This is a genomic window from Ornithinimicrobium panacihumi, assembly GCF_052073805.1.
In the GTDB taxonomy this organism is placed as follows: domain Bacteria; phylum Actinomycetota; class Actinomycetes; order Actinomycetales; family Dermatophilaceae; genus Ornithinicoccus; species Ornithinicoccus panacihumi.
Window position 1 is genome coordinate 336,527 of the sequence record NZ_JBQGWG010000001.1, and the last position, 97,586, is coordinate 434,112.

The window sequence follows — 97,586 nt, forward strand, 5'->3', positions numbered from 1 at the left end:
GTGACGGCAGAGCCCGATGACGAGACGGCGGCGGCCGGTTCCGATGAGGATGTGTCGACCGCAGAGCCCGATGACGAGGCGTCGACGGCGCGCCCCGACGAGGAGGCGACGACCGCTGGCCCGGAGGACGACGGCCGCGGCGAACCCGTGGTCCGTCCGGCCGGCGAGCTGGCCTGGGTGGCGGCGGTCCCGCTCAGCACCTCGCCCCTCGGGATCGGCATCCCGTCGAGCGCGGACGTGCCCGGGGAGCTCGTCGCCACCCTGGCGGTGAGCGCCGTGGACGCCACCACGGCCACGGTCCACTGGGTCCGGGCGGACGGCGGCACGACGAGCGAGGAGCTCGACCTGGCCAACGACACCACGGTGTCTCTGCCCGTGCCCGTGGGCGCGCTCGCGGTGTGGGTGGCGCCCGGGGGCATGGTGCCCGGGGACGGGGCGCCCGGAGACGGGGAGGTGGCCGTGGGCAGGTCGGGGATCATGGCCTCCCTGCAGGTGGTGGGCCAGGACGGGCGAGGCCCCTACCTGTCGGCCACGACCCTGCCCGGCGTCCCGTGGCAGCGGGTCGTGACCGAGGTCGGCGTCGTCATCCCCTAGGCGAGGTCCTCGGGGTCGCGGCCCAGCATCCGGGCGACCTGCTCGGCGACCACCTCGTAGATCACCGCGGCCAGGTCCGCGTCGTCCAGCGCCCGCTGGGTGATGGGCCGGCGGTAGACCACCAGCCGTGCCGGCAGGCTGCGCTCGGCGGGGAACAGGCGACCCAGGGGGACGCCGTGCTCCCAGGGGGCCGGGTCCGAGGGTGGGACGTCCTCCACCGCCAGCTCGATGCCCAGCGGCTGACCCAGCCTGCGCTCCACCGTCTCGGCGGCGTCCAGCACCATCTCGTCGAAGCGGGCGCCGCGGGAGATCATCGCGGGCAGGGGAGGCCAGGCCAGCGGCCCACGCATGCCGCGGCCGTGCCGGTCCCGTCTGCTTCCCACAGCGTGACCTTAACGCCGCGAACCGCGCCGACCGACCCGCGACCTCGCGTGTGGTGCTCGGCTTTGGGGTCGGCGACGCCTACAGTGGGTTCCCGTGGCCATCCTTCGTCAGTGCTCCAAGACCGCGTGCTCGCAACCTGCGACCTCGACGCTGACCTACGTCTACGCCGAGCAGACCGCCGTCCTGGGGCCGCTGGCCGTGCACGCCGAGCCGCACTCCTACGACCTGTGCGAGGACCACGCCACCAAGCTCACCGCTCCCCGCGGGTGGGACATCATCCGGCTGGAGCTGCCCGAGGGCCAGCCCCGTCCGCCGGTCGACGACCTCGCGGCCCTGGCCGATGCCGTCCGCGAGCACCGTGCGCCCGGCTCCGTGGTGCACATCGACGCCACCGCCCCGCAGGAGGGCCGCGGTGCCACGGTGACCGAGATCGGCCGTCGCGGCCACCTCCGCGTCCTGCGCGACCGCTGACCGCAGGTGCCGGCCGCAGGCCTCGCTAGGCTCTGACGTCGTGACCGTTCGCCTCGCCGACTTCATCAAGGCCTACGACGTGCGTGGGCTGGTGCCGGACCAGCTCAACCCGACCGTCGCCACCGCACTGGGCTCCGCCTTCGCCCAGGTGGTCGCCCTGCCCGAGGGCGAGCGCGGGGTCGTCATCGGCCACGACATGCGCCCCTCCTCGCCCGACCTGGCCCGCGCCTTCGCCGCCGGGGTCGCCTCGCACGGCATCGACGTGACGATGATCGGCCTGTGCAGCACCGACGGCCTCTACTACGCCAGCGGTGCCCTGCAGCAGGCTGGCGCGATGTTCACCGCCAGCCACAACCCCGCCGGCTGGAACGGCATCAAGCTCTGCCGGCGCGGTGCCCGCCCCGTCGGGCAGGACAGCGGCCTGGGCGAGATCCGCGACCTGGCCCAGTGGATCCTCGACCGCGGCGACCTGCACGCGCCCTTGGCCGCGGACCGGACCGGAAGCATCACCGAGACCGACCTGCTCGCCGACTACGCCGCATACCTGCACTCCCTCGTGGACCTCACCGGGATCCGGTCCCTGAAGGTCGTGGTGGACGCCGGCAACGGCATGGCCGGCCACACCGTCCCGGAGGTCCTGGGGCTCGACGGGTTGCCGATCGACGTCGTGCCGCTCTATTTCGAGCTGGACGGCACCTTCCCCAACCACGAGGCCAACCCGCTGGAGCCCGAGAACCTGCGCGACCTCCAGGCCGCGGTCGTCGAGCACGGCGCCGACCTAGGGCTGGCCTTCGACGGTGACGCGGACCGGTGCTTCGTCGTCGACGAGCGGGGCGTGCCCGTCAGCCCCAGCGCGATCACCGCGCTGGTGGCCGCCCGCGAGATCACCCGTGCGGTCGAGGACGGCGCCGAGCGGGCCGAGGTCGCGGTCGTGCACAACGCGATCTGCTCCCGGGCGGTCCCGGAGACCATCGCCGAGCACGGGGCCCGGGCGGTTCGCACCCGCGTGGGCCACTCCTTCATCAAGGCGCAGATGGCCGAGCACGAGGCGGTCTTCGGCGGGGAGCACTCGGCGCACTACTACTTCCGGGACTTCTGGTTCGCCGACACCGGGATGCTGGCCGCCCTGCACGTGCTGGCGGCGCTCGGTGAGCAGGAGGGCCCGCTCTCGGAGCTGGTCGCCGGCTACGAGCGCTACGCCTCCTCCGGCGAGATCAACTCCCGCGTCGAGGACGTCGGCGCCGCCACGGCCCGGGTCCGGGAGTGGGCCCAGGGGCGGGGCGCCACCGCCGACACCCTCGACGGACTGACGATGACCCGCGAGGAGGACCCCATGTGGTGGTTCTCCCTGCGCCCGAGCAACACCGAACCGCTGCTGAGGCTCAACGTCGAGGCGGCCGACCAGCCCACGATGGAGCAGGTCCGGGACGACGTCCTGGCCCTCGTCCGACAGGAGAAGCACTGATGGCACGTCCGGCCTACGAGTCCTGGGTCCGCGAGATCCTGCGCTGCCCCGTCGGCGGCCACGAGCTGGTCGACGTCGTCGACGACGCGGGGGAGCCGGCCCTGCAGTGCGCGGTCGACTGCGGCGGCCCCGGTCAGCGTCGTCGCTACCCGATCAAGGACGGCATCCCCGTCCTGCTCGCCGACGACGCCGTGCTCGTCCAGGCCTGAGCAGGCGCTCGTGCCCTACATCGACGACGCCCTCCTCGACGACCCCGAGGAGCTCACGCGCAAGGACTCCCGCAACACCCTCCGCGCCCTGGCCACCGCCGGCGCCCAGGTGCGGGAGGCCCTGACCCTGAGCCACGACGCCGGAGTCGAGCGCCTCGCGGAGCACGACCGGCCCCGCTCGGTGCTGGTCGCGGCGATCGGGGGCACCTCGATCGTCGCCGACATCCTCGAGCTGCTGGCCGAGCCCGGCTCTCCGGTCCCGGTCCAGGCCAGGCGCAACCTGCCGCTGCCGGGCTGGGTCGGCCCCCTCGACCTCGTCGTCGCCGTGTCCCTGTCCGGTCGCGCGCCCGGACCACTCGCGGTCGCCGCGGAGGCGGCCCGCAGGGGTGCCTCGCTCCTCACCGTCGGCGCGGACGACTCACCGTTGGCCGAGGTATGCCGTCGCGCCCGGGGGATCCACGTCGGCACCGGCCAGACGGCGCGGGCGAGCTCACGCACGTCCCTGTGGACCATGCTCACCCCGGTCCTGGTCGGCGCCGACCGCCTCGGTCTGCTCGACGCCCCGGCCCCGGTGCTCGAGGCGATGGCCGACCGGCTGGACGAGCGGGCCGAGGATCTGCGTCCCTCGTCGGAGGCCTTCGTCAACCCGGCCAAGATCCTCGCGGTGCAGCTGGCCGAGACGGTGCCGGTCGTCCTGGGTGACGGCCCGCTCAGCGGGGTGGCCGCCTCGCGGGCCAGCGCCATGCTGGCCCGCACCGCCCGCATCCCGGCGCCCTTCGGGGAGCTGCCCGACGCGGCCTCGGGGATCGTGGCCTGCTTCGACGGGCCCTACACCTCGATCGGTGGCCGCCGGCCCGGCACCTACGACGACGCGCGGATCCGTCTGGGCGACATCGACACCAGCGGCTGGGAGCCGCACCACTTCGCCGAGCCGGACGGGGAGCTCATGGAGCGCCCCCGCGGGCCGGGCGGCAAGGACATCTTCGCCGATCCCTACATGGACGGGCCGGCGCCGCCGCAGCTCGGGCTGCTCATGCTGCGCGACGCGCTGCCCGAGACACCCACGCCGGAGACGGACCAGACGGAGTCCCTGGCCGACGCCGTGCTGACGACGGCGCGCGAGGCCGGGGTCAAGGTCATGGAGGTCCGCACGGGTCCCGGCGCGCCGGTCGTGCGGCTGGCCGACCACATCGCCATGGTCGACTTCGCCGCGACCTACCTGGCGATCGGTCTGGGCCTGGACCCCTCGGTCAGCCCCCACGTGGCCGACCTGCGCGACCGCACCCGCTGAGGGCTAGACGACCGGCTCCGCCGACGCCAGCACCTGGCCCACGAGCGGGCGGGTCAGGGTGACGGCACCCCGGACGCTCAGCACGCCCACCATCAGGGAGCCGACGACCATCAGGACGGTGGCGGGGTCCATGATCAGCGCCATGCCCGCGACCGGCAGCGTCAGCAGGGCACCGGCGGCGGCGCCCAGCACGGTGACCGCGACGACGGGGTCGACCGCGGTCCTGGCGCGGGAGCGCTCGATGGTGGCGCGCCGCATACCGAGCCGGTCGAGGGCGATGTAGAGCTGGCGGCGGTCGAAGACCTCGGCGGCCGCGTGCACCGCGACGGCCGCGGCCAGGGTGAGATAGGACAGCCCGATGGTGAGGATGACGCCGGTGCGCATGTCGGTGGCGAGCATGGCGTCCTGGGGGCGCTCAGGGCTGACGTCGCCGGCGACCGCGGAGGCGACCCCGACGAGGACGCTGACGAAGGCGACCATCGCGACGCCGGAGACCATCCGCCAGGCGGCGCGGGGGTCGTCCAGCAGGGTGCGGGCGGCCAGGAGCCGCTCGGCGGCGCGCGGACCCGTGGCCCGGCGGATCGCCCGGCGGGCACGGAAGGCCAGCACGGGAGGCCCGATGAGGCCGAGGACGGCCAGGCCCCCGGCGAACATCGTGACGGTCACCAGGACGATGGCGAGCTCGTCCTGCAGCTCGTCCAGGTTCTGCCCCACGGCGTAGAGCCCGCCGAGCACGACGACGCCGATGACGGCCGGGAGCCAGCGTGCGGGCGGTGCGTCGTGGCGGGTGCGCACGCCCAGCGGGGTGATCGACACCTTGCGCAGGCCGAGCACGGCAGCCAGGGTCGCGGTCCCGACGATGACGACGATCACGACCAGGCCCATCCAGGCCGGGGGCACGATCTGGGCCGCGCCCAGGGTGGTGCCGGCGAAGCGCAGCATCCCGAAGATCGGGGCGAGCACCAGGTGCAGGAGGATGCCCAGCAGGGCACCGGCGAGGGCCAGCCCCGCGGCCTCCAGGACCGCGAGCCGCCGGAGCAGGGCGCCGGGCGCACCGACCAGGCGCAGCGAGGACAGGCGGGTGTCGCGGCGTCGGGTCGAGAGCTTGACCGCCGAGGCGGACAGCGCCAGCAGCGGCACCGCGAGCAGGGCGACGGCGACGCCGGCCATGGCGGAGTACATCCCCGCCGCGCCCTCCATGCCCGCACCTTCCTCGAAGGTGAAGAAGAACTCCGCGCCGCCGGCGACGGTGAGGGTCAGCGCGGTGACGACCGCGAAGGCGATGACCGGCAGCGCCTGGCTGCGACGGTCCTGCGGGGTCCCGCGCAGCAGGAGCACCAAGGTCGACGGCTGGGTCCTCATCGGGTGGCCTCCTCGGCGACGACGCGGCCGTCGGCCAGGTGGATCACCCGGTCGCAGAAGCCGGCCACGGTGCGGTCGTGGGTGACGACGACCAGGGTGCGGCCCCGGCCGGTGGTGCTGTCCAGCAGGGCACGCATCACCTCGGCGGAGGTGGTCGAGTCGAGGGCGCCGGTCGGCTCGTCGGCGACGACCAGGGCGGGATCCCCGACCTGGGCACGGGCGATCGCGACGCGCTGCTGCTGGCCGCCGGAGAGCTGGCCGAGGCGGCGCTCCTCCAGGCCGTCCAGGCCCAGCGCGCGCATCCAGGTCGAGGCGTGCGCCACCGCGGCCGACCGGTCGACCCCGGAGAGGATGAGGGGCAGGGCGACGTTCTCCACGGCGGTCAGCTCCGGCAGCAGCAGGCCCTGCTGGAAGACGAAGCCGAGGTGCTCCAGACGCCAGGCGGCCCGCTGCTCGGCGTCGCCGGCGACCACGTCGACCACACCGTGCCCGGTCTCCAGCAGGACCGAGCCGGTGTCGGGGGTGATGACGCCGGCCATGCAGTGCAGCAGCGTGCTCTTGCCCGATCCGGACGCGCCCATGACCGCGACCGCCTCGCCGGGCCACAGGTCCAGGTCCACCCCGGACAGCGCCGTGGTCGGGCCGTAGGTCTTGGTCAGGCCGCGTGCCGACACCGTCGGTCGGACCTCCAGAGCGGAGGAGCGGTGGGTGGAGGTCGGCCGGGGCGTGGTGTAGCCGCGGTAGGGAGTGGCGGCAGGGTGCTGTGCGTTCATGCTTCCTACCGTCGCGGCAGCGACCCGCACGGGACGTCCACCCGTGGGACAGAGGTGACCACGGTCGTCTACGACCAGGGGCGGACCCCGTCCGCGGCGCGTGGTTAACTCACTGGCGTGAGCAACGACGCGCGCGATCCCGGCCAGACCGACCCCGATCAGACCGACCCCGGCCCCATCGACCGGCACTCCCGGTCCCGCCGGGACCTGGAGGAGGGGATCGAGCGGGACTTCGAGCGCAACCTGTCCTACGGGGAGTATCTCGCCCTGGACCGGGTCCTGTCGGCCCAGCACCCCCGCGCCGTGCCGCCTCGCCACGACGAGCTGCTCTTCATCATCCAGCACCAGACCTCCGAGCTGTGGCTCAAGCTGATGCTGCACGAGCTGTCCTCGGCCCGCGAGCTGATCGCCGCCGACCAGGTCCAGCCGGCGCTGAAGCGGATCGCCCGGGTCAAGCACATCCAGCACACCCTGACCGAGCAGTGGTCGGTCCTGGCCACCCTGACGCCGAGCGAGTACGCCGAGTTCCGTCACTTCCTGGCCACCGGCTCGGGCTTCCAGTCCTGGCAGTACCGCGCCGTCGAGTTCTCCCTCGGCAACAAGAACGCCGACATGCTGCGCGTCTTCGCCCACGACCCCGCGGTCCGCGCCGAGCTGGAGCGCCTGCTGCACGCGCCCAGCCTCTACGACGAGGTCCTCGCCCTCCTGGCCCGCAAGGGCCACGCCGTCCCCGCCGAGGTGCTCGGGCGCGACGTCACCACGCCCTACCAGGGGCACGACGGGGTGGTCGACGTCTTCGCCACGATCTACGCCGACCCCCAGCGCTACTGGGTCGAGTACGAGCTCGCCGAGGAGCTGGTCGACGTGGAGGACAACTTCCAGGTATGGCGTTTCCGTCACCTCAAGACCGTCGAACGGATCATCGGCTCCAAGCGCGGCACCGGCGGCTCCTCCGGCGTGCCCTTCCTGCGGCGCGCCCTGGACCTGACCTTCTTCCCCGAGCTCTACGACGTCCGGACCCGCATCCAGGACCTCACGCCCGAGGGCTACCACGGCGAGACTGATGGGGGTGAGGGCCGATGAGCCCGGACGTGGCGCTGGAGCCCACCCGCGAGCAGGCGCTCGCGCTGGACGCGGCCGACCCGCTCGCCGCCTATCCGGCCCGGTTCGAGCGGGCCGAGGGCGTGGTCGCCTACTTCGACGGCAACTCCCTGGGCCGCCCGGTCGCCGGGGTCGCCGAGGAGATGGCCGGCTTCGTCCGGCAGGAGTGGGGCACCCGTCTCATCCGCTCCTGGGACGAGTCGTGGATGACCTGGCCCGAGGATCTGGGCGACCTGGTCGGCCGTGCCGCCCTCGGCGCCGCCCCCGGCCAGACCGTGGTGGCCGACTCCACCACCGTGCTGCTCTACAAGGTGCTTCGGGCGCTGGTCGACCACCAGGCCGCCGTCGACCCGGCCCGCACCCAGATCGTGGTCGACACCGACAACTTCCCGACCGACCGCTACGTCGCCGAGGGCGTGGCCGCCGAGCGCGGCATGGAGCTGGTCTGGATCGACACCGCGGCCGACCCGACCACGGGGGTCACCCCGCAGCAGGTGCGGGACGTCGTGGGGCCGGCGACGGCGGTCGTCCTGCTCTCCCACGTCTCCTACCGCTCGGCGTGGATCGCCGACACCGAGGAGATCACCCGGATCGTCCACGACGCCGGCGCCCTGGTCCTGTGGGACACCTGCCACTCCGCCGGCTCCGTCCCCGTCGAGGCCGACCGCTGGGACTGGGACGCGGCTGTGGGCTGCGACTACAAGTACCTCAACGGAGGCCCGGGAGCGCCCGCCCACGCCTACCTCGCAGCCCGGCTCCACGGCATACCGACCCTCCGTCAGCCGATCCAGGGCTGGATGGGACGGCAGGACCCCTTCCTCATGGAGCCCGGCTACGTGCCCGAGGCAGGGGTGCGCTCACTGGTCAGCGGCACCCCGCCGATCGTCGGGATGGTGCCCGTGCGCCGCGGCGTGGAGATGCTCGAGGAGGCCGGGATCGAGGCCGTCCGGGCCAAGTCCCTGCTGCTGACCGACTACGCCTGGGCGGTCGTGGAGTCCTGGCCGGCCGACCTCGGGGTGCAGAGCGCCACCCCGCGCGAGCACGACCGCCGGGGCGGCCACCTGACCCTGACCCACCCCGACTTCCGGGCGGTCAACGCCCGCCTGTGGGAGCGCGGCGTCATCCCCGACTTCCGCAGCCCCGACGGCCTGCGCATCGGCCTGTCCCCGCTGTCCACCACCTTCGCCGAGGTCTGGGACGGGCTGGCCCTGGTCCGCGAGGAGCTCGCGGGTGACGCCGGGTAGCGTTCGCCGGGTGAGTCCCACCCACTACGACCTGATCATCCTCGGCAGCGGCTCGGGCAACAGCCTGGTCACCCCGGACTTCGAGCAACGGCGCACCGCCGTCGTCGAGCGAGGGATCTTCGGCGGCACCTGCCTCAACGTGGGCTGCATCCCGACCAAGATGTTCGTCTACGCCGCGGAGGTCGCCGACACCGTCCGCACCGCCGCCCGCTACGGGATCGACGCCACCCTCGACGGGGTCCGCTGGCGCGACGTCCGGGACCGCATCTTCGGACGGATCGACCCGATCAGCGAGGGCGGGCGGGACTACCGCGTCGAGGCCGACCACACCGAGGCCTACCTCGGGCACGGCCGCTTCGTGGGGGACAAGGAGATCGAGGTCGAGATCACCAACCCCGGCGGTCGCCACGAGGTCGGCAGCCGGCACCGCATCACCGCCGACCAGATCGTCATCGCCACCGGCTCGCGACCCGTGGTCCCCCCCGTCGTCGCGGACTCCGGCGTCCCGTTCCACACCTCCGACACCGTCATGCGGATCGACGAGCTGCCGGCCAGCATGGTCATCCTCGGGGGTGGCGTCATCGCGGCCGAGTTCGCGCACGTCTTTTCCGCCCTGGGGGTCCGGGTGAGCGTCGTCAACCGCTCCGCGCGCCTGCTGCGCGGCTTCGACACCGAGATCTCGCAGGCCTTCACCGACCTGGCGCGCGAGCAGTGGGACGTGCGCACCGGCGCCGAGGTGGCGGCCGTGCGGTCCGGAGGAGAGGGCGTGGAGCTGGAGCTCACCGACGGGACCGCGGTGACCGGAGAGCTGCTCCTGGTCGCGACCGGTCGCCGGCCCAACAGCGACGACCTGGGTCTGGAGCACACCTCCGTGGGCACCCACGAGGACGGGCGGGTCGTGGTGGACGAGCACGGTCGGACCGGCGTGCCCGGGGTCTTCGCGCTCGGCGACGTCTCCTCGCCCTACCAGCTCAAGCACGTGGCCAACCAGGAGGCGCGCGTCGTCGCTCACAACCTGGTGCACCCCGAGGACCTGCAGAGTTTCGACCACCGCTTCGTCCCCGCCGGCGTCTTCAGCCACCCCCAGCTGGCCACCGTCGGCCTGACCGAGGAGGAGGCGCGCGAGCAGGGCTACGACGTGACCACCAAGGTGCAGAAGTACGGCGACACGGCCTACGGCTGGGCGATGGAGGACACCACGAGCCTGTTCAAGGTCGTCGCCTGCCGGCGCACCGGCTGCCTGCTGGGGGCCCACGTCATGGGCCCGCACGCCTCCAGCCTGATCCAGCCCGTCATCCAGGCGCTCAGCCTGGCGCCCGAGGGCGGGCCCGTCGTCGAGGGGCTGGCCCGTGGGCAGTACTGGATCCACCCGGCGCTGGCCGAGGTGCTCGAGAACGCGCTGCTGGGCCTGGAGGTGGCGCCCTACGAGGACGTCACCGCCGACTACGACCCGGAGGGCGAGGACGGCGACGACCCGACCGGGTGAGGCCCCGGGGGCACAGCGCGTGCGGGGCGGGTCCGGCCTGCCCGGCCACGTAGCATGAGCAGCATGTCTGACCTCACCACGGCCACCCCCGCCGCCACCTCCGGGCACGGTCCCGACCACAAGGTCGCCGACCTGTCCCTCGCCGAGCGCGGCCGGCACCAGATCCGCCTGGCCGAGCACGAGATGCCCGGTCTGATGGCGCTGCGGGAGCGTTTCGCCTCCCAGCAGCCGCTGGCCGGAGCGAGGATCGCCGGGTCGTTGCACATGACCGTGCAGACCGCGGTGCTGATCGAGACGCTCGTGGCCCTCGGGGCGCAGGTCCGGTGGGCCTCGTGCAACATCTTCTCCACCCAGGACGAGGCCGCCGCCGCGGTCGTCGTCGGCCCGGGGGGCACGCCGGAGGACCCGCAGGGCGTGCCGGTCTTCGCCTGGAAGGGCGAGACCCTGGAGGAGTACTGGTGGTGCACCACCCAGATCATGCTCTGGCCGGACGGGCAGGGCGGGCCCAACATGATCCTCGACGACGGCGGCGACGCCACCCTGCTGGTCCTCAAGGGACGTGAGTGGGAGCGCCGGGGCGCCGTCCCCTCGCCGGAGGAGGAGGACCCCGAGGAGTGGAAGGTCATCCTCGAGACGGTGCGCGCCGGCCTGGCCGAGCATCCCGACCGGTGGACGACCGTGGCCGAGGGGATCCGCGGCGTCACCGAGGAGACCACCACCGGGGTGCACCGGCTCTACCAGTTGCACGAGGCCGGCGAGCTGCTCTTCCCGGCGATCAACGTCAACGACTCCGTCACCAAGTCCAAGTTCGACAACACCTACGGGTGTCGGCACAGCCTCATCGACGGCATCAACCGTGCCACCGACGTCCTGATCGGCGGCAAGGTCGCCGTGGTCTGCGGCTTCGGCGACGTCGGCAAGGGCTGCGCCGAGGCCCTGCGCGGCCAGGGCGCCCGCGTCATCGTCACCGAGATCGACCCGATCTGCGCGCTGCAGGCCTCGATGGAGGGCTACCAGGTCGCGCGCCTGGACGACGTGGTCGGCCAGGCCGACTTCGTCGTCACCGCGACCGGGTGCAAGGACGTCGTCACCGCCGACCACCTCGTCCGGATGAAGGACAAGGCGATCGTGGGCAACATCGGCCACTTCGACAACGAGATCGACATGGCCGGCCTCGCCCGCGTCCCCGGGGTGGTCCGCACCGAGATCAAGCCCCAGGTCCACGAGTGGACGATCCCGGCAGACACCCGCGACGGCGTCGACCGGCCCGACCGTTCGGTGATCGTCCTGTCGGAGGGGCGACTGCTCAACCTGGGCAACGCCACCGGCCACCCGAGCTTCGTGATGTCCACCAGCTTCGCCAACCAGGTGCTGGCCCAGATCGAGCTCTTCACCCGTCCCGGCTCCTACCCGCTGGGCGTGCACGTGCTGCCCAAGGCTCTGGACGAGGAGGTGGCCCGTCTGCACCTGGGCTCGGTCGCCGCAGAGCTGACGGAGCTGACCAAGGAGCAGGCCGACTACCTCGGCGTGGACGTCGCCGGGCCCTACAAGCCGGACCACTACCGCTACTGAGCGTCATCGAGCGGCGACGACGTCCCGGCACGGGCGGGGTCACCGACGTACAGTCAAGGACAGAAGGACACACCAGGACGTGCAGGAGGATCCCGTGACCGCCAGCATCCTCGTCGTCGACGACGACCAGGCCCTCGCCGAGATGCTCGGCATCGTGCTCCGCAAGGAGGGCTACGACGTCGCGACCTGCGGCGACGGCGGTCGTGCTGTGCCGATGTTCCGCGAGCTGCGGCCCGACCTGGTCCTGCTCGACGTCATGCTGCCCACCCAGGACGGGATCGAGGTGGCCCGCCAGCTGCGCCTCGAGTCGGGCGTGCCCATCGTCATGCTGACGGCCCGCACCGACACCAAGGACGTGGTCGCCGGTCTCGAGGCCGGCGCCGACGACTACGTGGTCAAGCCCTTCAAGCCGCAGGAGCTGCTCGCCCGCATCCGCGCCCGCCTGCGTCGGGTCGACACCGGTGACGACGGGCGCCTCCAGGTGGGTGACGTGATCATCGACGTCGCCGGGCACGAGGTCACCCGCGACGGGCAGCCGATCCCGCTGACGCCCCTGGAGTTCGACCTGCTCGTCGCCCTGGCCAGCAAGCCCAGCCAGGTCTTCGACCGTGAGTCCCTCCTGGAGCAGGTCTGGGGCTACCGGCACGCGGGCGACACCCGCCTGGTCAACGTGCACGTCCAGCGCCTGCGGTCCAAGATCGAGAAGGACCCGGAGAACCCCCAGGTCGTGGTGACCGTCCGTGGTGTCGGGTACAAGGCCGGCCATCCCTGACGCCGAGCCCGGCAGCGTCCCGGTGACCGGCTCGCCCCTGGCGCGCTGGTGGCGCGGGAACCTGCGCCTGCGGGTGATCAGCACCACCGTGCTGCTCGGCCTGCTCCTGGCCGGCCTGCTGGGCACCGTGCTCTACCAGCAGATCGCCCAGGGTCTGGTCGCCCAGTCCGTCGACAGCGCCGAGCGCGACGCCGTCCAGCAGGTGGCCCTGGCCCAGGAGGCCTTCGACTCCACCGACCGCCGCGACGACGCCGGCCTCAACGACGTGGCCGACGACCAGGTGCGCTCGATGGCCGGCACCAGCCCCGAGAGCGGGCGGCAGGTGGTCTTCCTGCCGGCGCTGGGCAACGAGCGCGGCAACCTGGTCAACCAGATCACGGTCGGGATCGGGGCCGACCAACTCCCGAGCTCGCTCCAGGTCGCGATCCGGGACGACCCCGAGAACCAGCAGGTCGTCGTCGTCCCGGTCACCCTGACCGGCGAGGAGGCCCCGGTGACGGCGGTCGCCGTAGGCTCGCGCCTGGTGCTGCCCCGTGCCGGGCAGTACGACCTGGTGCTCGTCTACCCGATGGTGCGCGAGCAGGAGACCCTCGACCTCGTGCGCCAGCTCTTCCTGGTCGCCGGCCTGGGGCTCATCGCCCTGGTGGCCGGCCTGGGTTGGCTGGCGACGCGCATGGTCACCCGGCCCGTGTCCAGGGCCGCGGCCGTGTCCCAGGAGCTAGCCCGGGGCCGCCTCGACGAACGGCTCCCGGTGGAAGGCACCGACGAGCTCGCCCAGCTGGCCACCTCCTTCAACACGATGGCGGACTCGATCCAGCTCCAGATCCGTGAGCTGCGCTCGCTGTCCCAGCTGCAGCAGCGGTTCGTCTCCGACGTCTCCCACGAGCTGCGCACGCCGCTGACGACGATCCGGATGGCGGGAGAGGTGCTGCACTCCTCGCGGGACGACTTCCCCGAGCATCTGGCGCGGTCGGCCGAGCTGCTCCAGCAGGAGCTGGACCGCTTCGAGGACCTGCTGGGAGAGCTGCTCGAGATCAGCCGCTTCGACTCCGGTGCGGTCACCCTGGAGCGCCACCGGGAGGACCTCGTCGCCGTGGTCGAGGCCGCGGTCGACGCCGTCCGGACGCTCGCCGATCGGCTCGGCTCGACGCTGGAGGTGAAGGTCTACGGCAGCGATCGGGAGGGCGTCATCTCCGTGCTCATGGACGGTCGGCGGATCTCCCGGGTGCTGCGCAACCTGCTCATCAACGGTCTCGAGCACGGGGAGGGCCGGCCGATCACCGTTACGGTGGCCGCCACCGAGCAGGTCGTGGCCGTCTCGGTGCGCGACCGCGGCATCGGGCTCGACGAGGAGCAGCTGGCCCGGGTCTTCGACCGGTTCTGGCGCGCCGATCCCTCACGTCAGCGCACCACCGGCGGCACCGGCCTCGGCCTGGCGATCGCCCAGGAGGACGCCCGGGTGCACGGCGGCTGGCTCCAGGTGAGCAGCGAGCCGGGTCAGGGAGCCTGCTTCCGCCTGGTCCTGCCCCGGGGGGACGCCTACGTCATCGCCGAGCCTCCGCCCCCCGTCCCGCTCGCGACGCCAGAACGTCCCGATCCCGACGGCCAGGTCCCACCGGTCGTCCTCGCCCTCGCCTCGAGGGAGGAGCAGAACGATGAGCAGTGATCGCCGCCCACACCTCGCCCCGGCCCACCGTTCCGGGCCGGCCCACCATTCCCGCCCGGACCACCGTTCCGGGCCGCCGCACCGGTCCCGTCGGGCGCTCGCATCCGTCCTCACAAGTGTCCTGATCCTGTCCGGCTGCGCCTCGTCGTTGCCCACCGACCCGGTGCCCAAGCAGGGGCTCCCGGTCGACGTCCAGCCGCGGCAGGACGTGCAGCGCCTCCTGCCACGGCCCCAGCCCGACGCGAGCCCGGACGAGATCGTCCGCGGCTTCCTGCGGGCCAACGTCGGGTTCGCCGAGGACGACGACGTGGCGCGTGACTACCTGACCCAGCCGCTGGCCAGCGCCTGGGTCCCGACGAGCAACGTCCTGGTGGTGGACGGCAGCCCGGAGATCAGTTCCACCGCTCCCGGGACCGTCACCGTCACCGCCCAGGTCCGCGGCCGGATCGACGAGGACGGCCGGTTGGTGGAGGAGCAGGAGGGGACCAGCACGACCCAGACCTTCCAGCTGGCGCCCGTCCAGGGGGAGTGGCGCATCAGCACCTTCCCCGAAGGCTTCGGGCTGTGGCTGTCGCCGCAGGAGCTGGACACCGCCTTCCGTCCCTACAAGGTCTACTACCTCAACCCGCTGCTGGACCACTACGTCCCGGAGGTCCGGTGGCTGGCCCGGGGCGAGGGGCTGCACACGTCCCTGACCAGGGCCCAGCTGGGGCCGGTGCCGGCCCATCTCCAGGGGGCGGTCGTCACCGGTGCGAGCTCGGACGTGCGGCTCGCGGTCGGTGCGGTGCCCGTCGACCCGCAGACCCAGGTGGCCACCGTGAACCTCCTCGGCACCGGCCTGGGGGAGGACGCCGAGCAGGTCGAGCGGCTCCGCGCGCAGCTCGGCCACTCGCTGCTGGCCCTCATCGGTGTCTCCGGGCTCGACCTGCGCGTGGCCGGACGCAGCCTGTCGACCGGGGACGACGGGCCGATCACGAGGGCCAGCGACCTGGGCTACAGCGACGCCACGCGCACGGTGGACCGGGCGGTCCTGCGGCGTCGGGAGAGCGTCGTCGTCGTGGACACCACCCAGGCCGACCTGCGCAACGCCACCCCGGTCCCGCCCGCGTCCACCCTGCCGAACGTCCCCGCGACGATGGTCGGGCTGGCCGCGAGCGAGAACCTCGACACCTTCGCCGCGGTCTCCCAGGACCGCACCGAGCTGTGGCGCTGGAGCGAGGGTCAGGATCGCATCCACGCCGGGATCGGGGACCGGCTCACCGACCCGACCTACGACCCGCACGGCCTGCTCTGGGTGGCGGGGGTGACGCGCGGCTCCTCGACGCCTCGCCTCTGGTTCGCCGACTCGACCGACATCACCGCCCTGGCCCGTCCCCTGGAGGTGACCGGGCTGGAGGAGGGCGAGCAGATCAGGGCCTTCCGCGTCTCCCCGGACGGCGCCCGCGCGCTGATGGTCGTCGCGGACGCCGAGCAGCTCGTGTCGGCGTCCGGTGGCACCGAGACCGGGGCGGGGCCCGACGACGGAGCAGGGGCGAACGGTGCCGGTGACGAGACGCAGGACCAGGACGGGTCCGACGGCCTCGACGGCTTCGGCTCTTCTGAGGGTGCCGGTCAGGGCGGTGGCTCGCTCGGCGCCGAGGGAGGTCGTCTCCTGGTGGCGGGCATCGTGCGCGACTCGGCCGGCCGCCCCACCGGGCTGAGCCAGCCGGTCGCCGTCGCACCTCCGCTGACCACGGTCGCCTCGGCCCGCTGGGCCTCGCCCACCGAGCTGCTCGTGGTGGGCGGCCGCGCGGGTGACCAGCATCTGGTCCCGTTCCGCGTCCCCCTGGGGGACTGGGTGGTGCCGCTGAGCGCCGAGGGTGGGCTGGTCGACGCCATCCCGGTCCCGGCCGGAGACGGCTATAGCCCGGTCGTGATGACCGACGACGGTCGTTTCCACACCCAGGAAGGCCTGTCCAGCTGGGCGCCGGCGCGCAACGGTGACGAGCTCGTCATACCCGGCAGCTGAGGTCCTCCACGGCGGAGGTGACGGCCCCGCGGCGCCCGACGTAGGGGCCGGTTGGCCGCCTGTGGACGAGCTCGTCACCGACGCGCTCGGGTGAGCCAGGCTGGAGGGTATGCGGTGGCAGCCTCTCGCAGACCTCCTCGCCCTGGTGGAGCTCGGGGCACCCTCCTCGTGCGCAGGGTGCGGCGAGCCTGCCCTGCGCTGGTGCCCCCGGTGCGCATCCGTGCTGGCGGCGACGGCAGCTCGGCCCTGGTCCCCGACCCCCCGACCTGCGGGCATGCCGCCGGTGTGGGTGGGGCCGCCCTACGCGGACCAGACGCGTAGCGCGGTGGTGGCCTGGAAGGACGGCGGGCGCGCTGACCTCACCCCGGTGCTGGCGGGATACCTCCGCCCGGTGCTCGCGACCGCGCTGACGGACTCACCGGAGCACCTGGCCGCGGCCCGCGCGCCCGGGGGCTGTCCCCTGGTGCCGGCGCCGTCGAGCCGCGCCGGCACCAGGGCCAGGGGAGAGCACCGTGTCGCCGCGCTCGCCCGGGCCGCGGCGAGCGGGTCGCGCCCCAGTCTGCCCGTGGTCGACGCGCTGCGGCTCGGCCGCCCGGTCGCCGACCAGGCCGGGCTGGACGCCACCGGCCGCGCCGCCAACCTGGCCGGCGCGATCCGTGTGCGAGCCACGAAAGTCGCTGCGCTGCAAGGGCGTCCGTGCATCGTCGTGGACGACGTCGTGACCACCGGTGCCACGCTGGCCGAGTGCGCCCGGGCCCTGCGCGATGCCGGCTCCGGGCCGGTCATCGCCGTCACGCTCGCCGCCACGCAGCGCCGGCAGAGGGCCGGGAGGCCTGCCGCCGCAGGGGCTGAGGGAGCCTCGACGGAGGGCCGACGCACCGATCCGGACCAGCCCTATCCACGACGCGGAGGGGACGACTAGGGTGTCTCCATGGAGACCTCTTTCGACCGTGGAAGGGGGTGATGCGCGATTCACGAAGGGCGACGAGACCGTCGCCACCCGCCACACCCTGCTTCTCTTCATGGAGGACTCAATGGAACTGATCGTGACCGGTCGCAAGAAGGACGTCCCTGAGCGATTTCGCCGGCACCTCGAGGACAAGCTCAGCAAGATCCCGCAGTTGGCGCCACGTGTGCGCCGCACCGAGGTCGTGCTGACCTCCGAGGCCAACCCGCGTCAGGCCAAGGAGGCAGAGCGGTGCGAGATCACCTGCTACGTCTCCCGCACCGTGGTGCGGGCCGAGGCCGCCGCCGACGACGACTACGCCGCGCTCGACCTGGCCATGACCAAGCTCACCGAACGCCTCCGCCGCATCGGCGACAAGCGTCGGATCAGCCACACCGGCAAGCACCGCAAGCCCTCCGTCGCCGAGGCCACCTTCGGCCTGCCCACCGACCCGATCGGTGCACCGGCGCAGGAGCCCGAGCTCTCGGCACGCAGTCCCCAGGACGCGGTCGACGAGGACCTCGACACCCAGGGCAACAGCCCCATCGAGGTGCGGGTCAAGGTCCACCCCTCCAGCCCGATGACCGTGGGCCAGGCGCTGTCGCGCATGGAGCTCGTCGGTCACGACTTCTTCCTCTTCCACGACGTCGACACCGACCAGCCCAGCGTGGTCTACCGCCGTCGCGGATGGTCCTACGGCGTGCTGCGCCTCGACATGGACGGGCAGGCCCCCGAGGACGAGGCCGACAACGGCGCCGCCGAGGCCGTCGCCTCCTAGCGCCGGTCCGAGCGACCCGCGGGCCGGGGTTCTTTGCCACACTGGGCGGATGAACCCCGGCCCCGCGGCGTCCAGGCCCACACTCTCCCTGGCCCAGGCGCGGCGGATCGCGCTGGCCGCCCAAGGCTTCGGCCGGCCTCGACCGCCGCACACCGACGGCCCGGCCCGCCCGGTCGGCACCCGCCAGCTCGGTCGCGTCGTCGAGAAGGTCAGGGTGATCCAGATCGACAGCGTCAACGTGCTGACGCGCAGCCACTACCTGCCGTTCTTCTCCCGCCTGGGCCCCTACGACACCACGCTGCTCGACCGGATGCGCGACGGCTCCGGCCCACGCTCCGGCCGAGGCCGCAGCCTGGTCGAGTACTGGGCGCACGAGGCCTCGCTCATCCCCCAGCAGACCTGGCCCTACCTGGGCTTCCGGATGGACAACGCACGGATCCAGTCCTGGAGCCGGGACCTGGCGGCGGAGCACCCGCACCTGGTCGAGGCCGTCCGTGAGGTGGTGGCCGCCCAAGGACCGCTCACGACCCGCCAGGTCGAGGCGCACCTGCCGCCTGCGCCCGCCCAGGACCGCAAGCACTGGGGGTGGAACTGGTCGGCGGTCAAGCAGTGCCTGGAGCATCTCTTCTGGGCGGGGCAGGTTACCTCGGCCGGTCGCAACGCCCAGTTCGAGCGTCGGTATGCAGTGCCCGCCCAGGTCCTGCCCCCGGAGGTCGTCGCCCGCGCTCCTGGGCAGGCCGGAGCGCCCGGCGAGCTGGAGTCGATCACCGAGCTGCTCCGCCAGAGCCTGCGGGCCCACGGGATCGGCACCCGCAGGTGCCTGGTCGACTACTTCCGGATCGGCTCCCCGCTGGTCGACGAGGCCCTGGCTGCGCTCGTGGCCGCCGGCGAGGCGGAAGTGGTGAGGGTCCCGAGGTGGAGCGAGACCGCATACCTCGATCCGCAGGCCCGCCATCCCCGAGCGGTGCGCGGAGCCGCCCTGCTCAGTCCCTTCGACTCCTTGATCTGGCAGCGGGACCGCACCGAGGCGTTGTTCGGGATGCGCTACCGGCTGGAGATCTACGTGCCCGCCCCCAAGCGGGTGCACGGCTACTACGTGCTGCCCTTCCTGCTCGACGAGGAGCTGGTCGGCCGGGTCGACCTCAAGGCGGACCGGGCCCGTGGCGCGCTGCTGGTGCAGTCGCTGCACTGGGAGGACGGGGTCGACCTGGGCAGGGCCCGACCCGCGCTGGAGGACGAGCTGGCCGCGATGGCCGACTGGCTGGGGCAGTCCAGGGTCGACTTTGCCAAACCGTGACCTACGGTTCACCGAAAATCGGTCGAATCGTCTGACGCGGGGCCGGAGCCGGTCGTAGGGTCGCAGAGTCCCTGAATGTCCCTGCGTGAAGAGAAAGACCTCTCCCATGACCCGACCCTCGCCCGAGCGAGCAGGGGTGGCGGCAGCCGGAGCGATGGCGCTCCTGGGCAGCCTGCTGACCCCCACGGTGGCACTGGCCGCCGACGACGACCCCACCACCCTCGACGACCTGATCATCAGCGAGTACGTCGAGGGTTCTTCCAACAACAAGGCCGTCGAGCTCTACAACGGCACCGACACCGCCATCGACCTGAGCTCCTACCGTCTCCAGCAGTACACCAATGGCGCGGCCACGGCGGGTGCCACCTTCACGCTCTCCGGCACTCTGGAGCCGGGCGGCACCTTCGTCTTCGCGCACTCGGGCGCCGACCCGGCGATCCTCGCCGTGGCCGACCAGACCTCGGGTGCTGGTCTCTTCAACGGGGACGACGCCCTTGTGCTGCGCAACGGCGATGCCGTGGTCGACTCCATCGGCCAGGTCGGTTTCGATCCCGGCACGGAGTGGGGGACCGGCCTGGTGTCCACGGCCGACAACACCCTGCGCCGCAAGGCCGACGTCTGCAACGGCGACACGGTGCCGGACGACGCCTACGACCCGGCCCCCGAGTGGGACGGCTTCGAGGTCAACACCTTCGACGGTCTGGGCGCGCACACCACCACCTGCGGCGGCGACGGCGGGGGCGGCACCGAGCCGGCGGGCGTCGTCATCAACGAGTTCTCCGCGAGCACGACCGGCACCGACGTCGAGTTCCTGGAGATCTTCGGCGCGGCGAACACCGACTACTCGCACCTGACGATCCTCGAGGTCGAGGGCGACTCCACCTCTGCCGCCTTGGGCTCGGTCGCCTCGAGCACCCCCACGGGGACCACCGACGCCGACGGGCGCTGGCACGTCGACCTGGCCTCCAACACCCTGCAGAACGGCACCCTGACCCTTCTGCTCGTGGAGGGCTATACCGACCAGACCGTGCTGGACGCGGACAAGGACGGCGTGCTCGACGAGGGCGCCGGCCTGACCGTCCTCGACTCGGTCGCGGTCAACGACGGTGGGACGAGCGATCTGACCTACTCCGAGACCGTCCTCGGCGTCTCCTACGACGGGCTGCCCTACGCGCCCGGCGGCGGCTCCCGCATCCCGGACGGCACCGACACCGACACCGCCGCCGACTGGGTGCGCAACGACTTCGACCTGGCCGGCATCCCCGGTTTCGAGGGCACCCTGGTCGAGGGCGAGGCGCTCAACACCCCCGGCGCCGCCAACGCCACCAGCTCGGGTGGCGGCGACCCCGTCGACCCCGACCCGGTCTGCGAGCCCGTCCTCATCGGGACCGTCCAGGGCAGCGGCGACGTCAGCCCGATCAACGGGCAGACGGTGTGCATCGAGGGCATCGTCGTCGGTGACTTCCAGCACGCCGGCTCCTACCAGGGCTACTACGTCCAGGACGCCGGTGACGGCGATCCCGCGACCTCCGACGGCATCTTCGTCTACGCCCCGAACGGTCTCGACGTGTCCGAGGGCGACACGGTGCGCGTCACCGGCACGGTCGCCGAGTACTACGGCCTGACGCAGATCTCGCTGACCGGCCTGGAGGTCGTCTCCACCGGCGGCGAGCTCCCGGCCCCGGTGGAGCTGACCCTGCCGGTCGACCACGAGGCCTACGAGGGCATGCTCGTCAGCTTCGTCGAGGACCTGGCGATCCTTGAGTACTACAACTACGCCCGCTACGGCCAGGTCGTCCTGGGCTACGGCGACGGCACCTTCCGGCAGTACCAGCCGACCGCCGTCTACGAGCCCGGCTCGCCCGATGCCGAGGCGCTCGCCGTCTGGAACGCGGAGCACCGGATCACCCTGGACGACGGCCTCGGCGGGCAGAACCCGTCCTTCCTGCGCCACCCCGACGGTGAGGCCTTCAGCCTGACCAACCTCTTCCGGGGCGGCGACACGGTGAGCAACGTGACCGGCGTCCTGGACTACCGCTTCTCCACCTGGGCGGTTCAGCCCACCGAGGCCGCGGACTACGAGCAGACCAACCCGCGCCCGGCCGTGCCCGAGGTCGGCGGCACCACCACGGTCGGGTCGTTCAACGTGCTCAACTACTTCACGACCCTGACCTCCGAGGACGGCAACGCGCGCGGCGCGGACACCCCGGAGGAGTTCGAGCGCCAGCAGGCCAAGATCGTCGCCGCGATCAACGAGATGGACACCGACATCGTCGGGCTCATCGAGATCGAGAACAACGACGACGTCGCCGTGGCCAACCTGGTGGAGGCGCTCAACGCCGCAGCCGGCGAGGACCGCTGGGCCTTCGTGCCCACCGGTGCCATCGGCAGCGACGCCATCACCACCGCGCTGATCTACCAGCCGGCAGAGGTCTCGCCGGTCGGTGATTTCGCGCTCCTGGACTCCAGCGTCGACCCGCGCTACCTGGACGACTTCAACCGGCCGGCGCTGGCCCAGACCTTCCAGGACGTGGAGAACGAGGGTCTGGTGACCGTCGTGGTCAACCACCTCAAGTCCAAGGGCTCGAGCTGTGACGCCGTCGGCGACCCGACCGACCCGGACGGGCAAGGCAACTGCAACGGCGTGCGCACCGACGCCGCGGACGCCCTGGGCGACTGGGCCAACAGCGACCCCACCGGCACCGGCACCGACAACGTGCTGATCATCGGCGACCTGAACTCCTACGACAAGGAGGACCCGATCGCCGCGCTCGTGGCCGACGGCTACGCGGACCTGCTCGCGCAGCTCCAGGGTGAGTACGCCTACTCCTACGTCTTCGACGGGATGCTGGGCTACCTGGACTACGCGATGGCCAGCTCCGCGCTCCAGCCGTTGGTGACCGGCGCGGACGCCTGGCTGATCAACGCCGACGAGCCGACCGTCCTGGACTACGACATGACCCACAAGCCGGACGCCCAGGACGCGATCTACGCCCCGGACCCCTACCGGTCCAGCGACCACGACCCGGTGCTGGTCGGGCTCACCCTGGCCCCGGAGCCGCCGGAGGACACCACGGCTCCCGAGCTGGAGGTCATCGTCGACCCGACCCACGTCTGGCCGCCCAACAACAAGTGGGTCACGGTCGACACGGTCGTCCACGCCACCGACGACTCGGGCGAGACCCCGACCGTCACGGTGACGTCCGTGGAGACCAACGGCAAGGGCGACATCATCCAGGAGTCCGCCTCCTCCTTCCGCGTGCTCGCGGTCAAGGGCGCGGTCTACACGATCACCTACGAGGCGACCGACGCCGCGGGCAACACCACCACCGAGTCCGTGACCGTCACGGTCGGCAAGCCGGCCAAGGGTGACAAGCCCGGCAAGCCCGGCAAGGGCGGCCGCTGAGGTGAGCTGAACCGCATACCGTCATGAGCCGGTGTGAGCACCGGTGAGACAGCCTGGACGGGCGCGTCCTCCGCACGGAGGGCGCGCCCGTCCGCGTCGGTCACGCCTGGCGTGCCGGATCCGGCGGCGGGCCGGTTAGCCTAGGCGGGTGGCAAACCTCTTCGAGAAGATCCTCCGCACCGGCGAGAAGTCTGCGCTGCGTCGACTGGAGACCATCGCCAAGCAGGTCAACGCCCTCGAGGACGACTTCGAGGGCCTGACCGACGCCGAGCTGCGCGAGGAGACCGACAAGTTCCGCGCTCGCCTGGCCGACGGGCAGACCCTGGACCAGCTCCTGCCCGAGGCTTTCGCGGCCGTGCGGGAGGCGTCCAAGCGCACCATCGGCAAGCGCCACTTCGACGTGCAGCTCATGGGTGGGGCCGCGCTGCACCAGGGCAACGTCGCCGAGATGCGCACCGGTGAGGGCAAGACGCTGGTCGCCACGCTGCCGTCCTATCTCAACGCGCTGGAGGGCAAGGGCGTCCACGTCATCACGACCAACGACTACCTGGCGCAGTACCAGTCCGAGCTGATGGGCCGCGTCCACCGCGCCCTGGGCATCGAGACCGGCTGCATCATGTCCTCGATGACGCCCGCCCAGCGCCGCGAGCAGTACGCCATGGACATCACCTACGGCACCAACAACGAGTTCGGCTTCGACTACCTGCGCGACAACATGGCCTGGGCGATGAAGGACCTGGTGCAGCGCGGGCACAACTTCGCGATCGTCGACGAGGTCGACTCGATCCTCATCGACGAGGCCCGCACGCCGCTGATCATCTCCGGCCCGGCCGACCAGGCGACCAAGTGGTACACCGAGTTCAGCAAGCTGGTGCGCCACCTCCAGCGTGGCGAGGCCGGCGACCGGCTGCGCGGCATCGAGGCCAAGGGCGACTACGAGGTCGACGAGAAGAAGAAGACCGTCGGTGTGCTGGAGAGCGGCATCGAGAAGATTGAGGACTTCCTGGGCATCGACAACCTCTACGAGTCGGCCAACACCCCGTTGATCGGCTATCTGAACAACGCCATCAAGGCCAAGGAGCTGTTCACCCGCGACAAGGACTATGTCGTCATGGACGGCCAGGTCATGATCGTCGACGAGCACACCGGCCGCATCCTGCCGGGCCGCCGCTACAACGAGGGCATGCACCAGGCGATCGAGGCCAAGGAGGGTGTGGAGATCAAGAACGAGAACCAGACCCTGGCGACCGTCACCCTCCAGAACTACTTCCGCATGTACGACAAGCTCGCCGGCATGACGGGCACCGCCCAGACCGAGGCGGCCGAGCTGCACCAGATCTACAAGGTGGGCGTGCTCACCATCCCCACCAACCGGCCGATGGTCCGCGCCGACCAGCCCGACCTCGTCTACCGGACCGAGGAGGCGAAGTTCAACGCGGTCGTCGACGACATCGCCGGGCGCCACCGCAGCGGCCAGCCCGTCCTCGTCGGCACCACGAGCGTGGCCAAGTCGGAGTACCTCTCCGAGGCGCTGCGCCGCAAGGGCGTCAAGCACGAGGTACTCAACGCCAAGCACCACGAGCGCGAGGCCGCGATCGTGGCCGAGGCCGGGCGCAAGGGCGCCGTGACCGTGGCCACCAACATGGCCGGTCGAGGCACCGACATCATGCTCGGCGGCAACCCGGAGTTCCGCGCCGTGGCGGCGCTGAAGGCCCAGGGCCTGGACCCGGTGGAGACGCCGGAGGAATACGAAGCCGCCTGGGAGCGCACCCTGTCCCAGGCCGAGGCCTCGGTGCAGGCCGAGCACGAGGAGGTCACCGAGCTCGGTGGGCTCTACGTGCTGGGCACCGAGCGGCACGAGTCGCGCCGCATCGACAACCAGCTGCGCGGTCGTGCCGGGCGTCAGGGCGACCCGGGGGAGAGCCGCTTCTACCTGTCCCTGCAGGACGACCTGATGCGGATGTTCAACGCCGCGATGGTGGATCGCGTCATGGCCACCACGGGCATGGCCGACGACGTGCCGATCGAGTCCAAGATGGTCTCCCGGTCGATCGCCAGCGCCCAGTCGCAGGTCGAGGCGCAGCACTTCGAGACCCGTAAGAACGTCCTCAAGTACGACGACGTCCTCAACCGTCAGCGCGAGGTGATCTACGCCGAGCGTCGGCGGGTCCTGGAGGGCGCGGACCTCGAGGGGCAGATCCGAGACTTCATCAACGACGTCGTCGGCGACTACGTCACCGCCACCGGCGGGTCGGGGCTGACCGACGGGCTCGACCTGGAGCAGCTCTGGGAGGAGCTGGGCCAGATCTACCCGATGGGCGTCACCGTCGACGAGGTCGTCGCGCGCGCCGGCGGCCGGGCGGCCGTCACCACCGACCTGCTGGTCGAGGAGCTGACCTCCGACGCCCACCACGCCTACGACCAGCGCGAGGACGCGGTCGGGCACGAGCTCATGCGGGACGTCGAGCGTCGCATCGTGCTGCAGGTCCTGGACCGCAAGTGGCGCGAGCACCTCTACGAGATGGACTACCTCAAGGAGGGCATCGGCCTGCGCGCGATGGCCCAGCGTGAGCCGCTCGTGGAGTACCAGCGTGAGGGCTACCAGCTCTTCCAGGCCGTCATGGAGGCGATCAAGGAGGAGGCGGTCCGCTTCCTCTTCCACGCCGAGGTGAAGCCTGCCGAGCCCGCGCCTGAGGCTCCCAAGGAGCAACTCACCTTCGTGGCTCCCAGCGAGAGCGGGGAGGTCGAGGCCCGTCGGGTGCGCGACGATGGCAGCGCCCCGGAGGAGCAGGCTGCCCCGGCGAGCTCCGGCGGTGGCAACCGGGCCCAGCGTCGCAAGGCCCGCCGCAACGGCTGATCCGCCAGGGAGCACCGGCTCGGCCGGGTTCGGCGGCGCTCGGCCGAGGCCCCGTCCTGGATCGGCTGATGATCAGCCGAGCTCCCAGGCGGTGATGAGCCACCGTCCGTCGACGCCGGACATGCGCAGCGCCAGGGCCCGCACACGCCCGTGGATGCTCACCGCGGCCGAGACCTCGCAGACCCCGTCGGCAGGCTGGCACGTGAGCAGTGCCCGGATGTGCGGCGGCCGGACGGGTCGCCTGCCACGGCGCCGGGCTAGCCGACCGCGGCGCTGGGCGCGCTCGCGGATCTCCGGCGTCAGCCATCGCACGAGCTGGTCGGCGGACCGGGTGCCGTCGTAGGCCTCCAGGACGGCCATGATCATCCGCCGGGCCCACATCTCGGCGTCGGGCAGGTCCTTGGTCGAGGTGGCCTGGGGACCGAAGAGGGTGTCGTCCGTGTCGCTGCGGAAGTCGACCGCGAGGCTGCCCTGCACGTAGTGAGGGGATCCCGCCGTGGCCTTCCCGGTGGGAACCGCGCGCACCCGGGAGCCTCGTGGGACGGATCCCCAGTCGGCCCCGACCGGACCGGGCTCCGCGCTCGGTGCCGGCAGCACCCGCAGGACCGAAGGGGCACTCACCGGACCGCTCCCGTCGGGATGGTGAGGAGCTGGCCGGGGAGGATGTGGTCCGGGTCGGGTCCGATGAGATCACGGTTCGCCGAGTACCAGCGGGGCCAGGCCTCCGCGATGTCCTCGTCGGTGGCCTCGGGGCCGAGGTGGCTCGCGGCGATGTCCCACAGGGTGTCCCCGGCCCGGACGGTCACGCCGTCCGTCCCGAGGGTGCCGGGGCGGTCGGCCGGGCGGGAGCTGACCAGCCCGACGTCGCCACCGGGGAGCCTGTGGGGGGATGGCTCCGGAGGAGGGGTCGGTGTCCAGCCCGGCTCGGGAACGTCACCGGCCCGGGCCCCGGCGACGTCGCCGTCCCCACCCGGGAGCTCGACCGCCAGCATCGCACCGAAGCCGTCGCGCGGTGATGTGTCGCCGGTGGGGGAGGCGGGCATGGCGGCCACGACGGTCGTCGCGGGAGCTGCATGGGCCGGCGCGGCTGCCCCCACTGCTGCGGCGGCGAGCAGCCAGGCCGCGACCCGCGAGCGCAGCGGGCTGTCCGAGCGCGGTGCGCCGCCGACCTCGGCCGCCGCCCCGACGAGCACCGTCACGAGCCACCAAGCCACTCCTGTGGACGCAGCGAGCGCCAGGAAGCCCATGCCCTCCGACACCTCCTGGACGCCCCACCCCGGCCACGACCGCCACGTCGTCACGCTCAGTGCTGCCGCCACAAGGCCGACCGCGGCGGCCGCTCCCCAACCCAACGCCCGGGCCCGTGGCTCCAGGTGTCGCGTGACCCCGGCCAGGTCCCGTGCGCTCCCGCCCCGGTGACGATTCGTCCCGCTCAGGTGCCTCATCGTTCTGCCCCTCCTCCATCCCGTATAGGTCTGAATCGGAAAACACGAAATAGGTTCATTTGCGTTCGTTTGCATCACTCTATGGCTGTTCTCGGTCATGTGGCAAGGGGCTGTGGATGGGCGGGGCCGTCGGGGCTGAGGTGCTGGCACCATGGGGCGAGGGAGGTGACCTATGAGGTGGGAGCGGCTCTTCGCCGACCTGGAGGCACAGCTGGCCGTGCTCGACCGGGCCGAGCTGGCGGCAGAGGTGGCCGAGCAGACCCGGGCCGAGCGTGGGCAGGTCCGGCTCGACGACCGGCTGCTGGCCGCGCTGGGGCGACCGCTCCGGCTGCGGACGCGGGGACTCGGGTGGCTCGAGGTGGTGCTCGTGGACATCGGTGCCGACTGGCTCCTGGTCGAGCCGGCCGCATCCATCCCGGCGCGTGGGGGTCAGCTCCTGATCTCCAGGGCCGCCGTGAGCGGCGTCCAGGGGCTGCCGGTGCGGGCGGACGCCGACGAGAGCGGCGCCAGCCGGAGGTTCGGTCTCAGACATGCCTTGCGTGGCATCAGCCGGGACCGCGCGGTGGTCCGCGTCCACGACATCGACGGCGACCACGCCACCGGGACGATCGACCGCGTGCTGGCCGACCACCTGGACCTCATGCGGCACGCGGACGAGGCGGCGCGGCGCTCCGGCGAGGTTCGCGGCGTGCAGACGGTGCCGTTCGAGGCGCTGGCCGCGGTGCGGCGACTGTAGCCGGTGCGGTACCTGTAGGTCGGTGCGGCACCTGAGCCCGGGGTGGCGTCGGGCACGGGCGGCGCCCCTGCCGCGCCTCGGGAAGACCTAGAGCTGGTCGACGCCGCTGCGGAGAGACTCCTCGGTCTGGGTGTACATCCGCTGGATGAAGGCCTCCAGCTCGGTGTTCTCGACCCGCCAGACGCCACGCCCGCCGATCTTGACGCCCTTCAGGTCGCCTGAGCGCACGAGCGCCTTGACCTGGGAGAGGGAGACATTGAGGACCTCGGCGACGTCGGTGAGGGTCAGGAAGCGGGGCCCTGGCACGAAGGTCTCCTTTCGCGGAGCGCCCGATGGGTGCTCCTGTCGTGGAACACCGTGGTGGGTGGTCCGCCGTCCGAACTTGACCATGATTTTACGAAATCTAGGCCCACTCTTGACCGGCCTGTGGACAAGATGGGAGCGCCTGCCCGCCGGCTCGCTAGCGTGGCGGGCAGGACGAGCGACCCGCAGCGGCCCGCAGGGGAACGTCGAGGGCACTCAGGAGTCCGGGCACGGGGCCCGAAAGACCTGCGATCGAGGACGAGGGGAAGTGTTGGCATGCCGACGAGCAGCGACGGGGCGGTGGACGGCGAGCGCACCAGGCAGGCGAGACGGCTGCGGCGTCCGGGCTGGAAGGACCTGCGGCTCCTGGTCGGTCTCCTTCTCGTCCTCGGCTCCGTCGCGGGTGGCATCCGCCTCGTCGCGGCTCTCGACGACACCACCCCGGTGTATGCGGCTGCCCGCAACCTGGTCCCGGGGCAGCCGGTCTCCGCCACGGACCTGGTCCCGGTCAAGGTGCGGATGGAGGACAACCTGGCCCGCTACGTGGACGGCTCGCAGCCGCTCGCCGAGGGCACGCACCTGCTCAGCGCGGTGCGTGCGGGGGAGCTGGTCCCGGCCGCCTCGTTGGGCACCGCCCGGGAGGCGCTGGACAAGACGGTGAGCGTGCCCGTGGATCCGGTGGCGGCCTCTGCCCTGGTCGCCGGGGCTGTCGTCGACGTCTGGGTGAGCAGGAAGGATCCCGAGGCGGTGGGTGAGGCCTTCACCGACCCCGAGCTGCTGCTGGCCGGGGCGCTCGTGGACCAGGTGCCCGACCAGTCCAAGGGCCTCGGCATGGGGCTCGGCCGCACCGCGGTGCACGTGGTGGTGCCGGCCGAGCAGGTCGGTCAGCTCATCGGCGCCGTCGACCAGGGCGCCCGCATCACCCTGGTCCCGGCTCCCCGCCCCGTGGCAGGTCCCGGCCGGTGAGCCAGCCCCTGGTCACGGCGGTCGCGCCGCGGTGGGAGGTCGACCTCGCCTCCACGCTGGCCAGGTCGCGAGAGTCCCACCTGGCCCGGCGCTGCGCGGACGTCCCCGAGCTGCTCGGTGTGGCCGCGGCAGGGCTGGCCCGGATCGCGGTCGTGTCCAGCGACCTCCGGGCGCTCGACCGCTCGGTCGTGGACCAGCTCGCCGCCCACGACGTCGAGGTGCTGGGAGTGCACCCGCCCCAGGACGAGGCTGCGGCCCGGACGTTGCGACGGTGGGGCGTCCGCGTCGTGCTGCCGACCGACAGCACGGCCGACGTGCTCGACGCGGGGATCCACCAGCTCCTCGCGCGGGAGGCCGGGACGGGTCGGCCCGCGGGGGAACTGGCGGATGAGATCGTGGACGAGAGCTCGGCCGGGAACGCCGACGGGAGCGAGGTCACCAGCGAGCGCGGCGGCCCGGGCCCGGGCTCCGGGGAGGGCTTCCAGGGAGGCTCGCGCTCCCGAGCCCCGCAGGTCGACGTGGCGGAACCAGGCGCCGACCCGTCCGAGCGTTCCCCTGGCGCGCGGTCCGACCAGCCGCCCGGTGAACCCTTCGACGGGGCGGAGACGGACGTCTTCAGCACGGGTGAGGAGCATGGTCGTGGCGAGGTGATCGCGGTGTGGGGCCCCGTGGGCAGCCCGGGGCGCACGACCGTGGCGGTCAACCTGGCGGCCGAGCTGGCCGCAGACCCGACCCGGCCGGTGCTGCTCGTCGACGCCGACACCTACGGCGCCAGCGTCGCCCAGGTGCTCGGTGTGCTCGACGAGGTCCCGGGAGTGGCGGCGGCCGCCCGTGCCGCCGACCAGGGCGGGCTGGACCGCGCGGCGTTGGCCGAGCTGGCGCCCGAGATCAGGCCCGGGCTGCGGGTGCTGACCGGCCTGCCCCGCTCCGAACGCTGGCCCGAGCTGCGCGACGTCGCCCTGGCCGACGTGCTCGAGTGCTGCCGACAGCTGGCCGCCTGGACCGTCGTGGACATGGCCTCGCCGCTGGAGCAGGACGAGGAGCTCTCCTTCGACACCGTGGCCCCGAGGCGCAACGGCGCGGCGCTCACCGCGCTGGAGGCCGCCGACAAGGTCGTGGTGGTCGGCACCGGCGACCCCGTCGGCCTGCAACGGCTCGTGCGTGGGCTGGACCAGGTCGGCCCGCACAGCGTCGCGGAGCGCACGGTCGTCGTCACGCGCGTGCGGCCCGGCCCGGTCGGCCGCGAGCCCGACCGTCGGATCCGGGAGGCCCTCGAGCGCTATGCCGGCGTCCGCAGCGCCCATCTCGTCCCCGAGGACCAGGACGCGCTGGACGCCGCGCTGCTGCAGGGCTCGACGCTCCAGGAGGTCCGGCCCCGCAGCGCCGCCCGGTTGGCGCTGGTCGACCTGGCCGCCCAGGTGTCCGGACGGCCCCGGGAGGGGCATGCCCGGGACCGGCGGGTGAGGGCGCGCGGGGTCGGTCGGCGCGGGTAGCGTGCGTCTGCGACGATGGGGGACGGCGGTCCCGCCCCGATGACGAGGAGGAGCACAGCGATGTCGACAGTTCGGTGCTACGTGCCGTTGAGCCCGGCCCAGGTCGAGGTCCTGCGCAGCCAGCGCCACCTCGACGGGCCCCTGACGGCGCACGCGGTCACCCCGGCGCTCCAGAAGGCCAACCCCGGAGGAGATGTCGACCAGTGGGAGTTCGCCGCGCTCCAGGAGGCTGCGGCCGGTCTCGTCTCCGCCGGGCGGCCGGTCATCGTGGCCGCCGTCGACCTGGTCACCGACAAGGTCGACCAGGAGCCTGGCGCCGGCCCGACCGAGGGAGACCCCGCGAAGGGGCTCGTGCGGCTCAGCGACCTCGACCTGCCCCGGGTCGCGGCCTTCCACCTCGGTGACGACGTCGTCACCGGCGAGGGCGGAGCCACGACCGGCACCGACGGCGAGCTGGAGCTGTCGTGGTACGACACCACCGAGATCGCTCACGTCGCCGAGCTGGGCGCCGCCCTGGACGGCGGCGACTAGCCCGCCGGTCCGGCCCTCACCGGTGCCCGCACGTCGGGCCCTCCGGCAGGACCGACCGGACCAGCGACCCATACCCGAGAATCATCAGACCCCCAGCAACCCGAACGCGAGAGATATCTGTCATGGACGCCATCGTCGACGTGCCCACCCCGCAGAACGAGACCGTGCTCACCTACGCCCCCGGCAGCGCCGAGCGCGCAGAGCTGGAGGTGGCGCTGGCGCAGATGTCCGCCACGCCGGTGGACCTGCCGCACATTATCGGGGGCCAGGCCGTCACCGGCGGGGGAGAGGCCATCGACGTCGTGCAGCCGCACGCCCACGGCGAGGTGCTGGGCACCCTGCGTGACGGCACCGGCAAGGAGGCCACCGCCGCGATCGAGGCCTCCCTGGAGGCCGGGTCCGCGTGGCGCGGGCTGGACTTCGAGGACCGGGCGGCCGTGCTGCTCAAGGCCGCCGACCTGCTCGCCGGCCCGTGGCGCGCCCGGATGAACGCCGCCACCATGCTGGGCCAGAGCAAGACCGCCTACCAGGCCGAGATCGACTCCGCCTGCGAGCTGGCCGACTTCTGGCGCTTCAACGTGCACTACGCCCGGCAGCTGCTGGCCGAGCAGCCGATCCGCAATGCCCCCGGCACGTGGAACCGCATCGACCAGCGGCCGCTCGAGGGCTTCGTGTATGCGGTCACGCCCTTCAACTTCACCGCCATCGGCGGCAACCTGCCCACCGCCCCCGCCCTGATGGGCAACACCGTGCTGTGGAAGCCGGCCACCACCCAGCAGCGGGCGGCGACGGTGACGATGGAGCTGCTCATGGCCGCCGGGATGCCCGACGGCGTGATCAACATGGTCACCGGTGGCGGCCCGGCCGTCTCCGACGTGGTGCTGGAGCACCCCGAGCTGGCCGGCATCCACTTCACCGGCTCGACCGCGGTCTTCAACATGTTCTGGAAGGAGATCGGGTCCAACCTGTCCCGCTACCGCTCCTACCCGCGGATCGTGGGCGAGACGGGCGGCAAGGACTTCGTCGTGGCCCACCCCAGCGCCGACGTGGACGTGCTGCGCACGGCGCTGGTCCGGGGCGCCTTCGAGTATCAGGGCCAGAAGTGCTCGGCCGCCTCCCGCGCCTACGTCCCCGCCTCGCTGTGGAAGCTGCTCAAGGACGACCTCGTCGCCGAGACCGAGGGCCTGTCGGTCGGCGACGTGCGGGACCTGTCCAACTTCATGGGTGCGGTCATCGACGCCAAGGCCTTCGCCAAGCACAAGAAGGTCATCGACGCTGCGCACAAGGACCCCAAGGTCGAGATCGTCGCCGGCGGCACCTACGACGACTCGGTCGGCTGGTTCGTCCGCCCCACGATCGCGGTCGTGGAGGACCCGGCCCACGAGATGGTGACGACCGAGTACTTCGGCCCGATCCTGACCGTCCACGTCTACCCGGACGCCCAGTGGTCCTCGATGCTGGACCAGATGGAGTCGGTCGCGCCCTACGCGCTGACCGGTGCCGTCATCGCCCAGGACCGGGCGGCGATCGTCGAAGCCACCGGCCGCCTGCGCTTCGCCGCCGGCAACTTCTACATCAACGACAAGCCCACCGGCGCGGTCGTGGGGCAGCAGCCCTTCGGCGGTGCCCGGTCCTCGGGCACCAACGACAAGGCCGGCTCGGCCGCCAACCTCCAGCGCTGGATCAACACGCGCGTCATCAAGGAGACCTACGTGCCGGCGACCGACTATCGCTACCCGCACATGGGCTGAGGCCTACCCGGCGCCACGCTCAGCGCCGCGAGAGCCACTCCCGGGCGACCTGCTCCTCGATCTGCACGATGCTGCTGATCTGCGGGGCGACCGCGGCCTCGATGCGTCGGCCCAGCAGGGGCACGTTGGCCTCGAGGTCGCCGTCCACGACGTGCAGCGTGCTGGCGCCGTCGGGCGTGCGGCGCAGGTGGACGCCACCGGTGAAGCTGACCGGGGTGCCCGGCAGATCGACCGACATCGCACCCTCGCGCTCGCCGTCGGCGTCCGCGCCGCCCCAGCGCACGGTCTCGACCACCAGGATCGAGGACCCCACGAGAGCCCTGGCGAAGTCGGGGAACTCGTCGGTGGGCAGGTGGCGCTGGGTCGTGACCACGGTGTCCGCGCCGTCGTGCTCCACGTGGACCGAGTGGTCGGTGGAGCCCGCGCGCTCGCACCGCAGCTGCTGGTAGCTCTCGTCGGTGACCATCGCGAAGGTGTCGACGACGTCGATGGGGTGCGTGACGGTCTCGGTGATCCTCATGGGAGAACGCTAGATCAGAGCGCGTCGAGACGCCGCCGCAGCCCGTGCAGCCGGCGCAGCACCGGGCCCTTGTGCATCGGGGCCAGCCGGCCCGCGCGACCCTGCGCGGCGGTGGTCTCCAGCAGGTCCGCCAGGTCGAGGGCGACCTCGCCAGCCGCTCCGGCCCAGGAGGATCCACCCGGTCGGCCCGCCTCCGTCAGGAGACGGCCGGCCCGCCTCAGCGACGCTGCGGTCGCCCGGCAGGAGGCCGCGTCCAGGGCACCTGCCCCGGCCCCGAGCGCACCGATCACCTGCGGCCGCGGCGAGGGGGTGGCGGCACCGGCGGCGAGGTCCACGAGCAGGTGCGAGACGGTGTCGATCAGGGCGTCGGCGAGACTGCTCGCCTCGGGCCAGCCCAGGTCGGGGCCGTGCTCCTGCAGGTCCTCGACGGCGGCCACGAGCATGCCGGACGTGGGCGCCGCGGGCGTGGACCTCCCCTCCGGCCCGGCGGCCGCGGAAGGAGCGGCAGGATCGCCCGGACCGAGACGCACGCCGGTGCCGCCACCCGTGCCCGGAAGATGCCCCATACCCCCACTGTAGGCGGGAGGGGAGACTCGGCCTCGAACTCATCCCCAGGGCGAGTAGTGTGGACCGCGGCGCACGAGGTGGTGCGTCGACACCAACTCGAGGAGAACTTGTTAGCGATGGGGTCTTCGACGACGCTGACCGACCGCTTTTTCCACCACGCACCGCCGGAGGCGATCCCCGAGGACGAGGGGGTCAGGGGGGCGATCGTCGACTCGATGGCACAGTTGTCGGCCGGTCGCGAGCCCGGCACGGCGGCCGTGCGGGTCTTCAACCCCGGCGAGGGTGACGGCTGGACCTCCCGTCACACCGTCGTCCAGGCGGTCACCGACGACATGCCCTTCCTCGTCGACTCGATCCTGGGGGAGATCGGCCTGCGCGGGCTGCAGGTGCACGATCTGCTGCACCCCCAGCTCGTCCTCGACCCTGACGGCCAGGTGGTCGACGCGGACGGCGGCGCGGCCGACCCGAGCCAGCGCGTCGAGTCCTGGATCATGGTCACCACCGACCGGATCGGCCAGCAGCAGGCCCGTGAGGACCTGCAGGCCCGCCTCGTCCACGTCCTGGGCGACGTGCGCCGTGCCGTCGAGGACTGGAGGGGTATGCGCCAGCGCACCCGGTCGGTCATCGCCGAGCTCCAGCTCACGCCCCCGGCGACGGTCGACCCCGCGACCGTGCAGCCGACCGTCGACTTCCTCAGCTGGCTCGACGACGACCACTTCACCTACCTGGGCTACCGCGCCTACGACCTGGTCGAGAACGAGGACGGCGCCTTCCTCCGCGCGGTCCCCGGCAGTGGCCTGGGCATCCTGCGCGACGAGGACGGGCAGGCCCCGTCGCTGAGCCCGCTGCGCCCCGAGGCCGCCGCGACCGCCCGCGAGCCGAGGCTGCTCACGGTGACCAAGGCCAACACCCGCGCCTCGGTCCACCGCAACGTCCCCCTGGACTACATCGGCATCCGTCGCTTCGACCAGCAGGGCAAGGTCGTGGGGGAGCGCCGCTTCCTGGGGCTGTTCACCCAGAGCGCCTACGCCGAGTCGGCCACGCGCCTGCCGATCGCCGGGCCGAAGGTCCGCAAGATCCTGGCCGACAGCGGCTACGCCAGCAACAGCCACTCCGGCAAGGACCTCATCAGCGTCCTGGAGGGCTTCCCGCGCGACGAGCTCTTCCAGGCCCCGGTGGAGACGCTGGGCGCGACCGCCAACGACGTCCTGCGTCTCTTGGAGCGTCCGGACGCCAAGGCCTACCTGCGGCGGGACGAGTTCGGCCGCTTCGTCAGCGCCGTGGTCTTCCTGCCGCGCGACCGTTACAACACCGGCAGCAGGCTGCGGGTCCAGGCCCTCCTGGAGGATGCCTACAAGGGTGAGCTGGCCGACTACGCCACCCGGGTCGGCGACGGTCCGCTGGCGCAGCTGCACTTCACCATCCGCCTGCCGCAGGACGGCGCCCCCACCGCCGTGGACGAGGACGCGCTGCAGGAGCAGATCCGGCAGGCCACCCGCAGCTGGCACGAGGGTCTGACCGACGCCGTCTTCGACCAGGAGCAGGACGAGGCCAGCGCCGGCGACGTGCTGGAGCGCTACGCCACGGCCTTCCCCGAGGCCTACAAGGAAGACTTCGACGGCGGGACGGCATACCGCGACATCGCCCGCCTCGTCCAGCTCGCGGAGGGGGAGGCGCCACGGCCCCGCCTCTACGCCGAGGACGACGACCCGGGTGAGCTGCGCCGGATCAAGGTCTACCGCGACAGCGAGATGTCGCTGTCCGACGTGCTGCCCGTCTTCTCCCACATGGGGCTGGAGGTCACCGTCCAGCGGCCCTACGAGCTCGACCTGGAGGACGGCGGGACCAACTACATCTACGACTTCGCCCTGCGCGCGGAGTCGGCCGACCTGTGGGCCGGCGACGGGTCCGCCTCGGAGGAGGAGGTCGCCCGGTCCTTCGAGGACGCCTTCACCGCGGTATGGGGTGGCCAGGCCGAGTCCGACACGCTCAACTCCCTCGTCCTGTCGGCCGGGCTCGAGTGGCGGCAGGTCGTCATCCTGCGCACCCTGGCCAGGTACGTCCGTCAGGTCGGGGCTTTCAGCCTCGACTACATCGAGGAGGCCCTGGTCGCCAACCCGGGCATCGCCCACCAGCTCATCGACCTCTTCCGCCAGCGCTTCGACCCCGACCTCGAGGTCGACGAGGGCGGGCGCAAGGCTGGCGTGGAGGAGATCGTCTCCGGGATCAAGGCTGCGCTGGACGAGGTCTCCAGCCTGGACCAGGACCGCATCCTGCGGGCCCTGCTGGCGCTGGTGATGGCCGGGCTGCGCACCAACTTCTACCAGCGCGACGAGGACGGCCAGCCCAAGGCGCACGTCTCGCTCAAGCTGCTGCCGCGCGAGCTGAAGATCCTGCCCGAGCCGCGGCCCGCCTTCGAGATCTGGGTCTACGCGCCCCGGGTCGAGGGATCGCACCTGCGCTTCGGCCCGGTCGCGCGTGGCGGCCTGCGCTGGAGCGACCGGCGGGAGGACTTCCGCACCGAGGTGCTCGGCCTGGTCAAGGCGCAGATGGTCAAGAACGCCGTCATCGTGCCGACCGGCTCCAAGGGCGCCTTCTTCGCCAAGCGGCTGCCGCCGGCCTCCGACCGGGAGGCCTGGCTGGTCGAGGGGCAGGAGGCCTACACCACCTTCATCCGCGGCATGCTCGACATCACCGACAACCGGGTCGGCGACGACGTCGTGGCCCCCGATCGCGTGGTGCGCTACGACGGCGACGACCCCTACCTGGTCGTCGCGGCCGACAAGGGCACGGCCAAGTTCTCCGACCTGGCCAACCGCACCGCGCGGGAGTACGGCTTCTGGCTCGACGACGCCTTCGCCTCCGGCGGCTCGGCGGGCTACGACCACAAGGAGATGGGCATCACCGCCCGCGGCGCGTGGGAGTCGGTCAAGCGCCACTTCCGCGAGCTGGGGCACGACACCCAGTCCGAGGACTTCACCGTCGTGGGCATCGGCGACATGAGCGGCGACGTCTTCGGCAACGGCATGCTGCTGTCCGAGCACATCCGGCTGGTGGCGGCCTTCGACCACCGGCACGTCTTCCTCGACCCCGACCCCGACGCGGCGACCTCCTTCGCGGAGCGGAAGCGGATGTTCGAGCTGCCCGGCTCCAGCTGGGCCGACTACGACGAGTCCGTGATCAGCGAGGGTGGCGGCGTCTACCCGCGCACCGCGAAGTCGATCCCGGTCAGCGAGCAGGTCAGGGCCAGTCTCGGGCTGGAGGAGGGCGTCACGTCCCTGGCTCCGAGCGAGCTCCTCCAGGCCGTGCTGAAGGCTCCGGTGGACCTGCTGTGGAACGGCGGCATCGGCACCTACGTCAAGGCGTCCTCCGAGAGCCACGCCGACATCGGCGACCGCTCCAACGACGCGATCCGGGTCGACGGGCGCGACCTGCGCGCCCGTGTCGTCGGCGAGGGCGGCAACCTCGGCTTCAGCCAGCTCGGCCGCATCGAGGCCGCGCTGCACGGCGTCCACGTCAACACCGACGCCATCGACAACTCTGCCGGCGTCGACAGCTCCGACCACGAGGTCAACATCAAGATCGCCCTCACCCCGCTCGTCCACGCGGGCGAGATGACGATGGAGGAGCGCGACGAGCTGCTGGAGTCGATGACCGACGAGGTGGCCCACAAGGTCCTGGTCCACAACTACGACCAGAACGTCCTCATCGGCAACGGCCGCGTCCAGCGCGAGCGGATGGCCTCGGTCCACAAGCGCCTGATCCCCTATCTGGAGGAGACGGCCGGCCTGGACCCCAAGCTGGAGTTCCTCCCCACCCGCAAGGAGTTCGAGCGCCGGGAGAAGGAGGGGACCGGCCTGACCAGTCCCGAGTTCTCCGTCCTGGTCGCCTACGCCAAGATGGGGATCAAGGACGCCCTGGAGACCAGCGACCTGGCCGACGACCCGGCCCTGGACGAGACGCTGCTGGACTACTTCCCGGCGCCCCTGCGCGAGCGGGCCAGCGAGGCGCTGCTGGCGCACCCGCTGCGCAAGCAGATCATCGTCAACCAGATCGCCAACGCGATGATCAACCGCGGCGGGGTCAGCTTCGCCTACCGGGCCCAGGACGAGACCAGCGCGACGCTCACCCAGATCGCCCGGGCCTTCTACGTCGTCCAGGACATCTTCGGGATGGCCGACTACATGGAGCAGGTGGAGGCGCTGGACAACACCGTCGACACCGACGTGCAGGCCCAGCTCTACATCGAGTTCCGTCGCCTCATCGACCGCGGGGTCCGCTGGTTCATCACCAACCGGTCGCTGACCTCCGGCATCGGTCAGGAGATCGAGCGCTTCTCCGGTCCCGTCCAGGCGATGATCCCGCATGCCGGGGACTACCTCCAGGGTGAGGAGCACCAGCGCTGGGAGGAGAAGACCCGGTGGGCCGTCGAGCAGGGTGTGCCCCAGGAGTTGGCCGGCCGGTGGGCCGCGCTGCTGGACAGCTACTCGCTGCTGGACGTGGTCGAGCTGGCGATGGAGACCGACCGCGACGCCGAGGAGATGGCCCAGATCTACTTCGGGGTGTCCGAGGCCTTCAAGCTGGACGAGATGCTCACCCACGTCTCGGGTCTCCCGCGTCACGACCGGTGGTCGGCGCTGGCCCGCGGTGCGATCCGCGACGACATGTATGGCGTGATGCGGGGTCTGACGCGGACCGTCGCCTCCTACACCACCTCCGGCTCCATGTCGGCGGACCGGGTCAAGGACTGGATGGCGGAGAACCGCGCCGCACTGGCCCGCGCCAACCAGGTGCTCGGCTCGGTCAACGACCTGCCCTCACCCGGGCTGGCCCCGCTGTCCGTCGCCCTGCGCACCCTGCGCGCCCTGGTCCGGCAGGGAGCCGTCGGCGAGTGACCGGAGTGACTCGCCTGACCCGACGGGCTGACCCGGCCCTCTCCCACGACCGGCGACACGCCTCGCCGGTCGGGAGCGGGCGATGGGTGGGCGGTCGCTAGAGTGCGGACGTGCCTTCGCTGCGCGAGACCCTCTCCCGGACCCGGCTGTCCGCCGCCGACGTCGACTGGCTGCACAGGCTGGTCGGTGACTGGCAGATGGTGGCCGACCTGTCCTTCGCCGACCTGACCCTGTGGCTTCCGGTGGAGCTGGACGACGCGCTCGATCCCGACCTGTCGCCGTGGTTCCTGGCCTCGCACGCCCGGCCCACGACCGGTCCGAACTTCTACCACGACGACGTCATCGGCCAACCGGCGTCCAGGGAGCGGGAGGAGCGCCTCACCCACGTTCTGACCTCGGCACGGTCGGTGACCCACGACGAGACCGGGTTCGTCCGGGAGCAGTACGTGCCCGTCGTGCGCGAGGGCCGCGCCATCGCCGTCCTCATCCGGCACACCGATCTGCAGAACATGCGCCAGCAGGGCGGCCTGGAGGTCAACTACCTCCAGATCAGCCAGCAGCTCTTCGCGATGATCGCCGAGGGCGCCTTCCCGATCGAGGGATCGGCGGTGGGGGTCGGTCGCGGGACCCCGCGCGTGGGCGACGGCGTGGTCCGGATCACGGCGGCGGGGGTGATCGACTACGCCAGCCCCAACGCGGTCTCGGCGCTGCGCCGCCTCGGGCACACCGATCAGGTCAACGGGGCCGACCTGTCCGAGATCGTCACCAGCCGTCTGGTCGAGGGCACGACCGTGGACGAGACGGTGCCGCTGGTCCTCACCGGGCGCGCGCCCTGGGGGACCGAGATCGAGAGCGGCAGCATCAACATGACGCTGCGCGCGGTGCCGTTGACGCGGGCGGGGGAGCGGATCGGAGCGCTCCTGCTCCTGCGCGACGTCAGCGAGATCCGTCGGCGCGAACGGGAGCTGCTGAGCAAGGACGCCACGATCCGGGAGATCCACCACCGGGTCAAGAACAACCTCCAGACCGTGGCCGCGCTGCTGCGGCTGCAGTCCCGGCGCCTCCACGACCCGGCCGCGCAGGAGGCCCTGGCCGAGGCGGGCCGACGGCTCACCACGGTGGCGCTGGTGCACGACACCCTGTCCCAGGGCTTCTCCGAGCAGGTCGACTTCGACGAGGTCGCGCTCCGCGTGCTGCGTGCCACGGTGGAGGTGGCAGCCACCCGGACCGTCGTGGCCACCGAGCTGCGGGGGTCGTTCGGCTCGCTGCTGGCCGAGGATGCCACCCACCTGGCGATGATCCTGGCTGAGCTGGTCCACAACGCCGTCGAGCACGGCTTCGAGGAGCAGGGCCCATCGACCGGGGGCGGGACACCGCCCCGGGTCGTCGTCAGCGCCCGGCGGGAGATGGTCGGCGATCAGGACCGCGTGGAGATCATGGTCATCGACAACGGGGTGGGGCTGCCGGAAGGCTCCTCCCCGGACCGCACCGGGCTGGGGATGCAGATCGTGGAGGCCCTGGTCTCCGACCTGCGGGGAACCATCACCTGGGAAGCGACGAAGCCGCACGGGACCGTCGTGCGGTTGTCCGTGCGGCTTCGCTCGAAGTCTTCGGCCTGACTGCTCCCGACCCGGGCGGCCAGGTGGGCGGTGTGGTCAGCCGGCGCGGCGGGCGCGGGCCTTGCGACGCTTCAGGGCGCGTCGCTCGTCCTCGGAGAGGCCTCCCCAGACGCCGGCGTCCTGACCGCTCTCCAGGGCCCACTTCAGGCAGGTGTCGATCACCGGGCAGGTCCGACACACGGCCTTGGCATCCTCGATCTGCTGCAGGGCGGGGCCGGTGTTGCCGATCGGGAAGAACAGCTCGGGGTCCTCGTCCAGGCAGGCTGCGCGATCGCGCCAGTCCATCAGTCGTTGCTCCTTGCATCTCCTGCTGTCAGAGCAGGGTCTTTGGCCCGTCTCCGTCGCAGGATGTCAGGGGACCTCGCTGGGACGGGGACGGACAACATCAATGTCACCGTCGTTGCGCGAGCAGCCCACCGGGCTTCCTCGTCGTCTAGGTGCCAACGTCGGGCGCTGGCGGGGTGTTCCCGAGCATCCTCGCAGAGGACCGTCGTGATGCACAAGGGTTTGGTGGTGCGGGAATGCCTGGCGCGGATGAGGCGTCAGTCACAGTCGGCGTCAGCGCCGGGCCTGGGTCGGGTCGCCCGTCGACGCAGGTCGGGCTACCGGGGACGCACCGATCCGGTGCCCTGCCCGGGGTCGTAGGTGTAGACCTCGACCCCGTCCTGCCAGGTGCGCAGCACCCGCGACTGGAGGTCGAGCGGATCCCCGGACCACAGCACCACGTCGGCGTCCTTGCCCACCGCCAGCGACCCGACCCGGTCCTCGACACCCAGCACGCGGGCGGGGTTGATGGTGACCGCGCGCAGGGCCGACTCGCGCTCCATGCCCTCGCGGACCGCCAGGGCGGCCTGGGTGATGAGGTACTCGATCGGCACGACGGGGTGGTCGGTGATGATCGAGACCTCCACCCCGGCCCGGTCGAGGATGCCCGGGGCCGCGAGCGAACGGTCCCGGACCTCCACCTTGGACCGGCTCACGATCAGCGGCCCGTAGAGGACGGGGACCTGCTTCTCGGCCAGCAGGTCCGCCAGCAGGTAGCTCTCGGTGCCGTGGTCGAGCACGAGGCGGTAGCCGAACTCGTCGGCCAGGCGCAGCGCCGTGGCGATGTCGTCGGCGCGGTGGCAGTGCTGGCGCCAGGGGATCTCCCGCTCCAGCACCTTGAGCAGGGTCTCGCTCACCAGGTCGCTGTCGACCGGCTTGCCCTCGGCCGCGTCCACCTTGGCCTGGTAGGACCGGGCGGCGGCGAAGGCCCGGCGGAGCACCAGGGCGACGCCCAGCCTGGTCGACGGGGTCTTCTTCTGCTCCCCGTAGACCCGCTTGGGGTTCTCGCCCAGCGCCGCCTTCACGCCCGAGGGACTGCGCAGGATCATCTCGTCGACATAGCGGCCGTAGGTCTTCAGGGCCACCGCCTGGCCGCCGATCGGGTTGCCCGAGCCGGGGTTGACGTTGACCGTGGTGATGCCGCCCATGAGCGCGTCGTCGAAGCCCTGCTCCCGCGGGTTGATGCCGTCGAGAGCCCGGGCCGCGGCCATCACCGGGTCGGTCATCTCGTTGGTGTCCTGACCGGCCCAGCCCTCGCCCTCCTCCCAGACGCCGAGGTGGACGTGCGCGTCGATGAGGCCCGGGAGCACCCAGCCGCCCGCGGCGTCGACGACCTCGGCGCCGTCGGGGACCGGCACCTCCTCGGTGCTGCCCAGGGCCTCGATCCGTCCGTCGCGCAGGACGATGGCGCCGTCCTCCACGACGGGACCGTCGATCGGGACGAGGCGGGCGTTGACGATGGCGATCGGGTGCGGCTGCTCCATGGTCACGACTCTAGGAGGCCGTCGTCGACGACCTCGGCAGGGGGCGGCCTCGGGCCGCCCGGAGCGGCTCCCAGACTCCACCGAGGTTCATCAGTAGCATTTGCGCATCATGACTGCTTCCCCAGCCGACCCCTCCCTGACGACGGCCGGCGTGGTGGTCGAGGCGCCCGAAGGCCCCGCCCCGACCCGCCGGGACGACATCGTCGTCTGCTCCTTCTACACCGACGACGACTACTACCGCGGCCACGCCGACGCACTCCGACGCACCCTCGACGGGCTCGGCCTGCGTCACGAGATGGAGGAGATCCACAAGCCCGAGGGCGCGGACTGGGCCGACATGACCCGACGCAAGATCGGCTTCCTCGCCGAGGTCTGCGAGCGCAACCCGCAGGCCAAGGTCTTCTGGATCGACGTCGACTGCTCCCTGCTCTCCCTGCCCGACTACGTGGCCGACTTCACCGCCGACCTCATCGGCTTCCAGCGGGGCTTCTCCACGCCGTTGTCGATCGGCTACGGCAACCGGACCCGCTTCTGGGAGCCCTGCTTCTTCGGCATCAACGCCACTCCCGCCGGCCGCCGCTTCATCGCCGACGCCTATGCGGCCGAGCAGGAGATGACCATCAAGGCCACCGACGACTACTTCTTCGAGGAGTCCTGGCGGGCCAACGCCCGACGCCTGACCTTTCAGGTCATCCCCAGCACGGCCCGGCTCGACAAGGCGGACGCCGAGACCGGCGTGGTGCCCTTCTTCTCCTTCGGCGCCAGCGGCAACGTGGACGACTTCAAGGACAAGGTCGAGCAGCACTCCACCGCCGGCCTGCCCGGGGGCGGACGTGGACAGGGCCTGCCGGTCCGCCTTCCGTTGAAGCGGGCGCTGCGCGTGGCCAAGAAGGTCGAGCGCCGCCTCCCGCCCCGGGTCAGCCGCCCCGCGCGCCGGCTCGCCGACCAGGTCGGCATCACCCACCTGCTGACCAGCGGCGGAGCGGTCGGGTCGGCCGGCAGCCTGACCGCCCAGCGGGGTCGCCTGACCCGGCACATGATCGCGGCGGCGCAGCGTGGTGACGTGGATGCCGCATACCAGGCCTTCGAGCGGCTCCAGAGCGGCGGGATCCTGACGCCGGGGGAGAAGGCGGCCAAGAGTGCGGCGGACGCGTTCGCGCACTACGCCACCCTCGGTCAGGGGCAGGATCCCGTCCCCGTCGCATGGTGGGCCCGGCCCTTCCCCGGCAACTTCGGCGACTGGCTCAGCCCGATGGTGGTCAGCGAGCTCACCGACCGCGGCGTCAGCTACGTGCCCCCGACCGCCCCCTCGCACAGCCCGCACCTGGTCGCCGTCGGCTCCATCGGTCGCTTCATCAAGCCGCGCTCGGTCGTCGTGGGCACCGGGGTCAGCAGCACCGACCTGGAGCTGGAGCCCCAGGCCACCTACGTCTCGGTGCGTGGTCCGGTCACCGCCCAGCTGCTGCGCGACAGCGGCGGTCCCGACGTCGAGTCCTTCGGCGACCCGGGCGCGCTCGTGCGCCGCCTGGTCCCGGTGGAGCGCGGCCAGACCAACGGGCGCACCGCTCTGGTGCGCCACTTCAAGCACGCCAACGTCCCGCTGCTCCTGCCCGAGGGCATGGACGAGCTCGGGGTGCGGATGTCCCATCCAGGGGAGATCCACGAGTTCCTGCGAGCGATCAACGGCTACGACGCCGTCGTGACCAGCGCGATGCACGTGATGATCGCCTGCCACAGCTATGGCATCCCCTGCACCCTCGTCGGCTTCCAGGGTCTGGAGTCGGCGGTCCACGGGACGGGCATCAAGTACGGCGACTACTGCCGCGGGGTCGGGCTGGAGACCGTCTACGAGCCGCGGGTCATCGGCTTCGACCTGCGGCGCATCCCCTTCCAGGACCTCCTGACCCAGGAGCGGATCTCGGAGGAGAAGCTCGACGAGATCGAGCAGGCCGTCCGCGCCGGCGTCGAGCTGACCCTGCAGGGCGACTAGGCCGACCGTGCTGGTCCACCTGGTGCACGCGCTGCGCCGGCTCTTCCCCTCCAGGGCGGGCAAGGCCGAGGTCGCGGTCCTCGTCGTGGTGATGGCGATGGTCCCGGTCGTGGAGATGCTGGTGATCCGGCTCTTCTCCGACCTGGTCATCCATGGGCGCCAGCGTCTCCTCGAGCACGACGCCTCCCTCACGCTGACCATCGTGCTGCTCTTCGCCGCGATGGCGGGCGCCAGGGCGCTGCACCACCTCGTCCGGGTCGTGAGGGTCAACCGCTTCCGTCGTCGCTTCGAGGAGCTGGAGCAGCGCTCGCCGAGCCGGCAGAGCTGGGACTGGGCCCTGGCGCTGGAGCTGTCAGGGGTCCTGGTCGCCATCGTCCAGGCGGTGGCGCTGACGGTCTTCTTCCTCTTCCTCGACGTGTGGGTCGCCGTGGCCAACGCCCTCGTGGTCGTCGTGGTGCTGGCCCTCATCGGGCGGCTCTACGGCAAGGAGCTGGCGCGGCAGCAGTCCTACGTGGCCAGCGGGACCAAGCCAGGATCGGCGACGATCGACGACCGCGTGGGCGGCCGGATCCGGATCGCCGAGCTGGGCGCCACGATGGGCAGCGTCGGGATGGCCCTGGTCCTGCTGCTCGTGGTGATCCGGGCCCTGCGAGGAGAGGTCTCCAGCAGCGACGCCGTCGTCTTCTTCCTCGGCCTGCGGCTGCTCTACGGCCAGGTGGGCACCTACTCCGCGGGGATCATGCGCTTCGCCCGTGCCGCCGCCCGCACCGACCTGGTGCGCCCGTGAGCGACGCCGACCAGCTCACCATCGGCTACTCCACCCTGCTGGAGACCGCTGGCGACATCCGGCCGCCCGACGGCGCCGGGGCGCGGGCCTCACCCCAGGTCCTGGTCCTGGTGCAGGGGGACGGCGCGCTCGAGCCGGACCCGTCCTGGGACCGGGTCGTGCGCGTGCCGGGGCACGGGGTGGCACGCAGCCGCAACGCCGCCATTGAGCACGCGACCCGTCGCTACCTGCTCTTCTGCGACGACGACGTCGAGGTCAACCTGCCGGGCGTGCTCGACGGCATCGCCCATCTGAAGAGGACCGGCGCCGCGCTGGCGCTCGGGCGTGGGACCGACGCCGAGGGGCAGGTGCGCAAGCGTTACCTGACCAGCCGGCCGGGTCCGCTCAACCGCTTCAGCGCGGCCAAGGCGGCGACCTACGAGATGCTCGTCGACCTGGACCAGGTCCGTGCTGCCGGCGTGCGCTTCGACACCCGGTTCGGGGCCGGGGCGCCGCTCTACCTCGGCGACGAATATCTCTTCATCGTCGAGCTCCTGCGCCGTGGGCTCAAGGCCGTCTCGGTGCCCTACATCTTCGGGACCCACCCCGACAGCAGCTCGGGGAGCCGCTGGGGCGGGAAGGACCTGCACGTCCGGGCCGTGGTGCTCAACGAGGTCCACGGGAGGGCCGCGCCGCTGGTGCGGGCGGCGTTCGCGCTGCGGCACGCCCGCGGGATGGGCGACCTGGCCACGGCGTGGGCGTTCGTCACGGACGGGACCAGGGCGGCCGAGGCGGTGGGCGCGGCCGGGGATGTGGGCTCCGCCGGGGAGGTCAGTGGGCCTCGGTGACCTGCTCGGGATGGGCCGGCGCCAGCACGCAGTCGGGGCACAGGCCGTGCTCCGGTATGCGGTAGAAGAGGCAGCACCCGCTGCGCAGGAACGACCCGTCCGGTGAGAACCCGCCTCCGGCCGCGACCTCGGGAACCGCGAGCAGGAGACGGACGATCTCCCCGATCTGATCGGTGTGCTCCGGAGCCTGACCGGCCAGGACCCGACCGGCGCCGGTGAGCGCCGAGGCCGAGTTGCTGACCAGCACCCTCACCGCCGTGCGACCCACGGCCGAGCAGGCGGTGTGGAGCTGGGCCAGGCTGTCGCGCACCACGAGGCGTGCGATGGCCTCAGCGGCCTCGGCGGCCGACCCGACGGCCACGCCGGCCGAGGCATCACGAACACCCAGCGGCACCGCCCCGCGGTGGACCGGGCTGGCCACCAGGTTGGCCGACGACAGGTCGGGGACCCAGCCGTGCAGCACGGCACCACCGAGCGCGGGCGACCACAGGCGCGAGGCCAGCCCGACCTGCGTGGCGGAGACGGCGACGCGTGCGTCGACGGCGGGTGGCTGCATACCCGTGCTGGCGGCGAGGGCCGCGCGGACCGCGGCGAACCGCGCCGTCAGGGCGTCCTCGGCGAGCACCTCGGCCCACGGAAGCGCGTCGCTCCCGGCGGGGACGGGGGAGACCAGGGCGTAGAAGCCCCCGAGGGAGCGCAGGTCGGTCAGGACCCGCGCCCCCTCGGGAGCGTCAGAAGGCGGCTGCGTCACGCGTCGGGCGTCGCCTCACCGCGCGCGTCCAGGACGGCGCGGGCCGCGGCGAAGCGGGCGATCGGCACCCGGAAGGGCGAGCAGGACACGTAGGACAGGCCGAGCTCGTGGAAGAGCTGGATCGAGGCCGGGTCGCCGCCGTGCTCACCGCAGACGCCGACCTTGAGCTCGGGCTTGGTGGAGCGCCCGCGCTCGGTGCCGATCTGGACCAGGCGGCCGACGCCCTCGCGGTCGATCGACTCGAACGGGTTGGCCGGGATGACCTCGTCGCTGACGTAGGCCGACAGGAAGCCGCCCTCGGCGTCGTCACGGCTGATGCCGATGCCCGTCTGCGTCAGGTCGTTGGTGCCGAAGGAGAAGAAGTCGGCGTGCTCGGCGATCTGGTCGGCGACCACGCAGGCGCGGGGCAGCTCGATCATCGTGCCGACGGTGACGTCGATCTCCTGCCCGGCCGCCTGGAGCTCCTCGGCGACCGCGCGCTCGACGATCGCGCGCTGGGCCTCGAGCTCGGCGGAGTAGGCCACCAGCGGGATCATGATCTCCACGCCCACCGTCTCGCCCTCGCGCTCGCGGACCGCCAGGGCGGCACGGATGATCGCGCGGGTCTGCATCTCCGGGATCTCGGGGTAGAGCATCGCCAGGCGGCAGCCGCGGGTGCCGAGCATGGGGTTCTGCTCGTGCAGGCGCTTGACCGAGCCCAGCAGCGCGCGTGCCTCGTCCAGCTCCTCGGCGTCGCCGCCGGTCAGCTCCAGGCGCTGCACCAGCAGCGACTGGTCGACCAGGCTGGGGAGGAACTCGTGCAGCGGCGGGTCGAGCAGACGCACCGTGACGGGCAGGCCCTTCATCGCGGTGAAGATGCCCTCGAAGTCGGCCTGCTGCATCGGCAGGATCTTCTCCAGCGCGGCGGCACGGTCCTCGACGGACTCGGCCAGGATCATCTCGCGGACGGCCGGGAGACGGTCGGTGGCCATGAACATGTGCTCGGTGCGGCACAGGCCGATGCCCTCGGCGCCCAGCTCGCGGGCCTTGGCGGCGTCCTCGCCGGTGTCGGCGTTGGCGCGCACCCCGAGCTCACGCAGCTCGTCGGCCCAGCCGACGATCGCGCTGAAGTCCTCGTTGACCTGCGGCGGGACCAGGTCGATGGCCTCGCCGTAGACGTCACCGGTGGAGCCGTCAAGGGTGATCACGTCGCCCTCGTTGAAGACCTTGTCACCGACGGTGAGGGTCTTCTCCGCGGTGTTGAGGCGGATGGCCTGGGCTCCGGCGACGCAGGGCTTGCCCATGCCGCGGGCCACCACGGCCGCGTGCGAGGTCATGCCGCCGTGGGCGGTCAGGACACCCTGGGCCACGATCACGCCGTGGATGTCGTCGGGGGTGGTCTCGTAGCGGACCAGGACGACGGCCTCACCGTTGTTGCCGCGCTCGGCGGCGGTGTCGGCGTCGAAGACCAGCTCGCCCACGGCCGCGCCGGGGGAGGCCGGCAGGCCCTTGGTGAGCGGGGTCTTGCCGTGCTCGGGGTCGATCGCCGGGTGCAGCAGCTGGTCGAGCTGGCTGGCCTCGATGCGCTGAAGGGCCTCCTCCTGGGTGAGCACGCCCTCCTCGACGAGGTCGCGGGCGATCTTCAGGGCCGCGGCGGCGGTGCGCTTGCCGGTGCGGGTCTGCAGCATGTAGAGCGTGCCGTCCTCGACGGTGAACTCGATGTCCTGCATGTCCTTGTAGTGCGCCTCGAGGTCGTGCAGGGTCTGCACGAGCTGGGCGTAGGCCTCGGGGAGGACCTCCTCCAGCTCCGCCAGCGGGCGCGGGGTCCGGATGCCGGCCACGACGTCCTCGCCCTGGGCGTTGATGAGGAACTCGCCGTAGATCGTGTTCTCGCCGGTGGAGGGGTTGCGGGTGAAGCAGACGCCGGTGGCGGAGGTGTCGCCGCGGTTGCCGAAGACCATCTGCATGACGTTGACGGCGGTGCCGAGGTCGTCGGGGATGTCGTTGGCCTTGCGGTAGACCCGGGCGCGGGGGGTGTCCCAGGACTTGAAGACCGCGTCGACGGCGCCGCGGAGCTGCTCGCGCGGGTCGGTGGGCAGGTCACGGCCGAGCTCGCGGCGCGAGACCTCCTTGAAGGTCGCGACGAGCTCCTTGAGGTCCTCGGTGGTCAGGTCGGTGTCGTTCTCGACGCCGCGCTTGGCCTTCAGCGCCGTCAGCTCGTCCTCGTAGACGTGGGGCTGGACGCCCTCGACGACGTCGCCGTACATCTGGATGAAGCGGCGGTAGGAGTCCCAGGCGAAGCGGGGGTCGTGGGACTCGGCGCCGAGGATCTCGACGGTCTCGTCGCTCATGCCCAGGTTGAGGATCGTGTCCATCATGCCGGGCATCGAGAAGACCGCGCCGGAGCGGACGGCCAGCAGCAGCGGGCGCTCCCCGCCGAGCGTGCGGCCGGTGCGCTCCTCGAGGCGCTCGACGGCGGCCTCCACGTCCTCCCACAGCCCGTCGGGCCACTCGCCGTGGCTCTCCATGGTGGCCACGCAGGCCGCCGTGGAGACCGTGAAGCCGTCGGGGACAGGGAATCCCAGTCGCTTCATCTCCGCGAGGTTCGCCCCCTTACCGCCCAGGACGGTGCGCATCGTCGCATCGCCCTCGGACATGTCGTAGAGGTACTTGACCGCTGTGTCTCCGCTCATCTTCATGTGCTCCTCGGGAGGGGGTGCGCCCGGCTCCAGCGCCAGGCACCTGATCCTGACTTTATCCCGTCCGGCTCAACGCCCGGACGCCGCCTCCCGGCGCCGCTGGACCACCTCGATGACGCGGCCGGCGGCCTCCTCGAGGGCCAGCTCGGTGGTGTCGATGACGGGGCAGCCCAGGTTGCGCTGGATGGTGGCGACCTGGTCCAGCTCGTTGAAGATCTTGACGATGTCGGTGTAGCCGTCGCGCTGGGTCCCGGCGGCGCCCATGGCGCGCACGCGACGGCTGCGGATCTGCACGAGCCGCTCGGGGTCGATGGTCAGCCCGACGATCTTCCAGCGTGGCACCTCGCCGAGCTGGGGCGTCACCGGCAGCCCCGGGACCAGCGGGATGTTGGCGGTCTTGAAGCCCAGGTAGCCCAGGTACATCGACAGCGGCGTCTTGCCCGAGCGGCTCACGCCGATGAGGATGATGTCGGCCTCGCGCAGGTGGTTGGACAGGTTGCCGTCGTCGTTGGCGATCGAGAACTCCATCGCCTGGATGCGCTTGAAGTAGTCCTCGCCGACCCCGACCGGGCGCACGACCCCGTCCGGGTTCTGCCCCGTGGTGGCCCGCAGCGCGGCGATCGCCGGCTCCAGCAGGTCGGCGTGCGGCAGGTCCCGCTCCTTGCACAGCTGGGCGACGAGGTGCCGCAGCCCCTCGTCGACGACCGTGGAGAAGACGACCGTGCGCGCCCGCTCCGGGTGCATCCGCGCGAAGGCGTCGTGGAGGCTCTCGGGCGTGCTCTGCCGCGGGTGGCGGATGATCCGGACCTCGTAGCCGACGTACTGGGCCGCCGCCGCGCGTGCCACGCGCGCCGCGGTGTCGCCGGTCGAGTCGGCGATGATGTGGACCTCGATGGGGGTGTCGGCCATGAGGTCAGGCTAGGGGTATGCGGTGTGCCGGCTCAGACCGGCTCGTTGCGCTCCCCGGGTGCCGGCTCGGTCGTGGTTCCCTCGACGTCCGCGGCGGCGAAGGTCGACCCGCCCTCGTCCTCGATCGTCTCCTCCACCTCGGCGGGTGCCGGGGCGGAGGCCAGGGTGGGGTCCTCGGCCTCCTGCTCGACCTCCTGCGCCGTGGTCTGCTCGTGGCTCTCCTTGGCCAGGCTGGGCTTGCCGAAGCTGCCGCCGACGAAGTTGCCCTCGCCGTCCCGCTCCGTGCCGGCGTCCTGGTCGGAGTCCTTGTCGAACCATGCGGTGTTCTCAGTCATGACGGACACCCTGCCGTGGGCGGCTCGGCGCGGCAACCGGAGAAGGGGCTGCTGGTGGGAGACTTTCGGCCATGTCCTCCCCGTCCACGACCTGTCCGATCGTCGCCGTCGTCGGCGCGACCGCCACCGGCAAGTCCGACCTGGGCGTGGCGCTGGCGCTCGCGCTCGGGGGAGAGGTCGTCAACGCCGACGCCTCCCAGCTCTACCGGGGGATGGACGTCGGGACGGCCAAGCTGCCCGTGGCGGAGCGTCAGGGCGTGCCCCACCACCAGCTCGACGTCCTGGACGTGGTCGAGGAGGCGAGTGTCGCCACATACCAGGAAGAAGGCCGTGCGGACCTGCAGGCGGTCCGGGCGCGCGGAGGGGTGCCCGTGGTGGTAGGGGGATCGGGGCTCTACGTGCGGGCGCTGCTGGACCGGCTGGAGATCCCGCCGACCGATCCGGCGGTCCGGGCCAGGTGGGAGCAGGTGCTGGGGGAGGTCGGTCCGGAGGCGCTGCACGATCGCCTCAAGGCGCTGGATCCCGTTGCGGCGGAAGCGATCGAGAGGCGGAACGGGCGCAGGGTCGTGCGCGCGCTGGAGGTCATCGAGCTGACCGGACGACCGTTCAGCGCCTCGATGCCGGTCCGGGAGTTCGTGCGGCCCACCGTCATGATCGGGCTGCGCGCCGACCGGGACGTCCTGGACGGGCGGATCGCCCGCCGCGCCGAGGCGATGTGGCGGGCCGGCCTCGTCGAGGAGGTCGAGGGCCTGGTTGAGGAGGGCCTGCGCGAGGGGCGGACCGCGTCCCGGGCGGTCGGCTACGCCCAGGCCCTGCGCCAGCTCGACGGCGAACTGACGCAGGACGAGGCGATCGAGGACACGGTCGTCGCGACCCGACGTCTCGCCCGTCGGCAGGAGCGGTGGTTCGGCCCCGACCCCAGGATCACCTGGCTGGAGCACGACGCGCCCGACCTGGTGGAGCGTGCGCTCGAGGTGGTCGTGCCGCGGGCAGAGCCGGGCCACCGGTCGGCTGACCGGGGCACCTGATCATGGATCGGCCTGCGAAGGAGGTCGTCCGTCACCAGTCGGTCGCTGTCGTCCAGTCCTGGGGCTCCTTGCCCTCGGCGAGGTCGTTGAGGTCGTAGGAGATCGCGCCGTCGATGCTCTCCCGGACGATGTCCGCGTGCCCGGCGTGCCGCGCGAGCTCGGCGATGAGGTGGGCCAGCACCCAGCGGGTCTCCCAGTGCGTGAGCTCCGGGGGGAACCAGGGCGCCTCCGGCACCGGGATCGCCGCCGTCATGTCCAGCGGCTGCTCGAGGATCTCCCGCACCCTGGCCACCTGGGCGTCGAAGCGCTCCAGCGCGCTCTCGAGCGTCACGTCCTCGGGGGCGACCGATCGCCAGGCCTCGGAGTAGGACCCGTCGGAGCCGGGCTCGGCCACCATCTCGGCGTAGGAGCGCGCGCAGTCGCCGGTGTGGTTGAGCAGCTCGGCCAGGGAGAGCTCGCTGGCGCTCGGGGTGGAGCGGACCTGCTCGTCGGTGAGGCCGTGGACGGTGGTGCGCAGCTGGGCCAGCTGCTGCAGGACGAAGGTGGCCAGCACGTCCTGCTCGCCGGTGGCGTCGTCGGTGAGGAATCCCATGTCGATCTCCTGGGTCTGTGGGTGCAGGTCCTTCCTGCTGAGACCACTCTCGGGGGTTAACAGGACAGTTCCTGTCCGGTGAAAGTGGCAGACTCCTCGCATGCTGCTGACCGACGACGAGGCGGTGGCCGTCGCCCTGGCGCTGCGCACTGCGGGCAGCTCGGGCCTGGCCGGTGACCAGGAGGACTCGCTGCGCGCCCTGGTCAAGCTCGAGCACGTCCTCCCGGCCCGCGCCCGGGCACGGGTCGAGCGCCTCGGCGAGGCGATCAGCGCGGCGGAGCCCTTCTCCGGTCGGTCGGTCCCCGTGGACCTGCTCACCACGCTCGCCGACTGCGTGACCGGCAGGGTGCAGGCGCGCCTGGGCTATCTCGACCGCCGGGGCGCCGCGACCGAGCGCCGGGTCGAGCCCTACCGGCTCGTGGCGTGGGGCCGTCGCTGGTACCTGTCCGCCTTCGACCTCGAGCGCGACGACTGGCGCACCTTCCGCCTCGACCGGATCCAGGACGCGCGCGCCACGACCTTCCGTTACCGCCCGCGCCCGGGGGAGCCCGACATCACCACGACCCTGGGCAGCCACCACGACCCGTCCTCCTACCGCCACCGGATCGAGCTGCTCGTCGACGCACCGCTGGCCGAGCTGGAGGGCTATGCGGCCTACGTGACGCTGGAGGAGGTCGACGCCACCACGACGCGGATGGTCAGCGGCACCGAGGACCCGGCCAGGGCGGCCGAGTGGCTCCTGCGGCTGGAGCATCCCTTCCGGATCGTCGGGGACAAGGCCGTGCGTGAGGCGCTGGAGGCGCTGCGGGGGCGTCTGGATGTGGCCCTCGGGGCCCGCGACTGACCCGCGGTTGATGTCCTGCGTTCGTGGTCCTGCGTTTGTGGTCCTGCACTATTCGCGTCATAGCGCGAGAAGTGCAGGACACGAATCGCCGGACATCGCCGGACACGAATCGCAGGGCACCAAACCGCAGGACGGGTCAGCTCCTCGTGACCCGCAGGATGCGGAAGCCCTTGCTGCTCGCCGCGCGCGTGACCTCGACCGTGTCAGGGGCCATGAGGTCGGGGAGGGTCGCCTGCAGCCAGGCCTGCAGGGAGTCCGAGCCGAGGTTCTTCTGCACCACGAGGTATGCGGTGCCGCCCGGGCGACCGTCCGTCGCCGGCGTCAGGCGGGGCAGCCAGGTGGTCATCAGCTCGTGCAGGACCGCCTTGCCGACACGGATCGGAGGGTTGGACCAGATGAGGTCGTAGGTGGTCGTGGGGTCGACGTCCTCGGGGCGGCTCGCCGACACCCCGGGACGGTCCACCGACACCTCGGGGCGGCCCACCGACACCCCGGGCCCGTCGCCGGTGGCGGCGCAACCCAGGGCCTCGGCGTTTCGGCGGCACAGGTCGAGAGCGCGCTCGTTGACGTCGACGGCGTGGACCGTGGCGGCGGGGGACTCCAGCGCCATGGTCAGCGCGAGCGGACCCCAGCCGCAGCCGAGGTCGAGGAAGGTCCCGCTCCCCGGGGGAGCGGGCGCCTCGTCGAGCAGCACCCGGGTGCCCTTGTCGATCCCGTCGGGGGAGAAGATGCCGCCCGCCGTGACCACCTCGACGTCCTGCCCGGCCAGGCGGACGGAGGTGCGGCGCAGCTCACCGTCGGAGGCGGGCTGCGCGGTGAAGTAGTGGTCGGGCTGTTCGTCGCTGGGGTGCTCGCTCATGGCCCGGCCAGTCTAGATCCGCCCGTGCGTCGGTGGCCCGCGCTAGCGCACGATCCCGTGCCTCGCCCGGCTGCCGACCTCGCCGCTGGTGCTCGACGCGGACTGCGGAGCCGGGCGGATGCTGCCCCACCTGGCGGCGCGCGGGGTGCGGGTGGAGGGGGTCGACCTCTCGCCGGAGATGGTCCGTCGGGCACGGCCGGACCACCCGGGCTTCCCGGTCGAGGTGGCCTCGGTTACCGACCTGCCGCAGGAGAACGGGAGATTCGACGGGGTCTTCGCGTGGTACTCACTCATCCACATCGGTGACGATGACCTGCCCGTCGCGCTGGCCGAGCTGGTGCGCGTCCTTCGACCCGGCGGGCACCTGCTCCTCGCCTTCCAGACCGGCGCCGGCAGCCGGGAGGTGGGCGAGGGCTTCCGGAAGAGGGGTATGCGGTCGAGCTCGTCCGCCATCACCGCACCATGGACGCCGTGTCGGCGATGCTCACGGACCTGGGGCTGACCGAGGTCGACCGGGTGGACCGGGCCCCGAGCGGGCAGGGGCAGGAGGGTCAGGGGGTGGTCGTGGCGCGGGTTCCTTTCGCTCGAGGGTAGATGGACGCACACGCCTGCAGGGCAGAAATCGGTGGCGACCGACGTTGCACGGTGAGAGGCTGGAGCACCGGCCGCACCGCATACCCGAAGGATTCAATGACTGCCACCCCGCACCCCGAGCACCGTTCGTCCGGCGTGCTCGACCGACGCGCAGAGGCGCTCGACGAGCACGAGATCCACCTCGACCAGGGCACGGACCCGCTCGGCTGGGGCGAGGACGACAGCTCCCGGGATGGTGACCAGCTCGACCGTGAGGAGCGTGCCGCGCTGCGCCGCGTCGCGGGGCTGTCCACCGAGCTCGAGGACGTCACCGAGGTCGAGTACCGCCAGCTGCGGCTGGAGCGGGTCGTCCTGGCCTCCGTCTGGGAGGACAACGGTCAGACCACCCTCGAGGACGCCGAGGACTCCCTCCGTGAGCTCGCCGCGCTCGCCGAGACGGCGGGCTCCCAGGTGCTCGACGGCGTGATCCAGCGTCGTCTCAAGCCGGACCCGGCCACCTACCTCGGGTCGGGCAAGGCCGCCGAGCTGCGCGACATCGTCGCCGCCGAGGGCGCCGACACCGTCGTGGTCGACGGCGAGCTGGGCCCTTCCCAGCGACGTGCGCTGGAAGACGTCGTCAAGGTCAAGGTCATCGACCGGACCGCGCTCATCCTCGACATCTTCGCCCAGCACGCCAAGAGCAAGGAGGGCCGCGCCCAGGTCGAGCTGGCCCAGCTGCAGTACCTGCTGCCCAGGCTCCGGGGCTGGGGCGAGTCGATGTCCCGGCAGGCCGGTGGTCGGGTCGCCGGCGGTGAGGGCATCGGGTCGCGTGGTCCTGGTGAGACCAAGATCGAGCTGGACCGCCGCCGGATCAACAGCCGGATCGCCAAGCTCCGCCGCGAGATCAAGGCGATGAAGACCGTCCGGGAGACCAAGCGCAGCAGCCGCCGCGCCGGCAAGGTGCCCAGCGTGGCCATCGTCGGCTACACCAACGCGGGCAAGTCCTCGATCCTCAACCGCCTCACCGGCGCCGGCGTCCTGGTGCAGAACCAGCTCTTCGCCACCCTGGACCCGACCGTGCGTCGGCACGAGTCGAGCGAGGGGCGGGCCTACACGCTGTCCGACACCGTCGGGTTCGTGCGCAACCTGCCGCACCAACTCGTCGAGGCCTTCCGCTCGACGCTGGAGGAGGCCGCCGAGGCCGACGTGCTGCTGCACGTCGTCGACGGCTCCCACCCACAGCCCGAGGGCCAGATCGCAGCGGTGCACGCGGTGCTGGCCGAGGTCGAAGACGGGGAGCCCCTGAAGCTGCCGGAGATCATCGCGGTCAACAAGGCAGACCTGGCCGACCCCGAGGTGCTCGACCGCCTGCAGCGGATGTATCCCCGCGTCGTGATCGTCTCGGCCAAGACCGGCCGAGGCGTGGACGACCTCGTGGAGATGGTCGAGGCGACCCTGCCGCGGCCGCAGATCCTCGTGGACGTGCTCGTGCCCTACACCCGCGGCGACCTGGTGGCGCGGCTGCACGAGGAGGCCGAGATCCTCTCCGAGGAGCACACCTCCGAGGGCACGCGGATCAGCGCCAAGGTGGACGAGGACCTGCACGGTCACCTCACCGCCTACGCGGTCTGAGACGACGTCGGAGTATGCGGCCCGCCCGCCTCGGGCGGGCCGCCCACCTCACCCTGTGGGTGCCCTGGTGACCAGCTCCGGCTCGCCGTCCGTGCCGTCCAGCGCCGTCCGCGGGACCGCCCACACGTCGATGGTGAGCGGGGACCATGCGCAGACCGTCTCCGGGGACGCCCTGCGGACGACGAACCGGAGCCCGGGCGGCTCGCGGCCGGTGTCCAGGAGCACCTGGCTCGTCTCCGCGCAGCGCGGGTAGCTGCCCGCCACGAGCAGGTTCCGGGACAGGTCGACCCCCTCCACGGGCGGCAGCCCCAGCGCCTCGGCCAGGGCGTCCCGGTCCGCCTCGGTGGTGATGAGCACCGCGCCGTCCACGGTCCGCTCCAGCACCTCCCGCGGCAGTGTCGACTCGTCCACCGAGCCCACCAGGCTGCCGACGGCGCCCACCGGCGTGGTCGGGTCCGGTGGCCCGCCCTGCGGCCCACCGTCCCGAGCGCCTCCCTCCGACTGGCAGCCGGCCGCGAGCAAGGCCGTCAGGACCACCAGGCCCAGCCTGCCCCGCACCATCCCCGCCATCGGTGTCCCCCTTCGCACCTTCCCGCCCTGACGTCCCTCGTCCCAGCCGATGTGGCATCCGCGACCAGTGTGGCACCTCCGACGTAGGACCCCGACCGGCGGTTCCGCTGTGGCAGGGTTGGGGCGTGAGCTCCGACCTTCCCCACGCTGCAGCCCGCGCCCTGGAGGGCACCCGTGACGACGCGACGGCGGAGCACCGCCGGCTGGCCGAGTCCGACGACCCCAAGTCCGCCTGGCGGCGCTGGGGGCCCTACGTCTCCGCCCGCCAGTGGGGCACGGTCCGGGAGGACTACTCCGCCGACGGCAACGCCTGGGCCCACTTCCCCTTCGACCACGCCCACCTGCGCGCCTACCGCTGGGGCGAGGACGGCCTGGCCGGGCTGTGCGACGTCGAGGGTTTCCTCAACGTGGGCCTGGCGCTGTGGAACGGCCACGACGACCGGCTCAAGGAGCGCCTCTTCGGGCTGACCAACCCGCAGGGCAACCACGGCGAGGACCCCAAGGAGTACTGGTGGGCCCTGGAGGGCACCCCGACCCACTCCTACGCCACCTGGCTCTACCGCTACCCCCAGGCCGCCTATCCCTACGAGGAGCTGGTCCGGGTCAACGCCGGGCGCAGCGTGGACGAGGAGGAGTACGAGCTCGCCGACACCGGCATCCTGGAGCAGGACCGCTTCTTCGACATCCACCTCACCCACGCCAAGGCCAGCCCGAGCGACATCTGCATCGAGGTGACCGCCACCAACCACGGCCCCGAGGCCGCGCCGCTGCACCTGATCCCGCAGGTCTGGTTCCGCAACACCTGGAGCTGGGGCCTGGACGACCGGCGCCCGCTGATCCGCCGGGCCCAGGACGAGCCCGGCGTCGTCGCGGTCACCGCCGACCACCACGAGCTCGGCCGGATCCGCGTCGAGGCCGAGGGCGACCCGCGGATCCTGTTCTGCGAGAACGAGACCAACATCGCCACCCTCTACGGTGCCGACCAGGTCCCCGCCGACCACACCCCATACCCGAAGGACGCCGTCGACCGGGCGGTCGTGCACGGTCAGGCCGACGCCTGCAATCCGCGCGAGCAGGGCACCAAGGCCGCCTTCTGGTGGGTCTTCGACAAGGTCGCCCCGGGGGAGAGCGTCACGGTGCGGCTGCGGATGACCGAGGTCGACGGCCGACCCGACCCGACCCCGACCTTCGACGACGTGCTCCGCCGGCGCCGGGAGGAGTGCGAGGAGTTCTACGCCCGGGTGCTGCCCGAGGAGACCTCGGCGGAGGACGCCCTCATCGCCCGCCGGGCCTTCGCCGGCCTCCAGTGGGGCAAGCAGCTCTACCTCTACGACGTGCCCCGCTGGCTGGAGGGCGACCCGGCGATGCCGCCGCCCCCGCCGGGTCGCGAGACCGGCCGCAACAGCCACTGGAAGCACGTCAACCTCGCCGAGGTCATCTCCATGCCCGACGAGTGGGAGTACCCCTGGTTCGCCACCTGGGACCTTGCCTTCCACTGCGTGCCGCTGGCCCACGTCGACCCGTGGTTCGCCAAGTGGCAGCTGCTGCTCATGTGCCGCGAGTGGGCGATGCACCCCAACGGCCAGCTGGCCGCCTACGAGTGGAACTTCTCCGACGTCAACCCGCCGGTGCACCCCTGGGCGGCCTGGCAGGTCTACGCCATCGACGGCTGCCAGGACCGCAGCTTCCTGCAGCGGATCGTGCTGAAGATGCTGCTCAACTTCCCCTGGTGGGTGAACCGCAAGGACTCCGAGGGGTCCAACATCTTCGAGGGCGGCTTCCTCGGGATGGACAACGTGGGCCTCTTCGACCGCTCCGAGCAGCTGCCCGACGGCCAGCGGCTGGAGCAGGCCGACGCCACCGCGTGGATGGGGATGTTCTGCCTCAAGATGCTGCGGATGGCCATGGAGCTGGCCCGTGAGGACGAGGCCTGGGACGAGGTGGCGACCAAGTTCCTCGTGCACTTCCTGGCGATCTCGGAGGCGATGGACGACATCGGGACCGGGCACACCTCGCTGTGGGACCCCGAGGACGAGTTCTTCCACGACGTGCTCGTCGACGACTCCGGGCAGGCCTACCGGATGCCGGTCCGCTCGATGGTCGGCCTCCTGCCGCTGACCGGGGTCTCGCTGGTGCCCAACTGGACCGTCTACGAGCTGCCGGACCTGACCGAGTTCTTCGACGGCTGGACCCGCCGCCGGCCCGAGCTGGCCGACGCGCTGCTCCACACCAACCACCGCGGCTACTCGCTGCGGACGCTGTCGATGGTCACCAAGGAGCAGTGGTCGGCCATCGTGCGCCGGATGCTGGACGAGGGCGAGTTCCTCTCGCCCCACGGCATCCGGTCGCTCTCGGCCGCCCACCGCGAGGGCCTGGCCGTGCGCCTGGGGGACCAGGAGCTGTCGCTGGCCTATGTCCCCGGCGAGTCGGACTCGGGCATGTTCGGCGGCAACTCCAACTGGCGCGGTCCCATCTGGTTCCCCGTCAACGCCCTGCTCGTCGACGCCCTGCGCACCTACGGCCGCAGCGCGGGCGTGGGCACGACGGTGGAGATGCCGACCGGCTCGGGGCGGAAGATCTCCGTCGAGGAGGTCGCCGACGAGGTCCAGGACCGGCTCGTCTCCCTCTTCCGCCCCGGTCCCGACGGCCGGCGCCCCTCCACCCCGCGGCACCACCCTTCCGGCGAGCTGTGGGACGCCCACCCCACCTTCAGCGAGTACTTCGACGGCGACGACGGCTCCGGCCTGGGAGCCTCCCACCAGACCGGGTGGACGGCGCTGGTGGCGCACTACATCTGCGCACCCCGGGGGATCGCCAACCGCTGAGGGAGGGTATGCGGTCGCGCAGACGGCTCAGAGCGCGCGCGCCCGGTCCACGACGACCCGGGCGTCGTCGACGTCCTCGATCTTCCAGGCCAGGTCGGCGATGTCGGCCGTCTCCAGCTCGATGCCGACGGCGAAGGCCTCCTCTTTGGAGGTCAGACCCCGCTCGAGCCAGGGTGGTGCGCATGAGGCGTCCTTTCTCGGGTGTGGTGTCCTCGTGCATCCGAGACAACGGCACGCGCGTGAAGCCCCCAGCACGATTCGTGTGAAGGCTGTGTGTCGGTCAGCGCCGGCCCGGCGGCCTGCCTACCCACGCCGTACCCTGGCCCCATGTCCCGGGTCACCCAGCGCCGCCGCGTCGCACGCCTGTCGGCGGACGGGGCCGTCAGCGAGCGCGGGGACACGCTGGCGGGGGAGGAGCCGCTGGAGGTCCGGGTCAACGGGTCATCCTTCTCGGTCACGATGCGCACACCGGGGCACGACTTCGACCTGGCGGTCGGCTTCCTGCACGGCGAGGGCGTGGTCACGTCGTGGTCGGATGTCGCGCAGATCGACTACCGCTCCGGCATCGGGGCCGACGGGCAGCGCGACTACAACGTCGTGGACGTCACTCTTGCGGACGGGGTCGCCCCGCCGGACCCCGGCCTGGAGCGGCACGTCTACACCTCATCCTCCTGCGGCATCTGCGGCACCGCGTCGATCGAGTCCGTGCGCCGCTCCGGCGCGCACGACCTGGGGGCCGACGAGACCGCATACCCCCTCGCCTCCCTGCTCGACCTGCCCGAACGGTTGCGCGTCGAGCAGGCGGTCTTCGACCGCACCGGCGGGGTGCACGCCGCCGGCCTGTTCCTGCCGGGCGAGGACGGCCTCGAGCTGGCCTGCCTGCGCGAGGACGTGGGACGCCACAACGCGGTCGACAAGGTAGTGGGGTGGGCCCTGAGGGAGCGGGGTATGCCGTTGCGCGGGGGCGTCCTGCAGGTGTCCGGACGGGCGTCCTTCGAGCTGGTGCAGAAGGCGGTGCTGGCCGGGATCCCCGTGCTGTCCGCCGTCTCGGCCCCGTCGTCGCTGGCCGTGGACCTGGCTCAGGAGTCGGGGCTGACCTTGATCGGCTTCAACCGGGGCAGCAGCCTCAACGTCTACTGCGGGCACGAGCGGGTCGAGCCGGCGACGTCGACGCCGGCGACGACGCCGGAGCCGGCGGGGGACGGCCCCGAGCAGCCTCGGGACTGAGCCCGAACCACCCGCCTGTGGACGGGTCCGACCGCAGGTGGGTGGAGCCGCATACCCTGGGTCGGTGCCTGCCGTCCCGGACCTGACCACCCTGCTCGCCGCCGCCGTCTCGGCAGTCGGCGGGACCGAACGGCCCGGCCAGGTCCAGATGGCCCAGGCCGTCGAGCGGGCGGTCGAGCGCGAGGAGCACCTGCTGGTGCAGGCGGGGACGGGCACCGGCAAGTCGCTGGCCTATCTGGTGCCGGCGATCGCCCACGCCTTCCGGACCGGCAAGCCGGCGATCGTGGCCACCGCGACGCTGGCGCTGCAGGCCCAGATCGTCGACCGTGACCTGCCGCGCATCGCCGAGGCGCTGGCGCCCATCCTGGGGCGACGGCCGACGTTCGCGCTGGTCAAGGGGCGGTCCAACTACCTGTGCCAGCACAAGCTGGTCGGTGGGTTCCCGGACGAGGACGAGGGCGCGCTGCTGTCGATGGGCTCGGTCGACCGTGAGCGGTCCAGGCTCGGCGACGAGGTGACCCGGCTGCGCGAGTGGGCCGACATCACCGAGTCGGGCGACCGCGACGAGCTCGTGCCGGGCGTCAGCAACCGGGCCTGGCGCCAGGTTTCGGTCAGCTCCCACGAGTGTCTCGGGAGCCGCTGCCCGGTGGTCGGGGAGTGCTTCGTCGAGCTCTCGCGCGAGGCCGCCAAGGATGTCGACGTCATCGTCACCAACCACAGCTTCATGGCCATCGACGCCTTCGAGGGTCGCTTCATGCTGCCCGAGCACGACCTGCTGATCGTCGACGAGGCGCACGAGCTGACCGACCGGATCACCTCGACCATCACCGACGAGCTCACCAGCAGCTCGGTGTCGGTCGCGGCGCGGCGCGCGGGGAAGGGCGAGGCCGCGGCGCGGCTGGCCGAGACCACCGACCTGCTCGCCGACGCCCTGGCCGACCTGCCCGAGGGCAAGCTGACCCACCTGCCGGACCGGCTCGTGACGACCCTGCAGGTGGTGCGGGACGCGGCCCACGCCACCCTGTCCGAGATCAAGCCGGACAAGGGTGCCGAGGTCGACGGGGCCCGGCAGATGGCCCTGGCCGCGGTCGACGAGGTGCACGACACCGCGGCGCGCGTCCTGGAGGAGCGGGAGCTCGACGTCGTCTGGGCCAGCCACGACCAGCGCCGGGGTTCGGTGCTGCGGGTCGCGCCGATGAGCGTGGCGATGCTGGTGCGGGAGAAGATCTTCGACGAGCGCACGGTCGTGCTCACCTCGGCGACCCTCGAGCTGGGCGGCACCTTCGACGCGGTCGCCGGCACCATCGGGCTGCGCGGCGCCGGGTCGCCGCCCTGGCAGGGGCTGGACGTCGGCTCGCCCTTCGACTATCCCCAGCAGGCGATCGCCTACGTGGCCAAGCACCTGCCGCCCCCGGGGCGCGACGGTGCGGCGCCGGCCGTCTTCGACGAGATCGAGGCGCTGGTGCGGGCCGCGGGGGGCCGGACGCTGGGGCTGTTCAGCTCCCGGCGCGCGGCCGAGGCGGCCGCGGAGGAGATGCGCTCGCGGCTGGCCGACCTGGGCATCACGGTGCTGTGCCAGGGGGACGACCAGATGCCGACCCTGGTGCGTCAGTTCGCCTCGGACGCCTCCACCTGCCTGTTCGGGACGATGTCCCTGTGGCAGGGCGTGGACGTCCCGGGCCCGGCCTGCCAGCTGGTCATCATCGACCGGATCCCGTTCCCGCGGCCCGACGACCCGCTGTCCTCGGCCCGCACGGAGGCCATCTCGAGGATGGGCGGCAACGGCTTCATGGCGGTCTCGGCCACGCACGCCGCGCTGCGGCTGGCGCAGGGAGCGGGTCGGCTGATCCGGCGCTCCGACGACCGGGGCGTCATCGCCTTCCTCGACTCGCGGATGATCACCGCGCGCTACGCCGGCTTCCTGCAGCGGTCGCTGCCGCCGTTCTGGCCCACGACCGACCAGGCGCTGGTGCTGCGGGCCCTGGGCAAGCTGCACGACATCGCGCCCGAGGTGGTCCCGGTCGCCGAGCCCGGGGCGCGCGGGATCGGCGGAGCCCCGTTGGAGGGTGCGGGGGACAAGCCCGTGCTCGAGGGGCCGGCGGCGAGCGTGCCGGTGGCCCGCTCACCCCGCACGGCGGTCACCGGCGGTCATGCCTGGACCGAGGAGCAGGACGAGGAGCTCAGGGACGGGCTCGAGGCGGGCGTCAGCGCCGAGGAGCTGGCCGAGCACCTCGACATCGCGCCCGACCAGGTGACGGCCCGGATCAACCAACTCGGCCTGGTCTGAGCAGGCGCCGCCAGCACGGGCGGCGGGGATGGGGTCCGTCGGGGGTCGGCGCTGGCGTCGGCTGCGGCGGAGCGGCGGCGACCGCGGCCTCGAGGAAGCCGCGCGGAGGCAGGTAGCCGTGGGAGGTGACGTAGTGGACCACGAGGGTGGGAGCCGCATACCGGGTCCCGTCCGCACCGGTCACGCGGATCTCGGCCGAGCCCCGCGGCACCTGCCCCGACCCGCCCCCGGCGTCGCCGCAGAAGCCGCAGGTGTGGAAGCCGCGCGTCCGCCCCTGCGGGTCGAGGGCAAGGGTGGCGAGGGCTGCGGTGGCCTCCTCCGGGACCGTGCCGATGCTGTAGGCGTGCGCGGGCTCGAGCCAGCCCACGTTGAGCATGCCCTCACCCCGGTCCTGCTCCAGGTAGGTGTAGGGGCTGAGGTCCTCGAACCAGGTCACGCCCGGCATCCTAGGCCGCGTCATCGGGCCGGGGATCGTCTGTCGGTGCGACGTGGCAGGGTGGGGGTGTGAGCCAGCCGTTGGAGTACGCCCTCATCACCGGGCCGGAGGAGATCGTCGCGGAGCGCGGCGCCGAGTCGGTGGTCGAGCAGGTGCGCGCCGTCGAGCCCGAGGCCGAGGTCGTCAAGCTCTACGCCGCCAGCTATCAGTCCGGCGAGCTGCTGGTGCACGCGAGCCCCAGCCTCTTCGGGGGCTGGACGATCATCGTGGTCCACGACATGGACGAGGCCGACGACGCGCTGGTGGAGGACCTGCTGGCCTATCTCGACCAGCCGGCCGACGGGGTCACCCTGGTGGTGCGCCACAAGAGCGGCAACCGGGGCAAGAAGGTCCTGGACACCCTGAAGAAGAACGGCGCCAGGGTCATCGAGGCCAAGGCGGTCAAGACCGAGCGGGACAAGGTCGACTTCGTCAAGCACGAGTTCCGCGAGGCCCGGCGCAAGATCCTGGACGAGGCCGTCGGCGCCCTCGTCCAGTCCGTGGGCAAGGACGTGCGCGAGCTGGCCGGCGCCTGCGCCCAGCTCATCCGGGACGTCGAGGGCACGATCGAGGCTGAGGACGTCCACACCTACTACGGCGAGCGGGTCGAGACGACCGGCTTCAAGGTCGCCGAGGCCGCGCTGGCGGGGGACGAGCGCACCGCCATGGGGCTGCTGCGCCACGCCATGCTCGGCGGTCTGGATCCCGTGCCGATCGTCGCCGTGCTGGCCATGCAGCTGCGGCAGGTCGGCAAGGTGGCCTCCGCCGGACGCGGCAGCTCGGCCCAGGTGGCCCGCGACCTCAGCCTCGCCCCGTGGCAGGTCGACCAGGCCCGGCGGGTGGCCCAGGGCTGGGACGGGGAGCGCCTGGGCCGCGCCATCCAGGCCGTCGCCCGCGCCGACGTCGACGTCAAGGGTGGGCTGCGCACCGAGGCGACCGTGCGCAGCCCCGAGTTCGCCGTGGAGCGGGCGGTGCTCGAGGTCTGCCGCGCACGTAACGGATAGGAGAAGGTCATGACTGACGCGGGGCAGGTGGACCGTTGGTCGGAGGAGGACGCCCGAGCCTTCTGGCACCTGGCTGAGGAGAAGCACTGGGCCGAGGCACTGCATACCGGGAGCTATGAGCAGTCCACCCGGGGTGCGTCGCTGGCCGAGGTGGGGTTCATCCACTGCTCCTATCCCGAGCAGCTGCCGGGCGTGGTCAAGGAGCACTATCAGCGGGTGGACGAGCCCATGGTCGTGCTGGAGATCGACCCGGCCGTCCTGGCGCGCGTGCTCGTCGAGGTGCGGCTGGAGCACGGCGACCCCGGCGATCCGGGCTCACCGCTCTTCCCGCATGTCTACGGCGCGCTGCCGGTGGAGGCCGTGACCCGGACCCGCCCCGCCGCGGTGGAGAAGGGCTGGCTCGACCTCGGTCCCTGGCAGGACCGCTGAGGCGACCCGCGGCAGGACCGGTCGGGTCGGGTGGGCTCGCTCAGGCGAAGAGCGCTCCGACGTTGGTGAGCACGAAGAGCACGGTCGCGCCGATCAGCAGCCCGGCCGGGACCCAGCCGCGGCGGTCGCCGTCGTGGGAGACCCGCCGGGCGAACCACGTGGAGACCAGCGCCGGCACCGAGAAGACGGCCAGGGCGGGCAGCGTCGCGGCCAGGATCGCCCACAGCGGCGGCCGTGCGCCGTCGCCGGGCCAGCTGAGGGCCGCGATGAGACCTTCGCCGACGAGGAAGGCGCCGGCGATGGCGAGGGGGACCAGCAGGAGCGCCATCCAGGCGTTGCGCACGTCGTGGTGGGCCGCAGGTGTCTGCGTGGTGATGGGGGCGGCGGTCATGATGCACCTCCCGTGCGTCAGGGCCCTGGCGCGGGCTCGCGCGGGAGCGGGTCCATCTCCATTGTGCTCCTGAATTTTCTCCCGCGCACCGGCGCTGGTAACGTTGATCTCTGCGTGCGCGCTCGGTCGTGCGCGCATGCATGCACCAAACCGCACGGTTCCAGCCGCCAGGGCATCCCCACGCCTCAATCCTGGACCGCGCGTCGTCGCCCTCACGACACCAGACCAACGACTGAAGCAGGAAGACACTTCGTGGCAAACATCAAGTCCCAGATCAAGCGCGTCAAGACCAACGCCAAGCGCACCGAGCGCAACCGTGCGTACAAGTCCGAGCTGCGCACCTGGATCCGCAAGTTCCGCGAGGCCGCCGAGAGCGGTGACACCGCCAAGGCCGAGGAGGCCCTGAAGCTGGCCTCCAAGAAGCTGGACAAGGCTGTCTCCAAGGGTGTTCTTCACGCCAACCAGGCCGCCAACAAGAAGTCGGCCATGGCGAAGAAGTTCAACTCCATCGGCGCCTGACGCACCTCCCTGCTCCGCCCCGTCGAGCTGATCGGCGCACGGACGACGCAGGTATGACGTGGCCCCGCCCCTTCTCAGGGGTGGGGCTTCGTCATGTCCGCCTGGCGTCGGCAGCAACCATTGGCCGCTCTCGGTGGGGGTGGGGTGGGGCCTGCGCTACGATGAACGGCATCATGACGACCCGTTGCGAGCTCCTCCTTACGCAGCCGCGCTGACCAGGCACGACCAGCGCGGCGACCCCTCCTGACCAGAGGGGCTTTTTTGTGCCACAGGAACAGACCGCATCCGGGACGAGACGACAAGGACGAGAGCACCGATGAGCGAGCGCACCCCGCAGCACCGCTACACCGCCGAGCTGGCCAACCAGATCGAGGCGAAGTGGCAGGACCGGTGGGACGCCGAGAGCACCTTCAACTCGGCCAACCCCGCGGGTCCGTGGGCGCAGCCGGACGACCCGCGGCTGACCAACGGCCACCTGATGATCATGGACATGTTTCCCTATCCCTCCGGGGCGGGGATGCACGTGGGCCACCCGCTCGGCTACCTGGCCACCGACGTCCGTGCCCGCTACGCCCGCACGACCGGTGCCAACGTCCTCTACACGATGGGCTTCGACGCCTTTGGCCTGCCGGCCGAGCACTACGCCGTGCAGACCGGCCAGCACCCGCGGGTCACGACCGAGCAGGCGATCGAGACCTACCTGCGCCAGATGCGGATGATCGGTCTGTCGCACGAGCGGCGCCGCAGCTTCGCCACCCTCGACCCCGACTACTACCGCTGGACCCAGTGGATCTTCACCCAGATCTACAACTCCTGGTATGACGTGTCCGCCACCTCCCGGGACGGGAAGGGGACCGGACGGGCCCGGCCGATCAGCGAGCTGGTCGCCCAGTTCGAGGCGGGCGAGCGCGAGACCGGGCGCCGCGACGAGAGCGGCGCCGCCCTGGCCTGGGCCGACCTGTCCGCCAAGGACCGCGCCGACGTCCTGGACGGCTACCGTCTGGCCTACGTCTCGGCCGCCCCGGTCAACTGGTGCCCGGGTCTGGGCACGGTGCTGTCCAACGAGGAGGTCACCGCCGACGGCAAGTCCGAGCGCGGCGACTTCCCGGTGTTCAAGCGCAACCTGAGCCAGTGGATGATGCGGATCACCGCCTACGCCGACCGGCTGGTCGACGACCTGGAGCGCCTGGACTGGCCCGAGAAGGTCAAGCTGATGCAGCGCAACTGGATCGGCCGCTCCACCGGCGCGGACGTGCGCTTCGAGGTGCCGACCGCCGACGGCTCGGGCAGCGCCCCGCTGCACGTCTTCACCACCCGCCCGGACACGCTGTTCGGGGCGACCTTCATGGTCGTGGCCCCCGAGCACCCGGCCCTGCAGGCGATCGTCCCCGACGACTGGCCGGCCGGCACCAACCCGACCTGGACCTCCGGCGAGCCGGACCCCAGGGCGGCCGTGGCCGCATACCAGAAGATGGCCTCGACCAAGAGCGACGTCGAGCGGCAGGCCGACGCCAAGACCAAGTCCGGCGTCTTCACCGGCGCGTTCGCGACCAACCCGGTCAACGGCGCGCAGATCCCGGTGTTCGTCGCCGACTACGTGCTGATGGGCTACGGCACCGGCGCGATCATGGCCGTCCCCGGTCAGGACCAGCGCGACTGGGACTTCGCCAAGGCCTTCGACCTGCCGATCATCCGCACGGTGCAGCCCACCGAGGGGCACCCCGAGGACGAGGCCTTCACCGGCGAGGGGCCGGCGATCAACTCCGCCAACGACGAGGTCAGCCTGGACGGGCTGGGCGTCGCGGAGGCCAAGGAGCGGATCATCGCGTGGCTGGCCGACAAGGGCCTGGGCACGCCCACGATCACCTACCGGCTGCGCGACTGGCTGTTCAGCCGGCAGCGCTACTGGGGCGAGCCCTTCCCGATCGTCTGGGATGAGGACGGCGTCGCGCACGTCGTGCCCGACGACCAGCTGCCGGTCACGCTGCCCGAGGTGCCCGACTACAGCCCCCGCACCTTCGACCCCCAGGACGCGCAGTCCAGCCCGGAGGCCCCGCTGGCGCGCGCGACCGACTGGGTCGAGGTCGAGCTGGACCTGGGCGACGGTCGCGGCACCCGCCGCTTCCGCCGCGAGACCAACACGATGCCCAACTGGGCCGGGTCGTGCTGGTACCACCTGCGCTACCTGGACCCCGCCAACGAGGACGCCCCGGTCGACCCGGCGGTCGAGCGCTACTGGATCGGCCCTCGCCCCGCGCCGGTGGCCGGCGCGCCTACGGGTGCGACCGACCCCGGTGGCGTCGACCTCTACGTCGGCGGCGTCGAGCACGCGGTGCTGCACCTGCTCTACGCGAGGTTCTGGCACAAGGTGCTCTACGACCTGGGCTACGTCTCCTCCGAGGAGCCCTTCCGGCGGCTGATCAACCAGGGGATGATCGAGGCCTACGTCTACCGCGACTCCCGCGGCTTCCCGGTGCCCGCGGCCGAGGTGGAGGAGCACACGGACGGCAACCGCACCACATACACCTGGAACGGCGAGGCCGTCACCCAGGAGTACGGCAAGATGGGCAAGTCCCTGAAGAATGTCGTCACCCCCGACGAGATGGTCGAGGCCTACGGCGCAGACACCTTCCGGGTCTACGAGATGTCGATGGGGCCGCTGGAGCAGTACCGCCCCTGGGAGACCCGCGCCGTCGTCGGCAGCCAGCGCTTCCTGCAGCGGTTGTGGCGCAACGTGGTCGACGAGGAGACCGGCGAGGTCACCGTCGTCGACGCCGCGCTGGACGAGGCGACCGACAAGGCGCTGCACCGCACCATCGACGGCGTCCGGGCCGACTACGAGGCGCTGCGGACCAACACCGCGGTCGCCAAGATGATCGAGCTGAACAACCACCTGACCAAGCTGGACGTCGTGCCCCGCGCCGCCGTCGAGCCCCTGGTCCAGATGGTCGCACCGGTCGCGCCGCACCTGGCCGAGGAGCTGTGGGAGCGGCTGGGCCACGAGGGCGGTCTGGCCTACGCGCCCTTCCCGGAGGCCGACCCGGCCAAGCTGGTCGAGGACACCGTCACCGCGGTCGTGCAGGTCAAGGGCAAGGTCCGCGACCGGCTGGAGGTCGCGGCCGACATCTCCGAGGCCGACCTGGAGGCCGCGGCCCTGGCCAGCGAGAAGGTGCAGGCGATCATCGACGGCGCGCCCGTCCGCAAGGTCATCGTCCGCGCCCCGAGCCTGGTCAACATCGTCGTCTGAGGTTTCCCGTGCCCCGACTCCGCCTGGTGACCGACACCACCGCCGCCCTCACCGCCGAGCAGGCGCTGGCGGCGGGGGTGACGATCGTCCCCCTGCACGTCACCGTGACGGGCAGGCGGTCGGTGGAGTCGAGGCAGATCACCCCCGGCGAGGTCGCCGAGATCCTCGCCGAGGGCAAGGAGCGCGTCTCCACCTCGATGCCCTCCCCGGGCGAGCTCGCGCGCACCTACCGCCAGGAAGCCGCCGACGGGGCGCAGACCCTGGTCTCGGTGCACCTGTCCTCGAAGGTCAGCGGCACCGTGGAGGCGGCCGAGATCGCGCGTGACTCCGTCGCCGAGGAGATCCGGGTCGAGGTCGTCGACTCCGCGGTGCTCGGCCTGGCGATGGGGTATGCGGTGCTCGCAGGCTCCCGCGTCGCCGCCTCCGGCGGCACGGCCGAGGAGGTCGTCGAGACGGTCCGCGCGCACGCGGCCGCCAGCCGGACCTGGTTCTACGTCGACACCCTCGAGCACCTGCGCCGCGGCGGCCGGATCGGCCTGGCCTCGGCCCTGCTCGGGTCGGCGCTGGCGATCAAGCCGCTGCTGACCGTCAAGGACGGCGCGGTCGCCCCGGCGGAGAAGGTCCGGACCAAGGCCAAGGCGCTCGCCCGGCTGGTCGAGCGTGGGGTCGAGGCGGTCGAGGAGGCGCGCGCCGAGGGTCTGGAGGTCAAGGTCGCCGTCCTGCAGCTGGCCGCCGAGGAGTCCGCCGCCCAGGTGGCCGGGGAGCTCGCCGAGCGGACCGGCATCGAGCCGGACGTGGCCGAGGTCGACCCGATCGTGGGGGTCCACGTCGGCCCCGGCACGGTCGGCGTCGTCGTCGCGCCCCAGCCTCGGTAGACCTCTGAGACGCCCGCGGTGCACGCGCGCACCGCGGCGATGCGGCTCGGCCCGGACCCCGCGCGGTCGTCCACACCCTGGACTGCGGGCACGGGCCTTTCCACAGCGCGGCCGACGACCGTGAACCAAGCGCGCCATCTCCCTACGGTCGGAGGTCATGAGGGGTGGGGCGTCGGATGAGGAGACGGGTCTCGCCGGCGACGTCCACCGTCTCGCCGGTGATGGCGGCAGCCTCTCCGGTGATGCTGACCGTCTCGAGGACCTGCTCGACGACCCCGGAGCCGGACGTCCCTCCGGACCCTCCATTGGCCGTCACCGCCGTGGTGGTGGAGGCGTCCCGGTGCTGTCGGTGCCCGAGTCCCTGCGGTCGGTGGACCTGTCCGTGGGGCGGGGTGCAGTCCGGGGCATGCTGCTCGTCGCCGCTGTCGTCATCGTCGTGCTGGGTGGCCTCTGGGTCTGGACGACGACGATGGCGGCCCCCGGCGAGCCCGTCCATCTCGCGGCGGTCGACGAGGCGTCGAGCCAGCAGGAGGGCGGGGCATCACAGTCCTCAGCCCCGCCGGACGCGTCCCCGTCCCAGTCGTCGGGCCAGCCGGAGGACGGCTCACCGACCGGGCAGCCGGCCGGGCCGCCGTTGCTCGTCCACGTCACCGGACAGGTCGAGAGGCCGGGCGTCGTCGAGGTCCCGGCCGGGGCCAGGGTCCTCGACGCGGTTCAGCAGGCCGGAGGATTCACCGACGAGGCGGACCAGGCCGTCCTCAACCTCGCCCGTCCGGTCAGCGACGGAGAGCAGATCTGGGTCGGACGCCCGGGCGAGGAGCCACCTGACTCCGTGGGGCCACCACCGCAGACGGCTGGTGGCGGCGGTGCGGGTGGTGGGCCGGGCGGGGGAGACGGCGGCGGTGCGGGTGGTGGCGGAGGAGGTGGTCCGGGACGGGGGCCGCTGGACCTGAACACCGCAACCCAGGCCGACCTCGAGGGCCTCTCGGGAGTCGGGCCGGTGACGGCGCAGGCGATCCTGGCCTGGCGCGAGGAGCACGGCAGGTTCACCTCCGTGGACGAGCTGCTGGAGGTGAGCGGCATCGGGGAGAAGACCCTTGAGCGGCTCGCCCCTGACGTCACGGTCGGCCCGTGAGCCCGCTGGTCGAGGTGGATCGTCCCCGGCTGGACGGTCGCCTGCTGGTCCCGGCCCTCGTCGCCTGGGCCGCGGTGGTGGTGCTGCTGCCGCACCGTGTGCCCGTGGTCCTCGGGGTGGGTCTCACGTGCCTGGTCCTGGCGGGGCCGGTCGCCGCGCGGCGGCGCGTGACGCTGCTCGGGGCGCGGAGGCGCGCCACGGGGCTGCTCGCGCTCAGCCTGGCCGTCACCGGCCTGGTCTGCTCGGTGACCGCCGCCCATCTAGCCCGGGACCGGGCCGGCCCGCTGCCAGGCTGGGGCGAGGACCGCGCGGTCGCGGAGATCGTCGGGACCGTCACCACCGAGCCACGGGTGATCAGCAGCGGCGACGAACGACCTGGGCTGGTCGTGGTCGAGCTGCGGGTCGGCGAGGCCAGGGCAAGGGGAGAGTTGACACTCGGGGCGACGCCGGTGCTGGTGTTCGCCAAGGCCGGGGACGGCTGGGAGGAGCTCGCCTGGCGCAGCACCGTGCACGCCCGGGGCAGGCTCCAGGCGCCGGACGACGTGGGCCGGCCCGTCGCGGTCTTCCAGCCCCGGGGTTTGCCGGAGGTGCGGCAGTCACCGGGCCGCGTCCTGACCGCGACCGACCACGTCCGGGAGGCCTTCCGGCAGGCCGTCGACCCGTTGCCGGCCGACGCGAGAGGCCTCGTCCCGGGGCTGGTGATCGGCGACACCTCGCTGACTCCTGCCGACCTCACCGAGGCGATGCGCGCCACCGGGATGACACATTTGAGCGCCGTCTCGGGCTCGAACGTCGCGCTCGTGACCGGCGCCGTCGCGATCGTCGTGGCACGCCTCGGGGTGGGACGACGCTGGCGGACCCCGCTGATCCTGCTCGGGCTCGTCGGTTTCGTCCTGCTCTGCCGGCCCGAGCCCTCGGTGCTGCGGGCCGGCGTGATGGGCACCGTGGGGCTGCTCGCCCTCAGCTCGGCGCGCCGCCGGGTCAGCCTGCCCACCCTCGCGGCGGCCGTCATCGCGCTGCTGTGCGTCGATCCGTGGCTGGCGCGCTCGTACGGCTTCGCGCTGTCCACCATGGCCACCCTCGGCCTGGTCCTGTGGTCACGACCCTGGGCAGATGCCATCGCCGCCCGGCTGCCGCGACGGCTGTCCCTGGTCGGCGATGCCATCGCGGTCCCGCTGGCCGCCCAGGTCGCGTGCGCACCGGTGATCGTCCTCCTCCAGGGCAACATCACCACCGTCGCGGTCCTGGCGAACCTCCTGGCCGCACCCCTCGTCGCCCCCACCACCGTCCTCGGTGTCGTCGCCGCCGTCCTCTCCCCGGTGTCGCTCCTGCTGGGGACCGGTGTCGCCTGGCTCGCAGCGCTGCCCGCCTGGACGATCGGCTGGGTCGCCCGCCGCTGCGCGGACCTGCCCTGGGGCACCCTGGAGTGGGTCGACGGGGTCCCCGGCGCCTGGCTCCTGGCCGTCGTCACGGCGGCAGCACTGGCGAGCGGCCCGTGGTGGCGGGACCTGCTGCGACGCCGACCCTGGGTGGGCATCGTCGGCCTCGGCGCCGTCCTCGCCGCGATCTGGCCGACCCGGGCGCTGGACTCCTGGCCACCTCCCGGCTGGGTGGTGGTCGGCTGCGACGTCGGCCAGGGCGATGCCTTCGTGGTCCGCACCGGGCCGGCCTCCGGGATGCTCGTCGACACCGGGCCCGACCCCGACCCCCTCCACCGCTGCCTGCGCGACCTCCGGCTGGACCGCCTCGACGCGGTCGTGCTCAGCCACTTCCACGCCGACCACGTCGCCGGTCTGGGAGGTGCGCTGCGCGCGACCGGCGCGGAGACCGCATACCTGAGTCCGGTCCTCGAACCGCCCGAGATGAGCGACCAGGTGGCCCGAGAGCTCAGCTCCCACCGGGTCGCGCCGGTGACGCTGCGCGCGGGTGACGTCGTCCAGGTCGGGGCCGCGCGGGTCGAGGTGCTCGCGCCGGGGCCGGTGCCGGTCGTGGGGCAGTCGCCGGCCAACAACGGCAGCCTCATCCTGGACGTGCGGGTGGGGGAGCGGGCGCTGCTGTTCACCGGCGACATCGAGCCCGAGGGCGCCAGGCCGGTGCGGTCGTCGGTGGAGGGGAGGGACTACGACATCCTCAAGGTCGCCCACCACGGGTCGGCCGCCCAGGACGCGCAGCTGGTGGCGGACAGCCGTGCCGAGGTGGCGATGATCGGCGTCGGCCCGGACAACACCTTCGGGCATCCCGCCCCCAGCGCGCTGGAGCTGCTGCACGGGGAGGGGATGGTGGTGCTGCGCACCGACCTGGACGGCGACATCGCGGTCAGCGACGGGGAGGACGGGCTGCGCGTGCACCGGCGCGGGGCCGGCAGTGGGCCGTGACCGCTGGGGCAGGGGGGCCGGGCCCGCGGTGGCCCGGCTCGGAGCCAGCCCGGCGCGGACCGTGCGCGCCGACGTTCGCGCCGCTCACTCGGCCGCGGTGGCCACCTTGAGCTCCGCCGCGCTCGCGCACAGGGCGTCCAGCAGGGCCGCCACCGAGGGCACGCGCTTGAGGTCCGGCGTGGTCACGATCTGCACGACGCGACGCGAGGGCGGCGCGACCGGGCGCACGACCACGTCGGGGTGGGAGACCGAGTGCAGGATCAGCTGGGGGGCCAGGGCCACCCCGAGCCCGGCCGCGACCAGGCCCAGCACGGCGACGTAGTCCTCGGTCTCGAAGACCACGTCCGGCGCGAAGCCGGCATCGCGGGAGAGGGTCAGCAGGTGGCCGCGGCAGCGGGGGCACCCGGCGATCCAGCTCTCGTCCGAGAGGGCGGCGAGGTCGACCTCGTCCTGGGCCGCGAGCGGGTGGTCCTTGGGCAGGACGAGCATCACCGGGTCGGTGAGGACGTCGATGACCTCCAGGCCGCTGAGGTCGTCCTCGCCGCGGCCGGGGTCGGTGCCCTCGTAGGAGAAGGCCAGTGCCAGGTCGACCTCGCCGGCACGCAGCGCGGCCAGGGACTCCGGCGGCTCGGCCTCGGTGAACTTCACCGTCAGCTGCGGGTGCCGCGCCTTGAGCGCGGCCAGGGCGCGGGGCACGAGCGTGGCGGAGGAGGAGGGAAAGGCCATCAGGCGGACGCGCCCCTGCTGCAGCCCGGCGATCGCGGCGATCTCGCCCTCGGCCCGGTCCAGGGCCGCGAGGATCTCGGTGGCGTGGCGGGCCAGGAGCTGGCCGGCCTCGGTGAGGCGCACGGCCCGACCCGCCCGCTCCACCAGCACGGTGCCGGTCCGGTCCTCCAGCCGCCGCACCATCTGGGAGATCGCCGGCTGGGTGTAGCCGAGCGCGTTGGCCGCGGCCGTGAAGGTGCCCTCGTCGGCGATCGCCTTCATGACCCGAAGTCCAGCAGCGTCCAGCATCCGGCCATCATAACGGTGACTAATGTCCCGCGCCCGGGGTGCGCTCATGCCACGCCCCGCAGACTCATCTTCTGCGCCCAGCACGGCCCGGACATCAAGGGACCTTGGTCCCGTCCAACTGCGGACCGAAGCCTCTACTACGAAATGTCGGATCCTGCGATTGTTGAATCAGCCACCAGAACGCACACCCAAGGAGAGCTGGCTGACATGAGCACCATCGACCGTAGCGTTGAGCACGACCACGCCGTGGTTCGTGACGAGAAGCACTTCCTCCCGGAGATCGGTGGCTGGATGCTCGGCATCATGCGCATCGCCTTCGGTTTCTACTTCCTGTGGGCCTTCGTCGACAAGATGTTCGGCCTCGGCTTCGCGACCCCGGCCGAGCGCGCCGTGGTCAACGGCGGTTCCCCCACCACCGGTTACCTGGCCGGCGTCGAGGGCCCCCTCGCCGGGATGTACAACTCCTGGTCCGGCATCGCGCTGTTCGACTGGCTGTTCATGATCGGCCTGCTCGGCATCGGCCTGACCCTGATCACGGGCATGGGCGCCCGCGTCGGTGCCCTGGCCGGCGCCCTGATGTACCTGTTCATGTACGGCGCCTCGCTGCCCACCACCACCAACCCCTTCCTGGACGACCACCTCACCGGCGCGATCGTGATGCTCGTCATCGCCGCCATCCCGGCGAGCTGGGAGTACCTGGGCCTGGGCGAGATGTGGAAGCGCATCGCCCCCGAGTGGCTCCGCTGATCACCTGATCCTCTGAGCCAGATCCCCTGGACGCAGATCCCCTGACGTTCCGGTCACGAGGCCCCGGTCGAGACATCGACCGGGGCCTCGCGCGTGCCCGCGGGCAGCACAGTTGGCCCTGCGGACACGTGCACGTCGCCCACCGGTCGGCGTGCCCTTCACCGTCCCGTCACCTGCGGACGGTGCGCTTGGAGCGTGTTCCACCAGAACGCCCACGGCCCCGGCGTCGAGCCGCACGGCTGGGCCGACCCGGCCTCGGCCCAGCTCGGGGCGGCCCGGGCCACCGCCCACCACGGGCCCTCGGCCCGGCGCCCGCGCAGCGGGTCCGCCCTGTGCCTGTCCGGCGGCGGCTTCCGTGCGGCCCTCTTCCACCTCGGCGCCATCCGTCGCCTCGACGAGCTCGGGGTCCTCGGCCGGCTGCGCACCATCAGCGCGGTCTCCGGCGGGGCCCTGGTCGCCAACCTGCTGGCCCATCCCGACCTTGAGTGGCCCGACCCCCACGGCGCCCCGGCGCAGGTTGGCGGCCTCGAGGAACTGGTGGTCGACCCGCTGCGGCGGCTGACCGGCCGCAACGTCCGCACCCCTGCTCTCCTGGCGCGTCTGCGCCCCGACGCCTGGGGCCGAGCGGACGTCAGCATCAGCGTCCTCGCCGGTGAGCTCGAGCGCGCCGTCCCGTGGTGGGGGACGCCGCTGCGCGAGAACCAGCGCGGCGGCCCGGCGATCCTCACCGGGGCCACGGAGATGGGATATGGGGTCTCCTGGGTCTTCGCGGACGCCTGCACCTCCGCGCCGCGCGGACGGATCGGGGACCACCGGCTCGGGTATGCGGCACCACCTCCCGGGTTGCGCATCGTCGACGCGGTGGCCGCCTCCTGCGCCCACCCGCCGTGGTTCGGGCCGCTCACCCTGGACGGGACCCGGCTCGGGCTGGTCGGGGGAGTGCCGGACCTGGACGAGCCGCCGGAGGTGCGCGAGGAGATCGTGCGCCGCATACACCTCGCCGACGGCGGGATCTACGACAACTTCGGGCTCGAGCAGGTCTGGTCCGACCACGAGACGGTGCTGGTCAGCGACGGCGGCGCGGTCTTCCGCGGCCAGGTGGCCGGCAGCACGATCGGCCGGATGTGGCACCTGCTCTCGATCGCGGCCAGCGGGGGGAAGACCACCCGCCTGCGGTGGCTGCGCGCCAGCTTCTCCGCCGGGATCCTCGACGGCGCGACGTGGTCGCTGGAGTCGCCCAACACGGTCTCACCCGTCCCCGGTCACGCCCCGGAGGCTGGGCTGGTCGACGGCTACGCGGCCGAGCTGGTCGCCACGATCAACCGGGTCCGCACCGACCTGGACGCCTTCACCCCCGGCGAGCAGATGATCCTGGAGCGGCACGGCTACATCGTCTGCGACGCCTCCGTCCGGCGGCACAGCCCGCGGGTGGTGGCCCGCGACACCCCGCTGGTGCCGCCGCACCCGCAGGTCGCCGGCGACCAGGCCGCGCCGCTGCTGTCCCGCTCGGAGCGGATCACCGCGCTGGGGCGGCGCTGACGCGGGCGGGGTGACAGGATGGTCCGACTCATGACGACGGATCCCCACTCCCCGCACGTGCCGCCACGCACCGACGTCGACGACGACCACTACGACGAGCTCGTGGAGCTGGTCGCCGACGGCGAGGTCACCGTGCTCACCGGGGCCGGCATGTCGACCGCCTCGGGCATCCCCGACTACCGCGGCCCGGACGGCCAGCGCCGCGTCCAGCCGATGCAGCACGGGGAGTTCGTCACCTCCGCCGAGGGCCGGCAGCGCTACTGGGCGCGCGCCTACGCCGGCTGGGAGCGCTTCTCGGCCGCCCGCCCCAACGCCGCCCACCGCGCCGTCGCCGACCTGCAGCGTCTCGGGCTCGTCCGCGGGATCATCACCCAGAACGTCGATGGCCTCCACCAGGAGGCCGGCGCCACCGACGTCCTCGAGCTGCACGGCAACCTGGCCCGAGTCACCTGCCTGGACTGCGGCGAGCCCAGCACCCGCGAGCAGGTCCACGACTGGCTGGCCGCGGCCAACCCCGGCTTCCTCGAGCGGGCCGGCACCACCGGCGAGGTCCAGCCCGACGGCGACGTCATCCTGCCCGCCGACCTCGTCGAGTCCTTCCGGGCGCCCCGCTGCCTGGTCTGCGGCAACGACCGGCTCAAGCCCGACGTCGTCTTCTTCGGCGGATCGGTCCCCAAAGCCCTCGTCGAGCAGGCCTTCGAGCTCGTCGACGGCGCACGGCTGCTGCTCGTGCTCGGCTCATCACTCCAGGTGATGAGCGGCTACCGGTTCGTCCGCAGGGCGGCGAGGAACGGCATACCCGTGGCCGTCGTGACCCGGGGCGGGACCAGGGGGACGGCCGAGACCACCCTCCAGCTGGACAACCTGCTGGTCGACGTCCTGCCGAGGCTGGCGCGGGATCTCGCGCGCTGAGCCGTCGGTGTGGTGTGCTTGAGCAGCACAATGGCACCGCGGCCAGGAGGTCCCGATGGGAATCACGCAGGAACAGCTCGACCAGTACTTCGACGCCGAGGTCGTCGACCAGGACGGCGAGCGTGTCGGATCCCTCGGCGAGGTCTACGTGGACAACCGCACGGGCCATCCCGCCTGGGCCACGGTGCGCACCGGCTGGTTCGCCGGGCGCAAGGTCTTCGTGCCGCTGGCCACCGCCGAGCTGCGCGACGGGCGGGTGCTCGTGCCCTACAGCACCGAGATGATCAAGCGCGCGCCCGACATCGCCCCCGACGGCCACCTGTCGGAGGACAACGAGCAGGACCTCTACCTTTACTACGCCGTCGACGACGGGCCGGCGCCGTCCGCGTGACCTCGGCGACCGCCTGTTCTCACTTCATGCGGGGAAACCCACTTGACGCCGGTTATAACCGGCACCCAGGTCCACAAGGCGCATGAGGTGGACGACTCGTCGCGCCCCATCACCCAGCTGCCTGCCTCCGTGACGCTCCCGGTGCGTCGCTATCTGCACGCGGCGGACCGGCTGCTGCCCGGGTCGGTGGTGTGCTGCTGGGTGATCCGCCGGTGCGGCGGGGTGCGAGCGTCCCGGGACTCCCACAGCTCGCGCAGGAGTGACGCGTCGGAGGGGAGCATCTCGCGCAGGACGAGGCGCTCCGATGACGCCACCTCTTCGTCTCGCGCCGACTCAGCGGCCATGGGCCCACCCTGCCACGCGGTGCCCGGACCCGGACAGCACGATGCCGCCCTGGTCGAGAGGGCGGCATCGTGGGACTGGGGGAGCGGGGCGGTCAGACGCGGCGCAGGACGGCGGTCACCTTGCCCAGGACGACGGCATGGTCGCCGTCGATCGGCTCGTAGGCCGGGTTGTGCGGCATGAGCCAGACCTTGTCCTTGCCCTTCTTGTAGGTCTTGACCGTGGCCTCGTTGTCGAGCATGGCCGCGACGATGTCGCCGCTGACGGCGGTCGGCTGGCGACGCACCACGACCCAGTCGCCGTCGCAGATCGCCGCGTCGATCATCGAGTCACCGACGACCTTGAGCAGGAAGAGCTCGCCGTCGCCGACGATCTGGCGGGGGAGGGGGAAGACGTCCTCGACCGCCTCCTCGGCCAGGATCGGCCCGCCGGCGGCGATGCGGCCCACGACGGGGACGTAGGAGGCCTGCGGGCGGGAGTCACCGATGCCGGTCTCGTCCATCGTCGGCTCGGCCGGGTCGGTGAGGGTGCGACGGTAGCCGTGGCCGTCGTCGCCCGGGGTGACGACCTCGATGGCGCGCGGACGGTTGGGGTCGCGGCGCAGGTAGCCCTTGCGCTCCAGCATCTTGAGCTGGTGGGCCACGGAGCTGGGGGAGGTCAGGCCGACGGCCTCACCGATCTCCCGCAGGCTGGGCGGGTAGCCACGCGCGTCCACGGAGTCGCGGATCACGTCGAGCACCCGGCGCTGGCGGTTCGTCAGCTTGGCGCCCCCGTCTCGGTCGGGCATTTCGTGGATCGTTGCCATCTCTTCCGTCCCGTGTCCTCTGCCGCCCTGATCTGGCCGAACTGCCAGGTCAGACGGTCTTCGTGCCAGGTCTGTCAGTGCTCGGTGGTTGAGTCCCTGACATGAACCCATCGTACGAGCAACGGGAGCGTCGAGCAAACATCTGTTCGACGGCGTGTCGACAAATCCCGTACGTTCGTGCTAACAATAGGACAGACGTGCTATCGAACGCGCGTCCGAGTCTGAGGAGGACAACCATGAGCGCAGTCGCGATCGACCTGCAGGACCTGTATGCCGCACCGGCACCCGTCGCTGCATCCGCGCGTCGTCCCGGTGGTCACCTGCGTCTCGTCGCAGCGGACGAGCGTCGCTCCCCGGCCCGTGCCCTGCGGATCACCCGCCGTGGCCGCCTGGCCGTCACCAGCACGGTAGCGCTGGTCCTCGTGCTGGCCCTCGCCTCGGTCCTGGGCACCTGGGGCCCGGCCGCGGCCACCTCGGCCATGACCGTCCAGCCGGGCATGACGCTGTCGCAGATCGCGGCGGAGGAGCTGCCCGAGCTGCCGCTGTCCCAGGCCATCACCGACATCCAGCGGGCCAACAACCTCAGCGGCACCAGCATCGCCGCCGGGCAGGTCCTGGTCATCCCTGGTCGCTGACCCATCAAGGGTTGCTGGACCCGACCGAACACTGCAGCGGCCGGTGCCCCGAGGGGCGCCGGCCGCTGCGCTGTCCGAGGAGGTGCCGGGTCAGCCCTGGGGCTGGTCGTCCGCCGGTCCGGGCTCGTCGAGGGAGCGCACGGCCTCCCAGACGACGGGGAGCTGCTCGGAGGGGATGAAGTAGCCGCTCAGGTGGGGGTCGAACATCAGCCCGGCGATCCCGGCGTTGGCGTAGGACCCGGCGGTGTCCACGACCTCGTGCGGCGGCAGCGCGATGGCGCTGAGGTCCTGGTCGGGAGCGATCATGCCGTTCTGCACGGCGAAGTGACGGGCCCGCTCTGAGTTGGTGAAGGCCAGCAGCATGAGCTGCCCGTCGATGGTCGCCGCTGCGGGGGACTCCTGCCCAGGGTCGCCGACCGCGACGAACCACCAGTGCGGCAGACCCATCGTCGCGCGCCACAGCTCGGTCATCCCGGTGTGGTCGTCAGGTCCTTCCACACGTGCGGCGAGCAGGTCGGTCTCGGTCTCCGCCGGGGGGAGCAGAGGGTCCTGTGGCGTGGAATGGTGGGCGTCGGTCATGCCTCCATCGCACCACATCGCGGCCGGGACCGGGGTATCAACGCGCTGGAGGCCCGGCGCCGCCTGTGGACGGACGGCGGGGATGTCGGTGCGGGCAGATAGCGTCGGGGTCATGTCAGTCACCGAGCACGAGACCAGCCACGCTCCCGTCGACCAGGCCACCGTGGACCAGGCGCGCGAGGCCCTGCGGCGGCTCGTCGGGCGGCCCGAGGCCGACTTCCGTGATGGTCAGTTGGAGGCCGTCCTGGCCCTTGTCGAGCAGCGGTCGCGGGTGCTGGTGGTGCAGCGCACCGGCTGGGGCAAGTCGGCCGTCTACTTCGTCGCCACCGCCCTGCGCCGGGCCGCCGGGGCGGGGCCGACCGTCATCGTCTCCCCGCTCTTGGCGCTCATGCGTGACCAGATCGCCGCAGCCGCGCGGGCCGGCGTGCGCGCCGTCACGATGAACTCCGCCAACGCCACCGACTGGGACGACGTCCGCGCCGCCCTTGCGGCCGACGAGGTCGACGTCCTCCTGGTCAGCCCGGAGCGGCTCAACAACCCGCGCTTCCGCGACGAGCAACTGCCCGACCTGGCCCGCCGCTGCGGGCTGCTCGTCGTGGACGAGGCGCACTGCATCAGCGACTGGGGCCACGACTTCCGTCCCGACTACCGTCGCATCCGCACCCTCCTGGAGACCTTGCCCGAGGGCACCCCCGTGCTGGCCACGACCGCGACCGCCAACGAGCGGGTCGTCGAGGACGTCGTCGAGCAGCTGGGTGCCGGCGGGGCCGAGGTGACCACGATCCGCGGCCCGCTGGCCCGTGCCTCCCTGCGCCTGGGGGTGCTGCCGCGGCTCACTCCCGAGCAGCGTCTCGGTTGGATCGTGGCCCACCTGGGCTCGCTGCCCGGCAGCGGCATCATCTACTGCCTGACGGTCTCCGCGGCCGAGGACGTCGCCGAGGCCCTGCGCGGCGTGGGGCACACGGTCTCCTCCTACACCGGCCGGACCGACCCCGACGAGCGGGAGCGCCTCGAGGCAGCCCTGCGTGACAACGAGGTCAAGGCCCTGGTCGCCACCAGCGCGCTGGGGATGGGCTTCGACAAGCCTGATCTGGGTTTCGTGGTCCACCTCGGGGCACCCAGCTCTCCGGTGGCCTACTACCAGCAGGTCGGTCGTGCCGGACGCGCCACCGACCGCGCCGACGTCCTGCTGCTGCCGGGCTCGGAGGACCGTGACATCTGGTCCTACTTCGCCACCGTCTCGATGCCTCGCCAGGACCAGGCCGACGCGGTCCTCACCGCTCTGGCCGAGGCGGGCCGACCGCTGTCCACGCCTGCGCTGGAGACGATCGTCGACGTCCGCCGCACCCGGCTGGAGCTGCTGCTCAAGGTGCTCGACGTCGACGGCGCGGTGGAGAAGGTCCAGGGTGGCTGGGTCGCGACCGGGCAGCCCTGGACCTACGACAAGGAGCGCTACCAGCGCGTGGCCGACGCCCGGATCCGCGAGGCCGAGCTCATGGTCGCCTACCAGCAGACCACCGAGTGCCGGATGGCCTTCCTCCAGGAGTGCCTCGACGACGCCACCGCCGCGCCGTGCGGACGGTGCGACACCTGCACCGAGCCCTGGTATCCCACCGACATCCCCGAGGAGGCGGTCGGCACGGCCCGGCAGTCTCTCGGCGCCGTCGGGGTCCTGCTGGATCCCCGGGCGCAGTGGCCGACCGGGATGCCGCGCCTCGGCGTCGAGGTCAAGGGCAAGATCCCGCCCGAGGAGCAGGCCGAGCCCGGCCGTGCCCTGGCCCGCCTCTCCGACCTCGGATGGGGCCAGCGGTTGCGGGCCGTGCTGCGGGACGGCACCTCGCAGGTGGGTGACCCCGACGACCCCGAGCAGGAGCTGGTCATGGGCCAGCCGGTCCCCGAGGAAGTCGTGCGAGCGGTCGTCCAGGTCCTCGCCGGCTGGGACTGGGCGGCTCGCCCCGTGGGCGTCGTCGCCATGCCCTCGCGCCGTCGTGCCGCCGTCACCGGCTCCCTGGCGCACCAGATCAGCACCATCGGCCGGCTGCCGCTGCTGGGCACGCTAGACCTGGCCCACGGCGGGCCGATCGGGGAGCCCGGCGGCAACAGCGCCTTCCGGCTCGCCAACGTCTGGGACCGGATCGTCGTGGGCCCCGAGCTCTCCGCGACCTTGGCGCAGACCCACGGCCCGGTGCTGCTCGTCGACGACGTCGTCGACTCCCGCTGGACCATGACCGTGGCCGCCAGAGCGCTGCGCCTGGCCGGGGCCGACGCGGTGCTGCCGCTCGCCCTGGCCATCGAGGCCTGATGGGCGTCCATGTCTCAGCAGGAGCGCGACTTCATGCGGCTTGTGGACCTGTGTGCCGGTTATAACCTGCGTCAAGTGGGGTTCCCCCGCATGAAGTCGGCCGTGGGAGCGGGGCGGGTGCAACTTTCCGGTCCCTCGCGGCATAGGCAGGGTGAGTCCATCCGATCTCCCCGTGTCGGGAGGGCTCATGGGGGCGGGGCCGACTGGTTACTGCGAAGCCGGTCGGTCGCGCCTCCACCCTGGAGGGCTCCACGGCGAAGGTGTGGGGTGGGACAGACGGGTCTCGTGGGCGGCGGAGATGGCGGTGCGGGGGAAGGCGTCAGAAGCCGCGGGGCCGGCGGGGCGTGGTGTCGTGGCGGACCACCTTGACGACGGGGCGGTGGGCCAGGGCCTCTTCCACCGAACCCAGGGCGGAGAGCTCGTCGACCAGCGCCCGGGTCGGTGACATCAGCCCGATCGTGCCGTCCTCGGTCTGCCTGATCAGGCTGGCGATGGACACCCACTCGGACCGGTGCGCCTCCGTGGTGGTGTTGGCGTAGGCCTGCGACTCCTTCTGCGACACCGGCAGCACGAAGAAGCGCACGTCGAAGCGACGGGGCAGGCCGGCAGGGGTGATCCAGTCGTCCCAGGGCACCAGCCGGGACGGGTCCACCCTGGCCCCGGTCTCCTCCTGCACCTCGCGCAGACCGGTGGCCAGCAACGTCCGCGCGGCCACCTCCCCGCCACCGATCAGTCCGTGCTCGGTCCCGGCCCAGGCCGCGACGTGCTCGGCCACCAGGCCATCCGGCAGGTCCAGCGCCCCACCGGCCTCGGCGTCACCAGGGTCGATCCGGCCGCCGGGGAAGACGACGACCCCGGCCGCGAAGTCCATCGTCGAGACGCGGTGCTGCACGAAGACCTCCAGGCCCGCCGGCCCGTCCCGCAGCGGCAGCACGCTCACCGCCGGACGTGGGGCGGGCTCGTCGAGCAGCTCGACCCGGCCGCCGGGGGCGACCTCACCACCCAACGGCATCGGGAGCGCCTCGGGCAGGTCGACCTCGTCCCCCAGCCCCATCTCGGTCAGCCCGCGTTCCAGCCCCAGGCCCATCGCGGCCAGCAGGAGGCTGGTGCGCAGCCCGCGTCCGCGGAGGTGGGGGAGGACGCGGAGGCGGGAGAGCTGCATACCCGTCGGCTGCGTGTCTGTCGCCATCTCGATCACCTCGGCGGCGGCGACGACCGGCTGGCCCATGACGAGCACCACCCGACCTGCTCGCCCGAGGCTGGCCTCCGCCCCGTCCTCACCAGCACCGGCTCCGGGGAGCAGCGCTTCCAGATCGGCACGGTCGTGGTCGTCCGCCACGCGGACGCAGGTCAGGGAGAGGCGTGAGGGGGTCATGGGTCCAGCCTGGCTCAGTAGACGAACCAGGGGAAGATGCTGCGGTCGTGCGCGTGGACGATCGCGAAGAAGACGATGGCGTCGAAGAGCAGGTGGATGATCACCACGTAGGTCAGGGACTTGGTCTTGGTGAAGATGTAGCCCTGCAGCAGCGCGAACGGGACGGTCAGCAGCGGCCCCCACTCACGGTAGCCCAGCTCCCACAGGAACGAGACGAAGATGGTCGCCTGCAGCACGTTGGCCAGCCACATCGGGAAGTGCCGCCGCAGCAGCGCGAAGCAGATGCAGATGAAGAACAGCTCGTCCCACAGTCCGACCGAGTTGACGCCGACGAAGAAGCGCCCGAACTCGCTCGGGGTCTGGATCGCCGGCCAGTTGAGATAGGCGCTGGAGTTGATGAAGTAGGGCGGCAGGATGAAGAAGCCCAGCACCGGCACCGCGATGACATAGGCCCACTGCGACCTCGTCCAGCGCCGCCCGGTGAGCCACGGGAAGCGGATCGCCTTGCGGCGGAACAGGAACCGGTCGATGAGCACCGGCACCAGCACCGCCCCGCCCAGCACGATGCCGAGCCGGAAGAAGTTGGGCCAGGAGATGTCGGCCTCCACCGAGGTGGTCGAGACGATCGTCAGGCCCACGGCGATGAGCAGCAGGTCGCGGAAGAGCCCGCGGTCGACGAACCACGCGGCGGCGACGCTGGCCACCAGCAGCACGTTGCCGGGCCAGCCGATCATCAGCCCGAAGAGCAGGAAGGCCGAGACCGCGACGCCGATCGCGGGCAGGAGCTTGGGCAGGGGCACCGCCGGCCGGTCGTCGGTCTGCAGGTCGGCGGTCACCTCGTCACGATATCCGCAGCCCTGGCGAGCAGCCGCCGGGCGGCCTCCTCCTGCGCTGCCGGCGGCCAGTGCTCGGGATGGGTGACGGCCTGGACGGTGAGTCCGTCGATGGCCAGCAGCAGGTCGAGGGCGGCTTCCTCGGCCCGGCCGGGCAGGCTCTGCTCCGGGTCGGTGGGCAGGGGCAGGCCGGCGGCGTCGGCCAGCGCCAGGCGCAGCAGATAGCGCTCGCCGTCCCAGGCCAGGGCGCGCGGCTCGTCCAGCGAGGGGTCGAAGCGCGCGCGGGCCATGAACTCGAGCCAGATCAGAACCTCCGCCCGGCGCTCCTCGTCGATGGGGACCAGCTGGAGGAGGGTATGGAGCGCACGCTCGCTCCTGCTCCCGGTGGCGGGCAGGTCGCGGACAATCCCCTGGTCGTCGACATAGGCGCTCTGCACCCTGGCGGCGATCCGCCCGGCCAGGGCTTCCATCGCGAAGCGGGCGAGGTCGGCCTGGGTGCGGAAGTAGTAGCGCACGGCACCGACCGACCAGCCTGACTCGGCCGCCACCGAGCGGACCGAGGCGGCGTCGAAGCCGTCCCTGGCCACCACCGCCCAGAGGGCGGCGGCGAGCTCGGCCCGGCGGGCGTCATGGTCGACGATCTTGGGCATGCGGCCATTTTGGCACAGGTGTGTTTTAATACGGGCGTGCGGATAACAGATCCGTGCCCGACGAACGAGGGGTGGAGGAGATGGACCTGACCCAGGTGCTCACGCTGGCCGGGCTGGCCCTGGTGGACAGCACGAGCTTCGGCACGCTGGCGGTGCCGGTGCTCCTGCTGCTGGCGCGCCGGCCGCAGCTGAAGGTGCTGTGGACCTACCTGGCGACCATCGCGGTCTTCTACTGGCTCGTGGGCCTGGTGCTCATGCTCGGCGGCGCGCAGGTGGGGGGCTGGCTGGACGCACTCGGCGAGGCGGCTCCCGACGGTGGGCGGGTCCTGCTCTGGGGCCAGGCCGTCGTCGGGGCCCTGCTGCTGGGCGGATCGTTCCTCATCGACGGGCCGTCGGCGAAGCGTCGACGTGAGCGGCGCGCCGCCGCCGGCACGCCCTCACGCCGGGAGCGCTGGACCTCCCGCCTCCGGTCGGGCGAGCTGGGCACGCGCGCCGTCGTGGTCGTGGCGCTCCTGGCCGGGCTGGCCGAGGTGGCCACGATGCTGCCCTACCTGGGCGCCGTGGCGCTGATCACCGGGGCCCGGCTGCCCGTGCCGGTCGCGGTGGGAGTCCTGGCGGCCTACGTGGTCGTGATGATCGCGCCCGCCGTGGTGCTCACCCTCCTGCGGATGGCGCTGGGCACCCGGGCCGAGCCGCTCCTGGACCGCCTGCACGCCTGGTTGCAGAAGGCCTCGGACGGCATCGTCGGATGGGTCGTCGGGATCCTGGGCTTCCTGATCCTGCGTGACTCGCTCGTCAAGCTCGGGGTGTCGATCCTGGGCTGAACGTCGCTGCCGCTCACTCGTCCCAGCGCTCCTCCCGCCCGGGCGAGACTGCGATGCAGACCTCGTTGCCCTCGGGGTCGGCGATCGTCCACCAGGCCGGCGCCTCGGCGTCGTAGGTGATCCGCCCGCCGGCGGCCAGCGCGGCGTCCACGCGCGCCTGCGCCTGGTCGTCGGCGACGAAGACGTCCAGGTGTATGCGGTTGCGCTGCGCCCGACGCTCGTGGTCACCCTCGTCCATCGGCTGGAAGAACACCGGCATCGTCAGCTGGTGGGGGTGGACCAGGTCGGTGACGTCCTCACGCGGGTCCTGCTCGTAGCCCAGCGCCGCGGCCCAGAAGGCCCGGACACCCTCGATGTCGACCGCGTCGAAGCCGACCTGGACGAACCTGGGCAGGCCAGTGTCGGCCGTCAGCCCCAGCCCGCGGGCGGCGGCCTGCACCCGGGCGGCGAGAGCTTCATAGCCCTCCACCATCTCCCAGAGGTCCTTGCCGGAGTCGAGGACTACCAGGCCGGGCTGGAGGTCGATGCCCAGCGCGAGTCCGGCCTCGTCGGCGAGGGCCGCGGTGGCCTCGGCGAGCTCGAGCGCCTGCTCGGTGCCGAGCGTGGGATAGGCGGCGACCGCGGCGAAGACGAGCCGCCAGTCCTCGGTCCCCTCGCCCTCCCACCGGTCGGCGCCGTCGGGCAGCGGGAGGATGTCGGCCTCGTTGCCGTCGGTGTCGGCGATCGTGGCGTAGAAGTCGTTCTGCTGCGGGATCTGCCCGTCCAGCTCGGGGATCGCCGCGAGCGTGGAGGCGGCGCCCGGCGAGGGCGTGACGACGTCGAGGTGGAGCCGGTTGCGCAAGGGCCGAGCCTCGTCCAGCTCCTGGAACCACATGCTGGGCAGCCGTCGGTGCGGGTCGCGCAGCGCGACGTCGCCGCGCCGTTCGTGACCCAGCACCCGCTCCCAGAAGCCCATCAGGGACGGGGTGTCCTGGGTGTCGATGCCGATCTGGACGAGCTGGAGCCGGGTCGGGTCGGCGGCCAGGCCGAGGTCGGCCGCGGCCGCGGAGATGCCACGCGCCGCCTCCACCTCGGCGGACGTGAAACGGGACCCGGGGCGCACGATCCGCAGCCGCACACCCTTGGCACGGATGTCGACGTCGATCTCGACCCCTCGGCCGCCGCCCGCGGCCTCCCCGGAGCCCTCGAGGACCCGCCTGGCCAGCGCGGCCCCCTCGGCGTGGGAGGTGGTGGCGAACCAGGCCAGCGCGTCCGCGCCGATCACCCGCCAGTCCTGCGTGCCGGCGGTGCTCTGGAACTCGCTCGCGGTCAGTGCGTCGGTGCCCATGCGACCACCATGGCAGCGATCACCGACAGGCGCGCCCCCAGCCGCGGCTCAGCCCAGACCCCACGCCTCCGCGAGCAGACGGTAGGACCGGCGCCGCAGCTCCGGGTCGAAGGTGTAGGTCGTCACGATCAGCTCGTCCAGCTCGTGCTCGGCCACGAACTCCTCCAGCCGCTCCACGACCACCTCGGGCGTCCCGACCGCCCGCACCGCCTGGTGCGCCTGCGCCATCGGCAGCAGCTCGGCCGGCACGACCGCGGCCAGCGACTCCACGGGCGGGTCGAGCGGGGCCGGCTGCCCGCTGCGGATCCGGATGGCCATCAGCTGGGCGGTCGTGAAGAGGTGGTCGGCCTCCTCCTGCGAGGGCGCGACGAGCACGTTGACCCCGGCCATCGTGGTCGGCCGCTCGACCTGGGCGGTCGCGGCGTCGGCGCGGAAGCGGTCGCGATAGACCATCAACGCCTCCCGGAGCTGGTCGGGCGCGAAGTGCGAGGCGAAGCTGAAGGGCAGCCCGAGCGCGGCGGCCACCTGCGCGCCGCCGGTCGAGGAGCCGAGCATCCACAGCGGCACGTGCGTCCCCTCCCCGGGCAGCGCCCGCACCTGACCGCGCCCGCCGGTCAGCGTGGGCGGGTCGCCGAGATACTTCTGCAGCTGGGCGACCTCGGCGGCGAAGTCGGGCAGGTGCCCGCTGGAGCGGGACAGCGCGGCCGCGGTCATCGGGTCGGTCCCCGGCGCCCGGCCGAGGCCCAGGTCGAAGCGGTCGCCGTGGATGGTCGCGAGGGTGCCGTAGTACTCCGCCACCATCAGCGGGCTGTGGTTGGGCAGCATCACCCCGCCCGAGCCCAGCCGGATCCGGCTCGTGTGGTGGGCCACGTGCCCCAGCAGCAGCGAGGTGGCCGAGGACATGAACGTCTCCGACCCGTGGTGCTCGGCCATCCAGAACCGGTGGTAGCCCAGCCCGTCGACCTCCCGCGCCAGCGCCACCGACTCCTCGATCGCCTGCGCGGGCGTCATCCCCTGCGAGCGGGGGACCAGGTCGAGGACGGACAGGGGCACGCGCGTTGATGGGGCCATGTGGGCGGCAACGCGGGGGAGGGGCGCGGTATGCCGTCGCCCACCGGAGGACTCCCGTCGACCTCAGGGGTGGTTGCCTGCCCAACGCCCCTGCGCGACAGGAAATCCCACCCTTTGGGGTGGGTCTCCTACTACGCGTCGTGACGTGCATCTCAGTCGCTGGCCACCGCGCCCGGGAGGGGCCAGGATGAGCCCAACATCCGCATCATGGGAAGCAGGAGATCAATGGTGTCTCTCCGGTCTGTCGTGTCCACCACCGTCACGGGCGCGGTCCTCATCGTCGGTGGCGGAGCTGCCTACTCGGCCATCGCCCCGGGCAACGGTCCGGACCGTGCCGAGGTGGTCCGGGTGGTGGACGGGGACACCATCGAGGTCCGCTACAGCGGCCAGGAGCGCATCGTGCGCCTGCTCAACATCGACGCCCCCGAGACCAAGCACCCCGGGAAGGCGGTCGAGTGCCTCGGACCGGAGGCGACCGCATACCTGCAGCAGCAGCTGGAGCCCGGTGACACCGTGCGGCTCGAGTTCGACCAGGAGCTGCTGGACCGCTACGGCCGCGAGCTCGCCGGTGTCTTCGAGGACGACCTGCTGATCAACGCCGAGATCGCGCGGCGGGGCCTGGGCATCCCGGTCTACTTCGAGCCCAACCGCAAGTTCCTCCCCGCGGTCACCGAGGCCTACGAGGAGGCCAAGGCCGGCGGGGCGGGCATGTTCAGCGCGTCCCTCACCTGCACCTTCGAGGCCCGGATCCAGGGGTATGCGGGGTCCGTCGCCCAGGTGGAGGCCGCCGTCGCGACCGACCCGGTCGCCGCGCAGGAGGCCGCCGACGGCGTCGTGGCCGAGGGTGCGGCCCTGCTGGCCATCATCGCGGGCGCCGAGGCCGGGTCGCTGGCCGCCGCCGGCCTGACCGAGGTCGAGCTGGAGATGCTGCGGGTCCGGGTCGTGGAGCTGCAGGAGCGCGCCGCGGGTGCCGGGCAGTCCGCCAAGGACGCGGTGGAGAACGCCGAGGCCGACCGCAAGGCCAAGGAGAAGGCGGAGCGCAAGGCGAAGGAAGAGGCCGAGCGGAAGGCCAAGGAGGAGGCCGAGCAGAAGGCGAAGGAGGAGGCCGAGCGCAGGGCCGAGGAGGAGGCCGAGCGCAAGGCCCGGGAAGAGGCAGAGCGCAGGGCCGAGGAGGAGGCCCGGGCCGCCGCCGAGGCACAACGCCGCGCGGAGGAGGAGGCGCGCCGGGCGCAGGAGCAGAACACCCAGATCCAGCCGATCATGCCCCAGCCGGCACCGGCACCGGCACCCGCGCCCGCTCCGCCGGCGAACGTCTACTACCCCAACTGCGCCGCGGCCCGCGCGGCCGGGGCCGCGCCGGTCTACATCGGGCAGCCGGGCTACGGCACCCACCTGGACCGTGACCGGGACGGCGTCGGCTGCGAGTGACCGCCGCACGACGAAGCCCGGCCCCCACGCGGAGGGCCGGGCTTCGCTCGTGGAGCGGTCCGCGCTCAGTCGGTGAGCTCGGCCAGGAAGGCCTTCCCGCGCTCGCTGGAGGGATTGCCCAGCACGTCCTCGGGCGGACCCTGCTCGGCGATGCCGCCGTCGGCGAGCAGCACGACCCGGTCGGCCGCCTGCCGCGCGAAGCGCATCTCGTGGGTGACCACGACCATTGTCATGCCCTCGTCGGCCAGCGTGCGCATGACCTGCAGCACCTCGCCGACCAGCTCGGGGTCCAGGGCCGAGGTGGGCTCGTCGAAGAGCATCACCTTCGGGTCCATCGCCAGCGCCCGCGCGATCGCGACGCGCTGCTGCTGACCGCCGGAGAGGTTGTCCGGATAGGCATCGGCCTTGTGGGCCAGGCCGACCCGCTCCAGCAGCTCGCCCGCCCTGGCCCTGGCCTCGTCCTTGGAGCGGCCGTGCACCTCGCGCTGGGCGACGCACACGTTCTCCAGCACGGTCATGTGCGGGAAGAGGTTGAAGCTCTGGAAGACCATGCCGATGCGGGACCGGATGTCGTTGAGGTGCTTCTCGTCATACCGGAGCTCCTGCCCGCCGACCTCGATGGACCCCGAGGAGATCCGCTCCAGGCCGTTGATGCAGCGCAGCAGGGTCGACTTGCCGGCGCCGGAGGGGCCGATGAGGCAGACGACCTCGCCCTCCTGGACGTCCAGGTCGATGCCGTCCAGCACCACGGTGGAGCCGAACTTCTTGACAATGTCGCGCATCTGGACCAGTGGCTGCCCGGTCATCGCGCGCCTCCTTCCGCACGCGCCTTGGCCTCGTCAGCCACCTCACGCTCCTCGGTCGTGGGTCGGCGGTGCTTGTTGAGCCGGTGCTCCAGGGCGTTGACCAGCAGGGTGAGGACCAGCACGATCGCCAGGTAGTAGATCGCCACCACCATGTAGGCGGTCAGCGGCTCGTAGGTCGAGGCCGCCATGTTCTGCGAGGTGCGGAACAGCTCGGTCATCCCGATGAAGGCGACCAGCGAGGAGTCCTTCACGGCGATGATGTATTGGTTGCCCAGCACCGGCAGCATCGTGCGCAGCGCGAGCGGCGCCTGCACCCGCTTGAGGGTCTTGGCCTTGGACATGCCCAGCGAGCGGGAGGCCTCGACCAGGCCCTTGGGCACGGCCTGGAAGCCGGACCGGATGATCTCGGCGATGTAGGCCGAGTTGTGGAAGGCCAGGGCGATCGACCCGGCCCAGAAGGCCGGCAGCGTGATCACGTAGGCCAGGCCGAAGTAGATGATGAAGATCTGCGTGATGAGCGGCGTGCCACGGACCAGGCCGATGTATGCGGTGGCGAGCCACCGCAGGGCCCTCACCCTGCTCATCGCGAGGGCGGCCACGCCGGCGCCGCCGACCATGGCCAGCGCCAGCGCCACCGCGGTCAGGCTCAGCGTGACCCACGTGGCCTCGAGGAAGAGCGGTGCCCACTCTCCGAAGAGGGAGAAGAACTCCACGGTGGATCAGCCCTCGGTGGACTCTGCGTCGTCACCCTCGGTGGTCTCGGCGTCGTCGCCGCCGGTGGCCCCGGAGATGTCCTGGCCGAAGTACTTCTGGCTGATCTCTCCGTAGGTGCCGTTCTCGATGATCGTGGCCAGCGCCTCGTTGAGGTCGTCACGCAGGCCGGTGTTGCCCTCCTTGACGGCGAAGGCGGGGGACTCGGTGTAGAGCGGGTCGCCGCACTCGACGACGTCCAGCCCGGCCTCCTCGATCTGGTAGAGGCCCACGAGCCGGTCGGTCATCACGGCGTCCAGGCGGCCGGTGGCCAGGTCCTGGAGGGCCACGACGTCGGAGCCGAAGGTACGGACCTCGCCCACCCAGTCGCCGCCCTCGTCCTCCAGGTAGCCCTGGTAGGTGGTGCCGCTGGCGACCCCGATGGTGGGGGAGTCCATCTGCGAGATGTCGGTGCACTCGGTGCCGGTGGCCACGAAGGCCTGGGCGCCGGAGGAGTAGTAGCCGTCGGTGAAGTCGACGGCCTTGTCCCGCTCCTCGGTCGGCGTCATCGAGGCGACCAGCACGTCATACCGGTTGGCCTGGACCCCGCCGATGAGGGAGTCGAAGGTGCCGGTCTCCTCCTTCAGCTCCAGCCCCAGCTCCTCGGCGATCGCCGCGCCGATGTCGCGGTCGAAGCCGGTGAGGGTGTTGCCCTCGAAGTAGGAGAACGGCTGGAACTCGCCGCTCATCGCGACGACGAGCTCGCCGTCGTTGATCAGCTGGGCCTCGCCGTCGCCGGCGCCCTCGCCGTCGTCCCCTCCGCAGGCGGCGAGGACGAGCGGGAGCGCCGCGGCCAGGGCGGCGAGACGGACGGTGCGGGTGGTGGTGCGTGCGGACATGAGCGAACTCAGCTCCTAGGTCGGCGGGAGCCGCCGGTCTGCAGGCTCCCTCGAAGCGGCCCTGCCCCCGTCCCGTCGGTTGCGGGACACGCGGGCCGTTCTCCACCATGGCACGGCCTGCCGGCCTGGCCCGACCGCGTGTCGCAGCGGTTGCGCGCGCTCCGGGACCTTGCTAACGCGCGCGCGTTGGGCGCACGACCATGCTCCGGTATGCGGTCACGAACCCGGTCCGAACCGTTACCGAACCGTGACGCTCACCGTCGTTGGGGGCCTCGTGCGCCGACGGATGTCGCCAAAGGTCACCGGTGTCGCCTGGCCGCCATCCGCCAGCAGGGACCGATGTCGCCGAAGGTCACCGATGTCGGCAAACCGGCTATCTGCCCGTGCTGCAACCTGGGCGGATGTCCGATGTGGCGACGTCCCTGCGGTTTACCGACATCGGCTCGGTCCGGTGACATTTGTTGGCGCGGCGGGGCAGGCGGCGGGGCGCGGTGGATGATGGAGTAGGAGGTCCGGCGGGGGAGAGGTGGAGGTAGGGGGTGGGGGACGCGGCGGGGGACACGCCGAGCGCCTCAGACGACTTTTCCGCGTCGTGCCGGGCCCTGGCGGGACGACACGCGGACACATCGCCCCAGCCTGTTGCATCTAGTGCCAGCCTCGCCTACGATCCCTATATCTAGTAGTTACAGCACTGTGGTTCCTCCACATGTTGTGCACAACGGAGGCCGTGTTCCACACACGTCATCCACACATTGTCCCCAGCACCACCCACACACGGCCTCTGAGCAGGCCGTTCGCGCTGCGCTGCCACGACCACGCCGAAGGAGGCGACATGCACTGCCCGTTCTGCCGCCACACCGACTCGCGGGTCGTCGACAGCAGGGTGCAGGAGGAAGGCACGGTCATCCGCCGGCGCCGGCAGTGCCCCGAGTGCGGGCGCCGCTTCGGCACCGTCGAGACGGCCACGCTGTCGGTCATCAAACGGTCGGGGGCGACGGAACCCTTCAGTCGGGACAAGGTCATCTCCGGTGCGCGCAAGGCGTGCCAGGGGCGGCCGGTGACCGAGGACCAGCTGCAGCTGCTGGCCCAGCAGGTGGAGGAGTCCATCCGCTCCCTGGGGCAGGCCGAGGTCGACGCCCACGAGGTCGGGCTGGCCATCCTCGAGCCGCTGCGCTCCCTGGACGAGGTCGCCTACCTGCGCTTCGCCTCCGTCTACCAGGCGTTCGACTCCCTGGACGACTTCGAGGCGGCCATCACCCTCCTGCGGACCGAGCGAGATCAGGCGCTCGAGCCCACGGGTATGCAGCAACCCACCTGACCCGAGCCCTCACCGAAGGCAGGTATGTCAGACCTCGGCGAGAGACTGCATACCTAAGAAAAAAGCCGCACGAACAGCCCACCAGACACACCCACGATCCACGCACCACCGCCGGAACACCAACCAAGGAGAAGTTGAGATGACGCAGACGACCGGGGCCAAGACGCGCTCCCGCCGCGCTCCGAAGGGCCTGAAGATCGAGCGGATCTTCACCACCCCGGGCGTCCACCCCTACGACCAGATCACCTGGGAGAAGCGGGACATCGTCCAGACCAACTGGAAGACCGGCGAGACGATCTTCGACCAGCGTGGGGTCGAGTTCCCGGACTTCTGGTCGGCCAACGCCTCCACCATCGTCACGACGAAGTACTTCCGCGGCGCCGTCGGTACCCCCGAGCGTGAGACCGGCCTCAAGCAGCTCGTCGACCGCGTCGTGCTGACCTACGTCAAGGCGGGCAAGGAGCACGGCTACTTCGCCACCGACGAGGACGCCGAGATCTTCGAGCACGAGCTGACCTATGCGCTCGTGCACCAGATCTTCTCCTTCAACTCCCCGGTCTGGTTCAACGTCGGCACCGCCAGCCCCCAGCAGGTCAGCGCCTGCTTCATCCTGTCCGTCGACGACTCGATGGACTCGATCCTGAACTGGTACAAGGAAGAGGGCTTCATCTTCAAGGGCGGCTCCGGCGCCGGCCTCAACCTCTCCCGCATCCGCTCCTCCAAGGAGCTGCTCTCCTCCGGCGGCACCGCCTCCGGCCCGGTGTCCTTCATGCGTGGCGCGGACGCCTCCGCGGGCACCATCAAGTCCGGTGGCGCGACCCGTCGTGCGGCGAAGATGGTCGTCCTGGACGTGGACCACCCCGACATCGAGGAGTTCATCGACACCAAGGCGCGCGAGGAGGACAAGATCCGCGCGCTGCGTGACGCCGGCTTCGACATGGACCTGGGCGGCAAGGACATCGTGTCGGTGCAGTACCAGAACGCCAACAACTCCGTCCGCGTCACCGACGAGTTCATGAAGGCCGTCGAGGACGGCACCGAGTTCGGTCTGCGCTCGCGCAAGGACGGCTCGGTCATCGAGACCGTCGACGCCCGCGCCCTCTTCGACAAGATGGCCAAGGCTGCCTGGGAGTGCGCCGACCCCGGCATCCAGTACGACGACACCATCAACGACTGGCACACCAACCCCGAGACCGGCCGCATCACCGCGTCCAACCCGTGCTCGGAGTACATGTCGCTGGACAACAGCTCCTGCAACCTGGCCTCGCTGAACCTGCTCAAGTTCCTCCGCGACGACGACACCTTCGACGTGGAGACCTACCAGGCCGTGGCCGAGCTGGTCATCACCGCGATGGACATCTCGATCTGCTTCGCCGACTTCCCGACCGAGCCGATCGGTGAGACCACCCGCAACTACCGTCAGCTGGGCATCGGCTACGCCAACCTGGGCGCGCTGCTCATGGCGACCGGCCACGGCTACGACTCCGAGGGTGGCCGCGCCCTGGCCGCCGGCCTGACCTCGCTGCTGACCGGCGCCGCCTACAAGCGCTCCGCCGAGATCGCCGGTGTCGTGGGCGCCTACAACGGCTACGCCCGCAACGCCGATGCCCACAAGCGCGTCATGCGCAAGCACCAGGCCGCCAACGACCAGATCAAGACGCTCCACACCATGGACGCCGAGATCCACCGCGCCGCGACCAAGGCGTGGGACGACGTGGTCAAGACGGGGGAGAAGAACGGCTACCGCAACGCTCAGGCGTCGGTGCTGGCCCCCACCGGGACCATCGGCTTCATGATGGACTGCGACACCACCGGCATCGAGCCCGACTTCTCGCTGGTCAAGTTCAAGAAGCTCGTCGGCGGCGGTTCCATGCAGATCGTCAACCAGACGATCCCGCGCGCGCTGAAGAAGCTCGGCTACACCGAGGAGACCATCGAGGCGATCGTCGAATACATCGCCGAGAAGGGCCACGTCATCGACGCGCCCGGCCTGAAGACCGAGCACTACGAGGTCTTCGACACCGCCATGGGTGCCCGCGCGATCCAGCCGATGGGTCACGTCCGGATGATGGCCGCGGTCCAGCCGTTCCTGTCCGGCGCCATCTCCAAGACCGTCAACCTGCCCGAGTCCGCGACGGTCGAGGAGATCGAAGAGGTCTACATGCAGGGCTGGAAGCTCGGCCTGAAGGCCCTGGCCGTGTATCGCGATGCGTGCAAGGTCGGCCAGCCGCTCTCCGACGGCAAGAAGGACGCCGAGGCCAAGGAGGGCGAGAAGCCGGCCGAGGTCAAGGTCGAGAAGGTCATCGAGTACCGCCCCGTCCGCAAGCGCCTGCCCAAGCGCCGCTCCAGCCAGACCACCAGCTTTGCCGTCGGTGGGGCCGAGGGCTACCTGACCGCCGGCACCTACGAGTCCGGCGACCTGGGTGAGCTCTTCCTCAAGTTCGGCAAGCAGGGCTCGACCCTGGCCGGCGTGATGGACGCCTTCTCGATCGCGGTCTCGATCGGCCTGCAGTATGGCGTGCCGCTGGAGACCTTCGTGGAGAAGTTCACCAACCTGCGCTTCGAGCCGGCCGGCCTGACCGACGACCCGGACGTGCGCATGGCGCAGTCGATCATGGACTACGTCTTCCGCCGCCTGGCGCTGGACTACCTGGACTTCGAGACCCGCTCCTTCATGGGCATCCACACCGCCGAGGAGCGCGCCCGCCAGCTCGAGACCGGCTCCTACGCCCCGGTCACCCCGTCCACCTCCGCCGAGGAGGACTACGAGGACGAGCTGGAGAACCTGTCGCAGTCCGTGGCCACCACCCCGGCCAAGAAGGCCGAGAAGGCTGAGAAGGACGCCGACAAGTCCGGTGCCGGAGCCGCCGACGCCCGCAAGGCCGACGCCGGCATCCACTCCTCGGCCGAGCTGCTCGAGCAGTTCAGCGGCAAGGTGAACGACGCCCCGATCTGCATGACCTGCGGGACGAAGATGCGTCCCGCCGGATCCTGCTACGTCTGCGAGGGCTGCGGGAGCACCAGCGGCTGCAGCTGATGTAGCACCCGAAGGGAGGGGCCTGCCGAATCGTCGGTAGGCCCCTCCTTCGTGCTCTCCGGGTGTCGGTGCCGGGACTGTCAGACAAACGGTGTTTCTGGCCCGACGCGCCGGCCCGGCTGGCGGGGAAGGTCATGTGATGACCGAGAAGATCACGAGCGTGAGCTCGATGCCGAAGAAGGTGACGAAGACGACCTCGCGGAGCAAGTCAGAGCAGGCTGCGGTCCGGGAGTTGGTCAAGGCCGCCCGGGCACGTGGTGAGGACCTGACCGGCCCGGACGGGCTGCTCAAGTCGATCACCGCCACGGTCCTGGAGACCGCGCTGGAGGAGGAGCTGACCGAGCACCTCGGTCACGCCAAGCACCAGGTGCCCACCGCCGAGAGCGGCAACATCCGCAACGGCACGCGGCCCAAGACCGTGCTCACCGACGCCGCCGGAGAGGTGACGATCGCGGTGCCGCGGGACCGGGCCGGCACCTTCGAGCCGGTCATCGTCAAGAAGCGCCAACGCCGCCTGACCGATGTGGACGCGGTCGCGATCAGCCTGTTCGCCAAGGGCCTGACCACCGGCGAGATCTCCGC

General features: G+C 71.9%; 84 protein-coding genes (1 of these 84 cut by a window edge). 52 read left to right on the forward strand and 32 right to left on the reverse strand.

What is annotated here, in order from left to right:
* A protein-coding gene (locus ACTMMA_RS01620) for a DUF5719 family protein (RefSeq protein ID WP_441188344.1) crosses the window boundary here: on the forward strand, positions 1 to 594 show its 3' portion. The gene continues 1,302 nt to the left of window position 1, outside the view; the window shows 594 of its 1,896 coding nt (coding positions 1,303–1,896); its start codon lies off the left edge, out of view; the stop codon is at positions 592 to 594.
* On the opposite strand, the gene ACTMMA_RS01625 is transcribed toward ACTMMA_RS01620, so the two are convergent.
* On the reverse strand, positions 591 to 977 hold the full coding sequence (locus ACTMMA_RS01625) for a metallopeptidase family protein (protein ID WP_441188345.1): 387 nt from the start codon (positions 975 to 977) through the stop codon (positions 591 to 593). The genes ACTMMA_RS01620 and ACTMMA_RS01625 overlap by 4 nt on opposite strands.
* A 94-nt stretch (positions 978 to 1,071) precedes the next feature.
* Here ACTMMA_RS01625 and ACTMMA_RS01630 point away from each other — a divergent pair, with 94 nt between their 5' ends.
* The 4 genes from ACTMMA_RS01630 to ACTMMA_RS01645 are packed head-to-tail and all read left to right on the forward strand — an operon-like array spanning position 1,072 to position 4,414.
* On the forward strand, positions 1,072 to 1,449 hold the full coding sequence (locus ACTMMA_RS01630) for a DUF3499 domain-containing protein (protein WP_441188346.1): 378 nt from the start codon (positions 1,072 to 1,074) through the stop codon (positions 1,447 to 1,449).
* A 40-nt stretch (positions 1,450 to 1,489) separates the two neighbouring features.
* The gene (locus ACTMMA_RS01635) at positions 1,490 to 2,914 is read left to right on the forward strand and encodes a phosphomannomutase/phosphoglucomutase (protein WP_441188347.1); all 1,425 of its coding nucleotides are present in this window, start codon (positions 1,490 to 1,492) and stop codon (positions 2,912 to 2,914) included.
* The gene (locus ACTMMA_RS01640) at positions 2,914 to 3,123 is read left to right on the forward strand and encodes a Trm112 family protein (protein ID WP_441188348.1); all 210 of its coding nucleotides are present in this window, start codon (positions 2,914 to 2,916) and stop codon (positions 3,121 to 3,123) included. Before ACTMMA_RS01635 ends, ACTMMA_RS01640 begins: the two co-directional genes overlap by 1 nt.
* A gap of 10 nt (positions 3,124 to 3,133) precedes the next feature.
* Positions 3,134 to 4,414, forward strand: coding sequence for an SIS domain-containing protein (locus ACTMMA_RS01645; RefSeq protein ID WP_441188349.1), 1,281 nt, complete (start codon positions 3,134 to 3,136; stop codon positions 4,412 to 4,414).
* Between the two features lie 3 nt (positions 4,415 to 4,417).
* On the opposite strand, the gene ACTMMA_RS01650 is transcribed toward ACTMMA_RS01645, so the two are convergent.
* Complete coding sequence (locus ACTMMA_RS01650) at positions 4,418 to 5,776, reverse strand: permease (protein ID WP_441188350.1); 1,359 nt, start codon at positions 5,774 to 5,776, stop codon at positions 4,418 to 4,420.
* Positions 5,773 to 6,549 (reverse strand): ABC transporter ATP-binding protein, encoded by a 777-nt coding sequence (locus ACTMMA_RS01655; protein WP_441188351.1) that lies wholly within the window; start codon positions 6,547 to 6,549, stop codon positions 5,773 to 5,775. Before ACTMMA_RS01655 ends, ACTMMA_RS01650 begins: the two co-directional genes overlap by 4 nt.
* A 177-nt stretch (positions 6,550 to 6,726) precedes the next feature.
* On the opposite strand from ACTMMA_RS01655, the gene kynA reads away from it, so the two are divergent.
* From kynA to secA, 12 genes are all read left to right on the forward strand, one after another.
* Positions 6,727 to 7,632 (forward strand): tryptophan 2,3-dioxygenase, encoded by a 906-nt coding sequence (kynA, locus tag ACTMMA_RS01660; protein WP_441188440.1) that lies wholly within the window; start codon positions 6,727 to 6,729, stop codon positions 7,630 to 7,632.
* Complete coding sequence (locus tag ACTMMA_RS01665) at positions 7,629 to 8,894, forward strand: kynureninase (protein ID WP_441188352.1); 1,266 nt, start codon at positions 7,629 to 7,631, stop codon at positions 8,892 to 8,894. Before kynA ends, ACTMMA_RS01665 begins: the two co-directional genes overlap by 4 nt.
* Before the next feature lie 10 nt (positions 8,895 to 8,904).
* Positions 8,905 to 10,380, forward strand: a complete 1,476-nt coding sequence (locus ACTMMA_RS01670; protein ID WP_441188353.1) for a mycothione reductase — start codon at positions 8,905 to 8,907, stop codon at positions 10,378 to 10,380.
* A gap of 54 nt (positions 10,381 to 10,434) precedes the next feature.
* On the forward strand, positions 10,435 to 11,952 hold the full coding sequence (ahcY, locus tag ACTMMA_RS01675) for an adenosylhomocysteinase (RefSeq protein ID WP_441188354.1): 1,518 nt from the start codon (positions 10,435 to 10,437) through the stop codon (positions 11,950 to 11,952).
* Between the two features lie 94 nt (positions 11,953 to 12,046).
* Positions 12,047 to 12,724: an MtrAB system response regulator MtrA gene (mtrA, locus tag ACTMMA_RS01680; protein ID WP_441188355.1), complete on the forward strand. Its 678-nt coding sequence runs from the start codon at positions 12,047 to 12,049 to the stop codon at positions 12,722 to 12,724.
* Positions 12,725 to 12,746: 22 nt separating this feature from the next.
* Positions 12,747 to 14,390 (forward strand): MtrAB system histidine kinase MtrB, encoded by a 1,644-nt coding sequence (mtrB, locus tag ACTMMA_RS01685; protein WP_441188356.1) that lies wholly within the window; start codon positions 12,747 to 12,749, stop codon positions 14,388 to 14,390.
* Positions 14,380 to 16,398 (forward strand): LpqB family beta-propeller domain-containing protein, encoded by a 2,019-nt coding sequence (locus ACTMMA_RS01690; RefSeq protein ID WP_441188357.1) that lies wholly within the window; start codon positions 14,380 to 14,382, stop codon positions 16,396 to 16,398. The genes mtrB and ACTMMA_RS01690 overlap by 11 nt, the downstream gene beginning before the upstream one ends.
* Before the next feature lie 109 nt (positions 16,399 to 16,507).
* The gene (locus ACTMMA_RS01695) at positions 16,508 to 17,320 is read left to right on the forward strand and encodes a ComF family protein (protein ID WP_441188358.1); all 813 of its coding nucleotides are present in this window, start codon (positions 16,508 to 16,510) and stop codon (positions 17,318 to 17,320) included.
* Positions 17,321 to 17,432: 112 nt separating this feature from the next.
* Positions 17,433 to 18,122 (forward strand): ribosome hibernation-promoting factor, HPF/YfiA family, encoded by a 690-nt coding sequence (gene hpf / locus ACTMMA_RS01700; RefSeq protein WP_441188359.1) that lies wholly within the window; start codon positions 17,433 to 17,435, stop codon positions 18,120 to 18,122.
* Between the two features lie 49 nt (positions 18,123 to 18,171).
* The gene (locus ACTMMA_RS01705; RefSeq protein WP_441188360.1) at positions 18,172 to 19,419 is read left to right on the forward strand and encodes a winged helix-turn-helix domain-containing protein; all 1,248 of its coding nucleotides are present in this window, start codon (positions 18,172 to 18,174) and stop codon (positions 19,417 to 19,419) included.
* Positions 19,420 to 19,525: 106 nt separating this feature from the next.
* Positions 19,526 to 22,825: an ExeM/NucH family extracellular endonuclease gene (locus ACTMMA_RS01710; protein WP_441188361.1), complete on the forward strand. Its 3,300-nt coding sequence runs from the start codon at positions 19,526 to 19,528 to the stop codon at positions 22,823 to 22,825.
* Positions 22,826 to 22,973: 148 nt separating this feature from the next.
* On the forward strand, positions 22,974 to 25,682 hold the full coding sequence (secA, locus tag ACTMMA_RS01715; RefSeq protein ID WP_441188362.1) for a preprotein translocase subunit SecA: 2,709 nt from the start codon (positions 22,974 to 22,976) through the stop codon (positions 25,680 to 25,682).
* Between the two features lie 72 nt (positions 25,683 to 25,754).
* On the opposite strand, the gene ACTMMA_RS01720 is transcribed toward secA, so the two are convergent.
* On the reverse strand, positions 25,755 to 26,159 hold the full coding sequence (locus ACTMMA_RS01720; RefSeq protein WP_441188363.1) for an Rv3235 family protein: 405 nt from the start codon (positions 26,157 to 26,159) through the stop codon (positions 25,755 to 25,757).
* A 140-nt stretch (positions 26,160 to 26,299) separates the two neighbouring features.
* The gene (locus tag ACTMMA_RS01725) at positions 26,300 to 27,127 is read right to left on the reverse strand and encodes a LysM peptidoglycan-binding domain-containing protein (protein ID WP_441188364.1); all 828 of its coding nucleotides are present in this window, start codon (positions 27,125 to 27,127) and stop codon (positions 26,300 to 26,302) included.
* 172 nt (positions 27,128 to 27,299) lie between these two features.
* Here ACTMMA_RS01725 and ACTMMA_RS01730 point away from each other — a divergent pair, with 172 nt between their 5' ends.
* Positions 27,300 to 27,863, forward strand: coding sequence for a hypothetical protein (locus ACTMMA_RS01730; RefSeq protein WP_441188365.1), 564 nt, complete (start codon positions 27,300 to 27,302; stop codon positions 27,861 to 27,863).
* An 87-nt stretch (positions 27,864 to 27,950) separates the two neighbouring features.
* On the opposite strand, the gene ACTMMA_RS01735 is transcribed toward ACTMMA_RS01730, so the two are convergent.
* Entirely contained in the window at positions 27,951 to 28,169 is a 219-nt protein-coding gene (locus ACTMMA_RS01735) for a helix-turn-helix domain-containing protein (protein ID WP_441188366.1), read from the reverse strand.
* A 273-nt stretch (positions 28,170 to 28,442) separates the two neighbouring features.
* Here ACTMMA_RS01735 and ACTMMA_RS01740 point away from each other — a divergent pair, with 273 nt between their 5' ends.
* The 4 genes from ACTMMA_RS01740 (at position 28,443) to pruA (ending at position 32,907) form a co-directional block, all read left to right on the forward strand.
* Positions 28,443 to 29,132 carry a CpaB family protein gene (locus tag ACTMMA_RS01740; protein WP_441188367.1) on the forward strand — a complete coding sequence of 230 codons (690 nt, stop codon included), beginning with the start codon at positions 28,443 to 28,445 and terminating at the stop codon, positions 29,130 to 29,132.
* Positions 29,129 to 30,625 (forward strand): CpaE/TadZ family protein, encoded by a 1,497-nt coding sequence (locus ACTMMA_RS01745; protein WP_441188368.1) that lies wholly within the window; start codon positions 29,129 to 29,131, stop codon positions 30,623 to 30,625. Before ACTMMA_RS01740 ends, ACTMMA_RS01745 begins: the two co-directional genes overlap by 4 nt.
* A 60-nt stretch (positions 30,626 to 30,685) precedes the next feature.
* Positions 30,686 to 31,156, forward strand: coding sequence for a DUF6912 family protein (locus ACTMMA_RS01750; protein WP_441188369.1), 471 nt, complete (start codon positions 30,686 to 30,688; stop codon positions 31,154 to 31,156).
* A 122-nt stretch (positions 31,157 to 31,278) separates the two neighbouring features.
* A complete protein-coding gene (pruA, locus tag ACTMMA_RS01755) occupies positions 31,279 to 32,907 on the forward strand; it encodes an L-glutamate gamma-semialdehyde dehydrogenase (protein ID WP_441188370.1) in 1,629 nt (542 codons plus the stop codon).
* 19 nt (positions 32,908 to 32,926) lie between these two features.
* Here the strand turns inward: pruA and ACTMMA_RS01760 are convergent, their stop codons facing one another.
* Positions 32,927 to 33,427: a DUF2505 domain-containing protein gene (locus tag ACTMMA_RS01760; RefSeq protein WP_441188371.1), complete on the reverse strand. Its 501-nt coding sequence runs from the start codon at positions 33,425 to 33,427 to the stop codon at positions 32,927 to 32,929.
* A gap of 14 nt (positions 33,428 to 33,441) precedes the next feature.
* The gene (locus ACTMMA_RS01765) at positions 33,442 to 33,993 is read right to left on the reverse strand and encodes a hypothetical protein (protein WP_441188372.1); all 552 of its coding nucleotides are present in this window, start codon (positions 33,991 to 33,993) and stop codon (positions 33,442 to 33,444) included.
* A gap of 117 nt (positions 33,994 to 34,110) precedes the next feature.
* Between ACTMMA_RS01765 and ACTMMA_RS01770 the strand changes: the two genes are divergently transcribed.
* Both ACTMMA_RS01770 and ACTMMA_RS01775 read left to right on the forward strand, forming a co-directional pair.
* On the forward strand, positions 34,111 to 38,889 hold the full coding sequence (locus tag ACTMMA_RS01770) for an NAD-glutamate dehydrogenase (RefSeq protein WP_441188373.1): 4,779 nt from the start codon (positions 34,111 to 34,113) through the stop codon (positions 38,887 to 38,889).
* A 110-nt stretch (positions 38,890 to 38,999) separates the two neighbouring features.
* Positions 39,000 to 40,508 (forward strand): sensor histidine kinase, encoded by a 1,509-nt coding sequence (locus ACTMMA_RS01775; RefSeq protein ID WP_441188374.1) that lies wholly within the window; start codon positions 39,000 to 39,002, stop codon positions 40,506 to 40,508.
* A 36-nt stretch (positions 40,509 to 40,544) separates the two neighbouring features.
* Here ACTMMA_RS01775 and ACTMMA_RS01780 read toward each other — a convergent pair whose 3' ends face one another.
* Both ACTMMA_RS01780 and ACTMMA_RS01785 read right to left on the reverse strand, forming a co-directional pair.
* Positions 40,545 to 40,793, reverse strand: coding sequence for a WhiB family transcriptional regulator (locus ACTMMA_RS01780; RefSeq protein ID WP_441188375.1), 249 nt, complete (start codon positions 40,791 to 40,793; stop codon positions 40,545 to 40,547).
* Positions 40,794 to 41,110: 317 nt separating this feature from the next.
* The gene (locus ACTMMA_RS01785; RefSeq protein ID WP_441188376.1) at positions 41,111 to 42,316 is read right to left on the reverse strand and encodes an amidohydrolase; all 1,206 of its coding nucleotides are present in this window, start codon (positions 42,314 to 42,316) and stop codon (positions 41,111 to 41,113) included.
* A gap of 109 nt (positions 42,317 to 42,425) precedes the next feature.
* Between ACTMMA_RS01785 and ACTMMA_RS01790 the strand changes: the two genes are divergently transcribed.
* From ACTMMA_RS01790 to ACTMMA_RS01800, 3 genes are read left to right on the forward strand one after another with little or no spacing between them, the layout of a single operon-like run.
* Entirely contained in the window at positions 42,426 to 44,306 is a 1,881-nt protein-coding gene (locus ACTMMA_RS01790; protein WP_441188377.1) for a polysaccharide pyruvyl transferase family protein, read from the forward strand.
* A gap of 7 nt (positions 44,307 to 44,313) precedes the next feature.
* Entirely contained in the window at positions 44,314 to 45,093 is a 780-nt protein-coding gene (locus tag ACTMMA_RS01795) for a hypothetical protein (RefSeq protein ID WP_441188378.1), read from the forward strand.
* Positions 45,090 to 45,920: a glycosyltransferase gene (locus tag ACTMMA_RS01800; RefSeq protein WP_441188379.1), complete on the forward strand. Its 831-nt coding sequence runs from the start codon at positions 45,090 to 45,092 to the stop codon at positions 45,918 to 45,920. Before ACTMMA_RS01795 ends, ACTMMA_RS01800 begins: the two co-directional genes overlap by 4 nt.
* On the opposite strand, the gene ACTMMA_RS01805 is transcribed toward ACTMMA_RS01800, so the two are convergent.
* The 4 genes from ACTMMA_RS01805 to ACTMMA_RS01820 all read right to left on the reverse strand — a co-directional run bounded on the left by ACTMMA_RS01805 (position 45,904) and on the right by ACTMMA_RS01820 (position 50,593).
* Positions 45,904 to 46,671 carry a (2Fe-2S)-binding protein gene (locus ACTMMA_RS01805; protein ID WP_441188380.1) on the reverse strand — a complete coding sequence of 256 codons (768 nt, stop codon included), beginning with the start codon at positions 46,669 to 46,671 and terminating at the stop codon, positions 45,904 to 45,906. The genes ACTMMA_RS01800 and ACTMMA_RS01805 overlap by 17 nt on opposite strands.
* Positions 46,668 to 49,343 carry a pyruvate, phosphate dikinase gene (gene ppdK, locus ACTMMA_RS01810; RefSeq protein WP_441188381.1) on the reverse strand — a complete coding sequence of 892 codons (2,676 nt, stop codon included), beginning with the start codon at positions 49,341 to 49,343 and terminating at the stop codon, positions 46,668 to 46,670. Before ppdK ends, ACTMMA_RS01805 begins: the two co-directional genes overlap by 4 nt.
* Positions 49,344 to 49,418: 75 nt before the next feature.
* Positions 49,419 to 50,258 (reverse strand): pyruvate, water dikinase regulatory protein, encoded by an 840-nt coding sequence (locus ACTMMA_RS01815; RefSeq protein ID WP_441188382.1) that lies wholly within the window; start codon positions 50,256 to 50,258, stop codon positions 49,419 to 49,421.
* Between the two features lie 32 nt (positions 50,259 to 50,290).
* Positions 50,291 to 50,593, reverse strand: coding sequence for a hypothetical protein (locus ACTMMA_RS01820; RefSeq protein WP_441188383.1), 303 nt, complete (start codon positions 50,591 to 50,593; stop codon positions 50,291 to 50,293).
* A gap of 71 nt (positions 50,594 to 50,664) precedes the next feature.
* On the opposite strand from ACTMMA_RS01820, the gene miaA reads away from it, so the two are divergent.
* Positions 50,665 to 51,621: a tRNA (adenosine(37)-N6)-dimethylallyltransferase MiaA gene (gene miaA / locus ACTMMA_RS01825; protein WP_441188384.1), complete on the forward strand. Its 957-nt coding sequence runs from the start codon at positions 50,665 to 50,667 to the stop codon at positions 51,619 to 51,621.
* Between the two features lie 31 nt (positions 51,622 to 51,652).
* On the opposite strand, the gene ACTMMA_RS01830 is transcribed toward miaA, so the two are convergent.
* Entirely contained in the window at positions 51,653 to 52,213 is a 561-nt protein-coding gene (locus tag ACTMMA_RS01830) for a mycothiol transferase (protein WP_441188385.1), read from the reverse strand.
* A 100-nt stretch (positions 52,214 to 52,313) separates the two neighbouring features.
* On the opposite strand from ACTMMA_RS01830, the gene ACTMMA_RS01835 reads away from it, so the two are divergent.
* Positions 52,314 to 53,057 (forward strand): helix-turn-helix transcriptional regulator, encoded by a 744-nt coding sequence (locus ACTMMA_RS01835; RefSeq protein ID WP_441188386.1) that lies wholly within the window; start codon positions 52,314 to 52,316, stop codon positions 53,055 to 53,057.
* A 136-nt stretch (positions 53,058 to 53,193) separates the two neighbouring features.
* On the opposite strand, the gene ACTMMA_RS01840 is transcribed toward ACTMMA_RS01835, so the two are convergent.
* On the reverse strand, positions 53,194 to 53,916 hold the full coding sequence (locus ACTMMA_RS01840; protein ID WP_441188387.1) for a class I SAM-dependent methyltransferase: 723 nt from the start codon (positions 53,914 to 53,916) through the stop codon (positions 53,194 to 53,196).
* A gap of 88 nt (positions 53,917 to 54,004) precedes the next feature.
* On the opposite strand from ACTMMA_RS01840, the gene ACTMMA_RS01845 reads away from it, so the two are divergent.
* Together ACTMMA_RS01845 and hflX are read left to right on the forward strand one after the other, a co-directional pair.
* On the forward strand, positions 54,005 to 54,418 hold the full coding sequence (locus ACTMMA_RS01845) for a class I SAM-dependent methyltransferase (RefSeq protein ID WP_441188388.1): 414 nt from the start codon (positions 54,005 to 54,007) through the stop codon (positions 54,416 to 54,418).
* A 188-nt stretch (positions 54,419 to 54,606) separates the two neighbouring features.
* A complete protein-coding gene (gene hflX / locus ACTMMA_RS01850) occupies positions 54,607 to 56,121 on the forward strand; it encodes a GTPase HflX (RefSeq protein ID WP_441188389.1) in 1,515 nt (504 codons plus the stop codon).
* A gap of 48 nt (positions 56,122 to 56,169) precedes the next feature.
* Here the strand turns inward: hflX and ACTMMA_RS01855 are convergent, their stop codons facing one another.
* The gene (locus ACTMMA_RS01855; RefSeq protein WP_441188390.1) at positions 56,170 to 56,691 is read right to left on the reverse strand and encodes a hypothetical protein; all 522 of its coding nucleotides are present in this window, start codon (positions 56,689 to 56,691) and stop codon (positions 56,170 to 56,172) included.
* 125 nt (positions 56,692 to 56,816) lie between these two features.
* On the opposite strand from ACTMMA_RS01855, the gene ACTMMA_RS01860 reads away from it, so the two are divergent.
* Complete coding sequence (locus ACTMMA_RS01860; protein WP_441188391.1) at positions 56,817 to 59,516, forward strand: MGH1-like glycoside hydrolase domain-containing protein; 2,700 nt, start codon at positions 56,817 to 56,819, stop codon at positions 59,514 to 59,516.
* A gap of 27 nt (positions 59,517 to 59,543) precedes the next feature.
* On the opposite strand, the gene ACTMMA_RS01865 is transcribed toward ACTMMA_RS01860, so the two are convergent.
* Positions 59,544 to 59,771: a hypothetical protein gene (locus tag ACTMMA_RS01865; protein WP_441188392.1), complete on the reverse strand. Its 228-nt coding sequence runs from the start codon at positions 59,769 to 59,771 to the stop codon at positions 59,544 to 59,546.
* 72 nt (positions 59,772 to 59,843) lie between these two features.
* On the opposite strand from ACTMMA_RS01865, the gene fdhD reads away from it, so the two are divergent.
* Both fdhD and ACTMMA_RS01875 read left to right on the forward strand, forming a co-directional pair.
* The gene (gene fdhD, locus ACTMMA_RS01870; protein ID WP_441188393.1) at positions 59,844 to 60,743 is read left to right on the forward strand and encodes a formate dehydrogenase accessory sulfurtransferase FdhD; all 900 of its coding nucleotides are present in this window, start codon (positions 59,844 to 59,846) and stop codon (positions 60,741 to 60,743) included.
* A gap of 64 nt (positions 60,744 to 60,807) precedes the next feature.
* On the forward strand, positions 60,808 to 63,030 hold the full coding sequence (locus ACTMMA_RS01875; RefSeq protein WP_441188394.1) for an ATP-dependent DNA helicase: 2,223 nt from the start codon (positions 60,808 to 60,810) through the stop codon (positions 63,028 to 63,030).
* On the opposite strand, the gene ACTMMA_RS01880 is transcribed toward ACTMMA_RS01875, so the two are convergent.
* Positions 63,008 to 63,466: a DUF7919 family protein gene (locus ACTMMA_RS01880; protein WP_441188395.1), complete on the reverse strand. Its 459-nt coding sequence runs from the start codon at positions 63,464 to 63,466 to the stop codon at positions 63,008 to 63,010. The genes ACTMMA_RS01875 and ACTMMA_RS01880 overlap by 23 nt on opposite strands.
* A gap of 68 nt (positions 63,467 to 63,534) precedes the next feature.
* On the opposite strand from ACTMMA_RS01880, the gene holA reads away from it, so the two are divergent.
* Positions 63,535 to 64,509: a DNA polymerase III subunit delta gene (holA, locus tag ACTMMA_RS01885; RefSeq protein ID WP_441188396.1), complete on the forward strand. Its 975-nt coding sequence runs from the start codon at positions 63,535 to 63,537 to the stop codon at positions 64,507 to 64,509.
* Positions 64,510 to 64,518: 9 nt separating this feature from the next.
* Positions 64,519 to 64,938 (forward strand): DUF952 domain-containing protein, encoded by a 420-nt coding sequence (locus ACTMMA_RS01890; protein ID WP_441188397.1) that lies wholly within the window; start codon positions 64,519 to 64,521, stop codon positions 64,936 to 64,938.
* Between the two features lie 40 nt (positions 64,939 to 64,978).
* On the opposite strand, the gene ACTMMA_RS01895 is transcribed toward ACTMMA_RS01890, so the two are convergent.
* Positions 64,979 to 65,329 (reverse strand): hypothetical protein, encoded by a 351-nt coding sequence (locus ACTMMA_RS01895; protein ID WP_441188398.1) that lies wholly within the window; start codon positions 65,327 to 65,329, stop codon positions 64,979 to 64,981.
* A gap of 252 nt (positions 65,330 to 65,581) precedes the next feature.
* On the opposite strand from ACTMMA_RS01895, the gene rpsT reads away from it, so the two are divergent.
* From rpsT to ACTMMA_RS01920, 5 genes are all read left to right on the forward strand, one after another.
* On the forward strand, positions 65,582 to 65,848 hold the full coding sequence (gene rpsT / locus ACTMMA_RS01900) for a 30S ribosomal protein S20 (RefSeq protein ID WP_441188399.1): 267 nt from the start codon (positions 65,582 to 65,584) through the stop codon (positions 65,846 to 65,848).
* 316 nt (positions 65,849 to 66,164) lie between these two features.
* Positions 66,165 to 69,095: a leucine--tRNA ligase gene (gene leuS, locus ACTMMA_RS01905; protein WP_441188400.1), complete on the forward strand. Its 2,931-nt coding sequence runs from the start codon at positions 66,165 to 66,167 to the stop codon at positions 69,093 to 69,095.
* 26 nt (positions 69,096 to 69,121) lie between these two features.
* Positions 69,122 to 69,970: a DegV family protein gene (locus ACTMMA_RS01910; RefSeq protein WP_441188401.1), complete on the forward strand. Its 849-nt coding sequence runs from the start codon at positions 69,122 to 69,124 to the stop codon at positions 69,968 to 69,970.
* A 157-nt stretch (positions 69,971 to 70,127) separates the two neighbouring features.
* Complete coding sequence (locus tag ACTMMA_RS01915; RefSeq protein WP_441188402.1) at positions 70,128 to 71,105, forward strand: helix-hairpin-helix domain-containing protein; 978 nt, start codon at positions 70,128 to 70,130, stop codon at positions 71,103 to 71,105.
* The gene (locus tag ACTMMA_RS01920; protein ID WP_441188403.1) at positions 71,102 to 73,480 is read left to right on the forward strand and encodes a ComEC/Rec2 family competence protein; all 2,379 of its coding nucleotides are present in this window, start codon (positions 71,102 to 71,104) and stop codon (positions 73,478 to 73,480) included. Before ACTMMA_RS01915 ends, ACTMMA_RS01920 begins: the two co-directional genes overlap by 4 nt.
* Positions 73,481 to 73,564: 84 nt before the next feature.
* On the opposite strand, the gene ACTMMA_RS01925 is transcribed toward ACTMMA_RS01920, so the two are convergent.
* Positions 73,565 to 74,494: a LysR family transcriptional regulator gene (locus tag ACTMMA_RS01925; protein ID WP_441188404.1), complete on the reverse strand. Its 930-nt coding sequence runs from the start codon at positions 74,492 to 74,494 to the stop codon at positions 73,565 to 73,567.
* A gap of 207 nt (positions 74,495 to 74,701) precedes the next feature.
* On the opposite strand from ACTMMA_RS01925, the gene ACTMMA_RS01930 reads away from it, so the two are divergent.
* From ACTMMA_RS01930 to ACTMMA_RS01945, 4 genes are all read left to right on the forward strand, one after another.
* The gene (locus tag ACTMMA_RS01930; RefSeq protein WP_441188405.1) at positions 74,702 to 75,241 is read left to right on the forward strand and encodes a hypothetical protein; all 540 of its coding nucleotides are present in this window, start codon (positions 74,702 to 74,704) and stop codon (positions 75,239 to 75,241) included.
* 195 nt (positions 75,242 to 75,436) lie between these two features.
* Positions 75,437 to 76,780, forward strand: coding sequence for a patatin-like phospholipase family protein (locus ACTMMA_RS01935; RefSeq protein WP_441188406.1), 1,344 nt, complete (start codon positions 75,437 to 75,439; stop codon positions 76,778 to 76,780).
* A 30-nt stretch (positions 76,781 to 76,810) separates the two neighbouring features.
* Entirely contained in the window at positions 76,811 to 77,692 is an 882-nt protein-coding gene (locus ACTMMA_RS01940) for a Sir2 family NAD-dependent protein deacetylase (RefSeq protein ID WP_441188407.1), read from the forward strand.
* A gap of 55 nt (positions 77,693 to 77,747) precedes the next feature.
* On the forward strand, positions 77,748 to 78,083 hold the full coding sequence (locus ACTMMA_RS01945) for a PRC-barrel domain-containing protein (protein ID WP_441188408.1): 336 nt from the start codon (positions 77,748 to 77,750) through the stop codon (positions 78,081 to 78,083).
* A gap of 149 nt (positions 78,084 to 78,232) precedes the next feature.
* Here ACTMMA_RS01945 and ACTMMA_RS01950 read toward each other — a convergent pair whose 3' ends face one another.
* Both ACTMMA_RS01950 and lexA read right to left on the reverse strand, forming a co-directional pair.
* Positions 78,233 to 78,427: a hypothetical protein gene (locus ACTMMA_RS01950; RefSeq protein ID WP_441188409.1), complete on the reverse strand. Its 195-nt coding sequence runs from the start codon at positions 78,425 to 78,427 to the stop codon at positions 78,233 to 78,235.
* A gap of 92 nt (positions 78,428 to 78,519) precedes the next feature.
* Positions 78,520 to 79,230, reverse strand: coding sequence for a transcriptional repressor LexA (gene lexA / locus ACTMMA_RS01955; protein ID WP_441188410.1), 711 nt, complete (start codon positions 79,228 to 79,230; stop codon positions 78,520 to 78,522).
* A 236-nt stretch (positions 79,231 to 79,466) separates the two neighbouring features.
* On the opposite strand from lexA, the gene ACTMMA_RS01960 reads away from it, so the two are divergent.
* Positions 79,467 to 79,865 carry a LysM peptidoglycan-binding domain-containing protein gene (locus tag ACTMMA_RS01960; RefSeq protein WP_441188411.1) on the forward strand — a complete coding sequence of 133 codons (399 nt, stop codon included), beginning with the start codon at positions 79,467 to 79,469 and terminating at the stop codon, positions 79,863 to 79,865.
* Positions 79,866 to 79,955: 90 nt separating this feature from the next.
* Here ACTMMA_RS01960 and ACTMMA_RS01965 read toward each other — a convergent pair whose 3' ends face one another.
* Positions 79,956 to 80,444, reverse strand: coding sequence for a hypothetical protein (locus ACTMMA_RS01965; RefSeq protein WP_441188412.1), 489 nt, complete (start codon positions 80,442 to 80,444; stop codon positions 79,956 to 79,958).
* A 112-nt stretch (positions 80,445 to 80,556) separates the two neighbouring features.
* Here ACTMMA_RS01965 and ACTMMA_RS01970 point away from each other — a divergent pair, with 112 nt between their 5' ends.
* Complete coding sequence (locus ACTMMA_RS01970; RefSeq protein ID WP_441188413.1) at positions 80,557 to 82,746, forward strand: RecQ family ATP-dependent DNA helicase; 2,190 nt, start codon at positions 80,557 to 80,559, stop codon at positions 82,744 to 82,746.
* Between the two features lie 319 nt (positions 82,747 to 83,065).
* On the opposite strand, the gene ACTMMA_RS01975 is transcribed toward ACTMMA_RS01970, so the two are convergent.
* Genes ACTMMA_RS01975 through ACTMMA_RS01985 form a run of 3 tightly spaced genes read right to left on the reverse strand, consistent with a single transcriptional unit; the run spans position 83,066 to position 85,604 of the window.
* Complete coding sequence (locus ACTMMA_RS01975) at positions 83,066 to 84,121, reverse strand: NUDIX hydrolase (protein ID WP_441188414.1); 1,056 nt, start codon at positions 84,119 to 84,121, stop codon at positions 83,066 to 83,068.
* A gap of 14 nt (positions 84,122 to 84,135) precedes the next feature.
* A complete protein-coding gene (locus ACTMMA_RS01980; RefSeq protein WP_441188415.1) occupies positions 84,136 to 84,957 on the reverse strand; it encodes a CPBP family glutamic-type intramembrane protease in 822 nt (273 codons plus the stop codon).
* Entirely contained in the window at positions 84,954 to 85,604 is a 651-nt protein-coding gene (locus ACTMMA_RS01985) for a TetR/AcrR family transcriptional regulator (RefSeq protein WP_441188416.1), read from the reverse strand. The genes ACTMMA_RS01980 and ACTMMA_RS01985 overlap by 4 nt, the downstream gene beginning before the upstream one ends.
* A 53-nt stretch (positions 85,605 to 85,657) precedes the next feature.
* Here ACTMMA_RS01985 and ACTMMA_RS01990 point away from each other — a divergent pair, with 53 nt between their 5' ends.
* Complete coding sequence (locus tag ACTMMA_RS01990; protein ID WP_441188417.1) at positions 85,658 to 86,428, forward strand: GAP family protein; 771 nt, start codon at positions 85,658 to 85,660, stop codon at positions 86,426 to 86,428.
* 13 nt (positions 86,429 to 86,441) lie between these two features.
* Here the strand turns inward: ACTMMA_RS01990 and ACTMMA_RS01995 are convergent, their stop codons facing one another.
* Both ACTMMA_RS01995 and ACTMMA_RS02000 read right to left on the reverse strand, forming a co-directional pair.
* Positions 86,442 to 87,755, reverse strand: a complete 1,314-nt coding sequence (locus ACTMMA_RS01995; RefSeq protein ID WP_441188418.1) for a VOC family protein — start codon at positions 87,753 to 87,755, stop codon at positions 86,442 to 86,444.
* 48 nt (positions 87,756 to 87,803) lie between these two features.
* The gene (locus tag ACTMMA_RS02000) at positions 87,804 to 88,826 is read right to left on the reverse strand and encodes an LLM class flavin-dependent oxidoreductase (RefSeq protein ID WP_441188419.1); all 1,023 of its coding nucleotides are present in this window, start codon (positions 88,824 to 88,826) and stop codon (positions 87,804 to 87,806) included.
* A gap of 246 nt (positions 88,827 to 89,072) precedes the next feature.
* Between ACTMMA_RS02000 and ACTMMA_RS02005 the strand changes: the two genes are divergently transcribed.
* Entirely contained in the window at positions 89,073 to 90,254 is a 1,182-nt protein-coding gene (locus ACTMMA_RS02005) for an excalibur calcium-binding domain-containing protein (RefSeq protein WP_441188420.1), read from the forward strand.
* 65 nt (positions 90,255 to 90,319) lie between these two features.
* Here the strand turns inward: ACTMMA_RS02005 and ACTMMA_RS02010 are convergent, their stop codons facing one another.
* The 3 genes from ACTMMA_RS02010 to ACTMMA_RS02020 are packed head-to-tail and all read right to left on the reverse strand — an operon-like array spanning position 90,320 to position 92,649.
* Positions 90,320 to 91,060, reverse strand: a complete 741-nt coding sequence (locus ACTMMA_RS02010) for an amino acid ABC transporter ATP-binding protein (RefSeq protein ID WP_441188421.1) — start codon at positions 91,058 to 91,060, stop codon at positions 90,320 to 90,322.
* Positions 91,057 to 91,773 (reverse strand): amino acid ABC transporter permease, encoded by a 717-nt coding sequence (locus ACTMMA_RS02015; RefSeq protein ID WP_441188422.1) that lies wholly within the window; start codon positions 91,771 to 91,773, stop codon positions 91,057 to 91,059. The genes ACTMMA_RS02010 and ACTMMA_RS02015 overlap by 4 nt, the downstream gene beginning before the upstream one ends.
* A 6-nt stretch (positions 91,774 to 91,779) precedes the next feature.
* Complete coding sequence (locus ACTMMA_RS02020; protein WP_441188423.1) at positions 91,780 to 92,649, reverse strand: transporter substrate-binding domain-containing protein; 870 nt, start codon at positions 92,647 to 92,649, stop codon at positions 91,780 to 91,782.
* A gap of 832 nt (positions 92,650 to 93,481) precedes the next feature.
* On the opposite strand from ACTMMA_RS02020, the gene nrdR reads away from it, so the two are divergent.
* From nrdR to ACTMMA_RS02035, 3 genes are all read left to right on the forward strand, one after another.
* Complete coding sequence (gene nrdR, locus ACTMMA_RS02025; RefSeq protein WP_441188424.1) at positions 93,482 to 93,967, forward strand: transcriptional regulator NrdR; 486 nt, start codon at positions 93,482 to 93,484, stop codon at positions 93,965 to 93,967.
* 139 nt (positions 93,968 to 94,106) lie between these two features.
* A complete protein-coding gene (locus tag ACTMMA_RS02030) occupies positions 94,107 to 97,004 on the forward strand; it encodes a vitamin B12-dependent ribonucleotide reductase (protein ID WP_441188425.1) in 2,898 nt (965 codons plus the stop codon).
* 139 nt (positions 97,005 to 97,143) lie between these two features.
* On the forward strand, positions 97,144 to 97,586 hold a 443-nt coding region (locus tag ACTMMA_RS02035; RefSeq protein ID WP_441188426.1), incomplete at its 3' end, for a transposase.

Coding starts and splice junctions, on each gene's coding strand:
- ACTMMA_RS01785 (WP_441188376.1), bottom strand. CDS start 42,316: ATGGAGCAGCCGCACCCGATCGCCATCGTCAACGCCCGCCTCGTCCCG.
- ACTMMA_RS01975 (WP_441188414.1), bottom strand. CDS start 84,121: ATGACCCCCTCACGCCTCTCCCTGACCTGCGTCCGCGTGGCGGACGAC.
- ACTMMA_RS02000 (WP_441188419.1), bottom strand. CDS start 88,826: ATGGCCCCATCAACGCGCGTGCCCCTGTCCGTCCTCGACCTGGTCCCC.
- ACTMMA_RS01780 (WP_441188375.1), bottom strand. CDS start 40,793: ATGGACTGGCGCGATCGCGCAGCCTGCCTGGACGAGGACCCCGAGCTG.
- ACTMMA_RS01835 (WP_441188386.1), top strand. CDS start 52,314: ATGCTGCTGACCGACGACGAGGCGGTGGCCGTCGCCCTGGCGCTGCGC.
- ACTMMA_RS02030 (WP_441188425.1), top strand. CDS start 94,107: ATGACGCAGACGACCGGGGCCAAGACGCGCTCCCGCCGCGCTCCGAAG.
- leuS (WP_441188400.1), top strand. CDS start 66,165: ATGAGCGAGCGCACCCCGCAGCACCGCTACACCGCCGAGCTGGCCAAC.
- ACTMMA_RS01895 (WP_441188398.1), bottom strand. CDS start 65,329: ATGACCGCCGCCCCCATCACCACGCAGACACCTGCGGCCCACCACGAC.
- ACTMMA_RS01945 (WP_441188408.1), top strand. CDS start 77,748: ATGGGAATCACGCAGGAACAGCTCGACCAGTACTTCGACGCCGAGGTC.
- lexA (WP_441188410.1), bottom strand. CDS start 79,230: ATGGCAACGATCCACGAAATGCCCGACCGAGACGGGGGCGCCAAGCTG.
- ACTMMA_RS01725 (WP_441188364.1), bottom strand. CDS start 27,127: ATGAGGCACCTGAGCGGGACGAATCGTCACCGGGGCGGGAGCGCACGG.
- ahcY (WP_441188354.1), top strand. CDS start 10,435: ATGAGCAGCATGTCTGACCTCACCACGGCCACCCCCGCCGCCACCTCC.
- ACTMMA_RS01710 (WP_441188361.1), top strand. CDS start 19,526: ATGACCCGACCCTCGCCCGAGCGAGCAGGGGTGGCGGCAGCCGGAGCG.
- hpf (WP_441188359.1), top strand. CDS start 17,433: ATGGAACTGATCGTGACCGGTCGCAAGAAGGACGTCCCTGAGCGATTT.
- ACTMMA_RS01760 (WP_441188371.1), bottom strand. CDS start 33,427: ATGAGGATCACCGAGACCGTCACGCACCCCATCGACGTCGTCGACACC.
- ACTMMA_RS01830 (WP_441188385.1), bottom strand. CDS start 52,213: ATGGGATTCCTCACCGACGACGCCACCGGCGAGCAGGACGTGCTGGCC.
- miaA (WP_441188384.1), top strand. CDS start 50,665: ATGTCCTCCCCGTCCACGACCTGTCCGATCGTCGCCGTCGTCGGCGCG.
- ACTMMA_RS02010 (WP_441188421.1), bottom strand. CDS start 91,060: ATGACCGGGCAGCCACTGGTCCAGATGCGCGACATTGTCAAGAAGTTC.
- ACTMMA_RS01890 (WP_441188397.1), top strand. CDS start 64,519: ATGACTGACGCGGGGCAGGTGGACCGTTGGTCGGAGGAGGACGCCCGA.
- ACTMMA_RS01765 (WP_441188372.1), bottom strand. CDS start 33,993: ATGGGGCATCTTCCGGGCACGGGTGGCGGCACCGGCGTGCGTCTCGGT.
- ACTMMA_RS01750 (WP_441188369.1), top strand. CDS start 30,686: ATGTCGACAGTTCGGTGCTACGTGCCGTTGAGCCCGGCCCAGGTCGAG.
- ACTMMA_RS01650 (WP_441188350.1), bottom strand. CDS start 5,776: ATGAGGACCCAGCCGTCGACCTTGGTGCTCCTGCTGCGCGGGACCCCG.
- ACTMMA_RS01705 (WP_441188360.1), top strand. CDS start 18,172: ATGAACCCCGGCCCCGCGGCGTCCAGGCCCACACTCTCCCTGGCCCAG.
- ACTMMA_RS01740 (WP_441188367.1), top strand. CDS start 28,443: ATGCCGACGAGCAGCGACGGGGCGGTGGACGGCGAGCGCACCAGGCAG.
- ACTMMA_RS01690 (WP_441188357.1), top strand. CDS start 14,380: ATGAGCAGTGATCGCCGCCCACACCTCGCCCCGGCCCACCGTTCCGGG.
- ACTMMA_RS01950 (WP_441188409.1), bottom strand. CDS start 78,427: ATGGCCGCTGAGTCGGCGCGAGACGAAGAGGTGGCGTCATCGGAGCGC.
- ACTMMA_RS01940 (WP_441188407.1), top strand. CDS start 76,811: ATGACGACGGATCCCCACTCCCCGCACGTGCCGCCACGCACCGACGTC.
- ACTMMA_RS01790 (WP_441188377.1), top strand. CDS start 42,426: ATGACTGCTTCCCCAGCCGACCCCTCCCTGACGACGGCCGGCGTGGTG.
- ACTMMA_RS01655 (WP_441188351.1), bottom strand. CDS start 6,549: ATGAACGCACAGCACCCTGCCGCCACTCCCTACCGCGGCTACACCACG.
- ACTMMA_RS01665 (WP_441188352.1), top strand. CDS start 7,629: ATGAGCCCGGACGTGGCGCTGGAGCCCACCCGCGAGCAGGCGCTCGCG.
- ACTMMA_RS02020 (WP_441188423.1), bottom strand. CDS start 92,649: ATGTCCGCACGCACCACCACCCGCACCGTCCGTCTCGCCGCCCTGGCC.
- ACTMMA_RS01930 (WP_441188405.1), top strand. CDS start 74,702: ATGAGCACCATCGACCGTAGCGTTGAGCACGACCACGCCGTGGTTCGT.
- nrdR (WP_441188424.1), top strand. CDS start 93,482: ATGCACTGCCCGTTCTGCCGCCACACCGACTCGCGGGTCGTCGACAGC.
- fdhD (WP_441188393.1), top strand. CDS start 59,844: ATGTCCCGGGTCACCCAGCGCCGCCGCGTCGCACGCCTGTCGGCGGAC.
- ppdK (WP_441188381.1), bottom strand. CDS start 49,343: ATGAGCGGAGACACAGCGGTCAAGTACCTCTACGACATGTCCGAGGGC.
- ACTMMA_RS01730 (WP_441188365.1), top strand. CDS start 27,300: ATGAGGTGGGAGCGGCTCTTCGCCGACCTGGAGGCACAGCTGGCCGTG.
- ACTMMA_RS01960 (WP_441188411.1), top strand. CDS start 79,467: ATGAGCGCAGTCGCGATCGACCTGCAGGACCTGTATGCCGCACCGGCA.
- ACTMMA_RS01985 (WP_441188416.1), bottom strand. CDS start 85,604: ATGCCCAAGATCGTCGACCATGACGCCCGCCGGGCCGAGCTCGCCGCC.
- ACTMMA_RS01925 (WP_441188404.1), bottom strand. CDS start 74,494: ATGCTGGACGCTGCTGGACTTCGGGTCATGAAGGCGATCGCCGACGAG.
- hflX (WP_441188389.1), top strand. CDS start 54,607: ATGACTGCCACCCCGCACCCCGAGCACCGTTCGTCCGGCGTGCTCGAC.
- ACTMMA_RS01640 (WP_441188348.1), top strand. CDS start 2,914: ATGGCACGTCCGGCCTACGAGTCCTGGGTCCGCGAGATCCTGCGCTGC.
- ACTMMA_RS01695 (WP_441188358.1), top strand. CDS start 16,508: ATGCGGTGGCAGCCTCTCGCAGACCTCCTCGCCCTGGTGGAGCTCGGG.
- pruA (WP_441188370.1), top strand. CDS start 31,279: ATGGACGCCATCGTCGACGTGCCCACCCCGCAGAACGAGACCGTGCTC.
- ACTMMA_RS01820 (WP_441188383.1), bottom strand. CDS start 50,593: ATGACTGAGAACACCGCATGGTTCGACAAGGACTCCGACCAGGACGCC.
- ACTMMA_RS01770 (WP_441188373.1), top strand. CDS start 34,111: ATGGGGTCTTCGACGACGCTGACCGACCGCTTTTTCCACCACGCACCG.
- ACTMMA_RS01815 (WP_441188382.1), bottom strand. CDS start 50,258: ATGGCCGACACCCCCATCGAGGTCCACATCATCGCCGACTCGACCGGC.
- ACTMMA_RS01970 (WP_441188413.1), top strand. CDS start 80,557: ATGTCAGTCACCGAGCACGAGACCAGCCACGCTCCCGTCGACCAGGCC.
- ACTMMA_RS01995 (WP_441188418.1), bottom strand. CDS start 87,755: ATGGGCACCGACGCACTGACCGCGAGCGAGTTCCAGAGCACCGCCGGC.
- ACTMMA_RS01840 (WP_441188387.1), bottom strand. CDS start 53,916: ATGAGCGAGCACCCCAGCGACGAACAGCCCGACCACTACTTCACCGCG.
- ACTMMA_RS01915 (WP_441188402.1), top strand. CDS start 70,128: ATGAGGGGTGGGGCGTCGGATGAGGAGACGGGTCTCGCCGGCGACGTC.
- ACTMMA_RS01855 (WP_441188390.1), bottom strand. CDS start 56,691: ATGGCGGGGATGGTGCGGGGCAGGCTGGGCCTGGTGGTCCTGACGGCC.
- ACTMMA_RS01965 (WP_441188412.1), bottom strand. CDS start 80,444: ATGACCGACGCCCACCATTCCACGCCACAGGACCCTCTGCTCCCCCCG.